Below are 90,061 nucleotides of genomic sequence, written 5' to 3'. Positions count from 1 at the left end.
CACCCCCACTTTCGTCCCAACGATTAACAACTGTGCAGTATAAATATCGGCTAACGCGTCGTTAGAGCGTACACGATGCGCAAAAAGCGCGCATCGCGACGCTCAACTCAAAACGTTAGGGCGAAGCAATAGCTGCTACGGAATAGGCAATGATTGACATAGGAACGACTAGCTTTCTGATTAAAGTACCGAGCCTTCCACGCGAGGAGTTTGAACGCTATTCCACGAACCTGTTTGATGAATGGGAAAAACGTGTTGAGAAGTCTTTGATCCTTCCCGACTACGCAATATCCCTGGAAATTGAAGAAGGATCAATTAAAGGCGGAGGAAGAATAGCGGTTACTCTAGGTGCTCTGTATTTTGGAATTGGTAGCTATGCCGATTTCATATCCGGCCTTGAAACCATCCGAGGGCAAGTGTCGTTCGTATCTGATGCTCTATTTGAAAGCGCCAAGTCACCCTTCGGCTCTGGCAGCGTAAATGCAAAGGCAAGGAAAAGCGGAGGGACCTTATCCCGTTTGCATTCCTTGTTTGAGAAAGTTCAGAGGGGTGCGCTCACCGCTGATGAAGCGATGATCGAGGCTACGGCGCTGTTCGGGGAAGAGGGTAACGAAGTGCCGGAGTTTATCGACGAGTTGCAACACCAATTACGAAACGTCCCGCGATACCCAGAGCAGTTGAGCCTTACGGGTGAAGGGTGGGATAAGAGCGATGGGGATCTCTCCAGAACCACGAAGAGACCACCGCAGAGACCTCGACCGAAACCGGTTCCCATAAACCAGCAATATCGAATAGAGATTTGGCGCGAGTCAAAGAAGGATAAAAAGCATGTCAAGCTTGTTAATCTCTGACGAAAACAGCCCTAACAATCGCGCCAACTCGGGCGCCACAAAGCTACGCTGCGCTCCGCTTTGTGGCGCCGGTTACGCGAGCCGTTAGGCAACATATGTTTCGGCACACTCCAACCAGAATTCTACGTCTTCTGATTATTTGCCAGTATGTTGTATGGGTTGCGCCAATCTCTCTTGTGTGGATTGTTGGAATGTTTGGCTCGATTTATCTTCCTCTGGTTGGCTGGCTAAAAAATGATATTGAACTTCCTAGATTTTATTGGCTGGTCGGAATACCTTGGATGTTTACCTGTGGCAGTGGGCTTTGGTTTTTGTGGGACTTGTTTTTTCGTTATCGTGAATACGCTGTAGCAGGAGTTCCTATGAGATTAAAAGCCGGCATTTTGCTTGGTTTTATTGCGCTTTTGCCGATTGTCATACACGAACCATTACACACTATGGGCAATTCGGAACCGTTATGGATTAAGTTGTTAATTTTATATGGAATACCTGCGTGCCTTTTGTATCAGTTCCACTTGCTTATTGCGTATGGAAGACGGTCTAAAATATCGGTCAAGAGGGGCGCTTAGCCGCATGGCTGCTCGCACCCCTCACCTTAACATTAGGCGGCCATGATAAATGTACTTCGCTGGATAGCCGTTGCACCTATAACAATATTGGGGTTTGCCATTGGGCTTTTTCTAAGCTTACTGCTACACGATGGTATTAGAGTCTTGCGTTCAAAAGATGAAATGATTTCTGGTATATGTATTGCCCAGTGGTTTCACTATGTCGAAATAACTGTATTCTGTTTTGGCGCAGCTTTAACAGCTTGTCTAGTAATAGCATTAGCTGTGTTAATTGCGCCAAGTAGACGTGTTGGTGTTGCTTTAGCGGTCTTTGGAATTGGTTGCATGGTCGCTATTTAAAATAGCGTTGGAAACAACCTTAGTTGCAGCGACAGTTACTTCGGTTATTGCTGGTCTTTTAGGCGTTTTAAAGTGGACCCCATTGTCCAGACAAAAAATACCTTAATTTAAGATAGAGCCCTGTTTACACTCCAGCAGAATGGCGCTGTCCCAGTTTTGCGGCGCGGGCTCTGATATCTCACCTGTACCGTTAAATTTATCCTACCCCGCCACTTCTCTCTCAAGGCGCTCATTTCAACTGATTGAAAATGAATAATATTTTATGAGCACCATTACAACACCTTCCGGCTTTAGGTGGTTACTTCGCCAACATGGCGCTTAAGTGGGGCGCTAGACGTTACCTCGTGTTAGCCATGCCCGCAAATTTATAGGAATCGATATGCAGTCGCCCGATATAGCAGTTAGCGCGTAGGCTGGAGTGGGCTTGCGAACTCCCTCAAAACAACAGGCGGATTCAACTCCGAAGTGCAATCCTAGTAATCATGCGGCATCCCTCTCTTGTTCAGGAAAAAAGACCTCATGAGGTGTTTTAAAATTGAGTGTTTTTCGAGGGCGATGGTTGAGCTTATGCATGACAGCCTCAACATCGTCATCGGTTATGTTCTCAAAACTGCTACCTTTGGTAAAGTATTGCCTAATCAAGCCATTGGTATTTTCGTTTAAGCCTCGCTCCCAGGAGCTATAAGGGTGAGCGAAATACACATCAGCGTTCAGCTGCTCCTTGATTTTTTCGTGTCCCGCAAACTCTTTGCCGTTATCTGCGGTAATCGTTAACGTCTTATCCAGATAGGGCTGTAGCAATAATACAGTGGCCTCTGTAACAACCTCTGCATGTTTGCTTGCTACCTTTTTTATCAGGGTGAACTTGGATACCCGATCCACTATCGTCACTAAGGCGCCTTGATGGTTCTTGCCTATCACGGTATCGATTTCCCAATCGCCGATGCGAGTCTTTTGCGCAACGATCTCCGGGCGTTCGTCGATACTGATACGGTTCCTGATCTGGCCGCGCTTATCCTTGGATCCGTATCGCTTTTTGCGTTTCTTGTTGCTGTGCCGAAGATGCTGATACAAGGTACCGCCATTGTGCTTATCAGTCCAAATATGCTGATAAATGCGCTCATGGCTGATTGCGATTTTCAGCGTCCCCGAGACTTGCTCCGGGCTCCAGTCCAAACGGATTTTTTCTTCAATCTCAACGATCACTTCTGCGGTCATTTTTAGTGCTTTTGCTGCTTGAGCCCGTCGCTTATCCGTTTTTATTTGCGCCTGCTTCGGGAAGTAGCCCTTTTTGCCTCGATTGCGTTTCAGCTCCCGGCACACGGTAGACCCCGATATGCACAATAACTCTGCTATCTCTTTCTGGTTTTTTCCCGCTGTAATTAATATCTTAATCTGGTATCTTTGTTCTTGGCTTAGCTGTTTATAGTTTCTCATGCGCTTTCTCGTCTTTGGTCGGATTGAAAAAAGCGTGAAACTATATCAGCTAACCTTTTTCTTTTCCGATTAGTGCCGATTGTACTTATGAGTTGAATCTAAGAGTTTTAGCAATAGAACTAGAAAAGTGAACCTGACAAACTTATACAAAAAAGCCGATAATTTTTAGGTTATCGGCTTTTATAACAAGCTTGTTTTGATACTAAGCATGCTGGTTGAGGTTTTTTGAATTACTGGCTTTTTTTGCCGCTATAAGACCATCAATTGATATTTTAATAGCATGACTTTCTTGGCTCTCCAATCGACGGCGAATCGCTGTAGCAATTGAACGAAAGACGCCATTTGAGTTGGACTTGTCATACAGCAATTTAACATTGTTAGAGAACCATTCAAGCCCATGCTGTTCAACCAATACAGCAAACAGCTCGTCGGCATAAGATTCAGATATAGAAATAACATTAGTTAAGTCTATTACCGCAGTGTTTCCTTTTTTAATGGTTTGTTCTGCTTTGGTTCGTAAATTTCGCGCAGACGCTCTCGACGCTAAATCACTCCCTTCAGGACAAAAATGTTCTATATTTTGATTTTTCATAACTCCACGCCCCCACTACTTATTAACAGTTCAACTAACGAATCAATAGCTTCATCATCGTTAGATTTGTTATAGCTTTTAGCTTTTTCGGTATCAAACCGGCATGCTAAAGCTACCCCCTGCCATTTTTGTTTATTTTTTTTAAAACTCTGAGTTCCATTTGTGTCAATAGTAAGCGTTTTTTCACCGCTAGAAAGCCAGAGTTGCCCCTTATAATTGTTCACTAGCTCAACCAACTTTGCCAGACCAAGCCCCATGTGGTTATTCTCACTCATCATCGGTTTTCCAATGCCAGGCATTGGATTTCCTGCAATATCCGGCGGCAAACGTTGCGACCATGCATCTGCAACTTTCAATGTCTTAGATGAATTCCCTTTTTCGATACACCATTTAATCGAATCTTCATCGTTCAGGCAATTCAGCCCAACCCTATTAAGTTCCTTAAGAAAACCCAATCCGCAATCAGCTAACGCAAATTCAAAACAATATCCTGATGACGTAGGTGGATTCCACTTCTGTGCCATAGAAAAGCCCGTACTCATTCCATGTGACCACACATTATCGTGTAATTCACCAACAACTTCGCACAAATCAGTACTAAAACTAGATAGGTCTGGGGTATCAAACAGCTGTCTGATGCAGCTATTAATCGTACCGGTAGCTTTATTAGTATCGTCAGCACTGTTTAAGTGTACTAACTCACTATAATTTACCCCTGAATTCTTTCTTTCGTAACAATAGCTATCAAGACCATTAAGAGCTTTTTCTATACCTATGGCAGAAGCATAGCCCTGATTCTTTTCAGAAACAATATGTATTCCATCAGATTCTATGTTTTTTAATCTACAATGTGCGACTAGTGCCGTCCAATAACCAGGGGTATAGTGATTATCGTGTACTACCAACTGTCCATTTATATTAAAAGGTACATCTTTACTTAAAAATTCCCGCAAGCCATACATCATAATTAATTGTTATTTTTGTTATGTCAGCCGCCTATTAACTCATAATTTTCAATTTTTAACTACAGAGGCTACAAATTAATGACGTTAGGCCGCGCTGGTCAACAACCGTTGCAACTTGTTACCTTAATTTTCCTTAAGCATAAAAAAACCGGCATGGTTAGCCGGTCCTTATGGCTCAATCCTCCTGGCTTAACCAATCAAATTAACCCATGCTCAGCAAACGAGTAGGCACCCATCTTGCTTACGATGAAATGATCTAATGTTCTAACATCAATCAAGCCAAGCGCCTGTTTCAACCTGTTTGTTATGTCACAATCGCCTTTGCTGGGGGTCAGAACGCCAGAAGGGCGGTTTGCGCTAGTTCCCAAGCAATTCAGTGTTGGAAGCTCCAGTTTCCAGTTTCCAGTTTCCAGTTTCGCGAAGCTGGAGCTTCGTCTTCGGGGTTCCCAATCTGGAGATTGGGAACCAGTGACACCGGTGCGAATGGAAATTGCCGTTTATGCTATCAGCTGGGCTATGATAAATCACGGTTTGTTCGTCATACTTATAGACGAGTTAGCCAGCGGGGATGGAGTGCAAGCTTTGCCTGCTGCGCAAGCAAAGCTTGCACTCCTGTCTTTCATTCTGTATGTGCTGCTTCCGAAGTTTAATAGTACGCCCAGTAAACCCGATTGAAGATTGGTAACCGAAAAAACAGACCGTAGCTCCAACGGCTACTTTGTCCGAGCGGTATCATCCTGTATCATGTAGGTTCTTGTGCGGTGTGTAGCCGTGCAAAATATATATCTATTCAGACTCGATCTTGCACCTTGCACCTCAGATTTATGAACATCGGCAAACTGTATATTATTTCCGCTCCGTCCGGCGCCGGTAAGACCAGCCTGGTTAAACAACTGGTTGCCGATCTGGACGGCCTGACCGTATCGATCTCCCATACCACCCGCCAGATGCGGCCCGGCGAAGCGCACGGCCAGGATTATTACTTTGTCACTGTCGCGGACTTTCAAGTCATGCAGGCACAACAGGCGTTTCTTGAACATGCGCAGGTGTTTGATAATTTTTACGGCACGGCGCAGCAGACGGTCGAAGAAAACCTGAATCGGGGGCTGGATGTGATTCTCGAGATCGACTGGCAGGGCGCGGAGCAAATCAAAAAACTGCTACCCGACAGTCTCTCGATTTTTATTCTGCCGCCATCGACCGAAGTGCTGTTGCAGCGGCTCAGGAACCGGGGCCAGGATGATGAACAGATCATCGCCCGCCGGATGCGCGATGCGGTGACCGAAATCCGCCACCATGACGAGTTCGATTATCTGGTGGTCAATGATGACTTTGCGCTGGCGCTGACTGAATTAAAAAGCATCATTATCGCCAACCGGTTGACCCGGCAGCGCCAGCAGCACAATCTGCGGCCTTTGCTGGCTTCGCTGCTTTCGTAGAGAACGATAATAAAGAACACCACGAAGGCACGAAGGACACGAAGAAAAAGCCAAAGTAAAAAAACTTCGTGTTCTTCGTGCCTTCGTGGTGAAAAATATTTAAATAACCCCGTTCTCAACCACCGGCAGCACCCAATACCTGATCCCCGAACCGGAAAACTCCACTCTCAGCCGATCCAGTAATTGGACTAATTCATCCTCCGGCACGTACATCTGAAAGCGGATCTTTTTCTGCCGCCCGCTGACCTGCTCAGCCAGCGACAAGCCTTCATGTTTATGGTCATGGGAATTGACCGGAAAACTGCAAAAACCGTGTTCCGATTCCAGCGTCAACAGGCAATCGACAACCGCTTCTTCAAGGCTCGGCGGCACTCCGAGTGTGACTAAATATTCCTTGCTATTCATTCCTTAACCTCCGGCGGCAGTCCAAATAATTTAAACAAAATCGGCAGCAAAAATAAGGTCAAAAAGGTCGATGACACCAAGCCGCCGACCACCACGATAGCCAACGGCCGTTGAATTTCAGACCCCGGCCCCGTTGCAAACAGCAACGGAATCAGGCCGAACGCCGCGATGCTGGCGGTCATCAGCACCGGACGCAAACGCCGGGACGAGCCAAGCTGAACCACTTTGGCCAAATCCATGCCGGCGGCGAGCAGCTGGTTAAAATAACTGACCATGACCACGCCGTTCAACACCGCAATACCCAACAGCGCGATAAAGCCGACCGATGCCGGTACCGATAAATACTCGCCGGACAGCCATAAGGCGAACACGCCGCCAACCAGCGCCAACGGGATGTTGGATAGCACCAATACGGCTTGCCGGACCGAGCCGAACGTCGTAAACAATAATAAAAAAATCAGACCTAACGAAACCGGAATGACCACCGACAGCGTCGCCGCAGCGCGTTGCTGGTTCTCGAACTGGCCGCCGAACTCAACCGTGTAGCCGGTCGGCAAGTCGATTTTTTCAGCTACCGTTTTGCGGGCTTCATCGACAAAGCCTACCAAGTCCCGGTCCTTTACATTGCTGGTAATGACCACAAAGCGCTGGCCCCGTTCCCTGCCCACCGACACCACGCCTTCCACTTTCTCAATTTTGGCGACCGCGGTGACCGGCGCCTGCCCGCCATCCGGCAACGCGATTTGCAGGTTGTCGAAATTGGCGGTATTGCTGTCGCCGCGCAAAATCAAAGGTGTGCGCTTGATGCCTTCCTGGACTATTCCCAACTTCAAACCTTCTATCTGCGCCCGCAGCAACGTTTCAATGCTGTCGCTGTCCAGGCCCAAGCGCCCTGCGGCATATTTATCAATGGTCAGTTGCAAAAACTGCATCCCGGCGTTTTGCCTGGCGAATACGTCGCTGGAACCGGTTATGTTTCTCAATACATCGGCTATTTGCTGGGCTTTTTCATTGAGTACGGCCAGGTCGGCGCCGAATAATTTAACCGCCACATCGCCGCGCGTTCCGGTCAGCATTTCCGAGACCCGCATTTCGATCGGCTGGGTAAACTGAAAGGCGATACCCGGCGTTTGCGCCATGACCTTTCGAATCTCATCCAGCAATTGTTCCTTGCTGTCCATACGCCACTGGTCTTTAGGCTTCAATATTAAAAAGGTATCGGTATCGTTCAGGCTCATCGGGTCAAGCCCCAACTCGTCGGAGCCGACGCGGGCGACGATATCGACGATTTCCGGGATGTTTTTACGCAGGTTTTTTTGCACCTGTATATCCAGCGCCACGGATTGATCCAGCGTAATCGACGGCAGTTTTTCCAGCTGCACGATGATGTCGCCTTCGTCCATGGTCGGCATAAACGTGCTGCCGATTTGGGTGAACACCAGCACCGTCAAGGCCAACAGCGAACCTGTCGCGATAAACACTTTTTTGCTGTTTTCAAGGCACCAGGCCAAGGCGGGCTGATACAGTTTTTGCAATTGTCTGGGCAGCCAGGGTTCTTCGTGCGACACCTCCTTGAGCAAATAGGAGGCGATCACCGGAATCACTGTCAGCGACAACACCAGCGAACCGCTGAGCGCAAACACGATGGTCAAGGCCACCGGGGTGAATAATTTGCCTTCCAGCCCCTGCAAGGTCAGCAACGGCAAAAACACGATGATAATGATCAAGATGCCGGACACCACGGGGGCCGCAACTTCGCGGGTCGCCCGGTAAATAACGTGCAACCGGGGCAAACGCCGGGCTGTTTCCGTGTGAGCCATATGCGTGATCAGGTTTTCAACCACCACCACGGCGGCATCGACCAGCATGCCGATGGCTATCGCAAGGCCGCCCAAGCTCATCAGGTTGGCCGACATGCCCATGTAGTTCATCAAAATAAAGGTGAACAGTGCGGCCAGCGGTAAGGCCAGCGCGACCACCAATGCGGCGCGCAAATTACCCAGAAATAAAATCAGCAGGATGATGACCAGCGCTATGGCTTCCAGCAGCGCGTGTAAAACCGTGTTTACCGCGTGGTCCACCAAGTTGCCGCGATTATAAAAAACCTTGGCTTCAACGCCTTTAGGAAAACCGGGGCTGATTTCGGCCAGTTTTGCCTCTATCCCGGCGATGGTTTGTCTGGCGTTAGCGCCGCGCAAACTCAGCACCAGTCCGGTAACGGCTTCGCCTTCGCCGTTTTTGCTGACCGCGCCGTAGCGGGTCAACGCGCCGATTTTGATTTGTGCGACATCGCCGACGGTAATAGGGATGCCGTTTTTGCTGTCGACCACGATCACGCTGACATCGTCCAGGGTTTTGATGCGGCCTTCGGCGCGGACGATCAAGGCTTCTTCGCCGTCGGTTATCCGGCCTGCGCCGTCATTGCGGTTATTGTTTTGCAAGGCGGCCGTCAGCTGGTCAGTGCTGATGCCTCTGGCCGACATGCGGACGTTATCGGGTATGACCTCAAAACTCCTGACCAAGCCGCCCAGCGAATTGACATCGGCAACGCCGGGTACTGTGCGCAGTGCGGGCCGTATCACCCAGTCCAGCAGGCTGCGGCGTTCCATCAAGCTCAAGCCGCCGCCCTCGATGTTAAACATGAACATTTCGCCCAACGGCGTGGTCATCGGCGCAATACCGCCTTCGATGCCCGCGGGCAGACTCCCCCACATCGTGTTCAAGCGTTCGGCAATCTGCTGGCGCGCCCAGTAAATATCCGTGCCTTCCTTAAAATCGACGGTAATGTCGGTCAGCGCGTATTTGGCGATGGAGCGCAGCATGGTTTGATGCGGAATGCCCAGCAGCTCGACCTCGATCGGCGCGGTGATCCTGGCTTCAACCTCTTCCGGGGTCATGCCGGGCGCTTTAACGATGATCTTGACCTGGGTCGGCGATACTTCAGGAAAAGCGTCAATCGGGATGTTTCTAAACGCGTAATAGCCGCCGCCCGCCAGCAGCACGACCAATAACATCATCATCAGGCGCTGGCCCAGCGCAAAGCGAATCAGGCTAGCCATCACTCATCGCTCCCCAGGCCCAGCCAGTTGGCTTTCAGCGCAACCGCGCCTTGGACCGCTATCTCTTCATTGCCGGTGAGTTTGCCGCTGATAATCGACTCATCGCCCTGTTTACCGGCTACGGTAACCGGGGTCACCAAAAATCCCTGTTGGGTGCGGATAAAAATAAAGGCTTCGCCTTCGTTTTGGGCGATAGCCGTATTGGGGATTTTAAACGTCGCCTTGTCGCTGGGCTGAATAATCCGGGTGTTGAGCCGTTGTCCTGCACGCAAAGATGCGGTGTCTTTCGTTACTACCGCTCTAGCCAGTATGGTCTGGTTTTCCGGGTTGACGCTTTGCCCGAGCAGGGTGATTTTTGCGCTGACTTCCGAATTTTCAACCATGACCCGGTCGCCGATTTTAATGCCGCCTATGCGTTCCTGCGGAATGGCGATTTCCAGCCAAAGCTCGTCCAGGTTGGCGATGCGGTATAACGGCGCCAGTATATCGATGCGCGTTCCGGCAACGGCTAAACGTTCCAGCACTATGCCGGTAATGGGCGAACGCGCACGGAGGCGCCCGGCTAAGCGGCGCGTTTTGACGAGATGATCGATCTCGGCGGCTGTCATCCCGGCAATTTCCAATAATTGTCTCTGCTCGTCGGCTTCGGAAACAACGGAATGATACTCGCTGCTGGTCTCCAGCCAGCGCCGTTCAGGGATCACGCCTTCTTCGAGCAGTTTTTTGTCCCGATTATAATTAACCAGGTGTATGCGCCGCAGACTGTCCGCTTTCAGGTACTCCCGTTGCAGCGTCAGCAGTTCGGGGCTGTTGAGTTCGACTAAAACCTGTCCTTTTTCGACTTTATCGCCTACCGCCACATTCATTTTATCGATCAGGCCTGCTTGCGATGCGCTGACAATATATTCCTGTGTCGGTGGAACCATCACCTTAGCCGGGGCGGATAACACCGGAAATTGGGTAACGGGTTCGAGTTTACCCAGCTTTATACCGAGGTTATCAAGATTCTCCTTTGAGATTTGAATGACATTTTCAGCCGCATGGCTGCCGAAACCGGCCAGAGCCAATAACAGCACCATTGCGGGGCGAACAAAAAACAGGCTCATGGCAGCACTCCTACGGCTTGATTATAAAGCGCTATATCGCGCTGTAGCGTGATCGCCCGTTGTTTGGCGTTTAACACCGCTTGTTGGGTTCTGGACTGGATTCTTAACAAATCCATCAGGTTGATCTCGCCTGCCGAAAAGCTCGACTGGTTCATTTTTAGATGCTCTTCGGCAACCTGTTGCAGTTTAGTGGCGATAATGAGTTCAGCCCGGTTAACTTCCAGATTGTGTTCGGCCTCGTGGTGCGTTTGTTCCAAATCGCGATGCAGTTGTTCGCGCTCCGCAAACAGCTTGTTCAACTCGACATTAACCGCCGCAACCCGCGGCGCCAGATGCGCGCTGCCGCCGAAGGGAACCGTAACGCCGATATTGAAACTGGCTGTACGATTACTGCGCTCATCGCCGGTGAACTGATCGCTGTTGACGCCAACGGCGACATTGGTCTGACCGGAACCGACCAGCTTAACCGTATTCAGTTCCGCCTGCTTGCGTTCGATCAGGCTATTGATCGCGACTAATGCCGGATGATTTTGTTGTATCTCGGTTAAGGCGACCAGTTTTTCCTGAAAATCGCTCGGGATTTTGACCATTTGCGTGACAGTGCTATATCGTTTTCGGGCGTGCATTAATTCCGCTTCAGCCTGCGTCACCACCGAGCGTTTTTGCAGCGATTCCGATTCGGCCAGCAATAAATCGGCTCTGGACAAGTCGCCCAGTTCGACGCGCCGCTGTACTTTAGCCAGCAGCTGATCGGTAACGGCCAGTTCTATTTTCGCCTGTTCATAGCTAAGATCCGCCAGCGCTATATTCCATAAAGCATTCCTGACCAGTCCCGCCACGCGTAATTTAACCGCTGTCGCTTGCGAGCTTGCGTTGCTTTCAGACAGCTGCGCCAATCGTTGTTCGGCATCGCGCTGGCCCAGATTCCATAGCGGCACCTGCACCACGCCGTCAATATAATGCAAGGTGCCGCTGGTTGCTTCCTGGAAACTAAGCAAGGCTTGCGATGAGCCGGCTGTCCAGCTGTCGCCGCGCTGCGCTATCGCCGAGGCTTCTTCTTCCAGCGATTTAAGCCAAGTGACATCCGGGTATTTCTCCAACGTTAAATCAACGACTTTGGATAAACTCAACGCCGGGTCGCTTTCAATCGGATCGTGATGCTCGACAATGGGCGCCGAATCGGCAAAGCTGAGCGTTATCGTCATTAAAAAAACGACATTTCCAAACAGGAATCGCTTTTTAACAAGGTTCAAAAAAAACATAAATTAATCTCAATGCGGCGCTGGCCGCGTTATATCGTTTTAATAAAAACTGGGCTGTAAAGACGTTGCGGCGCAACATTTTTACAAAAAAACGGAGATTATTGGGCAGGAGGCGCGCGCGGGGATAGCGAGGGAATAAACAACCGGCAGACGAACTGCCGCGATTGCGGGGAAAAATTAGTATCGAAAGGAGATAGGGCGGCATTAAATGCCGGGGGCTGTTGATGCAGATAATGGTTGTTATCGAGGTCTACAATAACTTGTTTGTCCTTCATTCCGGCATCGACGCCGACCAGGATGCCTTCGGAATGGGAATCATAATTGATAGTCTGGAACATCTGTTCAGCATGTTCAACGCCATATATTTCGAGACCGGGAACATGCAGGCCCAGGTCTGAAACTTTGTCTCCGGCATGCGCATGCATCAGCGGTGCAATCAGTTGCAGTATCGCCAGCAGGATAACGGTGGATTTGCGGAGTGCTATAAACATGCGGACAATGCTATGCTATAAAAAAGCAATTAACAACTGGTTGTTTACTATTAACAGGGCTTGTCTTTACTTATCCTGTTTCGTAGCGCTCCCGGCAGGAGGCGTTTTTTGATCGAATCAGGATGGATTCGTTGCATATTTGAGCGCTCAGTTTATGTCAGTGAGCAGCATCGGAATTTACCCCAACTTGCGATATAAGGTACTTCGATCCATACCGAGAATCCGCGCCGCTTGAATTTTGCTGCCTCCGGTCGCATCCAATACATGGCGAATGTAGGCAAGCTCCAGATTTTCCAGCGTCCAACCCTTGGTCATCGCATTTTGCAAAAAATCTTCGCTTTTCGGTAACCGCGAGGCTTGCGCCAAATCTTCCAGCAACAGGGTGTCATGCTCCGTTAGCGCGATAGCCCTCTCCAGCATATTGGAAAGTTCGCGTACATTACCCGGCCAATGGTAGGCGCGAATCCATCGTAAAACCTCCGCCGAAATATTAACCGGCATCATTTTACCGAGACGCAGGCTGATTTGCCGGCTCAACACATTCACCAGCTCGTCCATATCTTCCTTTCGCTCCCGCAAAGGCGGTATTTCCAGATTGATAACGTTCAGGCGGTGATAAAGATCGGCGCGGAATTGGCGTTCGTTGATTCGCTGCTCCAATGGCTGATGGGTGGCGGCAATCAGACGTATATTGACAGCGGTTTCCTGAGTATCGCCAAGCGCGCGGATTTTGCCCGATTCCAGCGCCTGCAGCAGTTTGGGTTGTATTTCCAAAGGCAGTTCCGCAATTTCATCAAGAAACAGCGTCCCGGAGTCGGCCTGCACGAACAAGCCGTGGCGGTTCTGATGGGAGTCGGTGTAAGCGCCTTTTCGGGCTCCGAACAATTCGCTTTCGACCAGGGTTTGCGGAAGCGCGGCGCAATTGACCGACACGAACGGGCCTTGCCGGCGCGGACTCAACTCGTGGATCCAGCGAGCCACCGCGCTTTTGCCGGTACCGCTTTCACCGGTTAAAAGTATTGTCGAGTCCACTGCCGCCGCGCGTTTTGCCAAGGCCAACATTTGCCGCATGCGCGGACTGTAAGCGATAAAAGCATTTTCATCGTTATTGGCGTTCGCGGAGCCGATTCTGACGGCCGTGCGGCGCATCTGCCGATCCAGCAGGGCGCGTTCTATGGCGGCGTAAAGCTCTTCTATGCGAAAAGGTTTGGTCAGAAACTCGCAAGCCCCGGCACGCACGCTTTGCATGGCAAGCTCGATACTGCCGAAAGCGGTTATGAGCAGCACCAATTGTTCAGGGCGCAGCCGGTGAATAGCCGCTATTAAGTCCAAGCCACGCATTCCGGGCATTTCCACGTCGGAGATCACCAGGTCAAACGGTTCGGCGGCGATAGCATTCAGAGCGTCAGTCGTGTCGGTGTAGCCTGCGACCGAATAGTCTGCTTGCCGCAACATGTCCAGCAGATAATCGACAATGCCCGGATCGTCGTCTATCACCAGTACGCGGGGTTGGTCTGAACTCATATAGTTTCCTTCAGTGGAAGATGGACGATAAAACAACTGCCCTTGTCCGGCTGGGACTCGACAACGACAGTGCCGCGTAATTCGGTGATGATTGCTTTCACCACCGCGAGCCCCAAACCGGTGCCGCCCTGACCGCCACGGGTAGTAAAGAACGGTTCAAAAAGCTGCGATACATGTTCCGGCGCAATACCTTTGCCGCTGTCGGTCACGCTTAAGCGCAATGCCGGAACGGTTTCTATGGCGCGGGTTAGCGGGGCTTCGCGCAGGTCAACGGTTATCGTTCCCGCGTCGGGAATGGAAGCCAATGCATTACCAATCAGGTTCAACACGATCTGCTGAACGCCGTCCCTATTGGTTAGCATGAACGGGAGTTGTTCCGGGTGAGTAAAGCTAAGCTCAATACCGCGGCGGCGCACTTCGTAACGCAGCATATCCAACACTTCGGCAATGGCTACGGCGACATCGCAATGCACCCGCTCGGGCGGGCTGCGGCGCGCAAATTCCAGAAGGCGTTGCACGATGCGGGTGATGCGGTCGGTCTGGACAACCAGAATTTCGGCCAGACGGCGCACGTCGTCGGGATGCTCGGCGCAATTGGCCAACGCTCTGGCACGGCCGTTGACAATTTGCAGCGGCGAACCGATTTCATGGGCCAGCCCTGCCGATAATTGCCCGATGGTAATCAGCTTGTCCGCCTCCTGTAGCGCCCGTTGCAGTTGCCGTCCTTGTTGCATTTCGGCATCCAGCCGGCGGTAAGCCGAAAACAGCTCGGCGGTCATCCGGTTAAATTCTTGCGTTACCGAAGAAAGTTCATCCTTGCCTTTTACCGGTAACGGTTCCGGCGGTTCCGTGCTGTTCCTGAAAGCCTGCATAGCTTGACGGAGTTTTTGCAGCGGGCGGGAAATATAAACATGGCCTAAAAAGAAACACAGCAAGGAGGTAAATAAAACGAAAGAAAAAAAAGACCAAAGAATATAAGTCTTGGTTTTACTTAAATCCTCTTTCATTTTTTGCAATGACCGCACTACGGCCAAATTGCCCTGCAAAGACGTCGATGTCTTATTAAAAGGCAGTGACAGTATCAGAAAGTCGGGTTCATCGTCGGGGAAATAATATTGTTTCATTTCGCCGTCAAGGGCGGTTTGCTGTAAGGTTTGTTCGACCTCTTCCGGCCATGCCAAGCTTTCCGCGCCCGAACGGATCACGGTGCGATTTTGAATGTAGATACGAACGTCGATAGAAGGCTTGAGGCGTTCTATTTGCTGCAAAAGCTCTTGCACGTCTTCCGTTTGCCTATCCCGTAAGGCGTTCCCGACCGAAATCAGCAAACTGTAAGTAAGTAAACGTGTTTCCTGTTCAACATCGTCCCGCAAATCTTGCGCTTCGGTTCGAAGCTGATACGTTCCATAGATGCCGAAAACCAGCAAAGATAAGGCGAACAGGGATAGCGTTAATTTATAGATAATCGACATAGTGGCGCATTCTGCGCCCGTATGTCGCAAAAAGCAACATTTCTGAAAAAACGCCGATCCCTGGCGGCGATATAAGTGCAAGATATATAAAGTATTTTTATTTATTAGGTTTTGGCTTATTTATTGCTTTGTATTAAAGATTTAAAAGATCCGTCAACTTGCGATGCTGTCAACAACTCAGCCAAGGGTCCAAAATTTAATAAGCATAATTACTCAAAATGAAAAATAGCCGAATACTGTTCCTCGCATTGTGCTTAATTGCGGCATCGTGCAGTTCAAAAAAAGAAACTGAAAAAGCCGACAGCCATGAGGTGATAAACCCCATAGTAAAAGACACCCCTTACAGCAGCGAATATGTCGCCGAAATTCAGTCGGTAAAGTATGTAGAGGTGAGGAGCAAAGTTAAAGGCTATATTGAAAATATTTATGTGGACGAAGGGCAGTCGGTAACGGAAGGGCAATTGCTATTCACGCTTAACTTTTTGGAGTTTGAAAAAGAACTGCAAAAAGCGAATGCGGCTTATAAAAATGCTGTTGCCGATTTGAAGGCCGCCGAAGTCGAATTAGCAAACGTGAAGTTGCTGGTAGAAAAAAACATCGTGTCCAAATCGGAGCTTGATGTCATAAAAGCAAAAGCGGATGCCTTAACAGCCGATGTGGAAGAGGCTAAGGCGCACAAGGAGCAGGCCGCTTTATATCTGTCGTTTGCACAGATAAAAGCCCCCTACAACGGCATTATCAACCGTATCCCGAACAAAGTCGGCAGTTTGATAGCGGAAGGCGATATGTTGACCTCTATTTCCGACAACCGGGAGATCTTCGCTTATTTCAACCTCTCGGAAATCGATTACCTAAACTACATTTCCAGCGTCGAAAAGAAAACAAAAACAGTCAGTTTAAAGCTCGCCAATAACGCACTTTACGGCTACGAAGGCAAAATAGAAATGATTGAAAGTGAATTCGATCAATCAACGGGCAATATTGCTTTCAGGGCAAGGTTCCCAAATCCCGACGCCATTTTAAAACACGGCGCGAATGGCAAGGTCGTTGTCAACAAGCAGCTTAAAAACGCTTTGCTAATTCCTCAAAAGTCAACTTTTGAAATTCAAGACAAGATTTATGTTTTCGTGGTCAATCAGGACGGCGTGCTTAAGCAAAGGAATATCATCCCCAAAATGCGTTTTCCGGATTTTTATGCGGTGGAATCCGGTTTAAGCAAAGACGATAAAATCGTGTTCGAAGGCGTCGAAAACGCAAAAGACGGCAGCAAAATAGCGCCTGTTTATGTTGATTTGGCTAAAGCCATGTCTTCCAGCAGTAGCGATTAAGCGGAAGCGATATTACTATGACATCTAAATTCATTCATCGTCCGGTACTGTCTATTGTCATATCGGTGCTTATTACTCTAATGGGTTTATTAGCGTTAACCCAGATTCCTATCACCCAATTTCCCGACATCGCTCCGCCTGAGGTCACTGTCACGACAAAATTCACTGGTGCCAATGCCGAAGTGGTCGTCAAAGCCGTCATTACGCCGCTCGAAAGGGCGATCAATGGTGTGCCGGGTATGACCTATATGTCATCGGTTGCCGGTAACGACGGCAGTGGTCTGATTAGTGTCATCTTCAAACCGGGCACCAATCCGGACGTAGCGGCCGTTAACGTACAAAACCGGGTGTCAGCGGTATTGGACGAATTGCCCGCGGAAGCGATCAAGGCAGGGGTTATTGTCGAAAAAGTGCAAAACGCCATGCTGCTTTACCTCAATATCCTCAGCTCTGACCCGACATTAGATGAAAAATTTCTATTCAACTTCACCGATATCAATATTTTAAAAGAGCTGAAACGAATCGAAGGCGTCGGCTTTGCCGAAATCTTGGGTTCCCGTGAATATGCGATGCGTGTATGGTTGAAACCCGATAAATTGGTGATGTACAACATTTCGGCAACAGAAATCATTGAAAAACTGCAGGCTCAAAACGTGGAAGCTGCACCTGGCAAAATCGGCGAAAGCTCGGGTAAGGAAGCGCAGTCTCTGCAATACGTTTTGCGATATACCGGTAAATATAACACCAAGGAGGGTTATGAAAACATCGTCTTGAACAGTAGCGAGAACGGTGAAATTATTCGCTTGAAAGATGTGGCCGAAATCGAATTCGATTCTAAGGATTACAACGTACTTTCCAAGGAAAACGGCCACCCTTCTGCTGCCATTATGTTGAAGCAGCGCCCCGGTAGCAATGCCAAAGACATCATCGAGAATATCAAGAAGACCATGGCTGAAATTAAAGCCACTTCTTTTCCGCCAGGCATGACCTATACGGTGAGTTATGACGTTTCCGAGTTTTTGGACGCTTCAATTCACGAAGTACTCAAAACATTATTCGAAGCCTTCATACTGGTGGCTTTGGTGGTGTTCATATTCCTTCAGGATTTCCGCTCGACACTGATACCCATCATTGCCGTACCGGTGTCGTTGGTAGGCACTTTTTTCTTCATGCAATTGCTGGGATTTTCGCTGAACCTAATCACGCTATTTGCATTGGTGCTGGCCATCGGCATCGTCGTCGACAACGCCATTGTCGTGGTCGAGGCGGTGCATGCCAAAATGGAGCATTCGCACATGGGGCCGAAACGAGCAACGGAAAGTGCCATGCGTGAAATTAGCGGGGCGATCATCGCAATCACGCTGGTCATGTCGGCGGTGTTTTTGCCGGTCGCGTTCATGGAAGGTCCGGAAGGGGTTTTTTACCGGCAGTTTTCGCTGACCATGGCGATCTCTATCGTACTTTCCGGGATTACCGCGCTGACGCTGACTCCTGCGCTGTGCTCGATGTTTCTGAAGAATCTGCACGACAACCCTGATGGCAAAAAGACCGGCACGCAGAAATTCTTTGCCGGTTTCAACCGTTGGTATGACGGACTGGCCAATCGTTACAAGATGCTAATTGGCGCAATCGGGAACCGTAGCGTTATCACCTTTGCGATATTGCTGGGCTTCTCGGTCGGCGCCGGCCTAATCGGGCAATCCGTTCCAACCGGTTTTATCCCGGAGGAAGACCAAGGCACGATATACGCCAATATCACCACACCCTCAGGCGCAACGCTGGAACGCACCGAAAAAGTGTCCAATGAGGTTCAACGCATAGCATCGGAACTTAAAGAGGTAGCCTCGGTTTCAAGTCTTGCCGGATTTAGTATTCTATCGGAAGGCACAGGCGCCGTTTACGGTATGAACCTGATCAGCTTGAAAAATTGGGAGGAACGCGAAGCTTCCGACAGAGACATTATTCGCGAGCTGGAAGAAAAAACCAGGCATATCAAAGATGCCAGTGTGGAATTTTTCACGCCGCCGCCGGTGCCGGGCTACGGTAATTCCAGCGGCTTTGAAATGCGTCTGTTGGATAAAACCGGTTCCGATGATTTAGGAAAATTGCAGAAAGTCGCAGAAGCCTTTGTCGAAGAATTAAACAAGCGGCCCGAGATTACCAACGCCTTTACCACCTTCAATGCTAATTTTCCGCAATTTGTACTGCATATCGACGGCGACAAAGCCGCGCAAAAAGGTGTTACTGCTGACAATGCGATGAGTACCCTGCAAACACTGATCGGAAGTGAATATGCAACCAACTTCATCCGTTTCGGCCAGATGTACAAGGTCATGGTGCAAGCCTTGCCGGAATACCGTGCCGAACCTGAAGATCTGATGAAGCTATACATTAAGAATGACGCAGGAAAAATGGTACCTTTTTCATCTTTTCTGCGTATCGAAAAAGTCTACGGCCCTGAGCAGGTCACCCGCTACAACATGTACACTTCGGCCATGGTCAACGGCCAGCCGGCCTCAGGTTACAGCAGTGGACAGGCGCTTACGGCGATCAAGGAAGTGGCGGCGGAAAAATTGCCGAAAGGTTTTGGCTACGACTGGGCTGGTTCGTCGCGCGATCAAGCCAATGCCGGCAACCAAGCCATTTATATCTTTGCGATCTGTTTGCTGTTCGTCTATTTGTTGCTCGCCGCGCAATACGAGAGTTTTCTATTGCCTTTTGCGGTGATTCTATCGCTGCCTATCGGCGTGTTCGGCGCTTTGTTTTTTCTGATGATTATGGGTTTGGAAAACAACATCTATGCCCAGATAGCCATGATTATGCTGATCGGCATTCTTGGCAAAAACGCCATCCTGATCATTGAATTCGCCACCTTGAAACACAGGGAGGGGAAAACGCCGCTCGAAGCGGCAATTGAAGGAGCCGTGTTGCGGTTACGGCCCATTTTGATGACCTCATTTGCCTTTGTTGCCGGTCTTATTCCGTTAATGTTTGCCTCGGGGGCTGGAGAGATAGGCAATAACACCATCGGCTCGGCAGCCGCAGGGGGGATGATTTTTGGGACAGTTTTCGGCGTTATTGTCATCCCTGGGCTTTATGTGGTGTTTGCAAGCATTGCAGATAAGCATCATCGCGGCGGAAGAAAAGAAGAAGCCGCCTTTACTGAAACTATCTAATATTAAATGAAGAGTCGAATTTATTACCCCTCAGCTATTGCATGTTTGATTGTCGCCTTAAGCGGTTGCGGAACACTCAATACAGTTTTGTCCATTCCGGAAAAGGAAATACCTGCAAGTTTCGGGAACCAAAAAAACACCGCCGGCTCTATTGCAAATATCAACTGGCGTGAATACTTTGCCGATAAGCTTCTACTGAAGTTGATGGATGCCGCCATAGTCAACAACATCGATTTGCAAATGGCCTTGCAGCGCATTGAAGTTTCGCGCTCAAGCGTGAAACTGGCAAACGGCGCGCTGCTGCCGAAAGTGGATCTGAATATAGGGGCCGGGATTCGCAAGTTCGGGCTTTACACGATGGACGGGGCTGGGAACGCTTCTACTGAAATTACACCCGGTCAAATCGTGCCCGAAAATTTGCCCGATTACTATGTGGGGCTACAATCATCTTGGGAGGTTGATATTTGGGGCAAGTTGCGAAACCAACGCAAATCCGCGGTTTCGCACTATCTGTCCAGCATTGAAGGCACCAACTTTGTCATTTCAAATCTTGTTGCCGATGTGGCGATTTACTATTACGAACTGTTGGCATTGGATAATGAACTGGAAATTATTCGGCAGACCCTCCTGAAACAACAGGAGGCGTTGGATGTAATCGTATTGCAGAAAGAAGCCGGCAGGACAAATGAATTAGCTGTGCAACAATTCAAAGCACAACTGCTCAGCACCCAGATATTGGAAAAAAATACGCTACAACAAATCACCGAAACCGAAAATAAAATTAACTTCCTGCTGGGTCGCTATCCGCAACCCATTCAACGAATAAAAGAAGTTTTGTTCAAAGCAATGCCGCAACAAATTTCATCGGGTGTTCCTTCGCAATTGCTGGCAAACCGGCCCGACGTTCGTGACGCGGAATTTCAGATTGAGGCCAGCAAGTTTGATTTGAAAGCGGCAAAGGCAGCGTTTTATCCTAATTTTAACATTACGGCGAGTTTCGGTTTTCAGGCCTTCAATCCCGAGTTCTTATTTATGTCGCCCGCCTCAATCGCCTATTCCGTTATGGGGACTTTAGTCGCGCCGCTGATCAATAGGAACTCGTTGGAGGCGCGATTCAACACCGCAAAAGCGAACCAGTTGACCGCAATGTATAACTATCAAAAAACAATTTTGAACGCCTATGTTGAAGTGGCGAATGAACTCTCTAATATTCAGAATTTGCAACAAATCAATGTCTTAAAAAAGCAGCAAAGCGATGTGTTGAAACAGGCGGTTGAAGCGTCAAACGAATTATTCAAATACGCCAGGGCAAGTTACCTGGAGGTACTGATCGCACAACAGAGCGCTTTGCAATCGAATCTCGAATTGATCGATGTCATCAAGCGTCAACGGCTATCGACAATAAATATTTACAAGGCCTTAGGAGGAGGATGGCGATAGAAGGCGCAAGGTTTTTTGCGCCGATGCACGCTTTTCCGCTTCAGGCTAAATCTTCTTTTTTATAATCGGAGGGATACTATATTGATATGTTGCCGTGGATCGCGGATTCAAATGCGACCGGCCTAACAAGAAATTTACAGGGTGTTGAAAACACGGGCACAGTGCTATGCTATTAAAAAAGTAATTGGCGGCTTGTTGTTTAATTATTCACCCCAATGATAGATGAACCTGAACTTAAATTTAACCTTGTGAGTGTTATGAACAAAACTACCGGAATTATTGCCACGTTATTAATCGGTCTTTCCTTGACTTTAGGCGGGATGTCGGACGCCGCCGCCAAGCGTTTCGGCGGCGGCAGCTCTTTTGGCGGCAAGTCCTCCTATAGCGCACCGTACCAGCGTTCTGCAACGCCGCCATCGCGTCCCGCCAACCAGGACCAGCAACAAGCGGCCGCGCCAAACCAGGCGGGCAAACCGGGCTGGGCCAACCGTAGCGGTTTAATGGGCATGCTGGGCGGTTTGGCTTTAGGCGGATTATTGGGTTCGCTGTTTCACGGCGGCGGTTTTCAAGGCATTAACTTTATGGACATCCTGATTTTCGGCGGAATTGCCTTCTTATTGTATAAATTGTTCGCCGCCAAAAAGGCGGGGGCGGTCCAACCGCCTGTTTATAACCGGACGGCTGACAATGGTTATCAGGACACTGTTTCCAGCTATCACGAACCACAGTCGACCCAAGCCGGTCCGGCAGGTTTCGATACTGACATTCTGTTCAAAAAAGATAAAAACACCGGGGTTTACGCCCAGGCCGTTCAACAGGGTGCCGGATTCGTTAGCGCGGCTATTCCCAAAGACTTCGATCAGCAGGCCTTCCTTAGCGGCGCTAAAATAGCCTTTGCTAATCTGCAAAAAGCTTGGGATGAACGCGATCTTGCCGAAATCCGGGGCTTAACCACGGATAAGGTGTTTGCGGAAATTCAGGATCAACTTAAAGCATCGGATACTGAAAACCGTACCGAAATACTGAAACTGGAAGCGGAACTGCTGGAAGTCAGGGAAGTCGGGTCGGAACTCGAAGCGGTCGTGCTGTTCGATTCGATCATGCGCGAAGATACCGGCGCCCAGGCCGAGCAAGTCAGGGAAGTCTGGCATTTTATCAAACCGAAAGTCAGCATCCAGCCCAAATGGTATCTGGACGGCATTCAGCAATTGGCCGATTAAGTTTCCAGCGGAGACCGGTATAAAAACGGGTGTTTCCGGATTGTCGTACAGGGCGCCGGAATCGCCCGTTTTTGCTTGCGCTCAAGCCGCCTGTTTTTTCCTGTACCGGATCGATGACATTACCGACAGCGCGATCAATATGGCGCCGGTCAAGCCGGTTACAACTTCAGGAATATGATGGGTTATGCTGACCAGCATGATGCCGGCCAGCACCCCAATCGCATAATGAGCGCCGTGCTCCAGAAACACATATTCGTCCAGCGTGCCTTTCCTCACCAGGTAAACCGTCAGGCTTCGCACAAACATCGCGCCGATAGCCAGTCCCAGCATAATAATGACCACGTCCTGGGTAATCGCAAACGCGCCGATCACGCCGTCGAATGAAAACGACGCGTCCAGCACTTCAAGATAAATAAAACTCATCATGCCGCTTTTTTTAAGCGCCGCGACAACCTCTTCGCCCTCCTCCTCATGCTCGAACAAGGCTGAAAAACTGTCCACGATAACGAATAAGATAACGCCTGTGACGCCTGAAATCATGACATTCAAACGGATTTCCTCGGGCAGGTAGTTTTGGATAATTAACAGCGGACCTAAAGCCATGATTATTTCAATCGCTTCAAGCTTGCCGAACGAAGACATTTTTCGTTCCATGTAACCCAGCCAGTGCAGCTCCCGGTTTTCATCGAAGATGAACGAATAAAACACCATCAGCAGGAACATGCCGCCGAATGCCGCAATTTGCACATGGGATGCTTCCAAATGCTTGGCATAAATCGCGGGGGTTTTTAACGCCATCTCGGTTACGCCGATAAAATCGATACCGGTAGCGGCCGAAACAATCACGATAGGAAACAGCAAGCGCATGCCGAAAACGGCGATCAAAATTCCCCAGGTTAAAAAATATTTCTGCCAGCGTTCATTCATGCGCTTTAGGATCGATGCGTTAACAACCGCATTGTCGAATGATAAACTGACTTCGAGGACTCCAAGAATAACGGCGATAAAAGCGCCCATGATTCCGCCCCAATAAAATGCTGTTGCCAAACAAACTGCGGTGACGATAAAAGAAAGACGGAAATGCTGCATGTAATACTCTATTTGTTAAGGATTAGTGTGTTTTTGTTGCGCAACTATAAGTGGATTTGATTTAAAATCAACATTTATAAAAATCCGGGCAACGCTTATTTTACGGGTTTTACGGGCTGCTTCTTGTGTAAAAGAAAAAATCGTAAGTGCTGAATTACAAGCGTACTATACCAAAATGCAAGAATTACAAATTCCAAATCGCTGATGCTTATGCCATTGTTCCGGCTGGGGACTCTTTTGTGCCTGACACTCTGTTCATCCCTGTTATTGGTTGAGTCCGCGCAGTCTGCCGAAAAAGTCTCTCTGCAACTCAAGTGGTTACATTCTTTCCAGTTTGCCGGTTACTATGCGGCCAAGGAAAAAGGCTTTTACGCTGAAGAAAATTTGGATGTCGCTATCCGTGAGCGTATTCCCGGCATCAATAACATTGAAAAAGTCCTAAAAGACGAGTCCCAATACGGCGTGGCCGATACCGGCCTGCTGGAGCACCGGCTGGTCGGCAAGCCGGTGGTGGTTTTGGCTTCCATTTTTCAGCATAGCCCGCTGGTCTACCTTACCCTGAAAAACTCAGGCATCATCAGTCCCTACGAGCTTAAGGGCAAACGCGTCATGGAAGACAGTTACGACAATGCGCCGCTACGGGCCATGCTGTATGAAGCGGGCATTTCCGCCGATGAATTTACTCATTTGGATAATTCATTCAACCCCGACGACCTGATTAACGGCAAAACCGACGCCATGGTCAGTTATCTGACCGACCAGATCGATTATTTCAAAAATAAAGGCGTCGAAATCAACATCATTGACCCCCGCAATTACGGCGTGGATTTTTTGAGCGACAATCTGTTTACCACCGAACAGGAAATAAACCGGCATCCCGACAGAGTGCGGCGCTTCCTGCGAGCCTCGCTCAAAGGCTGGGATTATGCGCTGAAACATCAGGACGAATTGATTCGGATTATTCTCGACAAATACAACACCGGCAACCGGCTTACCGCCGCTCATTTGCGCTTTGAGGCGCAGGAAACGGTGAAGATGATCCGGCCGGAAATCGTTCCTATCGGCCACACCGACACCAAACGCTTTGAACGCATCGCCGACACTTACCGGCAATTGGGTCTGGTCGAATCGATAGATCATCTGGATGGCTTTATTTATCGGCAAGACCAGCAAAACAAGCTTAATTTTACTCCGGCGGAACGGGCCTGGCTGCAAGCGCATCCGGTGATTCGCGTAGGCGTAGACCGGGATTTTGCGCCGTATGAATGGATAGACGCTAAAGGTGCGCTTGTCGGTCTGAGCGCGGATTACATCGCCTTGGTCGAGCGGCGGTTGGGGGTGAAGTTTGACATAGTGAAGGATAAACCCTGGGCGGAAATTATCGAAATGGCGCAACGCGGCGAGCTGGATATGCTTTCCAACGCCAATAAAACGCCCGAACGCGAACGCTATTTGATTTTTACCGAAACCTATCTGAATACCCCGATCATTATTGTCAGCGATAATAACGACGGTTTTGTCGGATCGCTGGATCGTCTTGACGGTAAGCGGGTGACGCTGGAAAGAGGCTATTTCATTCAGGAGCTGTTGATGCATGATCATCCTGAAATAAAGCTGGTTCCAGCTGACAATGTACACGATGCGTTGAACATGGTCAGCAGCGGCAAGGCGGATGCTTATCTTGGCGACGCCGCTTCGGCAAACTATGCGGTGAAGCGGGAGGGCATGCTCAATCTCAGTTTTTCCGGGGATACCCACTACAAAAGCTTGCATCGCATGGCAGCGACCAAAGCGAATCCCGAACTGGCAAGCCTGCTCGACAAAGCGCTGGCCGATATTCCCCTGGCTGAAAAGGAAATTATCCAGAACCGTTGGATGAGTTTGAAATATGAGCCCGGCATAAAAACCGAAACGGTTCTGCTCTATGCATCGGCGGCGCTGTTAGTGCTTACTTTTATTGTTGGCTGGAACATGCGTTTACGGCGCGAAATCTGGCAACGGAAACAGGTTGAAGAAGGGCAGCGTATGGCCGCCAGCGTTTTCGCCGGCACTCAGGAAGGCATCCTGATTACCGATGCGCAATGCAACATAATCGATACGAACCCGGCGTTCACCAGCATAACGGGATATTCACGAGACGAGGTGTTGGGTAAAAAACCGAATCTGCTCAAGTCAGGACTTCACGATGCCGGCTTCTATCAGGAAATGTGGCAAATAATCGACCGGCAGGGCTACTGGCGCGGCGAGGTTTGGAACCGCAAAAAAGGCGGAGAGGTATTTGCCGAATGGCTCACCATTTCCGCGGTGACCGACAAACGGAATAAAATAACGCATTACATTGGCGCGTCTTCGGATATTACCCAGCTTAAAGAGCATGAACGCAAGTTGGAGCTGATTGCTCACTACGATCCCCTGACCGGCGTGCCGAACCGGATTCTGTTGGCGGACCGTATGCACCTGGCGTTTGCCCAAACCCGGCGCGATAACTGTTTAATGGCGGTCGGTTATCTTGACCTGGACGGATTTAAACCCGTTAACGACAGGCTGGGGCATGAAGCGGGCGACCAACTGCTGATCGAAATTGCCCAGCGTATTAAAAATGCTCTGCGCGAAGGCGATACCGTCGCCCGCTTAGGCGGCGATGAGTTTGTATTTTTATTGTTGGGATTGGAAAAAGTTGAAGACTGCGAAATCACCCTGCATCGTCTGCTGAAAGTGATCAGTGAGCCTGTTGTCTTGAGAAACCAGCCGGTCTCGGTTTCCGCCAGTATCGGCATCAGTATTTTCCCGGAGGACGACACCGACCCGGATACGCTGTTACGGCATGCCGATCAGGCCATGTACCAAGCCAAGCAACAGGGGAAAAACTGCTTTCATATTTATAACCTGGAGCTGGACCGCCAGCTTCATGCGCATCGCGAAGCGTTGAACCGGGTTGAACAGGCGCTTGAGAACGAGGAATTCGAGCTTTATTTCCAGCCCAAAGTCGATATGCAGCAAGGCGCCGTGTTCGGTGCGGAAGCATTGATACGCTGGCGACATCCTGAGCGCGGGCTGGTCATGCCGGATGATTTTTTGCCGCTGCTTGAAAATCATGAGCTGGCAATCCGGCTCGATGCCTGGGTTATCGATAAGGCCTTGCAGCACATGGAAAACTGGCAAAGCCGGGGCCTGGAACTTCAGATCAGCATCAACATCACGGCCAGATCGCTGCAAACAGACGATTTTGTGCTGCAACTTTATTACGCATTTGAACGCTATCCCGCGACCAAGCCGGCTTATTTCGAACTGGAGATACTGGAAACCCAGGCCTTATCCGATTTAACGCTGACTTCTCAGGTTATAAAAGACTGCCAGTCGTTGGGCGTACAGTTTGCGCTGGATGATTTCGGCACCGGTTATTCTTCGCTCAGTTATCTGAAACACCTGTCGGTGGAAACATTAAAAATCGACCAGACTTTTGTGCGTGATATGCTCGAAGACGATGATGATTTAGCTATCGTGCAAGGCGTTATCGGTTTGGCCGAATCGTTCCGGCGGCAGGTCATTGCCGAAGGCGTGGAATCGATCGCACACGGTATCGCCCTGTTGCAAATGGGTTGCCGCCACGGACAAGGTTACGGTATCGCCAAACCGATGCCCGCCTCCGAGCTTGCCGCGTGGATAAAAGAATGGAAAGCCCCGGCGGAATGGAAAATATCCGATCCATATCAGGAACATTAAAGAATGATTGCAACTATTCGGTAGATCTATTTTTAATAGAACACGGATGACACTGATTAGACGGATTATCATCGTTAACTATGGAGTGCATTGATGTTTTGCTAAACGTAATGCAAGCCGCCCTCAATACTTAACGATGACATAAGCTAATAAAATGCCTTAATATTCTTACGAAGAAGCTCTATATTATCAGCGTTTATCAGCCAAATCCGTGTCATCTGCGTTCTGTTTTTTAGCTGTCGCTCCTCTGGCTGTGCGGGGTTTGCAACCTCAACCGTAACGATTTACTACCATAAACATTAACCGACATGACCTATAACGAAGACTTTTTGATCCTGGCCAATCAGCTGATTGAAGCCGGGCGCTTTATCGACAGCAAAGGCTGGGTGCCCGCGACCAGCGGCAATTTTTCCGCACGGCTGCCTGATGGCAATATCGCCATTACCGTGTCCGGCAAACACAAAGGGCGGTTACAACTGGACGATATTATGCTGATCGATAGCGACGCCAACTCGCTGGACGGCAAAAAACCGTCGGCCGAAACGGTTCTGCATACCTCTCTGTACAAACGGTTTCCTGATGTTAAGTCGGTGCTGCACCCGCATTCGATCAATGCCACGCTGTGTTCGCGGATTTTTAAATCCGAAATCTCGCTGGAAGATTATGAGCTGCTAAAAGCCCTGGCCGGCATTGACACTCACGAAAGCCGGGTTGTAATCCCGATTTTCGCCAACGACCAGAACATCCCCCGTCTGGCCGGGCAAGTCGAGCAGTACATGGACGTACACGGCGCCATTTACGCCTACATCATCGCCGGGCACGGGCTTTATACCTGGGGCGGTTCGGTACAGGAAACGCTGCGCCATCTCGAGGCGCTGGAATTTTTATTCGATTGTGAATTAAGGCTGCATGGCTACAGGAGATAGAAGACTATGAGCGCATTAACCGTTTACCCCGATAACCAGCCGCAGCTGGGCGAAACAGCCACCGATTTTATTGCCATCCAAAACCGGCTGAATGCCATCGGCGTACAGTTCGAACGCTGGACGGCCAACTGCGATTTTGCCGCCGATGCCGACCAGGACACCGTGCTTGCCGCTTACAGCGATTCAATAGACCGCCTGAAACGGCAATACAATTTTCAGTCCGTTGACGTGATCAGTTTAGGCCCGGATCATCCCGAAAAAGCCGCGTTCCGGCAGAAGTTTTTGGCGGAACACACCCATGCCGATTTTGAAGTGCGTTTTTTTATCGAAGGCCGCGGCCTGTTTTTCCTGCATGTCGAAGACAAAGTCTATGCGATGCTGTGCGAGCAAGGCGATCTGATCAGCGTACCGGCCAATACCACACACTGGTTCGACATGGGCGAGAATCCCAAGTTTAAATGCATCCGCCTTTTCACCACGCCGGACGGCTGGGTCGCCGATTTTACCGGCAGCGACATCGCCAAATCCTTCCCTACCCTCGATCAGTACGTTGCTGGATTGTCATGATTAAAGCCATCGTCACCGATATTGAAGGCACGACCTCGTCGATTTTATTCGTTAAGGATGTGCTGTTTCCTTATGCGCGGGCTAATCTGGCCGACTATGTCCAGCGCCACGCGAACGACCCGCAAGTCAGAGCGCTGCTGGAAGATGTCTGCACCGAAGTCGGCGAACAGCTGTCTACCGGGCAAATTATCGATCAGCTGATACAGTGGATAGACGAAGATAAAAAAGTCACGCCGTTAAAGTCCCTGCAAGGCCTGATTTGGGAAGCCGGTTACCGGCAAGGCGACTTCAAGGGCCATGTTTATTCCGATGCCGCGGAAAAACTCAAGGCATGGAAAAGTCAGGGGCTGGATTTATACGTCTATTCTTCCGGTTCGGTGCATGCGCAAAAACTGCTGTTCGGACATACCGAATACGGCGATTTAACGCCGTTGTTTTCCGGCTACTTCGATACCCATATCGGCGGCAAAAAAGACCGGGCATCGTATGACAACATAGCCGTGCAACTGGGTATCCCGGCTAATCAGGTATTGTTTTTATCGGATATTAAAGAAGAGCTGGATGCGGCCAAAGCCGCCGGTTTCCAAACCATCTGGCTGACCAGGGACAGCGCGCCAGACCCGCAGGCCGAACACCGGCAGGTGAACAGTTTTGAGCAAATCAGCTGGGCTAAAGCCTAAAACCAGGCCGGCAGCGTAAGTTGAATCAGTGGTTGAAAACAGTCAAGCTTGCGCTGTACTATGCAGCTGCCGATTAATTACCCGAAGCCATCATGAAGCCAGACAGCGCCGCTATTAGAAAACGATACGACCGCATCGCCCCGTATTTCGAGGGCATGGAGGCGGTCATGGAAGGATTGTTTTTTAAGAACTGGCGGAAAAAACTATGGGCCAAGGTCGAGGGGCATCATATCCTTGAAGTCGGCGTCGGAACGGGCAAGAATTTCGATTATTATCCCAAGGACGCCAGAATAACCGCGATCGATTTTAGCGAACAAATGCTGAAGCAGGCGGCGCAAAAACGGGACAGGAAAAATATCGCCGTCGAGCTGCAATTGATGGATATTCAGTCGCTGTACTTTGCCGATAACAGTTTCGATACGGTCATTTGTTCGTTTGTGTTTTGTTCGGTGCCGTCGGCGGTAAAGGGATTGAAGGAACTGTACCGGGTGTGCAAACCCGGCGGGCAAGTCTTGTTGCTGGAGCATGTGCTGAGCTCAAACCCGGTGCTTGCCGCGGCGATGAACCTGCTTAATCCTGTCGTTGTCAGGCTGGTCGGGGCCAACATTAACCGAAACACCGTTAAAAACGTCAAGGCCTGCGCGTTTACATCGGTGCGCGTCGATGAACGCAGCAGCGATATTATCAAGCTGATTGAAGCCAGAAAATAGCGGATATTCGGCAACGACTCAACAGGTGTCAAAAGTAGGCGCCTCCTGGCGGCCGGATTATCACTGATAAATATTGATATAAATCCGTTTAATCAGTGTTCTATTCGCAACTCCCAAGAACCGGCATGAAACTTTTTAACTGGATAGCCGCCGAATTGGGTAAAATACAGTGAATTTTTGGATTAATTATTTACGTGAAGCCACAATTAGAAAATCTGGTACAGACGCCGATCCCGACCAAACACGGCGAGTTTATCCTGCATTATTACAGCAACACCATTGATGACAAAGAGCATGTCGCCCTGGTTAAGGGCGATGTTGCGGGCAAGGAAAATGTACCGGTGCGCATCCATTCCGAATGTTTTACCGGCGACGTCTTAGGTTCAAGACGTTGCGATTGCGGCGAACAGCTGGATATGGCGATGCAAATGATCGATAAAGCCGGTTTCGGCGTATTGATTTATCTGCGCCAGGAAGGGCGCGGCATCGGCTTGCTGAAAAAACTACAGGCTTATAACTTGCAGGATCAGGGCATGGATACCGTTGACGCCAACATTCATCTAGGCCACCTTGCCGACGAAAGGGAATACAGCATTGCCGCGTTAATGCTGGAAAACCTGAATGTAAAGTCCATCGAACTGATTACCAACAATCCCAAGAAAATAGAAGAGCTGAAAAAGCTCGGCATTAACGTCGCGGGCCGCATTCCGGTCGAAGCGGTGGTTCACGATGACAATGTCGGTTATTTAAAGACCAAAGCGAAAAAAATGGCGCACATGCTGTTTGAGTCTAAAAAAAGCTAACTTAGACCTTCCAGGTTTTTAAAACCTGGAAGGTCTGGATACTCTAAGGCCTTGATTACCTTAAGGCTGTTTCAACCAATTTTACCCAATAAGCCGTACCGACCGGCAATATCTCGTCGTTAAAATCATAATGCGGATTATGCAGCAAACAGCTGTTTTCGGAAGAGCCGTTGCCTATCCAGGCATAGCAGCCGGGTTTTTCCTGCAACATAAAGGCAAAATCTTCCGAACCCATGCTGGCTACCGGCTGCCGATCCACGCAGTCCTCCCCGGCCACGGCAACAGCCGCTTGTAGCGCCAGATTTGTTTCCGCTTCCGCATTAAAGGTCACCGGATAACCCGGATTTTCAGGGTTGAATCTGATTTGGGCGCTGACCCCGAAACCCTCGCAAATTGCATTCACCAGCCTTGTGATTTTATCGGCGATGGTTTTTTGAACCGCGCCGCTAAAGCAACGTACAGTGCCTCTTAGTACAACCGATTCCGGCAGCGCATTCCAGGTGTTGCCTGCATGAATCTGGGTAATGCTGACCACAGCCGGATCGGCGGGATTAACCGTTCTACTGACAATAGTCTGTAACGCGGTAATCAGCTGGGCCGACGCGACTATCGCATCATTGCCCAAATGCGGCATTGCGGCATGGGTCGCCTGCCCGGCGATAATGATTTCAAAGCAGTCGAACGACGCCATCATAGCGCCGGGTTTAACCGCGAAATGTCCGGGCGGAATATCGGGGAAATTATGCAGCCCGAAAACGCAGTCGGCCGGAAATTGTTCGAACAAGCCGTCATCGATCATCTGCCTGGCTCCGGCGCGGCCTTCCTCGGCCGGCTGGAAAATAAAATACACCGTGCCGTTAAAGTTTCGATGTTCGGCCAAATAACAGGCCGCGCCCAGCAGCATCGCCGAATGGCCGTCATGGCCGCAGGCATGCATTTTGCCGTCGTGGCGGGATTTGTGGGCAAAGGTGTTCCGCTCCTGAATAAACAAGGCGTCCATATCGGCGCGCAAAGCGATTTTCCTGTCGCCGTTCCCTGCAGAAAGCGTTGCGACAACGCCGGTTGTGCCTAATCCCTGATGAACTTCCAGGCCGAAACTCGACAGCTTGTCGGCGATAAATTGAGCGGTTTGGGTTTCCTCAAAAGCGGTTTCAGGAAACCGGTGCAGATGTTGCCGCCACTCGCGCATTCGTGCGTGTAGTTGCTGTATATCGTTTGCGATGGACATGGGAACTCGAGTGAATTTAATAGTGGCTAATATGCTACAACTAAGGTTTGATAAAAGTAAGAATTTTTATTATGCCTCGGTTTCGGTATTCCGCGACGGGTAAACACGGGCTGGAGCGTTGCATTCACATGGCAAGAGAGCTCGGGTTTGCTCCGGCTCCCGCTGAGAATCAGGCTAAATCAACATCGTTCGGCGCGGCAACCGGAGAAAATACCGTCCGTGCGTAACATCAGTTAAAATCGAATTGTGTTTTAGCGCCTGTAAAATGCAAACTTAATTGCCAAATTCAAAGGAACGATATGCTTTTTAATTTCTCCCCGTCTTTAGTATTGACCAAAGCCCCTGCAAGGTGGCTGACGATACTGGCTTTATGCGGCCTGCAAGGTTGCTTTTCACCGATGGCGCTGGATCGGGCGGTCATCGAATACGACAAGACAACAACCGACATTCTGTCCAAACAGCTGCTGTTGAATATTGCCCGCTCCCATCAGCATCAGCCCTTGCATTTCACCGGCGTTTCCAATATTGCCGCGACGTTTAATTTCCAATTTAATGCCGGGGCGACGCCGGCGTTTACCGGTGAGACCGGCTCGTTATTGACGCCGGTGTTTGGCGGCACGATGTCCGAGAACCCGACTATCAGCATCGTGCCGATCGAGGGCGAGGAGTTTACCCGCCGGTTGCTGACGCCGTTTCAGGAAAACAAGCTGACCATGCTGTTGCGCCAAGGCGTTGATGTGGACTTGATTCTGCGTCTGCTGGCAGGCGAACTGCGGGTTAACGGCGGCAGCCAGAGCGGCGTTTACCTGAACAAACCCGGCGATGCCGAAGGCTACCGGTTGTTCCGGCAAGCCGTGCTGCATTTGTCGTCGATCCAGGACAGACACAAACTGTTTGTCGAACCGTTGATGTTTGATCAGCATTGGACCTTGCCGGCCGAATCGTTGACGGCGGAACAAATGGCCGCGTTGCAAAAAGACTTCAAGGTCGAATATCAGGCCGAGCGTAAGCAAATTGTGCTGAGTAAGCGGGTGACAGGGCATATCCTGTTGACCAATTACGATCCGGCGACGTTGAGCAACGAGGAGCGCATCCGTTTGCATGAAGAAGCCGACCAAGGGGCGGTTAATGATGTCAGCGTCGATATCCGCCCCGGATATCCGGGCGGCGAATGGCCGATACACGGAGTCTTTCGCTTGCGCAGTTTTCATAATGTGCTGAATTTTATCGGCCAGTCCATCAGCGACGACCCCGAATATGCCGTAGCCAAACATCCGCAAACACCCGGTGTCAGCGAGAATCCGGTTAATACCCTGTCCTTGCTGGTCGGCGATAACGAGCCGGCGGCGGCCGATCTGAGCGTCAAGTTCGGCGAACATTATTATGCGTTGCTGCCGGAAACCGGCTATCAATGGAATCGCGAGGGATTCCGCTTGCTGTACCAGATTTTTCAAATGACGATGACCGACTTGGGAAAACAGGGCGCGCCGTCCATTACCATTGCCAAATAACGGGAGAAACTTTTGACGGGACAAATTGACAACAGCAGGGTCATGAGATGCGTGGCCTATCAAAACGGCGTCAGTATCGGCGACGTGAGTATCGAAGACATCAGCGAAGTGCTGAAACGGGAAAACACCTTTGTCTGGCTGGGTTTGTGCGAGGCGGACAGCGAGCTGTTGGCAAAGATCCAGCTGGAATTCGGGTTGCATGACTTGGCTGTCGAAGACGCCTGTAGAGCGCACCAGCGTCCGAAAATCGAGGAATACGGCGAATCGCTGTTCATGGTGTTGCATACCGCCCATCTTGCGGAAAAGCAGGTCGAGTTTGGCGAAACCCATATTTTCCTCGGGCCGCGTTTCCTGGTGACGGTCAGGCACGGCGCTTCGCGCAGTCACAGCAAAGTCAGGGAGCGTTGCGAGGCCATGCCGCAGCAATTGGCAAAAGGCCCCGGATTTGTGCTGTATTCGATCATGGATTTCATCGTCGATAACTATGTGCCGGTTATCGACGGCTTGCAGCAGCGGTTCGATGTGCTGGAGTCGGCGATATTTGAATACCGGCCCAGCCGGCAGACCATAGAAGGTCTTTACGAACTGAAGCGCGAGTTGCTGTTGCTTGAAGGTGCGATTAACCCGGTCATCGATATTTGCAACGAACTGATGCGCTTTCATAGAGGGCTTATTCCCAATGATGTGCAGGTGTATTTCCGCGATATTGCCGATCACATCAAACGCATCGACCAAGCGATTCACGGCATGCGCGAGATGCTGCTCGCGGCGATGCAGGTCCATCTGACCTTTGAGACGGTGCGCCAGAACGAAGTCGTCAAACGGCTGGCCGGTTGGGGGGCGATCCTGGCGATACCCACGATGGTATTCAGCTGGTACGGCATGAATTTCCGGCACATGCCGGAGCTGGATTGGGAGTACAGCTATCCGGCGGTGGTTGGCGGCGTGACGCTGTGCAGCCTGCTGCTGTATTTGCGCCTGAAAAAAGCCGGCTGGCTGTAGTTATAAAATGCCCATATGGCGCGCGGACAAGGATAGAGCAGCGCGTCCCATCCTGATTAATGGGCTTGTCTGAGGCCAGCGACGCTTGCCATTTCTTGCAAGGTGAAAATCCTTTCCTGGAATTCAAAGGAATACCAGCAGTCCTAATTATTGTGTCTCCAGAACGTTGTTAACTGTATACCCGCTTATTTTTACAGTTTTTTTATAACAACCGCGTTACATTAACCTCTCGGAATCTCCATAAAAGAGAGGCAATCATGACCTTTATTTACAGCTTGAGCGGCTTGCTCGCATTCGCATTATTCGTTTATCTGTTGGTGGCGTTATTTTACCCGGAGAAATTCTAATGACTGCAAACGGCTTATTTCAAATCAGTCTGTATTTTGTCGCCCTGTTGCTGCTGGCTAAGCCGTTGGGCGTTTATATGGCGGCGGTGTATGAAAATCGCCCGCTATTTCTCAAGCGAATATTGGGGCCTTTGGAAACGGGGTTTTATCGTTTGAGCGGCGTTAACCCGGAACAGGAGATGGGCTGGAAAGGCTACACAGCCGCCCTGCTCTGGTTTAATTTGTTCGGCGGGCTGGCGGTATTTGCCTTGCAAATGCTGCAAGCCTATCTGCCGCTGAATCCGCAGCAGATGCCTCATGTAACGGTCGATTCGGCATTCAACACGGCGGTCAGTTTTGCGACTAACACTAATTGGCAGGGTTACGGCGGCGAAACGACGATGAGTTATCTGACCCAGATGCTGGGGCTGAGCGTGCAGAACTTCGTTTCGGCCGCCACCGGCATGGCGGTTTTGATCGCGATGATACGCGGCTTTCAACGCACTCATGCGGACGCCATCGGCAACTTCTGGGTCGATCTGACGCGCGGCACGCTGTATATCCTGCTGCCGCTGTCGTTCGTGTTGGCGTTGGCGTTGGTTGGGCAAGGCGTGGTGCAAACCTTCAAACCTTACCAAACCGTTCCGTTGGTCGAGCAGGTCGGTACGGCAACGGAAAATAACACGCAAACCTTGGCGCTAGGCCCTGCCGCCTCGCAAATCGCGATCAAACAACTGGGTACCAACGGCGGCGGTTTTTTTAACGCCAACTCTGCGCACCCTTTTGAAAACCCGACGCCGCTGTCCAATTTCCTGGAAATGCTGGCGATCTTGCTGATCCCGGCGGCGCTGTGCCATACCTTTGGCGTGATGGTCGGCGACCCGCGCCAGGGCTGGGCCATTTTGGCTGCGATGACGCTGGTTCTAATCAGCTTGGTATTTGTCACGGTTGGTTTTGAGCAAGGCGGTAATCCTGGGCTGGCCAAGCTTGGAGTCGAGCAAAGCGTCGGCGTCGGTCAGTCCGGCGGCAACATGGAAGGCAAGGAAACGCGGTTCGGCATCGTCAATTCAGCGATCTGGGCGACTGCGACGACAGCGGCATCCAACGGTTCGGTCAATTCGATGCACGATTCTTATACGCCGCTGGGCGGTTTGGTTCCGATGTGGCTGATTCAGCTGGGCGAAGTCATTTTCGGCGGCGTCGGTTCCGGTCTTTACGGGATGTTGATTTTTGCGCTGATCGCGGTATTTGTCGCCGGTTTGATGATAGGCCGCACCCCGGAGTATCTCGGCAAAAAAATCGAGGCTTTCGAGGTAAAAATGGCGGCTATCGTAATTTTGATTCCGGCCTTTTTTATTTTGGGCGGGACGGCGTTGGCGGTCATGCTGGAGGCGGGGAAAACAGCGGTCGCCAATCCCGGCGCGCATGGGTTCAGTGAAATTCTTTACGCATTTTCCTCGGCTGCGGGCAACAACGGCAGCGCTTTTGCCGGTCTTAGCGCCAATTCCCCGTTTTATAACATAGCCCTGGCTATCGCGATGCTGGTCGGGCGCTATGGAATCATTGTCCCGGTACTCGCCATTGCCGGCTCATTGGCGGCAAAAAAGACCGTGCCGACCACCGTCGGCACCTTGCCTACGCATACGCCGCTGTTCGTGATGCTGCTGATCGGTACCGTGCTGTTGGTCGGTGCGCTGACGTTCGTACCCGCATTGGCTTTAGGGCCGGTGGTCGAGCATTTAATCATGGTTGCAGCAAAAAGTTAGAAGTTAACGGCTTCGTGGTGAGCCCTTCGATAAACTCAGGAGAGCCTTGTCGAACCATGACCGGCTTAACCGCCCGCCCTTCGACAAGCTCAGGACGAACGGTTAAGCCTCGACACTTGTTCTGCCATAAATGGGAAGTCGTCGTGGTTTATATGAATTTAAGCAATAAGAGAAACAGGCTATGAGCAAGAAAAAACATACGCAACAGCTATTTAGCAGGCAGATCCTGGTGGATGCGCTAGGCGATACCCTGCGCAAACTGGCTCCCCAACAGCAATGGAAAAACCCGGTAATGTTCGTGGTCTATATCGGCAGTTTGCTGACCACCGGGCTATGGCTGTGGGAGTTGTATTCAGGAGACCATGCGCAAACCGGCTTCATGCTGGCCGTAACCTTCTGGCTTTGGTTCACGGTGTTGTTCGCCAACTTCGCGGAAAGCGTCGCAGAAGGCCGCAGCAAGGCGCAAGCGGCATCGTTGCGCAGCGCCAAGCGCGACATCATGGCGAAGAAACTGGACGAAGCGCATTACAGTACGGATTACGCGAAGGTTGCCAGCACCTCGTTACGGCGCGGCGACATTGTATTGATTGAAGCGGGCGACTTTGTACCCGCCGACGGCGAAGTCATCGACGGCGCGGCCAGTGTCGATGAAAGCGCTATCACCGGCGAAAGTGCGCCGGTGATCCGTGAATCGGGCGGAGATTTCAGCTCGGTAACCGGCGGTACGCGGGTGTTGTCCGACTGGCTAGTGGCGCGGATTGTGGTCAATCCCGGCGAAGCCTTCCTGGACCGTATGATTGCGATGGTGGAAAGCGCATCGCGGCAAAAAACGCCTAATGAAATTGCCCTGACTATCTTGCTGGTCGCGTTGACGCTGATCTTTTTGCTGACCACCGTGACGCTGTTGCCGTTTTCACTGTACAGCGTGGAAATCGCCAAATCCGGTACGCCGGTTTCGATCACCGTACTGGTGGCGTTGCTGGTTTGCCTGATTCCTACGACCATCGGCGGATTGCTGTCCGCTATTGGTGTTGCCGGTATCGGGCGGATGATGCAGAAAAACGTGATAGCCACCTCGGGACGGGCGATTGAAGCGGCCGGAGACGTGGATGTGTTGCTGCTGGACAAAACCGGCACGATTACGCTGGGCAACCGTCAAGCCTCGGCTTTTATACCGATCGGCGAGACCACCGAAAAAGAATTGGCTGACGCCGCGCAACTGGCGACGCTGGCCGATGAAACGCCGGAAGGCCGCAGCATCATTATTCTTGCCAAGCAGAAATTCGGCATCCGGGAGCGCAATATTCACGATCTAAATGCGACGTTTGTCGCCTTCAGCGCGCAAACCCGGATGAGCGGCGTCAATATCGGCGAGCGCCAGATTCGCAAAGGCGCTGCCGATGCGATACGCGGCTATGTCGAAGACCTGCAGGCAAAATTTCCGGAGGAAGCGACACGCATCGCCGATGTTGTTGCACGCCGGGGCAGCACGCCGCTGCTGGTTGTTGACGGCATACAGGTGTTGGGTGTCATTGAGCTGAAAGATACGGTTAAAGGCGGCATCAAGGAGCGTTTTGTCGAGCTGCGGAATATGGGCATTAGAACGATCATGATCACCGGCGATAACCGCCTGACCGCAGCGGCGATTGCGGCCGAAGCGGGCGTCGACGACTTTTTGGCCGAGGCGACGCCGGAAGCCAAACTCAAACTGATCCGCGAACAGCAGGCCGAAGGCCGTCTGGTGGCGATGACCGGCGACGGCACCAACGACGCCCCGGCGTTGGCCCAGGCCGATGTGGCGGTGGCGATGAATTCGGGTACCCAAGCGGCCAAGGAAGCCGGTAACATGGTCGATCTCGATTCCAACCCCACCAAGCTGATCGAAATCGTCGAGACCGGCAAACAAATGCTGATGACGCGCGGCGCGTTGACCACGTTTAGTCTGGCTAATGACTTGGCCAAGTATTTCGCGATCGTTCCGGCCGCGTTCGCCAGCACTTATCCGCAACTGGGCGCGCTGAATATCATGGGGCTCAGCAGCCCGGACAACGCGATACTTTCGGCGGTTATTTTTAATGCCCTGATTATCGTCGCCTTGATTCCTTTGGCCTTGAAAGGCGTGACTTACCGGCCGCAAAGCGCGGAAGCACTGCTGCGCAATAACTTGCTGGTTTACGGTGGCGGCGGCGTTATCGTGCCGTTTATAGGGATTAAGTTGATCGATCTTGGTTTAACGGCGCTACCGTTCTGATTAAAGAAAGCCCTCTCCAAAGGGAGAGGGTTGGGTGAGGGGAAATTAACATAGGAAAAAGCCTATTTGCGCTGGTTCCCAAGCTGGAGCTTGGGAACCAGCGAACACGTCGCATCTTATCAAACTAAAATCACAGGAATTATCCATGCAAACCACCATCAAACCTGCATTAATCTTACTATTATGCTTGACCGCATTGACTGGCGTTGTCTATCCGCTATTAGTCACGCTTAGCGCACAATTGCTTTTTCCCACCCAGGCAAACGGCAGTTTGCTCGGCAGTGACGAGAAACCGTTCGGTTCCGAATTAATCGGCCAAGCGTTTAGCCATCCCGAATATTTTTGGGGACGGCCTTCGGCAACGTCGCCCGCCCCTTATAACGGCGGAGCCTCCAGCGGCTCCAATCAAGGCCCTATCAATCCTGCACTGATAGACGCCGTTCAGGCGCGCATCAAAGCGTTACGTGATGCCGACCCCAGCCATTCGGAAGCTGTACCTGCGGATTTGGTGACCGCCTCGGCCAGCGGGCTTGATCCTCACATCAGCCCTGCCGCCGCTGTCTATCAAATCAACCGCGTTGCGATAGCCCGGCATTTGTCGCCGGACAGTGTGCGTGAACTGGTTGATCGTTATACACAAACGCGACAATGGGGCGTGTTGGGCGAACCCCGGGTTAATGTACTGAAATTGAATTTGGCTTTGGATCAGCGTCTTAAGTAATGAATTTCCAGTAATAACCGGACTCATGCATGAATGACACACGACCAGACCCTGACGCCCTGCTTGCCCGCGTAGAGCGCGAGGAAAACCAGCGACGACGCGGACGACTCAAGGTTTTTTTCGGCGCGGCAGCGGGTGTCGGCAAAACCTACGCGATGTTATTGGCGGCTCAAGCCAAGCGGGCTGAAGGCGTCGATGTGGTGGTGGGTCTGGTGGAAACTCACGACCGGCAGGAAACCGTCGCGGTATTGCAAGGCCTGGATGTGCTGCCGCCCAAGCTGGTGAAACATCGCGGTACGGTGCTGCGCGAGTTCGACCTGGACGGCACGCTGAAACGCCGGCCGGCGCTGGTCCTGGTGGACGAGTTGGCACACAGCAACGCTCCAGGCTGCCGTCATCCCAAGCGCTGGCAGGATGTCGAAGAATTGCTGAATGCCGGAATCGATGTTTACAGCACGCTGAACGTCCAGCATCTGGAAAGCCTCAACGACGATGTCGGTCAGGTCACCGGCGTGCAGGTTAGGGAAACCGTGCCGGATACGGTATTCGAGTTGGCGGACGAAGTCGAATTGATTGATTTGCCGCCCGATGAATTATTGCTGAGGCTCAAGGAGGGCAAGGTTTATGTGCCGCAACAGGCGGAGCGGGCGATGCACAATTTCTTCCGCAAAGGCAACCTGATTGCGTTGCGGGAGTTATCGTTACGCCTGACCGCCGACCGGGTCGATGCGCAAATGCAGGACTACCGGGACGACCACGCGATACGCGATGTTTGGCAGGTTGGCGACAGGATATTGGTCTGCATAGGCCCCAATGCTATCGCCGAGCGGCTGGTGCGCGCCGCCAAGCGGCTGGCTACCAGTCTTCATGCGCATTGGATTGTGGCCTACGTGGAAACGCCGGAGCTGCAACGCCTGCCCGCCGAGCGTCGCGACGAGGTGTTGCGGGTGCTGCGTTTCGCCGAGCAGCTGGGCGCCGAAACGGTGACCTTGTCAGGCCCCGATATGAGCAAAGAAATCCTGGGGTTTGCCAAAAGCCGCAACGTCACCAAAATCGTGCTGGGCAAACCCGGCCGCCGTGGTTGGAAGCGCTGGGTGTTGGGCTCGGTCGTCGATACCCTGATCACCGAAGCCCATAACATCAACGTCTATTTGCTGGGCAGCCCGCGCGGCGAAGACTTAACCGAGCAAAAAAAGCCGAAAGAAATGCCGGGTGCAAAAGTGCTGCGCTCCGGTTATCCCTGGGGGCGCGCCAAGCGGCGCTGGTTAAATTGGGGCTGGGCGGTGGCTATGACGGTTTGCACCAGTTCGGTTGCCTGGCTGATGTCCGGGAAATTCGAACCCGCTAACTTGGTCATGGTCTATTTGCTGGGCGTGGTTTTCATGGCGGCGCGTTTCGGCCGCGAGGCGTCTGTTCTGACCTCGGTGTTGAGCGTTGCCGCATTCGATTTTCTGTTTGTAAACCCGGTTCATACCTTTGCGGTTGCGGATGTCCAGTATTTAGTCACATTCGTCATTATGCTGTTGGTGGGCTTGATCATCAGCCATCTGACCAGCAATATGCGCTCTCAGGCGAAGGTTGCTTCGCATCGGGAACGGCGCGCCAATGTCCTTTACGCACTGAGCGAGGATCTGGCGGCCAGCCGTACCGTAGCGGATACCGCCAGAATCGCCGCGCGTCATATTCAGGGGGAGTTCGGCGGCGCCAGCGTCTTGCTGTTTCCCACCGATGACAGCCGGATAGTCTACCCGCTGGACCCGCCAGTCCCGGAATCCCTGCGCGATTGCGATCTCAGCGTGGCGCAGTGGGTTTTTGACCACGGTCAGATGGCCGGACAAGGCACCGATACTTTGCCCGGAGCCGGGGCGGTGTTTTTTCCTATGTCCGGTTTTCGCGGCGTCATCGGTGTGCTGGTATTGCGCGCCGCCAATCTGCGCCGGGTATTTCTGCCCGAACAGCGTCGGCTATTGGATACTTTTATCAGCCAGATTGCCCAAACCATTGAGCGGGTGCGTCTTGCCGATGAGGCGCAACAGACGCAATTGCGGATGGAATCCGAGACCTTGCGCAATTCCTTGCTCAGCGCCATTTCCCACGATTTGCGCACACCGTTGGCGTCCATCGTCGGCGCAGCCAGTACCTTGGTGGAAGAGGACGCCCAGCTTACCCCGCCGGACCGGCAAGAGTTGAGCCTGACCATTTATGATGAAGCGCTGCGTATGTCGAACCTGGCCAATAATATTCTGGACATGGCTCGTTTGGATGCAGGACAGGCATCGCTGAACCGGCAATGGTATCCGCTGGATGAAATTGTCGGCGGAACGTTGACGCGAATGCACAAGCAACTTGCCGGGCGCGCGGTCAACGCCAAGCTGCCGGATGAGCTCTGTTTGGTGCGCGTCGACGCGGTGCTGATCGAGCAGGTGCTGGTCAATCTGCTGGAAAATGCCTGCAAATATACGTCGGTGGGCAGTCCCATCGACATCATTGCCGAAATTTCCGCCCACATGCTAAAGGTCACGATAGCGGATCGTGGCCCCGGCATACCACCGGGAGAAGAGGAAAAACTGTTCGATAAATTTTACCGGGTGCACCGGGAAGGCGCGCAAAGCGGCGTCGGTCTGGGTCTGGCTATTTGCAAAGCTATCATTATCGCGCATGGCGGCGTTATCGGCGCCGCCAACCGGCAAGGCGGAGGGGCGCAGTTCTTTTTTCTGCTGCCCGTAGACGAAGCGCCGCCGCAACTGGCAACCGAGCAGCCGCAAGATGAGTAACGCCAAACCCGTCATTGTGGTTATAGAGGATGACCCGCAAATCCGCCGTTTTCTGCGTACCAGCCTGAGTGTGCAGGGATTCCAGGTGGTTGAGGCGGGAACCGGCGAGCGGGGCGTGGTGGAAATCGGCACCCGCAAACCGGATCTGGTCATTCTCGACCTGGGCTTGCCGGGCATGGACGGCATAACGGTGATCCGCAAGGTGCGCGAGTGGTCTGCGGTGCCGATCATCGTGCTGTCGGCCAGAAGCCAGGAAATCAACAAGATTGACGCGCTGGATGCCGGGGCAGACGATTACCTGACTAAACCGTTCAGTATCGGCGAGCTGCTGGCGCGCATCCGCGTATCGCTACGCCACGCCGCACAGCTTGCAGGAGATAGCGTCGAAACGCTGTTTCGCGTCGGCGAGTTGCAGGTCGATTTATCCCGTCGCAGCGTGCATATCGGCGACCGGGAAATTCATCTGACTCCGATCGAATACCGGCTGCTGACCGTGTTGATCCATCATGCGGGCAAGGTATTGACGCACCGGCAGTTGTTGCTGGATGTTTGGGGGCCCGCCTACGTGGAGCACGCCCACTATGTGCGGATTTACATGGGACAATTGCGCCGGAAACTCGAATCAGATCCCAATCAGCCGCGTTATTTGTTGACCGAGGCGGGCGTGGGTTATCGGTTGGTGGGTGGGGAATGAACCCCACATTGATGGCATCGATCGTTGAGGGATTTTAGTCAAGCAAGCCGGTAAAAACTGTAATAAGATAGCCGCAGTTTTTATTTTTAATAAGAGTCACTTTATGCGGCGTTTTATCTTACTGAGTTTGCTTGCCTTTCCGGTCTACGCGGCTGATGCTGTCGATGAGCGGCCGCCGGATCTTGAGGCTGTGCCGGAGGCGCCGGAGCCGCCGCTGCCGATTCAAAACGGCGAAACCATGGAGCCCGACATTACCATTATTCGTAAAAATAAGGAGACTATTCAGGAATACCGTCGCGGCGGCAGGCTTTATATGATCAAAGTTATACCGGCTGTCGGGCCTCCCTATTATTTTCTCGATACCAATGGCGACGGCAAAATGGATGTGCGCCGTAGCGATGGGGATAGAGGGTCCGACATCAATATGTGGAAGTTGCTGGAATGGTAGCCGCTTAGTCAGTGTCGGTATTTACTCGTATAACACGCCCGCAACTCGATCAATTCTTTAGTGCTTATAGTCTCGGCGAAGTCGTCAGTTTTGAGGGGATAACGGACGGCATAGACAATACCAATTATTCGGTAGCCACTACGCAAGGCCGTTTCATCCTGACTTTATTCGAGTCGCTGGCGGCCGATGAGTTGGCGCATTTTTTAGAGTTATTGTTACATCTGGGCAAAAACAGCCTGCCTTGCCCCTGTCCCCAACGCGACCGGCAGGGTAATCCGCTGCGTCAGTTTAATGGTAAACCGGCAGCGGTATTCAGGCTTTTACCCGGTTCATCAACGGCATCGCCATCAATCTTACAGTGCCAGGAAATCGGCTTGCAGTTGGCAAGTTTGCATCGCTGTACGCAGGACTATGTTTTCCCGGTAAAGAGCGGCAATGATATAAGCTGGTGCAAGACGGTGCTGAATAGGATCAGCGTTTATTTGTCGGCAGCCGATCGCGGGCTGATTGATGACGAGCTGGCTTTTCAAACTGAGAACAGCCGGGTTAATCTGCCGCGCGGCGTTATTCACGCCGATCTATTCAGGGATAATGTGTTGTTTGTCGACGACCGGCTCAGCGGCTTGCTGGATTTTTACAGCGCCTGCACCGATACCTTGCTGCTGGATGTTGCGATAGCGGCTAACGATTGGTGTTGCGATAACGGCACGGTGAATAACGAAAAGTTCGCTGCGTTGCTGGCGGCTTATGAAACTTTAAGGCCGCTGGAGCCGCTGGAGAAACAGCACTGGCCGATCCTGCTCAGGGCGGCGGCGTTGCGTTTTTGGTTATCCCGGTTGGAGCATCAGTGCTATCCTCGCCCCGGCGAAATAACCCAGCAAAAAGACCCGCTGGTTTTTCGGCGTATATTGCTGCAACATAGGCAACAGACTTATTTATCGTTAAACCTTAGGAGCACAGCATGATTAAAATTCTTCATCTCACCTTTATTTTATTGTCGATCTCCAGCTTTGTCGGCAGGATCTATCTGGCCGAAAAGCGCCCGGAATTGCTGGAACAAAAATGGATAAAAATCGGGCCGCATATTATCAATACTTTTTTATTGATTACCGGTTTTACTTTGGTTTTTCAAGGTTCATGGTTGTCAGCCGAGTACGGCTGGATTGTCGCTAAGCTAATCGCTTTGGTCGCATACGTCGGCCTGGGGATTGTCGCTATCAAGAGTCAGGGCGAGCTGCGTTGGAAGGCTTTCGCCGGGGCGCTTGCCTGCTTCGTTTATATCGCGATAGTCGCAGTCAGCAAGCATGCCTTCATATTCTTTTAACGGCTAGAAAAACGCCGTTACAAGGAAAACTCAAGTTTATTGATTTGCCGGTCCAGCCAACATAAAACATCCTTGCCTTTATGTAACGGGGTTTCATCAAGCTCAGGGATTTGGGCGCCGGTTAATAGCTCCCAGCGGGACAGCCGGTTTTTTAGCTGTCCCTGTTCGCTGGCCGTAAAATGATAGCGTTGTATCAGCCGTTCAAACTGCGCCGGTTCCGGCGCAGTTATCAATTCCGCCAGACGTCTTAACTCCGCGAGCAAGGCTTCAATCGTTGCAACATGCGCGGCTATCAATTGAGAAACCTGCTTGGGCTGGATGTTTTCGGCCGGCGATAATGCATTGTCCGAGATAACTTTCAGGCAGTGGATTAATTCGCCTGACGAAAATCTTACGGCGGTTTCATAAAATGCGGACGCCTCCATGTCGCAAAGATGGTGCGGGTCATAGCCAATCTGAGGCCTTGATACCGTTTGGATGGAAGCGGTGGGGCAAGGCGGCGTGAAAACCAGCGGCGGATAATAACTTTTCAGGCTGTCAATATCGGTGATTTTGTCGATTAGAAACAGGCTGCCCAGGGCGTGGTCTTTATGCCCGGCAATGCCGATATTAACCAGTACCGGATGTTTAACCGCAGCAAACAAAGCGTGGGTGTAGGCTACGCCGGCAGCCATCGCGCTTTTCCCCAAGCCGGTTACGGTCAGGCAGATGTCCCGGCCCAAATAAACCGCAAACGGCTGAACAGGCGTCTCTTTTTTTAAGTTGAAATGCTCGACCAGCGGTTTGGCCTCGCAAGGCAGTGCGGCGTAGATAAAAATTCCGGGCGGATTTTGTCGATTCATGGGGCGCAATGTTTCCGTGCTGTAAACGACATTGCCTCTGTTATGGCGCTTGTTTATTTCTTGTCCTGAATCACATGAAAAGCGTCGGTGTAAATATCGCTGATCGATGCGCCTTTCATAAACGCCATTTTCTTGGTGTGGCTGACCATTTCGGGATGTCCGCACAGGAAAACCCGCCATCCGCTTAAGGTTTCAGTGGAGGATAAGGCAATCTCATGAGCGCGGCCCCGGACATGATCCGATTCAATACCTTCTCCCGAGACACAAGGCGTGTAATGAAAGTTTTCAAACTCTACGGCAAGTTCGCGCATTTCATCAATGAAATACAGTCCGTTAAGATCGCGACTGCCGTGATACAAATGGATAGGGCCTGAGTGATCCTGGGCCAAGGCGTCGGAAATAATGCCGTACAGCGGCGCAAGGCCGCTGCCGGTCCCGATCAGCAATAAGGGCTGCTCGGCGCGTCCGGGCAGGTAATGGCACGAGCCTTGGGCTTCTGAAATGGCGACAGATGCGCCTAACTCCAATTCATCATGAACCCAGCTGCTGAATTGGCCGTTCGGCAGGCGCCGGATATGAAATTCCAGAATGTTTTCATGCTGCGGGATATTCGCAATCGAATAGCTGCGGATTAAGCCGTCGGGCCGTTTTAAATTAACAAATTGGCCGGCGAAGAAATTAAATTGGCTTTGATATTCCAAAACCAAGTGGACGATGTCGGGCGTTAACAGCTGCTTTTCGATGACGACGGCTTCAATCGAAGCGCCTTGCTGGTTGGGCAAGGCAACGGTCATATCCTGTTCTGGACGACAGATACAAGACAGAAAGTAGTTCTGTTTTTGCAAGGTGTCTTTAAGACCGGTTTGGGCTGAGACAGGTGGAGGAGTATCAAGACTGCGCATCATGCAGGCTTGGCAAAGGCCCTGGCGGCAACCGTTAGGGATCTGCACGTTTTCCCTTAACAGGGTTTCCAATACAGTTTCATCCGGTTGACAGGAAAATGTCGATTCGCCAATCGTTATACTTCGCATGGTCTCCACCTGGTATTTCAGTTATTTGCCTAATACGTCGTTGCGTGTGCTTTCCGCAATGGCGGCAGCTTCGGCGATCAGCTCTTGAGGTACATTCAGCTCTGTTAATGTCGCGCCAAGGTGCTCCATGACCGCATCAAAATGGCTGCTGTTCAAACCCATTTTGACCAGACGCGCATGGGCATTACGCATATCCTGGCCGGTATAATTATTGGGGCCGCCAAACGCCATAGTAAAGAAGGCTTTTTGCTTGGCGAGTTGTTTGTCCATGTCGGTGTTGTCGAAAAAACGGTTAATGCGGTAATCCGCCAGCACTTTGCGGTAAAAAATATCTACGGCCGCATTAACAGCCGCTTCGCCGCCGATTCTTTCATAGAGTGTTTGGCCGGTTTCTTGAGAATCGCTCATTATGTGTCTCCAGTTGTGTGGGTAATTATTATTATTTAAGCAAACTTGCTCAATCCGAAGTTTATAACAACAGACCGATTTATGCTATATAAAACTTTTACAAGTTATATATGTCATAATGAGCTATTATCTACATCGGCTTAACAAAAAGACATGATGAGAAGGATGAATCCGCTAATACCTCAAAAGATAAGTCCCCGGCAACACCAGATACTTGAACATTTGCTGGAAAACAGGAATGGCCTGAGTGTTGATGAATTGGCTAAAGTACTGGATATTTCAAGAACGGGCGTTCAACAGCACTTTGTCGCACTTGAGCGGGACGGCTATATCAGAAAAAGCATGCTCAATAAAACAGCCGGGCGTCCGGTAACCATCTACGTCATCACCGATAAAGGCAACAACTATTTCCCCAAGCAATACGCCTGGTTTTCAGAATTGATTCTTAGCGATTTATTGCAGGAAATAGGCCCGGAGCGTTTCAAAGCCTATATGCAAAAACTGGGCGGAAGACTCGCGGATAAACTCAGCGGCAAGTTTGATGGGAAAAGTTTAAGCGAACGCGTTGATGAATTGGCCTTGGTCATGACCGATCTTGGTTTTCAAGTGAAAGTGGGCATGGGGCCCGGAACTGAAGGCCAAAATATCCAGGCTTTTAACTGTGTTTATCACGATCTGGCTCAAAAGCATCATGAGATTTGCGAGTTCGATCTGGCGCTGATGTCTTCTTTGCTGGACAAAGAAGTTGAGCAGCTAAGCTGTATGGCCAAGGGCGACTGTAGCTGTAGATTTAGAATCAAATAATACCAATCCCAATAAGTTCGCATGTTATCCCTTCTCCAGCGGGAGAAGGTTAGGTTGAGGGGGTTCAAATAAAAACTTATTGGGATTGGTATAACTATTCGTAGCGCTTAATCAGTTGTCGGTAATAGCTTGCTTCCTCGGTTTTTCCGCGTTTGGTAACGCCGTTAAGGTAAACGCCGGCTTTTTTTAGCAGCATATTGACCGCCGCCTGCCGGTTTGGGGCGGACAATTGACCGGCATCAATGATTTTTTGCAAGGCGCTGATCCGAAACCGGTCCATGCCCCAGAATGCCTGGGACAACTGGTCTTGATGGCCGCCATGCTTGTTGATTTGCGGCTGTTCAACCAGTAAAACCGGGTAGTTGGCGGTGATTCTGAGCCACAGGTCATAATCTTCACAGGCAGGCAGCCGCGCGTCAAACAGACCGATGCCGGTAAATACCGAGCGGTGTATCAACGCCGTGGACGGGGATATTGCGCAGAGCGGCAAGCAATGGCCGAATATCCAGCCGCCGGTCTTGGCGTATTTCTTGGGTACGTCAACCTGGATTCCGTTGCGTATCCAGTTTTCTTCGGTATGGCAAATCCTGTAGCCGGGGTCGGCCGTCAACGCCGCCTTTTGCTTGGCCAGTTTTTCAGGCAGCCATTCATCATCGGAATCCAGGAAGGCCAGCCAGTCGCCGCTGGCTTGTTGGATGCCGAGATTACGTGCGGCACTGACGCCTAGGTTTTCTTGGTAATAATAATTGACCTTCGGAAATTCCCGGCGGAGCATGGCTTCTGAGCCATCGTTAGAGCCGTCATCGATTACCGTTACTTCAGTCGGTAACAAGGTTTGTGAATAGACGGATAATAGCGCGCGTTTCAGCAGATCACGACGGTTGTAGCTGGGAATAACAACTGAAATTTTTATGACAATTACCTTGTGTTAGCCGATGACCTGACGCTGGTCTTATCAGCCTGGAGTGGAAGTCTGGCTGCGCACGCTGATGTTGCTAACGTAATGATTTAAAGCCAATTAAGGCCGGATCAGCGGCTTCAACTCCGCTGATCCGCAATCCGCCCTCTTAGTTCTTTATCCGCTCTAGCGCGGGTTTGGATGTTATTGTTCCGTTACCTTCGGCGGCGTTTTTGATATAAATTTGTTTTAAGCGGTTAAAAGCCGACCATAACGTTTTATCCATAACAACTTCGTTGCCGACAGAAACAATGACCCTGATGAGTTGGGGTATTTTGTTTTTGGTTGAGACGATATAAACCGGCTGTACATACAGAACGTTATTGCCCATCGGCAGGATAATCATACGCCCCATTTCAATCCGCGACCCGCTCTGATCCCATAAGGTAAATTGCTCGGAAATCAGCGGATTCTGGTGAATCAGGGCTTCAACTTGCGCCGGTCCATTGACCTGAACATCCTTGCCGAACTTGTAAACGGTAATGCCGGGTTTATATGTCCCGCCGCAATTGGTTTGGTCGAGTGTCCCCGCTACACCGATCATGCTGAGATTGCCCCTGTTAAAAGGCGTCATCGGGTTAATCATTACAAACTCTTCAGCGTCGTTACAGTTGCCAAAGTCCATCGTCTGGTAATAAGGCAATACCTGTTCTCCACGGACATTGGCAAACTGCCAGGTTTCGGCCTGTTCGTAGAATAATTCGGGGCTTTTTTGATGATATTTCGCATACACCTTCATTTGCAGATAATAAAGATCGCGCGGATAGCGCAAGTGTTTCTTTAATTCCGCGGGCATTTCTTCCAGATTTTTAAATACCCCAGGGTACGCATTGCTGTATGCCTGAATAATCGCATCCGATGGGTCGGAAATATAAAAATCGACATCGCCGTCAAAGGCATCGACCACAACTTTAACCGAGTTGCGGATGTAGTTGAAATCTTGATGTCCTTCCAGGAAATCATCGTCCGCAGGTTTGGAAACCGGATATTTATTGGATAAGGTATAGGCGTCCTGTATCCAGTAGAACCGGTCCTTGTCTATAACCAGATAAGGATCTTTATCCAGATGCAGAAAAGGAGTCAGTCTATTAATGCGCTCGGTTATATTCCTGCGCATCTTGAGCTTGCTTTGGTTAGTGATGCCGGTTGAAAAGAATATTTTTTCATCCTTAAAATAAAAGGCGAATAATGCCTTTCTGAACAGCGATGGAATAGGTATCCCGCCCTCGCCGTGGTAAGGTTCCGCTAATTCCGGGTCAGTGCCGGCAATGCCCATGATATTTAACTTGTTAGGCACTATGGCAAAGTGGAATTGCTCCTGACCGTAGTAAATATCCGGGTGCTTAACGCTGAAGCCGACGTCGGAATACATATTTAAATCGCGTAGATACCATATCAGCTGCTTATCGGCATCCTGCGCGGCGGGAGTAGCGGCGGCGCCGTAGCCGTGAGTGTAGCGCAAGTGGGTGTTTTCCCAGTTTTGCGCTTCAGGCGGCAGCTTCGAAATATTGATTTCCCGGGCCGCAAGATTAACCTGCCGGGTATGGTCGAGAACAAAATAGCGGTCTTCGTCGACCGACAGGAATTTGTAATAAGGCCTTATTTCCTGTAACTGCTTATAGTTGTCAATGATGAACTCCCTGTCCCAGACCGGAAGATTGTCAAAATGTTTTTGCGTACTCCATGATTCAATGTCGTTCGTCGCATCCAGATTAATAGTCATATCAACCGTCTTGATATTCTTCAAATCGTAAGCGGCCAGCGTCGCGTCGATATTATGCTGCATCAGCGACTTATTGGTTTTGACCGGATTCGGGTTGACGATATATTTCTGGATCAGATCGGGGATAAACTGAATCTTCGGCAAGCCTGCGACACACAGGAACAAGGCCAGCGATATTAAAAAAGGGGTTTTTACCCGGTGTTTTTCTGAAAAAATAAATAAGCCTGCGGTTATCGCTGTCGCCACGAAGGTAACGATTTCCAGCCAGATCAGCGGCAAGTGGTAGCGTAATTCCACGAAACCGGGGCCGTAAAATATCGGCTCGTGGGTCTTAGTATAAAGCAGCGTAAAGCGGTCCAGCATAAAGCCCCAGACCACAAACGCAACGACAAAGCCGATCAGCACGGTGAGATGAATCTTGGCGCCCAACGGGAACTCGGAATTTTCATCGGGTATAAAAATATGTTCCAGCCAATATAAAATGCCGACCATGCAAAAGATCAGCGAGGCGGTGGTCAGCATTTCCTGTTGGATCAGCATGTAGGTCGGGTAGGACAGCATATAAAAGCTGACATCCTTGCCGTAAACCGTTTCGGTTACGCCCGAGTCGCTGCCGAAAAAATACAGCAGTGTCGATTCCCATTGATTATAGAAAGGGATGGCGATAAATATCGCCAGAATCAGCGATATTGGGGTATATACGGCTGCCGAACCGTTCATGAATGTGTCGGCAAAACGCTGGAAACGGCGGCGTTTATCGATATTGCTGAGAAGTTCGTCAGCCGGATTGATGCCCAGGTAGCGCGAGGCGATCCAGAAGTGAAAAAAGAAAATGGCGAAGAACGCCAGCGTGACGCCGCCGGACAGGAAGAATTTGTACAGCAGCCTGAGCCAAAAATAGGCTTCAAGTTTTAATGACTGGTACCACCATAAGTCGACAAACAGATCGAGAAATATGAAATAGAAGGCGACATATAAAATGACAGCGATGACAACTGTCGCCCCAATCAGCGCGGGTAAAAGCTTCAGGTTCCGCATAGTGTCCTCTTAATGGAAAATGTTTTTAACGTTTTCGTTTTGTGCATTTTTTCAGATTACAGCTCGGGGTAAACGCACAGATTGGGTCGTATTCTAACACCCAATAAAATGTTCGTAATGATTTAGACATGATGGCTGAAAAACAATAAGGATATACTGCAACCAAACTGATCGGGAGAGTCGCCATGATCGTGACTCGAAACAATTTCACCGCTGCTTACCGGCGCCCGGCAAACTCAAACAAGTATAAGATGATTCCCTCGATTAATAAGCAGAATATCGCATGACGCATTGGCTGATTTTTGTTGAGTTTACCGCCTTGGCTTTAGCAATCGGCGTGTCCGGTTACTTTCTCTCGCTCTACGGCGATGTTATCGCCGAAAAAACCGGTTGGGGAGGAACCTGGATCGGAATCGCTTTGCTCGCCACGGTCACTTCTCTGCCCGAGCTGGTCACCGGAATCAGTGCGGTAACGTATGTGAATGTCCCGAATATCGCGTTAGGCGATGTTTTGGGCAGTTGCGTATTCAATTTGCTGCTGATCGTGCTGCTGGATTTCCTGCATCGGGGCGCTTCGGTTTATACCCGAATCAGCCAGGGGCATATACTTTCCGCCGGTTTCGGCGTTGTGCTTCTCGGTTTCGTGGCGTTCAATCTGGTCTTGTATCAACACGGCATTAATCTGAGTTTTTGGCATGTCGGCATATACTCGCCGATCATTGTGCTGTTTTACATTTTTGCGATGCGCACGGTTTTTCGTTATGAAAAAGCCCAGCGTCAGGAAGTCGTGGAAGAAATTGCCGAGCGCTATCCGAAAATCAGTTTGCTCAAGGCGCTGACGTTCTTTATTTTAGTCTCTGTCGTGGTGGTTTTGGCGGGTATCAGGCTTCCGGTAACGGCGGAGCATTTGGCCGAAGCCATGGGCTGGCGGCGCAGCTTCGTTGGCACCGTGTTCGTGGCCACGGCTACTTCCTTGCCTGAAGTGGCGGTTACGCTTTCAGCGCTGAGAATCGGGGCGTTGGACATGGCGATCAGCGACTTGCTGGGCAGCAACCTGTTCGATCTGGTCATTATCGCCGTCGACGATATGGCTTACCTGCAAGGCCCTCTCCTTGCCAGCGTCTCGCCGGTACATTTGGTTACCAGCCAGTCGGCGATCATGATGACCGGCATTGCCGTTGTCGGGCTTCTGTATCGGCCGCAGCAACGCTTGTTCAAGACGGTAGGCTGGGTCAGTCTGTCCATGTTCATCATTTACATCCTCAACTTGTCGGTTCTCTATCTGCAACAGGAGTAAGCCAAGCGAGTGAATGTGTACGCAGCATCAATAATGGCCGGCCTTGATTTGCCGGAACTGAGTTTCATCGATAATCAATGAATAGGGAGACCTTTATGCCTTCAGTTAAACGCATCGTTCTGGACGTGCTCAAGCCGCATCATCCAGATGCATTGGATCTGGCCGGCGCGATTGCCTCATTGGCCCCGGACTATCGGGTCAACCTTACCATTACGGCGGTTGATGAGAAAACCGAAAGCGCCGAGGTGATTATCGAGGGCGTAGCGGTCGATTTTGCCGCCGTTAAAGCCGTCATCGGTACAATGGGGGGGACTGTTCACAGTATCGATGAGGTTGAGGTCTCGGGCAGTCCCGCCGATCCGTTTTAAAGGCGCTGAATTGAGTAAAGCGCATTTGACCTTCGGAGACGGAAGCATTGATCAATTGGATTAAGCAGTTGTCCTTTCTATTACACATCACCGGATCGCGCGGTATCGCGCGGCGCTACGTGGTGGTGAACGGCTTTGACGGAGCGCTGACAATGCTGGGGCTTATCATCGGTTTCCATACCAGCGGCGAAACGTCGGCGACGGTGGCGGTAAGCGTTTGCCTTGGCGCCGCAATTGCGCTGTCGGTCAGTGGGGTGAGCAGCGCCTATCTCAGCGAAGCCGCCGAGCGCAGGAAAGCTTTGCGCGAGTTGGAAAAGGCTATGATCGTGACGCTCGAAACAAGTGCGCATGGACGGGCATCCCGGTTGGTGCCGATCATGATCGCTTTGGTCAACGGGCTTTCTCCGTTGCTGATTTCGGTTCTTATCACTTTGCCTTTGTGGCTGGCCTCGCAACAGATTCCTCTGCCTGTAGATCCCATGAACGCTTCTATTGGCATGGCGTTCGTGTTGATTTTCCTGTTGGGGACATACCTTGGCAAAATCGAGCATGGTTTTTGGTTATGGTCCGGTATCCGCGCCGTCTTGATTGCGGTTATTACCAGCGCGCTGATTATCGCGCTGGAACGGTGAGGCTTAACCCTAAAACCTGCGATTACAAATCTTTCGGCCCGTTTCGGTAAATCCAGCCCCGGCGGCGCAGCCATTTTTCGACTTCCACGACAAAGAACACGACCGAAGAAAGCGCCAGACAGAGCAACAGTTCATCGAGGCTCAAGGCTTCGGTCTTGAAGATCGGCTGCAACACCGGCACATACAACACCGCCATTTGCAGGCAAAAGGTCAACAGCACCGAGCCTAACAGCGGCATGTTGGAAAACAGGCCCTGGCTGAACAGCGATTCCCGCTCCGACCTGATCGCCAAGACATGCCCCATCTGCGACAGGGCCAGCACTGTAAACACCATGCTCTGCCAGCGGGCGGAACCGGTAGAATAAGCCCAGCCTTGGGCGAATAAGGAAACGCCGCCCATCAGCAGGCCGATCCACAGAATATGTTGCCACATGCCTTGCGCAAAGATGCTTTCCTGGGGGCCGCGGGGCGGCCGTTCCATGATGCCCCGTTCTTCCGGTTCGACGGCCAGGGCCAGGCCCGGCAGGCCGTCGGTAACCAGATTGATCCAGAGGATGTGGATCGGCAGCAGCGGGATCGGCAAGCCCAGAAAAGGCGCCAGAAACAGCGTCCAGATTTCCGCCGAGTTGCAGGTCATCGCATATTTGATGAATTTGCGGATGTTGTCGAAAATCCGCCGCCCTTCGCGCACCGCAGTCACGATGGTGGCGAAATTATCGTCCAGCAGCACCATATGCGAGGCCTCCCGCGCCACATCCGTGCCGATCTTGCCCATCGCGATGCCGATATTGGCCGCTCTCAACGCCGGCGCATCGTTGACGCCATCCCCGGTCATCGCTACGAATTCCCCCTTGTCCTGTAGCGCCTTGACGATTTTGATCTTTTGCTCCGGCGCAACGCGGGCATAAATACGAACGTCCTCGACTTGCTTCTCGAATTCCTCAAGATTCATCCGGGCCAGTTGCGAGCCGGTCAGCACCTTGCCGCCGTCATCGACGATGCCGAGCCTGATCGCGATGGCGCGGGCGGTCGCCGGGTGGTCGCCAGTGATCATGACCGGCGTGATTCCCGCAGTCTTGCATAGCGCGACCGCTTCCTTGGCTTCCGGGCGCGGTGGGTCCATCAGTCCAACCAAGCCCAGGAAAATGAGCCCGCTTTCGATAGAATCGGCATCCAGCGTTTGCGGTTGTTCAGGGAATTGCCGGTACGCCAGGGCCAGCACCCGCAGGCCTTCCTCGGCCATTTGCTCGGCGGCGGCCAATACCGTCTCCATAGACAAAGGCTGCGGGCCGTTGCCGAGCCATTGGTTAACGCAACGAGGCAGCACATTTTCCGGCGCGCCTTTGGTGTAAGCGACAAGTTCGCCGTTTTCCTGATGCAGCGTGGTCATCAGTTTACGCTCGGAATCGAAAGGGATCTCGTCCAGCCGAGGCGCATCCTTGACTAGGTTCGCGCCAACATAGCCCACGCTTTCGGCCGCTTCGTACAAGGCGATTTCGGTGGGGTCGCCCAGCAATTGACCGTCGTGGTCGCGGCGGGCGTCGTTGTTCAGGGCCAGCGCCCGTAACAACGGGGCCGGAAAATCGGGGTCTATGCTTTCCCGCAAACGCTGTTCGGCGTAAAACGCTTCGGCATGCATCCGGTTTTGCGTCAGCGTGCCGGTCTTATCCGAGCAGATGAAGGTTACCGAACCCAAGGTTTCCACGGCGGGCAGCCTCCGTATCAGCGCGTTTTTCACGACCAGCTTGCGCGCGCCCATCGCCAAGGTCACCGTGGCTACGGCGGGCAGGGCTTCAGGGATGGCTGCCACCGCCAGACTGACGGCGGTCAAAAACATCAGTACGGGCTCTTCGCCGCGCAGTAAACCCACTACGAAAATAATCGCGCAGACGGCTAAAACCAAAAGGGCAAGGCGCATGCCGAAGCTGGCAAGGCGTTGTTGCAGCGGGGTTTTAGTCTCTTTTTCCTGGCGCAGGAGTTCGGCGATTTTACCGAGTTCGGTGTTCATCCCCGTGGCGATGACGACGCCGACGCCGCGGCCGTAGGTCGCAATAGTTCCCTTGTACGCCATATTGAGCCGGTCGCCGAGAGGTGAATCCAATTCCCGTATCAGCGCCTCCGATTTTTCGACCGGCAGCGATTCGCCGGTCAGCGCCGCCTCTTCCACCTTGAGTCTCGCGACATCCAATAGCTTGAGGTCGGCCGGGACGACATTGCCCGCTTCAAGCATGACCAGGTCGCCCGGAACCAGCTCATGCGCCGCGATGGTTTTGGTTTTTCCCTCCCGCAGCACCTGCGCGGTGGGGCTGGACAAGCGTTTGAGCGCGGCCACGGCTTTTTCCGCACTGTACTCCTGAACGAAGCCGATGATGGCGTTCAACACGATGATGACGAGGATGACGACCGCATCCGTCATCTCGCCGAGCAAGCCCGAAACGATACAGGCCAAAATCAGCACGATGATCATGAAATCGGCGAATTGCCCCAAAAACATCCGAATCGGTCCTTTGCGGCGTTGTTCCTGGATGGCGTTTGGGCCGTAGGTCTCGAGACGTTCCTTTGCCTCCTGATGATCCAGGCCGTTTTCAGGGTTGACTTTGAGCCACGCGGTGGTTTGCCAGGGTTCAAGAAGATGCCAGGGAGGTGAAGGAGGTTGTCTACTTTGATTCTTTTGTTGCTTGGTCAAGGTTCGAGCTCCTGTAAGGTGGACGTTACCAGTATCTCAATTTATGTAACGTTGCAATAGTACTTAAAATTGAAAAGCGGGCATTGGTGATTAGGGTGAGCTTTGTTCAGGCTATATTAATGACTGTTTTCAAAATGGTCGGATGATATAGATTCAGTCTATCAAAATACAAAGTATCTAATCGGAAAGCTCATCAAAAATGCCTACTGCCACGGTAAAGTCATAGTTCGTTTTGCGATTAAATAGTTCCGAGAGATTAAAAAATTACTAGCTTTGCGTGTGTATAGTAATTTTAATATATATTGTTTTCTATATAATAGGATATGCGGTATAGTATTATTTATATATAACAAGAAAGCTATAGTGAGGTTGCATGAACAGCAGAGATGGAAATCCATTATCGAGCAGTCATCCCGAGGCCATCGTGCCTCATATCGGAACCGAGGTTGGCGGTGATAAATTTTTCCCGCGCAAAGCATTGGAGGATGAGTTCGACAGTGTCATGACCCGGTCCAACGGCGCTAAGCTTTTCGGTTTACGCCGCATCGGTAAATCCAGTGAAGCCTCTGCTTGTTGCGAACGCTTACGAAAGGCCGGTTTCACGGTGGTGAAAGAAGATGCCGAAGGCATGAGTTCCGAAGTCATGTTGTTGCAGTCCATTCTTGGCAAATTGCCCAGCGAAGGCTTGAAAGCTCGGGTGACGAAGCTAATCTTGGACGATAACGCCATCGCCAAAAGCGCCCGCGATGCATTTAGCAAAGCCATGAGTGGTAAAGCTGATGAGCTGCTCGCGTATTTCGGGCCGATTATGTCGGCGGTGGAAAACGCTATTGATCAAAACGACCGCGTAGTCTTGGTTATCGACGAGTTTCCTTGGTTGTGTCGCAGCATACTCCAAAGCGATGTCGACAAAGGGGTGGCTCGGGTGGATGTGTTGCTCGCGGCGTTACGTCGCTGGCGAAACAAAGGCGTACCGATGCTGTTAATGGGGTCGATAGGCATGGTCGCTTTGGGCCGCCAGTATGGCTTGGATTTGAATCATCTAAACGATCTTGGCCCGCTGAACGTGCCTCCATTCGAGTCCGACGAGGCGAAAGCATTGGTCGACGCCTTGGCCGTTGGCGGCGAAATTGCCAGCTGGACCGAGGCGCATACTACCGCGCTGCTTGAAGAAACCGTCGCCTTCTATCCCGCAATGCTGCAAAAAGGCTTCGAACAGACCACATTGGGCGGACGCGCTGCAAGTATTGAGCGTTTCTCCGATCTGTTCGCCGAAAAAGTGCGACCGGATTTCGATGATACCTTTTACCAGCAATTCGACAAGCGACTCAAACTTTACCGAAATTTGCCGGAACCTCTGCCGAAACTGTTGAATGGTGCCTTGCAAGCAGTGATAAAAGCTGATTCTCCGGTAGCGCGGGATGCGCTGTATGATGCGCTTGATCCCAGCGGTGAAATGTCCGAGGCCGATCTTGGCGATGCGCTGAACATTCTGCGGGAAGACGGTTTCTTGGCGGTACGAGCGGAACGCGACGGCAGTCAGCAGTGGCGGGTGGCCTCCGGTCTAATGCTGGCGTGGTGGAAACAACGCAGGGGATCGCGTCGATGAGCCGCAAACGCCTAATCGAAACATTTAATACTCACCGTATGACGGCAGAGGTGGTGCAGGCGGTAGCTACTGCCCGCGACCTGGAACTGGCCGAAATCATCAAAGCGGTGCGGCGGGCGGCGAGTCAGCCGCAGCAGACCGCTCAACACCTCATCGTCTATGGCGAGCGTGGTTCCGGTAAATCTTTCCTGATGCGCATGGTTGAAATCGAAATCGAACGGCTGGCGAGGGAAGAAGGATTGCAAGTAGTGTCTGCTCTGTTGCCCGAGGAGCAATACAACATCCGTACCGCGCCGCAATTAATTCTAGCCATCGCGGCCAAAGTGCGCGGCGCAGGCTGGGAAACCTCCGCTTTTACTTTGGAGTTTCGTCCGCTGGCAGAGGCTTGGCAGGCCGCTGTCGATGAGCTGGATACTGCGTTGGATCAGCGCTTCGGACAGGGGCAAGGTCTGGTGGTGGCGATGGTGGAAAATTTCGATATCCTTACCAGCAGCCTGTTCGGCAGTAGCTCCGTTACTCAAAAAAAGGCTGCCAGTGCCCGCGCCGTTGAGCAAAGCAACGCCGAACAATTGCTGCGCAAACTGATGAATGCTAAAGGCTCGCGTTTGATGTTGATTGCCGCAGCCACCGGTACGGTGGATCAAGACTATGATCGTCCGCTGTTCCAGGCTTTCAAAACCTTGGATTTGCGCATTTGGAACAGCGACGACTGTATCGCCTACTTCAACCGCCGCCGCGAGCTGGAGCAGCAAGCGGCGTTATCGCCGCAAGAAGAAGCCCGAGCTCGCGCCATCGCCGAATTCATTGGCGGTAATCCTCGTTTAGCCCAGTTATTGGGTGAAGCATTAGCTAGCCCCGATGCTCGCAGCATCGCTACGATTCTTGATTCTTTGAGCGACCATCTCGCCGATTACTACCGCCGTCGTCTCGATGACTTGCCGCCGCAATCCGTCGCCTTGCTTGATGCATTGATTCGCAAGGGCGAACCTTGCACGCAGACCGAATTGGCGGCACGGGTGGGCGCAACTTCGCAGGCGCAGATCGCCGATGCTTTCCGCTATTTGCAATCCGGTCGCTTATTGGTTGCGGATCAGGACGCGCAAGGCGCAGGCAAGCTGTACCGCTTACGCGATAGGCTGTTCGTGCATTTTTACCGGCGACGCTATGGCGAGCCGGAACACGCTTTAGGACTAGCGCCTATTGCCGAATTGCTGGAAAGTTTTTTTACTTTGCGCGAGCGCGAACAGCAAGCGCGGCGGCATTTGGAAGCAGGCGAGTGGGCGGATGCGAAGCTTTATGCGTTGAATAGCCCGTTTCTGTGCGAGTCTCTGGATGGTTATTGTCAGTATCGGGATGACTGTGTGATAGGTGTTCCGTCGGAACTGTTCCATTTGGCCGGTTTAAGCACTGATGAAGCTGTCGCTGCCCAAGCCGAGTTGAAGCGGCAGCCGGAACTTTCCGTTAAACGTTGGAAAGATGCGGCTGATCAAGCCAGCACTAGGTTAAGCAAGACAGTGTCCATATTATTGGAGGCAAAAGCGCTTTCCCGCTGCCGGATGGACAACGAGTCCGAGGCGACCTTGATTGAAGCGCTACAAATGGTCGAAGCGAACGGCGACAAGGATTCGCAGATTCTGGTTTTGGACGAACTGATTGCCTTCGCTGATTCGATACGACAGGATCGCGCCAGAGCCTCAGATTATGCCGCTCAGTCAGCAGAGCTTGCCGAGCAGGCTGATAATGCTTATGCGAGGACGGTGGCGTTATGTGATCGAGCATGGAATTTTGCGAACGATAAAGGCCGCTATCGGGAAGCTATTGCCGCAACGGACGAAGCCTACACATTGGCCGAGAGTATAGAGTCGCAAAACTTGCAGGCTCGCGTTCTCATATTGAAGGCGTCTTGCCTCAATGAACTCGAACGATATGAAGAAGCCGTTTCGCTGTCGGAAAAAGCCGCGAACTTGGCAGTGACTACAGGTGCAATCCATTATCAGGTGCTTGCCCTATTTATTATGAGCGTTGTTCTGCGCAAATTAGATAAGCATGAACGGGCTGAACCGGTATATGGCAAAGCGGCCCAACTGGCAGCCGACATAAACGACACCAGCCGACAATGCCGTTTGCTCTGGCTTCAAGCCAATAGTTTGAGAAAGCTGAAGCGTCTGGAACAGGCTCTAGTTATTTTTCGCGAATCCGCTAATTTGGCTAAGGAGCTCGGCGAGTTGAGTTTTCAGGCAGAGGCTGTATTTGCCGCAAGTCAAATGCTGAATGAGCTGGAAAAGTATGACGAGGCCGCGTCAGCGTTTGAAGAGGCGGCGCGGCTTGCTGCTTCAGCAGGTAATACCGATTTGCAACTGTTGTCGTTAAAAGGTTGTACAGCGGTTTTAAGCCTACTCAATCGGAACGAACAAGCTATTGAGTTGGCGCAGAGAGTTTTTGAGCTTAGTTCTTCAACTGAAGAATATCGTGATCAGATTATCGCCTTAGCTTTTAAGGGAGGAGGGCTTAGTGAGTTGGGCAACATTGACGAGGCTCTGAGTACATTCAACAAGGCTTACAGTATTGCCAAGTCGATTGGCGATATACATCTAATGATAGAGACTTTGGATCTCCTGTCTTTCAGTTTGGGACAGCAGAAGCCAGAACAGATTCTAATACTGGTGAAGGAAGCTATCATCGAGTTCGCTAATAAAATATCTATAGAAGATTTATGGAAAGTGCGCCGGAGTTTCTTCAGAGTAACCCGTTGGATGCTTGCGCATGATTTGATGGCGGTTTTCGAGGCATGCTTAAAGGATATTGTTGACGATAAAAGCGCGGAATTTCTTTCCTCTATGCTTGATGAGGTACTGGCCGCCGTCGCTTATAACGGCGTGTGGAATAATTTTGCTGCCTGCTTGCTACGGTATTCCGATGTTTTGCCTTTATTAAAGTCGTCGAGGGCCTTTATTGGTGTAGGCGAGGTTTGGAGCGAGCAGCTCAAGGTTGATGGACGCGCTCAAACCTATGCGGCAATCGCCCATCAACTGCCCTCTATCATACGTCTGACAGAATTGCTGCCGCTTGCGGATACCGAGTCAGACGGCCATTTGTGGGAGCTAATCAAAGGCTTGGTAAACCACTGCGACGATGCCGGTTTTCTGCAAGACTTAGCCGGTTTGTTGAGAGAGAAATTGGGCGAGCCAGCCGAAGCCTGGGGGCAGATTCTTCAAATGTTTGCCCAAGTTCATGCCGCCAAGGACAAGGAAAAAGTTCTTCAACGTTTGGATCCGGATTTGGTTCTTGTTATTCGCCGCGTTTTGAATCTCCCCGAACCAACAGGTCGGTTAGCGCAAAAAGGCCGACGTAAAGGTCGTTAAAGGCGGGTAGGCCGGAATAAGCTGGTTCGAGCGACAGCGAGAATTGGCGTTTCCGGCAAACTCTTTCAGTCGTCGCAGAGCTTTAGGCGATAAGACGATTTCCGGCTCACTCTTCATATTTTCGTTTGATTTGGGTAAACGTATCCGCCAGTTTTACGCTTTCGCCCTGTTCAAGTTGGTGTATGGAAATGCCTATATCGTCCTTAATTTTTGCAGCTTGTATGAATTGGCTGAATTCTTTGATCAGGCGGCTGTGATTATTGCCATAGGTTTGCTGCAATATTTGTTCTATGTCGGGGTTGTCGATAGTGATATTAATCATGGCTTTAATCCTGATGGTTATTTTGCTATTTGAAAATATAGGTTACGGTTTGCTTCCTTGCTCTGCATACCGGAACAAGCAAAAATCCGAAGTGTAAACCGTTGTCTACCCTCTATGGCGCCGATTAATTATCACAGGTGTGATTCAACAATGAGTCTAGCCGACAGGAAATAAGCCCGAAATCCGGCTTTGGGTCAAAAAACAAGAGGCTAGTCCAATAACTCCGCGTGGAACCATTGGACTAGCCTCCTGCCTTGGGTGTTTTGCTTTGCGGCTGTATTTGCTTTTATCGCAAAAAGTTTGCGCTTTGTTAAACAGGCGCGCGTACTTTGCGACCGGGTTTTGCTTGGGAACGCCATCGGTTCCTTGTTGATTTTTACGTCTTTTCATCATTTACCTCTTATAATATGTCAAGTTTGTGTGAATCCACACAACAGTAATATACCATTTTTTAAGAGTACATAACGCTAGTGAAATTTAGAAAAGACTTTGATGTCATTGTGGTTGGCGGCGGTCATGCGGGTACGGAAGCGGCGTTGGCTTCGGCCCGGTGCGGCGCGAACACGCTGTTGTTGACGCAAAATATCGACACCCTGGGGCAGATGAGCTGCAATCCTGCGATTGGCGGGATAGGCAAGGGGCATCTGGTTAAGGAAGTCGATGCGTTAGGCGGGGTGATGGCTCGAGCCATCGATCATGGCGGCATCCAGTTTCGCACATTGAATGCCAGCAAAGGCCCGGCGGTTCGGGCGACCCGCGCCCAGGCGGATCGCCAGCTTTATAAGCAGGCGGTCAGAACGGCGCTGGAAAACCAGCCCAATCTGGCGTTATTCCAGCAAACCGTGTCCGATTTGATCGTCGAGGGCGGCAGGGTTGCCGGGGTTAAAACCCAAATGGGCTTGAACTTTAGCGCAAGAGCCGTGGTTTTAACCACCGGCACTTTCTTGGGCGGCAAAATACATATCGGCCTGGAAAACTACAGCGGCGGCCGTGCGGGCGATCCGGCCTCCATTGCCCTGGCCGAGCGGTTAAGGGAATTGCCGTTCAGGATCGACCGTTTAAAAACCGGCACGCCGCCGCGTATCGACGGCCGGACCATCGATTTTAGCAAGCTGGAAGAGCAGCACGGCGACGATCCGGTGCCGGTGTTTTCGTTCATCGGCAAGCGCGAGCATCATCCCCGGCAGATTCCGTGTCATATCACCCGCACCAACAATAAAACTCACGATATTATCCGCTCCGGCCTGGATCGCTCGCCCTTGTATTCGGGCATTATCGAGGGCGTCGGGCCGCGTTATTGCCCGTCGATTGAAGACAAGGTCGTGCGCTTTGCCGACCGGGATTCGCACCAGATTTTTGTCGAGCCGGAAGGTTTGAATACCCATGAGATTTACCCTAACGGCATATCGACCAGTCTGCCTTTCGATGTGCAGTATGAGCTGGTGCGCTCGATGCTGGGTTTTGAAAATGCTGAAATCTTGCGCCCCGGTTATGCGATTGAATACGATTTTTTCGATCCCAGGGATTTGAAGTCGTCGCTGGAAACCAAGCACATGGACGCGCTGTTCTTTGCCGGGCAAGTCAACGGCACCACCGGTTATGAAGAAGCGGCGGCTCAGGGCTTAATCGCGGGGCTTAATGCGGCGCGCCTGGTTAAAGGCCTCGACAGCTGGTGTCCGGGACGCGACGAGGCTTATATCGGCGTGATGATCGACGATTTGATTACGCGCGGCACCCAAGAGCCGTACCGGATGTTCACCAGCCGCGCTGAATACCGCTTGCTGCTGAGGGAAGACAACGCCGATTTGCGTCTGACCGAAAAAGGCAGGGAATTGGGCTTGGTTGATGACGAGCGCTGGCAGGCTTTCGAGACCAAGCGGGCGGCCATCTCAGAGTTGCAGGACGGCCTGAAAAAGAAATGGGTCAGGACGGAAACGGAACAGGCGGGCCAAGTCGAGCAATATTGGGGCAAGCCGTTAATGCGGGAAGCCAATCTGATGGATTTGCTGCGCCGCCCGGAAGTGGATATTCGGCAACTGCTGTCGTTTATAGATGATGCGGGGGATATAGATCCGCAGGTAGCCGAGCAGGTTGAAATTCAGGCCAAATATGCCGGTTACATCGACAGACAGCAAACCGAGATCGACAAAGCTTTGCGCTACGATCACCTGCGCCTGCCGGAGGTGATCGATTACAGCGGCGTTCCCGGCCTGTCCAATGAAGTCAGTGAGAAGCTTAAAAAGCAGCGGCCGGAAACCTTGGGCCAGGCCTCGCGTATCCCCGGTATCACTCCGGCCGCAATTTCCCTGTTGCTGGTTTATCTAAAGAAGAAAAACGCCTGATGGAAGCCTCCCGAAAAATCCTGGTTTCCGGGATAGCCGAATTAAACCTAAACGTAACTGACCATCAAGTCGATCAGTTGCTTGATTTTATAAAGCTGATTGAAAAGTGGAATAAAGCCTATAATCTGACCGCGATACGGGATAGGGAAGAGATGGCGCGGCTGCATATACTGGACAGCTTGGCGATTGTTCCGCATGTCGAGGGCAAACGCATCATCGATATTGGCACCGGGGCAGGGCTGCCCGGCATTCCGTTGGCGATCTGCCTGCCCGAAACTAGCTTTACCTTGCTTGACAGCAATGCCAAAAAAACCCGGTTTGTGCAGCAGGTCGTTCTGGAGTTAAAGCTTAAAAACGTAGCAGTTGTGCATAGCCGCGTGGAAAATTATCATCCTGAGCCCGCGTATGATGCGGTTCTTACCAGGGCGTTCGCCAGCTTGCCCGATATAGTGAAACTGACTGCGCATTTGCTGGTCAAGGATGGCGTGTTGCTGGCAATGAAGGGGCAGAGTCTGGATGCAGAGCTGGCAGAGATAACAGCCAAAAAATCCGTCATATCGGTTAGCGTTCCGGGGGCTGACGTTGAACGATGTCTGGTACGAATACAATCACCTGAACAGGTCGAGGTAAGCTAGTGGGAAAAATAATTGCCATAACCAACCAAAAAGGCGGTGTAGGAAAAACCACCACCAGCGTAAATCTGGCGGCTTCGCTGGCTGCGGCTAACCGGCGCGTATTGCTGGTGGACCTTGATCCGCAGGGTAATGCGGCGATGGGCTGCGGCATCGATAAGCAGGAAGTTAAATATTCCAGCTACGATTTGTTGATGGAAGAAGTGCCTGCGTCGGAAACGGTCATCAAGCTGCCTGATATCGGTTTTTCGGTGATTCCGGGCAATTCAGACCTGACGGCGGCTGAAGTGGAATTGATGCATGCCGATCATAAGGAGCGGCGGCTGGCCGACGCCTTGATTCCGATCAAAGCGGACTATGATTTTATTTTGATCGATTGTCCGCCTTCGTTGAACATGCTGACCTTAAATGCGATGGTCGCCGCCAACAGCCTGTTGATACCGATGCAATGCGAATACTATGCGTTGGAAGGCTTGTCCGCGTTAATGAGCACCTTGAAAAACATCCAGGACAGCGTTAATCCCGAGCTGCATCTGGAAGGCATCCTGCGAACCATGTATGACGACAGAAATCGCCTGACCAAGGACGTATCGGAGCAATTGATCCGCTATTTCGGCGATAAGGTATTCCGAACCTGCATTCCAAGAAACATTCGCTTGGCGGAATCCCCAAGTCATGGTTTGCCGGTGTTGAGTTACGATAAATCGTCGCGCGGGTCTGTGGCCTATATCGCATTGGCGGGTGAAATGATCAGAAAAGAAAAAAAATCCAGCAAATGACTTTAAAAAAACGTGGACTAGGTCGGGGGCTTGAAGCTTTGTTGGCGGAAGAGGAAAAGCATCAACCGAAGACTGGGCAAGCGGGCGCTTATCCGGCAGCTAAAGATGCGGATCAGGATGAAATGCAGAGCGCCGGGGAAGCAGGCGGACAAACAGCAATGCTGGTGGCCTTTTTTAAGGACATTCAAAGAGAGCACCTTACTCTGTTGGCAGAAGCCGAGGCTCTAAGAAAGTTGATAGAAGAATTTGAAGCGATAGTCCGCGCTGATTTATCGTAAATCAGCGCAACGGGCATTGCCGGTGAAATGTTAAAAAAGAGAAAAATTGAATTATGGCTGTGAAAAAACGGGGATTAAATCGAGGGCTGGACGCTTTATTGGGCAGTGTTTCCGGTAAAGACGATCACGGCGACACCGGGGAAGGCCATCAGCTGCACACCCTGCCGGTCGAATACATGCAGCGGGGCAAGTATCAGCCAAGAAAAGATATTAACCCCGAAAAACTGCAAGAACTGGCCGATTCCATCAAAGCGCAAGGCATCATACAGCCTGTTGTGGTGCGTAAGATTGCCCCGGACAAGTACGAAATTATTGCCGGTGAGCGGCGTTGGCGGGCCGCGCAATTAGCCGGGTTGCAGCAGGTTCCGGTGGTCATCAAGGAGATAGACGACCGCACCGCAATGGCAATAGCGCTGATCGAGAATATCCAGCGGGAAGACCTGAATCCTTTGGAAGAGGCCGAAGCGTTAAGGCGGCTGTTGGACGAGTTTGAAATGACCCATCAGCAAGTTGCCGATGCAGTCGGCAAGTCGCGCGCGACGGTGACCAATTTATTGAGATTGATCGATTTGCACCCGGACGTGAAAAAGTTCTTGATTAACAGGCAGCTGGAAATGGGCCATGCGAGAGCGCTGCTGTCTTTGGATGGCCCGAAGCAAGTGGCTGCGGCCAACAAGATCGTCAAGGAGGGCTTAACGGTCAGGGCGGCGGAGCGTCTGGTTAAAGACAGCCAAGCCGAGCCAAAACCCCCTAAGGTAAAGGTAATAGACAACGATACCTTGCGTTTGCAGGAGGACCTGACCGCGAAACTGGGGGCAAAAGTAGTCATTGAGCATAAGGAAAATGGCGGCGGAAAGCTGGTCATCGCTTATTCCAGTTTGGAAGAGCTGGATGGGATTCTTGAGCAGATTAGAGCGTGACAGGTAATATGTTGGCGGATGAAGAGCGATCAAAAGCGGCCCTGAGTTTATTGTTTGAGCTTTCGATGCCGGCCGCTTTTCTATCTAAACCGCTTATGGGCGGTGAGCGTATAGCAAAAGGTTGTTCAGGTGCGTCTTTACGCTACGGCTTGGCATGATTTTTTTTAATAGATCATGCTCAAAAGATCAAGTGTACAAGGGAATCAGAATATAAACCATACGGTACATCAATCTTCCTTGATTTAATGGAGTCCGCTAGATATAATTCCCCCGATGTTGAGTATGGAATTGAGAGTGGTCAATACAAAGCGCACTACTGTCAGTAAAATCATAAGTTATCAAATCCTTATGATAGCGCTAATGACGGCAGGATTTGCCCTGGCAGGAGGTAGGCCTTACGCTTTATCGGCGGCTTTAGGCGGGGCGGCGGCGTTTATTCCGAATCTGTATTTTGCATTGCGGGTATATCGATCCGCAGGGCAGGAAGCAAGAAAGATCGTAAGATCTTTTTATGCCGGGGAATCAGGCAAGTTATTGTTAACAGCCGCGCTGTTCTTTATGATTTTCCAGCTTCCAAACATAGAAATATTACCGCTGCTCGCAGTATACGTAGCAGCTTTATCGGTTTTTTGGTTTGCGCTGTTGATGCGCTGACATTATTTATACTTAGAGAGGAACGATGGCTACCGAAGCTCATGCCGAAGGTGCAACCGGTTATATTATTCACCATTTAACTTCGCTGACCGTGGGCGAGGGTTTCTGGGCATTGAATCTGGATACCTTGTTTTTCTCAGCGGTTCTGGGCGGCCTGTTTGTCTGGTTTTTTAAGATGGCGGCAGAAAAGGCTACCGCCGGCGTACCGGGATTGGTTCAGAATTTTGTAGAAATGCTGATTGAGTTTGTCGATACCCAGGTTAAAGATAGCTTCCACGGTAAAAACAAATTAATCGCGCCTTTGGCATTGACCATTTTTTGCTGGGTATTTCTGTGGAACTTCATGGACTTGTTCCCGGTTGATATATTGCCGTTAATCGGTTCGATGATGGGTATTGAATACCTGCGCGTCGTTCCAAGTACGGATTTGAATGCAACATTTGCAATGTCAATTTCCGTATTCTGTCTGATTATTTTCTACAGCATTAAAGTAAAAGGCCCTTGGGGGTTTGCTAAAGAACTGATGTTCCAGCCGTTTGGCCCTTGGCTGTTACCCTTCAATCTGCTGTTAAAGTTAGTAGAAGAAATTGCAAAGCCCATTTCATTGGCGCTTCGTTTATTCGGAAACCTGTATGCGGGTGAGCTGATCTTTATTTTGATCGCTTTATTGCCTTGGTATATTCAGCCGGTGTTGAGTTTTCCCTGGGCTGTTTTTCATATTTTAATTATCACGCTACAGGCATTTATATTCATGGTATTGACCATTGTTTACCTGAGTATGGCGCACGAAGATCATTAAAGATTTTTTAACTTTTTTATAATTAACTATAGGTTTGGAGGTTTCATGGAAATTGCAAAATTGATTGCTGATGTACAAGGCATGACTGCTATCGCAGTGGGTCTGGTTCTGGGTATGGGAGCTTTAGGAACAGCGATAGGCTTCGGTCTGTTAGGTGGAAAATTCCTGGAAGGTGCTGCTCGTCAACCTGAAATGGTTCCTATGCTGCAAGTAAAAATGTTTGTTGTTGCGGGTCTGTTAGACGCGGTAACCATGATCGGCGTTGGCTTGGCGCTGTTCTTTACCTTCGCTAACCCATTCCTGTCTGCTGTAACAGCTGCGGCAGCGGGTTAATAGCCGTTTAACTTTAATAGCAACAAGAGGAACGCATCGTGAGTATCAATGCTACTCTGATTGGGCAAATGATAACCTTTGCACTTCTGGTATGGTTTACCATGAAGTACATCTGGCCGCCTTTATTTGACTCTTTAGAAGAACGTAAAAAGAAAATTGCCGATGGTTTGGCTGCCGCTGAAAAAGGTCAGGAACAGATGCATTTGGCGGAGAAAAAAGCCAAAGGCGTTTTAAAAGAAGCCAAAGAACAGTCTTCGGAGATTGTGAATCTGGCTCAAAAACGTGCCAATGAGCTTGTCGAAGCATCAAAAGACACCGCCAAAAAAGAAGGCGAGCGTTTGCTTCAGGTGGCAAAGGCGCAGATTGAGCAGGAAAAACAACAGGCTAAAGAAAGTTTGCGTAAAGAGGTATCGGCCTTGGCTTTGCTGGCAGCGGAACAGGTTCTGAGTGCGGAAATCGATAAAACCAAGCACCAAGACATCCTGAGCAAAATTTCTAATCAATTGGGTTAAGCATAATGAGCGAACTGGCAACATTGGCAAGGCCCTATGCAGCAGCGGTATTCAAGCGAGCCTTGGAGACTGGTACTACAGAAAAGTGGTCGAAAAGTTTGGCGTTTATATCGGCTGTGCTGAATGATAAAGAGATTTCTGTTGTAGTGGATAATCCCAAAGTAAGTAACGCGAGGTTGTCTGAGTTGATGCTCGATATTTGCCAGGAACACGTAAATGAAGAAGGTGCGAATTTTCTGAAATTACTAATTCAAAACAACCGGTTAACTTTGGCGCCGACTATTGCGTATTTATTTGAAGCCTATAGGGCGGAAAGCGAAGGTTATGTCGATGTTGAAGTGACAACTGCTTACGCCTTCTCCAAAGAAGAAAAGCAAGGTTTCACTTCAACGCTGGAAAAAACGCTAAGCAAAAAAGTCCATATGAATGTGACCGTGGATAAATCTTTAATCGGCGGCGTAGTGGTACGTGCAGGCGACAGGGTGATTGACGGTTCCATTAAAGGCCAGCTTCAACAATTAGCAAAACGACTCTAAACTAGAGCGAGAAACAGAACATGCAATTAAACCCATCTGAAATAAGTGATCTGATTAAAAAGAAGATCGAAAACTTCGACTTGAGCGCCGAGTCTCACACCGAAGGTACCGTCGTCAGTGTGACTGACGGTATTGTGCGAGTGCATGGCCTTTCGGAAGCGATGCAAGGCGAGATGCTGGAATTTCCAGGCAACACCTTTGGCATGGCGCTTAACCTTGAAAGAGATTCCGTGGGTGTGGTGGTATTAGGTCCATACCAGCATATCTCGGAAGGCGACACCGTAAAATGCACCGGAAAAATTCTGGAAGTTCCTGTCGGGGAAGCATTGCTGGGTCGCGTCGTTGATGCGCTGGGTAATCCTATCGACGGCAAGGGCGCTATCGAAACCACCGAAACTTCGCCGATTGAAAAAATCGCTCCTGGGGTAATTGCCCGTCAATCGGTTGATCAGCCCGTGCAATTGGGCTTGAAATCTATCGACGCGATGATTCCGGTAGGCCGCGGCCAGCGCGAGTTAATCATCGGCGACAGACAAACCGGTAAAACGGCTATTGCGGTTGATGCGATTATCAATCAAAAAGGTACAGGTATTAAATGTATCTATGTGGCTATCGGTCAAAAACGTTCATCAATTGCCAACGTTGTGCGAAAGCTTGAAGAGCATGGCGCGATGGAACACACGATCATCGTGTCGGCATCGGCATCGGAATCGGCCGCGCTGCAATTTATCGCGCCTTATACAGGTTGTTCGATGGGTGAGTTTTTCAGGGATCGCGGCGAAGATGCGCTGATCATTTATGATGATTTAACCAAGCAAGCTTGGGCTTACCGTCAGATTTCCTTGTTGTTGCGTCGTCCGCCAGGCCGCGAAGCGTATCCAGGGGACGTGTTTTACTTGCATTCCCGTTTGCTGGAAAGAGCGTCACGGATTAATGCAGCCGAAGTTGAGAAACTGACCGGCGGCAAGGTAAAAGGCAAAACAGGGTCATTAACTGCATTGCCGATTATTGAAACTCAAGGCGGCGACGTATCGGCTTTTGTACCGACTAACGTAATCTCAATTACCGACGGTCAGATATTTCTGGAAAGCAACTTGTTCAACTCCGGTATCCGGCCTGCGGTGAATGCAGGTTTATCGGTATCGCGTGTAGGTGGTGCTGCTCAAACCAAGATCATCAAGAAATTGGGTGGCGGTACACGTCTCGATTTGGCGCAATATCGTGAGTTGGCGGCTTTCGCACAGTTTGCATCCGACTTGGATGAAAGTACTCGCAAGCAGATTGAACGCGGTCAACGCGTAACCGAACTGATGAAACAGAATCAATATTCACCTATGTCGGTCGCGCAAATGGCCGCTTCATTGTTCGCCGCTAATGAAGGATTTCTTGACGGCGTGGAAGTTAACAAGGTGCTTGATTTTGAGGCGGCTTTACAGTCGTACTTGGCGGCAGAGCATTCTGAATTAATGAACAACATTAATGCAACGGGCGATTTTAGCGATGACATAAGAAAGGGTATGCTGACCGCTATTCAGACTTTCGTCAAAACTCATAGCTGGTAAAAGGGTCTTAAGATGGCTGTTGGTAAAGAAATACGCAGCAAGATCGGAAGTATTAAAAATACTCAAAAAATTACCCGGGCAATGGAGATGGTTGCTGCGAGTAAAATGCGTAAAACAAAAGACAGAATGATGGCGACACGGCCATACTCCAAAAAGATTGGGCAGATTATCAAACATCTGGCTCACGCAAATCCGGAGTATAAACATTCTTTTCTCGTTGAACGTCCGGTCAAGCGGGTTGGCATTATTGTAATCAGTTCCGACAGAGGCTTGTGCGGAGGATTGAATTCAAATTTGTTCAGAAAAACTCTGACACAGATGACAGAATGGAACAAAGAGAATGTTGAAATAGACATTTGTACAATAGGTACCAAGGCGTTTGGTTTTTTTGGTAATCTGAAAGCAAATCTAGTCGGGCATGTTTCTAAATTAGGTGACACGCCGCACCAGCATGACATTATCGGCATCATTAAAATTATGTTGGATGCTTACGCGCAGGGTGCAATTGACGAGCTGCATGTAGTATACAATGAGTTCGTTAATACCATGACGCAGAAGCCTACTATCGAGAAATTACTGCCAGTGGTAGCCGGTGAGCTTGATGAAGGCCTAAACGGGCATTGGGATTATATTTATGAACCTGATGCCAAAGAAGTTTTGGACCATTTGTTAACCCGCTATACCGAATCCATCGTTTATCAAGGACTGGTTGAAAATAACGCTTGCGAACAGGCGGCCAGAATGGTGGCGATGAAGAGTGCTTCGGATAATGCCGGAAATATTATCAGCGAATTACAACTGGTTTATAACAAAGCCAGACAAGCTGCTATCACTCAGGAAATTTCAGAAATTGTTGCCGGTGCCGCAGCTGTTTAAGCCCAAGTAAAAATGACACAACACAAGAGGACAACTCAATGAGTTCGGGTAAAATCGTTCAGATTATCGGCGCGGTCGTTGACGTGGAATTTTCACGTACAGACCTGCCCAAAGTATATGACGCCTTAAATGTAGAAGGTATAGGCCTAGTGCTGGAAGTTCAACAGCAATTAGGTGATGGTGTCGTCAGAACTATTGCTATGGGTAGTACCGACGGTTTAAGCCGAGGCTTGGAAGTCAGTAATACTAAGGCAGCTATTGCAGTGCCGGTCGGCCAGGAAACTTTAGGGCGCATTATGAACGTCTTGGGCGAGCCCATCGACGAAAAAGGTCCTATCGGCGAAAAAGTAAAGTGGGGCATCCACCGTGAAGCACCCAGTTATGCTGAGCAGGCGGCGGCAACCGAGCTACTCGAAACCGGCATCAAGGTTATCGATTTGGTCTGTCCGTTTACCAAAGGTGGTAAAGTCGGATTGTTCGGCGGGGCCGGTGTCGGCAAGACCGTTAACATGATGGAGCTGATCCGTAATATCGCGATTGAGCACAGCGGTTACTCGGTATTTGCCGGTGTAGGCGAGCGTACTCGTGAAGGGAACGACTTCTATCACGAAATGACCGATTCAAACGTAATCGACAAAGTATCGCTGGTTTACGGTCAAATGAACGAGCCGCCAGGAAACAGATTGCGCGTTGCGTTGACCGGTTTGACGATGGCGGAATACTTCCGTGATGAAGGCCGTGACGTACTATTCTTCGTTGATAATATTTACCGTTACACCTTGGCGGGTACTGAAGTATCGGCGCTTTTAGGTCGTATGCCTTCTGCTGTGGGTTACCAACCTACGCTGGCCGAAGAAATGGGCGTATTACAAGAACGTATTACTTCAACCAAAACCGGTTCCATTACCTCTATTCAAGCGGTATATGTACCAGCGGATGACTTGACAGATCCATCGCCTGCAACCACTTTCGCGCATTTGGATGCAACCGTGGTATTGTCTCGTCAAATTGCCGAGTTAGGTATTTATCCTGCGATTGACCCGCTGGATTCCACCAGCCGTCAGTTGGATCCATTAGTCATTGGTCAAGAGCATTATGATGTGGCGCGTAAGGTCCAGGGTATCCTGCAACGTTATAAAGAATTGCGCGACATTATTGCGATCTTGGGTATGGACGAATTGTCTGAGGAAGATAAATTGACCGTAGCACGAGCGCGTAAAATGCAACGCTTCTTATCTCAGCCTTTCTTCGTTGCCGAGGTATTTACCGGTTCACCTGGTAAATATGTGTCGCTGAAAGATACTATTGCCGGTTTCAAAGGTATTATCGACGGTGAATACGATGCTATTCCTGAGCAGGCTTTCTATATGGTTGGTACCATAGACGAAGCGCTTGAGAAAGCAAAAGGAATGAAATAAGTTAAAATCTGTAGGTAAAGTTCATATCCTTTACCTGCATCCATATAGGCAACAAACATGACCATGACCGTACATGTAGATATCGTTAGTGCAGAAAAGGAAATATTTTCTGGATTAGCGGAAATGGTATTTGCCCCGGCCGAACTCGGCGAGGTGGGTATTTCGCCTCGGCATGCGCCTTTAATATCCAGGCTTAAACCCGGCGAAGTTCGGGTAAAAGTCAGCGACAAGGAAATTTATCCGTTTTATGTGTCAGGTGGGATGCTGGAGATTCAACCCCATCTCATTACTATTCTGGCCGATACGGCTATAAGAGCGAAAGATATTGATGAGGCGGCCGCAATAGAAGCAAAAGCCAGGGCTGAAGAAGCATTAACCGATAAATCGGGCAAAATTGATTTTGCAGCGGCTCAGGCACAATTGCAGGAAGCTATTATGCAATTAAGAACTCTCGATAGATTTAGAAAGCGCGGCGGGTAGTCGGGATATTGCACGACTGCCTTTGCCCTTTTTGAGAAGCCCGATAACGTGTTAATACGCTATCGGGCTTTTTTGGTTTCACGTCAGGCTGTTCTGCCTGACGCCCTTCGGGTAAATGCAAATCTGTTCCAGACAGATTTGTAACGGAATATCAAATGAAAATAACGACCATTATTCTTGCGGCGGGTAAAGGAACGCGTATGCGTTCGGAGTTGCCCAAAATTTTACATAAAATTGCCAATAGACCGTTGTTGCAGCATGTCTATGACACTGCTAAGCAATTGCAACATAATACTGTCAAGATTGTTGTAGGCCACGGTGCGGAGCAAGTCACCGAGACTTTAAAGCATTTAGAGGCCGATTGGGTAGAACAAAAGCAGCAGTTGGGTACCGGGCACGCAGTGCAACAGGTCAGCGATCAAATTGCCGATGCCGACACCGTTTTGATACTGTACGGTGACGTGCCTTTGCTGAAATTGGCAACGGTCAAGTTACTGATAAATAACGTCAATGACCAATCTTTGGCGTTGCTCACGGTGAATCTCGCCAACCCGGCAGGTTATGGCAGAATAGTTCGAAATGCCGCCGGGCAGGTTACAAAAATTGTCGAAGAAAAAGACGCGACTGCCGGTGAAAAGCTGATTAATGAAATTAATACCGGCATCATGGCGGTGCAAGGCCGACAGTTGAAAAAATGGTTGAGCCGGTTAAACAACAGCAATGCCCAGGGCGAATACTATTTGACGGATGTGATTGAAATGGCGGTTGCCGATCAAGTCAATATCGTTACCAGCCAGCCGGAAACCGAGGATGAGGTTCTGGGCGTTAATAACCGCATACAGCTCAGCCACTTGGAGCGTGTTTATCAGCAAGAGCAAGCCAATAGCTTGATGGAGCGGGGGGTCACCCTAAAAGACCCGAACCGCTTTGACCAAAGAGGTTCGATAGAAAGTCTGGGGCAAGACATAGAAATCGATATTAATGTGATTTTAGAGGGAAAAAACAGCATCGGCAGTAATGTCAAAATAGGCGCGAACACCCAAATAAAAAACTCTATCATCGGCGATTATGTGGAAATTCTGGCAAACTGCGTCATAGAAGACGCCGTCATAGGACAAGGCAGCAGAATCGGCCCTTATGCCAGATTAAGGCCGGACAGTGTTCTGGCTGAAGACGTCCATATCGGTAATTTTGTAGAAATCAAGAAATCAACGGTAGCCGCAGGCAGCAAAATAAATCACTTGAGTTATATAGGCGATGCCACGATCGGCAGCAAAGTGAATGTGGGAGCCGGAACCATCACCTGTAATTATGATGGCGTTAATAAGTTCAGGACCATTATTGAAGACGGCGCCTTTATCGGTTCCAATAGCCAGTTGGTCGCACCGGTTACGGTCGGCAAAAACGCCACGATAGGCGCAGGATCGACGATTACTAAAGACACTCCCGAAAACCAGTTGACGTTAAGCAGAGGCAAACAAGTGTCTATTACAGGATGGCAACGGCCCGTTAAGAAGGAGAAATAACATGTGTGGAATTGTAGGCGGTATTGCGCAACGAAATGTAGTGCCTATTCTGATGGAAGGTTTAAAGCGGCTGGAATATCGCGGTTATGATTCGGCCGGCCTTGCGGTTATCAATAATCAGCAAATCTACCGGAAACGGGAGCTGGGCAAAGTCAAAGGCCTTGAAACATTGTTGGAAGCCGAGCCTATTTCAGGCCATGTCGGTATAGCCCATACCCGATGGGCTACTCACGGTAAACCCAGTACGGCTAATGCGCATCCGCATATCAGCCGGGATACGGTGGTTGTAGTTCATAACGGCATCATTGAAAACCATGAGCATTTAAGAGAAGTGCAGCAGCAACTCGGGTACGAGTTCACTTCGGAAACCGATACTGAAGTTATCGCACATGAAATTGATCATGCAATGGAATCGATTCGGCCAAGCTCAGGGCAGGCTACCGATGGATTGCTGAGCGCCGTTAAAAAGACGGTCAAGAAGCTGGAAGGCGCTTATGCTCTCGGCATCATGAGTATTGATTACCCCGATACCCTGATAGCGTGCAGAAAAGGCAGCCCGCTGGTTATCGGCGTCGGCATAGGCGAGTATTTTATCGCCTCTGACGTGGCGGCATTGCTGCCGGTTACGCAACGGTTTATATTTTTGGAAGACGGTGACATAGCCGCGATCACCATAGACGGACCGGTTATTTACGATTTGAATGATCAATCTGTCAGTCGTCCGATCATAGAAAGCCAGTTGACAGCGGATGCCGCCGAGAAAGGCGAGTACCGCCATTACATGCTGAAAGAAATTTATGAGCAGCCCTTTGCTATCTCGCAAACATTGGAAGGCAGATTCATCAATAACCGCTTACAGGAAAACGCATTCGGGCATAACGCGGCGGAAGTGTTTGACAACATAAAAGCTATCCAGATTTTAGCTTGCGGCACCAGTTATCATGCCGGCTTGGTCGCGCGTTATTGGTTTGAGGAGCTGGCCCGCGTCCCCTGTAACATCGAAGTAGCCAGCGAGTTCCGCTACAGAAGTCCGGTGTTAGCGCCCAATACCCTGATTGTGACCCTCTCGCAATCCGGCGAAACAGCCGACACTTTGGCGGCATTACTGGAGGCCAAGAAGCTCGGGGCAAAATATTCATTAGCCATCTGCAACGTGCCGGAGAGTTCGCTGGTCAGGGAATCCGATTTGGTATTAATGACCCGGGCGGGTCCTGAAATCGGCGTTGCATCAACCAAGGCATTCACCACCCAATTGGCAACATTAATGTTGCTGGTCATTGCCGTCGGCAGGCGTTTTCAGTTGACTGAAATAGTAGAGCAAAAAATTACCTCGGAATTGTTCAGCTTGCCGGGCAAGATTGAAAAAGTATTGCGTTTGAATGATGAAATTAAAGTCCTGGCCGAGCAATTTGCCGAAAAACAGCATGCCTTATTTTTGGGTAGAGGCACCCATTATCCGATAGCGATGGAGGGCGCGTTAAAATTGAAAGAAATTTCCTATATCCATGCCGAGGCCTATCCGGCTGGCGAGTTAAAACACGGCCCGCTGGCATTGATCGATGCCGACATGCCGGTGGTGACAGTGGCGCCCAATAACAGCCTGTTGGAAAAACTGAAATCAAACATTCACGAAGTCAGCGCCAGGGGCGGGCAACTAATTGTTTTTATGGATGAAACATTAGCCTCTGCCAATGATGAAAATGTGCGGATTGTAAAAATACCTCAAGTCGGCAATGAGATTTCGCCGATTGTATATACGATCCCGTTACAGCTGCTGGCTTATCATGTCGCGGTGTTAAAAGGTACGGATGTTGACCAGCCCAGGAATCTTGCAAAATCGGTTACGGTGGAATAGACAATGGCAAAATTATCATTGCAGGAGCAATTGTTAAAATCCGGTTTAGTCAGCGCCGCTAAGGCCAAAACCATTAAATCGGAGAAGCACAAGCAAACCCAGCAGCAACGCAAGAATAAAGTTGAGGTGGTTGACGAGGCGAAGGAGTTGGCTCAAAAAGCGCAGGCTGAAAAAATCGAAAAGGACAGGCAGCTTAATCAGTTGCGCCAGCAGCAGGAAGAGCAAAAGCAGTTGGCAGCGCAAATTAAACAGATTATTGAGTTAAACAGGCATCCTCAAGATCCAGAAGGCTTGGCCTATAATTTTACCGACAATAATAAGGTCAAGCGGCTGTACGTCTCAGAAGCGATGCGCGATCAAATTGCCGAGGGACGGTTGGCTATTGTAAAGCTTGGGCAACAGTATGAAGTGGTGGGGGCCGAAGCCGCAAGAAAGATACAGTCGCGCGATGCGGCCAGCGTGATTGTATTTAATGAGTCCAATAAAACGGCCGATGCGGCTGATGATCCTTATGCGGCGTATCAAGTTCCCGACGATTTGATCTGGTAGGGAGGGAGGTTACAAAACGCAGCAACGGTTGCGGCCCTGCTCTTTAGCCAAGTAAAGCGCCTGGTCTGCTCGCTCAAATGCGGTTTCATCCGTATCATTTAGGATAAACTCGGTAAGGCCGCATGAAATGGTGATCGCAACGGAAGCGCCGCTGGCATTAAAGCCCGTTTTTTCAATGGTTTGACGCAGTTGATTGGCCAGTACCAACGCCGATTGGGTGTCGGTATTCGGCAGCAGCATAGTAAATTCTTCGCCGCCAAAGCGGGAAATAAAATCGGTTGCCCGGGAGTGGTCGGATAATTGTTTGGCTATTAACAGCAACACCTTGTCACCGGCTTTATGGCCATAGCTGTCATTGATGGTTTTGAAATGATCAATGTCCCAGACGATGAGGCTTAATGGGGAATGATAGCGTTTCCAGCGAGCCAGTTCGATTTCCAGGCGCTCGTTATAGGCATTGCGATTTGGCAGGCCTGTTAATGGGTCGCGCAATGCCTGGTTATTGGCGATTTTCAATTTTGATTTGAGCTCGGTGGATTCCGACTCCATTTCTTTTATTTTATTAGCTAAATCGTCCAGTTGTTGCTGCGTTTTTTGGCGTTGAATCGCTTCTTTTTGGGTGTGTTCCTGAATTTCTTTGGCAATGTTGGCTAATCGGTTGCTGATAATCCCTTTTAAAGGTTCCAGCTTAGTGGCGTTGGTTGAGCTTAACTTGAGTTCCTCCATTTGTTCAGAAACGGATTGATCCAGTTTGGTCCTGTTTTCGGCCGATTTTTGAGCGGCCGTACTGGCTCCCATCACGCTAATATCCAGTGTCGCCAACTGTTCGGTAATATGGGAGAGAAATTTATCTATGTCTTGTTGTTCTGATTGGCTATGTTGTTTGATTTTAAGCAGGAGCTTGAAGGATTTATCCAGAATAGTTTCAAAAGAGGCCGGGTTTTTAGCGGCAGCGGCAAGCAGACTTTTAGCTGCTTGCGCCTGCTGATCAAAAATGCTGGGAATTTCGATGCCTTCCAGCAAGTGCAATAATTGTTTGCTGACAATTTCAATATCGATGTGTCCGGCGATGACATTGGATGCCGCCGTATCGTTGTCGGGTTCAATGGCTTCAAGTATCGCGATAAACAATTGATTGGGAGTCCCGAATGCTTCTGTTTCGGTTTTTTTCTTCAGTTGCTTAAGGGCGTTCTGCTGTGTTTCAGCTGTATATTGCTGAAGCAGGAAAGTAAAAAGCAGATCGGTTTCCGGCGCTTGATTTTGCGGTGGCGCATGTTTGATCTGAGCGACGGAATTAGTGAATTTTTCAAGCTCGTCTTTAAGCGTATGGCTATTGATGCCGTTTTTTAATTGATCGCGGATGCTCAGCAGATGCGGATCGAGAAGGGGCTCCAGTCCTGTGGTTGCAATAGTTAGACGCACTATTGTTTTACAAAGCAGGTCTTCTTTTTCCTTGTAAGACTCTGCGGATTGTTCCTGTTCATCAAGCAGATTTAAATACTTTTCTTTCCATTTATCTTGGTCGGCTGCTTTACTGAAAAAACTCATGATAGACCTTGCTAAATGTTAAGGAGTAAGTGTGCTGTGTAATGGGTAGGACTTGCAAGTCGGCCTAATCTATCGCATCGGTTTGTTTCGGCTTCCTCGGCAACGGCCTTTAATGTGGTTGTGCTAATTACGGCACTTCCGCCATCCCCGGCAGTTGAGGGCAATCAGTTGATGCAGGACACAGTTATTTTGCCGCGCTTTCCTTTTGAATCAACTGATTGATGACGTCTATCATTTTTTCATGAGAACCGGCTAAAGGACCATTGGTTTTATACTTGCCGTTAACGATGATTGCAGGAACGCCGGTTACCCCGTAACGACCCGCTGTAGCGGCTGCCTGGCGCATTTTTGAGTCGACCAGAAACGAATTGTAGGCGTCATGGAATTCTTTTTCGTTAACCCCGTGCGCAACAAAGAATTTGGCCAGCTCATCTTCGGTTTCAAGGTGTTGTTTTTTGTTTTGTATGGCATCGAAAAAGTCGGCATGAACTTTGTCGACTACGCCCAGCGCTTCAGCCGTAAAATAAGCTTTGGCATGTTTGCCCCAAAGGTCGCTGAATACAGCGGGTTGCCGTATAAACTCGACGTTTTTAGGCAGATTTTTTACCCATGCTTCCAGTACCGGTTCAAAGCTATAGCAATGTGGACAGCCGTACCAGAAGAACTCAATGATTTCAATTTTATCGGGATTGTGGGTGGGCTGTGCCTGCGACAGGGTTTCATAACCGGCGGATTCAGCTTTTAATAAGGTTGAGCAGGAAAATAATAAGACTAATAAGCTGGTTTGAGCGATTTTTTTAAGCATGGCTGAAGTTCTCTATGGGGTTTGCAGGCCGGGCTTGCCCAAAGCACAATCGAATGCGGCGTAGCCCGACCTACGGAGTTTTATAAATTAAGCTTATTTCATCATCGATATGCGATAAGAAACGGCTTTTATTTCCTCATCCGTCATCTTCTTTGCAATCATGTGCATGATGTTTTCCGGATTATTGCTGCGTGCGCCGGATTTAAAGTCGGTAAGTGCTTTGATCAAATAGTCGGCATGTTGCGATTTCAATGCCGGGAATGAGGCGGGTTTATTGCCCTCGCCAAAAGGACCGTGGCAGGCGATACAGGCGGACACTTCGCTTTTTAGGTTGCCGTTGCGGTATAGGTCGCTGCCTTGAGCAATGATGGCCTGGACATCTTTGTTGCCGGCCGGTTTTTCATCGTCAGCCGCCAAGACAGGCAAGGTGTTTTCCGAAACCTTTTGCGCGGCGTAGTATGCGGAAATATCGGCAATATCCGCATCGTTTAATGTCTGAGCCATAGCCGACATCATGGGGTCGTTGCGGCTGCCGTCTTTAAATGAGCGCAACTGCTGTTCCAGATAAGAAGAATGTTGCTGTGCAAGCTTGGGGAAAGTTGCTACCATGCTGTTACCGTTTTCCCCGTGACAACTGGCGCAGGATTCGGCTTTTTGTTTTCCTGCGTTAATATTGCCTTCTGCATGTAAAATACTCGTAGCACTGGTCAACGCCAGAGAAATTGAAAGTACCTGCAATTTTTTCTTCATCAAATTCCCCTTCGGAATGGTTAATCATTTATGCCAGTCTTTTTAGTTATTCGGGTTGCTGTGCATGATCAAATTTTACTCTAAATAGTAACTCTAAGCGAGACAACGATGAATCCAGTTTATCATCAAGCAAAATTTATTAACAGTTCGCCGCATCTGAAGGATACGCCCCCGGATCGGGGACTTGAAGTGGCGTTTGCCGGGCGTTCGAATGCCGGTAAATCCAGCGCGATTAATACCTTAACCCGGCAAAACGCATTGGCCCGGATCAGTAAAACACCGGGCAGAACCCAGATGCTCAATTTTTTTGAAATTAATGAGCGGCAGCGGTTTGTCGATTTGCCGGGTTACGGCTATGCCAAAGTGCCTTTAGCGGTGAAGAAAAAATGGCATGAGTTGATGGAGACTTATTTAACCAGCCGCAAGTCATTATGCGCGATTATTCTGGTGATGGATGTGCGCCACCCTCTAACCGAATTTGACTGGCAGATGATAGAGTGGTGCGAACACACCGGATTGCCGCTGCATATATTGTTGACTAAGGCGGATAAGCTGACTTACGGCGCGGCCAAAAATACCTTGTTGCAGGTACAAAAGGAGCTAAAAGATGCGAGTTTTCCTTTAACGATACAGCTGTTTTCGTCATTGAAAAAAGCCGGGATCGATGAGGTGCATGCCGCGCTTGATCGCTTGTTTAATCCTGTTGAACAGGATCAGAGCGAAATATCGACACCTTCCTGAGCGAGCAATAATTCGCAGCCGACTTCAGCGTTGTTTCGCAATAAATCTTGATAAATCTCGTCAAGGTGTGCGTCGCTGCGGGTGGGTTCATGGTGGGTGAAAAACAGTTTTTTTGCGTTGGCGGCGGTAGCCAGCTTTATCCCGGAATCGTAAGTGCCGTGCCCCCAACCTTGTTTGGAGGCATATTCCTGATTGGTATAGGATGAGTCGACAATCAGCGCATCGACATCTTTTATCGCCAACACAACTTCATCCCATTTAGCATCAACAAAAGACTGGAATTCAGCAAATTCATCATCTTGCGGATCATAGATGTTGAGTTGCGGCTCGTAATCGCCGGTAAAGAAAACCGATTGGCCGTCGCAATCGATCCGATAGCCGAAATTCAATACCGGATGACTCAGGACAATAGGGGTGATTGTAGCGCTGCCTACCTTGACCGGTACGCCCGGCGTGACTGTGACGTACTCGATCCGGGCATTCAGCTGTGCTTCCCGTATCGGAAAGAAACTGTATTGCAACTGCACGGAAAGAGCCCGGTTGATGGTTTCATTGGTGACCGGATCAATTCCGCCGTAGATGGTAATGTGATTGTTGGGGATAAAAATAGGGATAAAAAAAGGCAGGCCCTGAATATGATCCCAATGCGTATGGGTAATGAAGATATGCGCCTTAACAGGCATTTCTTTCAGCAGGTTTTGTGCGAGGGCGTGTATGCCGGTGCCGGCGTCAAGAATGATCAAATCATTGGCGTCTGTCCTGATTTCTATGCAGGTGGTATTGCCGCCGTATTTAACCGTATTGGGGCCCGGTGTGGCTATGGATCCTCGAACACCCCAGAATTTAATTTTCATTGTTGTCCTTTACTGCATGGATGTTCGCGTCTGCCGAGCATTACAGGTTAATAAAAGATTGAGCTTCCGATTTGACGGGTTCCAAATCCCCTAGCGCTTCGCAGATGGCGGGGAACGGCAGGCCAAAGCGGGAGATAATGGCTTCGGGAAACTCTTCTATCAGCGGATTGCCGCCATCACCGAACTGCATGTATTTGCTGATTTGATTCGCGGCAAAAACGCAATCCCTTAAGATATTTTGGTTGAGGCCAGGATTATGATGATGGGCAATAGCGTCAATTAACAGTTCCGACAGCTCCCATTTTTCGGCCAGCATTTTGCCGGCTTGCGAATGATTAAGGCCGATAAACTCGAGTTCGGTCTGATGCAGCGGCAACTGTTGTTCTTTGCTTTTTTCCAGTGCGAGTTTAAATTCATCCGGCATAAATTCAGCAAATACGACTTTGCCAAAGTCATGCAGCAACCCGGCAACAAAGCAATCGCCGGATACCATTGCAGACAGGCCTATGCGCTCGGCAAGCATTTTGCTGATCGCCGCGGTGGTCAATGAATGCAACAGGAATTTGGAGGTGTTGAAATCGGCCTTGTTATCGGCATTCAGCATGCCCATTGCAGCGACGCCTAGGGCTATATTTTTTATGGTGTTGATTCCAATATGCACGACCGCCCGCTGTACCGAGGTGATTTTTTGCGGTAAACCGTAGAAAGACGAGTTAATGGCTTTAAGGATTTTAACCGTCATGATCGGGTCGCATTCAATGACGCGGACAATGTCCTTTGCCGAAGCGTTGAGGTCTGACGTTAATTCCATGACTTGTTGAACGCTTTTAGGAAAAGCGGGCATTTTTTCAACGAGGACGATGAGAGTTTCGTTTTTTGAATTCGGCATTGTGTGTCGTTAAGGAAGAGTCAACAAGAAAAGCATAGCAGGGAACAGTATTTATCAGATAGGCAGGCCAAAGTTATATGTCCACTATAATACAACACCGATACAATGCCGAAAAATAATAACTGACGGTTAGTGAGCTTCATCCCAATTATTGCCTATGCCTATATCGACAATCAGCGGTACATCAAGACCGGCGGCGGCACACATGATTGATCTGATCTTTGCCACGCAATCGTCCAGCTGTTCTTCGGCAATCTCAAATACCAGTTCGTCATGCACCTGCATGATCATTTTGGCGTCCGGGGTGTCCCGATACAGCCACCGGTCGGCGGCAATCATCGCGCGTTTAATGATGTCCGCCGCAGTGCCCTGCATCGGCGCATTGATGGCCGTGCGTTCGGCGTATTGGCGGCGCGCCGCGTTGCGCGAATTGATCTCCGGCAAATACAGCCGCCTGCCGAACAGGGTTTCAACATAGCCTTGCGCGCGGGCTTGCTCCCGGATGTTGTCCATATAGTTCTTAACGCCCGGATAACGGGTGAAATACAGATCGATATAAGATTGCGCCTGGCTACGCGACAAGCCCAGCTGTTGTGCCAGGCCAAACGATGACATGCCGTAAATCAGGCCGAAATTGATCGCCTTGGCTGAACGGCGCAAATCGGTGGTGACTTGCTCGGGAGCAACGCCGAACACCTCAGCCGCGGTGGCCCGGTGTACGTCCTGCCCTTCGGTAAAGGCTTTCAACAAGCCTTCATCGGCCGACAAATGCGCCATGATGCGCAATTCGATTTGCGAATAATCGGCGGCGACGATTTTTTTGCCTTTGGGTGCGACAAACGCCTGCCGGATTTTTCGGCCTTCTTCGCTGCGTATCGGAATATTTTGCAGGTTGGGGTCGGACGAAGACAGCCTGCCAGTTGCGGCTACCGCCTGATGATACGAGGTATGAATCCGGCCTGTTTGCCCGTCAACCTGTTGCGGCAGTTTGTCGGTATAGGTCGATTTCAGTTTGCTTAAACTGCGGTACTCCAGAATCAGCTTGGGCAACGGGTAGTCGATGGCTAATTCCTGTAATACCGATTCTTCAGTTGACGGTTGCCCTTTGGGCGTTTTCTTTAATACGGGCAGTTTTTGCTGGTCGTAGAGTATGTCCTGAATCTGTTTGGGCGAACCCAGATTAAATGTCTGCCCGGCCAGGTCGTGGGCATGTTGTTCAAGGGAGATAATCTGGCTGGAAAGCTCAAGGCTTTGCTGCGCAAGCATCGCGGCATCGATTAATACGCCATTGTTTTCAATCCGGGCCAGTACGCTAATCAGCGGGACTTCCATTTCCGTATATAACTCAAGCAATCTCGGCTGCTGCGCCAGTTTTGCGGACAGTACTTGATGCAGTTGCAGGGTAATGTCGGCGTCTTCCGCCGCGTAAGGTGCGGCTTGTTCTATCGAGACTTCTTGGAAGCCTATCTGCTTTGCGCCCTTCCCTGCAACATCCTCGTAATGGATGGTTTCGACGCCAAGGTATTCCTTAGCCAAGTCGTCCATATTATGTTTGGTGGCCGTGCTGTTTAACACGTAGGATTCCAGCATGGTGTCGTGGGCAATGCCGCGCAGGGCAATACCGTGATTGGACAGCACATGCATGTCGTATTTCAGGTTTTGCCCGAGCTTAGCCTTATGCGGATTTTCCAGCAGAGGCCGCAGTTTTTCCAGTATTTCGGACCGGTCCAGCTGATCCGGTACGCCCGGATAGTCATGAGCCAAAGGCACATAGGCGGCTTTGCCCGGCGTAACTGCAAAGGATACGCCGACTATCTGCGCTTTGCTGTAATCGAGGCTGGTGGTTTCGGTGTCGAAGGCAAACAGTTCGGCTTTTTCCAGTTGGGCCAGCCAGTCGTTAAAGTGCGGCTCGGTTAATATAGTTTCATGATTGGAATCGATTTTGGCCGGCTTGTCTTCGTCGGCTTCGACAGGACTGAGGACAGGCTTAGTCGAAGCACCTGTGCTGAGCCCTTGGGCTACGCTCAGGACCGGCTCAGTCGAAGCATCCAGCGATTTTAACCAGGATGAAAAACCCAGTTCGGCCAATAAGTTTTTCAGTTCCCCCTTATCCATCGGTTGCTGTTTCAAGTCTTCGATGCCGTAGGGCAAATCCAGGTCGCATTTAATGGTGGTCAGTTGTTTCGATAACGGCAGTTGCTCCAAACTGGCGCGCAGGTTCTCGCCGATTTTGCCGCCGATTTCATTGGCATGGGCGATCAGGTTTTCCAGTGTCTGATATTGCTCCAGCCATTTTGCCGCCGTTTTGGGGCCGACCTTGGGCACGCCGGGAATATTGTCGACGGTGTCGCCGACCAAGGCCAAGTAATCGATAATCTGTTCCGGCCTGACCCCGAATTTGTCGATAACGCCTTGAATATCCATGCGCGTATTGGACATGGTGTTTTCCAGGATAATATGGTCGGTAACCAGCTGCGCCATATCCTTGTCGCCGGTGGAAATGATGACGTCATAGCCTTGCTGCTCGGCGTGTTGGGCCAGCGCTCCGAGCACATCGTCGGCTTCCACGCCGGACTCGATAATCAACGGCAAGCCCATGGCCCGGATCAGGTTGTGCAACGGTTCAATCTGTACCCGCAAATCATCGGGCATCGGCGGCCGATGAGCCTTGTACTGATCGTAAAGTTCATTGCGGAAGGTTTTGCCCGAGGCATCGAAGACCACGGTGATGTGGTCGCTGTGATAGTCGGCGATCAGTTTGCGCAGCATGTTGCTGACGCCGTAAATGGCGTTGGTGGGCTCGCCGTTCGCGTTGGTCAGCGGCGGAATGGCATGGTAAGCGCGGAACAGGAAAGATGAGCCGTCAACGAGGATCAGGCGTTCCCTTTGGTTAGGGTCAGTATGGATTTGTGTTTGTTGAGGCATAAATTTAGGTTTAATGTTTAGTAAAGCTAAGCTGCGTCCGCGCGCACTGGAGCGTTAAGTTAGGCGGGCTTTGGTAAGCATACAGTGGAATGTGTCTTACCGCATTCATAGGGGAATAGGTGATAACGCGATCGCAACGCAGGCACGGTTATTTGTATCTTGATATTTTAGCGTACAAATGAAATGAGATAAGTTGTCCAATGAAGAAATCTGATGTTGTTCGAGAAGAACAATAAATTTTCGTCCCCATTCAAGAATGTCAGAAAAATTCGGTTGCATCATCTTATCGGATTTCTCTTTAAAGCTTTTGAGTCGCCCCCTATGAAGTTTTTCTCCACAGTCTCTATATAGATTAATTAGCTCAGATTTTGTCAAGAAACCACTTTCAATACGTTCCATTTTGGTAGTATTACCATTTTTAGTTAATCGAACTGGGTGGGGATAAAAATTCGGATGCAAGTGCTCTAAGCGATTAATTATTTTTTCTGCATTGAATTCTTTTTGAAGATTATGTGATTTTGTATCATCAATATCACCGTGAGCAACCAAGCAGCCAATTGCCACTAATTCACACATCATCCTTAGTTGAAGATAGGAAATTTCACGAATAAATGGCGCGGTTAAATTCATACCTCCGTTAATTGCCATATTCAAAATTTCAATCCGATCATTAATTTCATTTAATATGCCGGCGTAGAAATTACTTGCATCAGTTTGTTGTTTTGTTGAATTCCGAAGTGTCATATTATTAACCTCTTTATTAAAATACCACTCCTGCCTGATTCCTTCAGCAAAAGCCAAAAAATTTTTTTAATCCGTGCTTGTCTGTCTAAATCCGTGTCATCTGTGTTCCATTTTTTTTAACGGTTTAAGTTTTACGCTTAACATCGACGATATTAGGCAATTGACTTATTTTATTAAGCACTTGGCTTAACTGATCGGTGTTTTCAATTTGAATGGTCAAATTGAGTTGCGCTGAAAAATCGGGATGCGTATCCAGTGCCGCATTGGAAATATGGATTTTAGCCTGGGCTAAAATCTGGCTAACGTCGTTAAGCAAATTTTGCGGGTTAAACGCATGGATCACAATAGGCACCGCATAGCTGACCTGCTTTGATCCCCAGCTAACCGAAATAAGCTGGGCCTGTTTTTCGGGGCTGAGGTGCAGGATGTTTTCGCAGTCTTTACGGTGGATAGTAATGCCTTTCTTGTGGGAAATGTAACCGATAATGTCATTGCCCTGGATCGGCGAGCAGCAATGGGCGAGAGTGGTCAGCACGTTATCGATGCCTTCTACGGAAATGGCCGATTTAGTCTCGGACTCGGGTTTTTTCCGTTGAGCAGGCGCAGTCGGGGCTTCCAGTTCAGGAATTTTAAAAAATGCCGCAAGCTGGCGGCTGGTAATATCGCCGCGGCCTATGGCTTCGAGAAACTTATCGGTGTCCGGTTGATGAAAATGTTTGGCCAGCTCCGTTAAGTTGAGCGTTTTTAATCCCAGCCTCTGGCTTTCCTTGTCCAGAACCGACTTGCCTGTGGCGATATTTTGGGCTTGTTGCTGGTTTTTGAACCAGCTTTTGATTTTGCCGATCGCTGCCGATGTCTTTAAATAGCCCAGGTTCAGGTCGATCCAGTTGTGATTGGGACCGCCCTCTTTTGCCGTTAAAATTTTTACCTGTTCGCCGGATTTTAAGGTATAGGTCAGCGGTACAATGCGGCCGTTGACTTTTGCGCCGCGGCAGCGATGCCCTATTTCGGTATGAATGGCGTAGGCAAAGTCCAGCGGCGTGGAGCCTTTAACCAGATCGATTAATTTTCCGGCGGGCGTTAAAACGTAGACGCGATCATTAAATAATTCACTGCGAAAACTTTCGGACAGCGCTTCGTCGCTGCCTTTTTCTTCGAGCAATTTGCGCAAGGAGGCGATGTTTTTTTCAATGGCCGCATCATGTTTGCCGCCTTCCTTGTAAGACCAGTGCGCGGCAACCCCGAGTTCGGCAAAGTCGTGCATTTGCCGGGTACGGATTTGCACTTCGATGCGGTTGCCGTCGGCATCGAGAATGACGGTATGCAAAGACTGGTAACCGTTCTCTTTGGGATTGGCGATGTAATCGTCAAATTCTTTGGGTATGGTTTGCCAAAGGCTGTGCACCATGCCTAAAGTGGCGTAGCAGGTGGTCAGGTTATCGACGATAACCCGCACCGCCAACAGGTCATATAGTTCGTCTATGTCCAGCTTCTTGCGGCGCATCTTTTTCCAGATGCTGTAAATATGCTTGGGGCGGCCGTATATCTCGGCGGAAATTCCTTCTTCGGCGAGTTTGTTTTGCAGCAGGGCGATAAACTTATTGATGCAGTTTTCCCGCTGGGCGCGGTTATCGGACAGCGACTTGGCGATGCGGCGATAGGATTGGGGCTCCAGATAGCGGAAAGCCATATCCTCCAGCTCCCATTTCAACTGATGAATACCCATGCGGTTGGCGATCGGCGCATAAATATCCAGCGTTTCCTGGGCAATAAAACGCCTGAGCTCATAAGACTCCCTGGGTAAGACCTTAAGCCGTTGAATCCGGTAAGCCAGTTTTATCAACACGGCGCGGACATCCTGAGTCATAGACAGCAGCATTCGGCGCAAGATTTCCGTTTGACTGGGCTGGTCGGTCATTTCCAGGGAATAAACGGTGACCTTATTCAGCCAGTTAACATCTTTCACCAGCGTTGCAACGGTTTCCCCAAACAGTTCTTTAATGTTTGGGGCCGGATTCAAAGCGGTTAAGCGTGGATCGCTTAATATCGCCGCGATGATGGTTGCCAGATCGACATTGAAATTCATCAAAATGGTTGCCACCTCAACCCCCTTGGGGCGGAAATAATGGGGGTCTTCAGGGATTTGCGCAATGAGCGCCAGAGCCCGATTTATTTGTTCGGTATCGGACGCAGAAAAGCCGCTAAAAAGCTGTTTGTTCGGTTCGGTATTTTTTTGCATCAAACGATAGTCAATAATTCGAAAGTTTGGCAGTTATAATAGGCCAATGCCGGTAAATGTAAAAGCAGTCATTACCTACACGGACGCAGGTAAGGGGCGGAGGTTGCGCTCACCGACATTAGACTTAGCGCCTACGGTGGGCGTAGATTGGCGGAAATATATCGGCTAAATCTGTATTTTAACTTATTGAAATACAATAAAATAAATTTATGACGCT

Annotated in this window: 77 protein-coding genes; 49 read left to right on the top strand and 28 right to left on the bottom strand. The window is 50.3% G+C overall.

Going from position 1 to position 90,061, the window contains the following annotated elements; all coding sequences use genetic code 11:
* Positions 1-149: 149 nt before the first annotated feature.
* The 3 genes from V3O24_RS14840 (at position 150) to V3O24_RS14830 (ending at position 1,759) form a co-directional block, all read left to right on the top strand.
* On the top strand, positions 150-851 hold the full coding sequence (locus V3O24_RS14840) for a hypothetical protein (protein WP_331307815.1): 702 nt from the start codon (positions 150-152) through the stop codon (positions 849-851).
* 191 nt (positions 852-1,042) lie between these two features.
* Positions 1,043-1,420, top strand: a complete 378-nt coding sequence (locus V3O24_RS14835; protein ID WP_331307814.1) for a hypothetical protein — start codon at positions 1,043-1,045, stop codon at positions 1,418-1,420.
* Positions 1,421-1,462: 42 nt separating this feature from the next.
* Positions 1,463-1,759, top strand: coding sequence for a hypothetical protein (locus tag V3O24_RS14830; protein WP_331307813.1), 297 nt, complete (start codon positions 1,463-1,465; stop codon positions 1,757-1,759).
* Positions 1,760-2,239: 480 nt separating this feature from the next.
* On the opposite strand, the gene V3O24_RS14825 is transcribed toward V3O24_RS14830, so the two are convergent.
* The 4 genes from V3O24_RS14825 to V3O24_RS14810 form a co-directional block, all read right to left on the bottom strand.
* The gene (locus V3O24_RS14825) at positions 2,240-3,196 is read right to left on the bottom strand and encodes an IS30 family transposase (RefSeq protein ID WP_331307812.1); all 957 of its coding nucleotides are present in this window, start codon (positions 3,194-3,196) and stop codon (positions 2,240-2,242) included.
* Positions 3,197-3,398: 202 nt separating this feature from the next.
* Entirely contained in the window at positions 3,399-3,788 is a 390-nt protein-coding gene (locus V3O24_RS14820) for an STAS-like domain-containing protein (RefSeq protein ID WP_331307811.1), read from the bottom strand.
* Positions 3,785-4,753: a hypothetical protein gene (locus V3O24_RS14815; RefSeq protein WP_331307810.1), complete on the bottom strand. Its 969-nt coding sequence runs from the start codon at positions 4,751-4,753 to the stop codon at positions 3,785-3,787. Before V3O24_RS14815 ends, V3O24_RS14820 begins: the two co-directional genes overlap by 4 nt.
* Positions 4,754-4,950: 197 nt before the next feature.
* The gene (locus V3O24_RS14810) at positions 4,951-5,121 is read right to left on the bottom strand and encodes a JAB domain-containing protein (RefSeq protein ID WP_331307809.1); all 171 of its coding nucleotides are present in this window, start codon (positions 5,119-5,121) and stop codon (positions 4,951-4,953) included.
* A gap of 456 nt (positions 5,122-5,577) precedes the next feature.
* Here V3O24_RS14810 and gmk point away from each other — a divergent pair, with 456 nt between their 5' ends.
* Complete coding sequence (gmk, locus tag V3O24_RS14805) at positions 5,578-6,192, top strand: guanylate kinase (protein WP_331307808.1); 615 nt, start codon at positions 5,578-5,580, stop codon at positions 6,190-6,192.
* A 99-nt stretch (positions 6,193-6,291) separates the two neighbouring features.
* Here gmk and V3O24_RS14800 read toward each other — a convergent pair whose 3' ends face one another.
* The 7 genes from V3O24_RS14800 to V3O24_RS14770 all read right to left on the bottom strand — a co-directional run bounded on the left by V3O24_RS14800 (position 6,292) and on the right by V3O24_RS14770 (position 15,511).
* Positions 6,292-6,597 (bottom strand): DUF3240 family protein, encoded by a 306-nt coding sequence (locus V3O24_RS14800; RefSeq protein WP_104422257.1) that lies wholly within the window; start codon positions 6,595-6,597, stop codon positions 6,292-6,294.
* The gene (locus tag V3O24_RS14795) at positions 6,594-9,656 is read right to left on the bottom strand and encodes a CusA/CzcA family heavy metal efflux RND transporter (RefSeq protein ID WP_104422256.1); all 3,063 of its coding nucleotides are present in this window, start codon (positions 9,654-9,656) and stop codon (positions 6,594-6,596) included. The genes V3O24_RS14800 and V3O24_RS14795 overlap by 4 nt, the downstream gene beginning before the upstream one ends.
* Positions 9,656-10,762: an efflux RND transporter periplasmic adaptor subunit gene (locus tag V3O24_RS14790; RefSeq protein ID WP_331307807.1), complete on the bottom strand. Its 1,107-nt coding sequence runs from the start codon at positions 10,760-10,762 to the stop codon at positions 9,656-9,658. Before V3O24_RS14790 ends, V3O24_RS14795 begins: the two co-directional genes overlap by 1 nt.
* Positions 10,759-11,967: a TolC family protein gene (locus V3O24_RS14785; protein WP_331307806.1), complete on the bottom strand. Its 1,209-nt coding sequence runs from the start codon at positions 11,965-11,967 to the stop codon at positions 10,759-10,761. Before V3O24_RS14785 ends, V3O24_RS14790 begins: the two co-directional genes overlap by 4 nt.
* Before the next feature lie 155 nt (positions 11,968-12,122).
* Positions 12,123-12,515, bottom strand: a complete 393-nt coding sequence (locus V3O24_RS14780; RefSeq protein WP_331307805.1) for a hypothetical protein — start codon at positions 12,513-12,515, stop codon at positions 12,123-12,125.
* Positions 12,516-12,692: 177 nt separating this feature from the next.
* Positions 12,693-14,039, bottom strand: a complete 1,347-nt coding sequence (locus V3O24_RS14775) for a sigma-54 dependent transcriptional regulator (protein ID WP_104422252.1) — start codon at positions 14,037-14,039, stop codon at positions 12,693-12,695.
* Entirely contained in the window at positions 14,036-15,511 is a 1,476-nt protein-coding gene (locus V3O24_RS14770) for an ATP-binding protein (RefSeq protein WP_331307804.1), read from the bottom strand. Before V3O24_RS14770 ends, V3O24_RS14775 begins: the two co-directional genes overlap by 4 nt.
* Before the next feature lie 218 nt (positions 15,512-15,729).
* Between V3O24_RS14770 and V3O24_RS14765 the strand changes: the two genes are divergently transcribed.
* The 4 genes from V3O24_RS14765 (at position 15,730) to V3O24_RS14750 (ending at position 22,675) form a co-directional block, all read left to right on the top strand.
* On the top strand, positions 15,730-16,839 hold the full coding sequence (locus tag V3O24_RS14765) for an efflux RND transporter periplasmic adaptor subunit (RefSeq protein ID WP_331307803.1): 1,110 nt from the start codon (positions 15,730-15,732) through the stop codon (positions 16,837-16,839).
* Positions 16,840-16,856: 17 nt separating this feature from the next.
* Entirely contained in the window at positions 16,857-20,015 is a 3,159-nt protein-coding gene (locus V3O24_RS14760) for an efflux RND transporter permease subunit (RefSeq protein WP_331307802.1), read from the top strand.
* Between the two features lie 6 nt (positions 20,016-20,021).
* The gene (locus V3O24_RS14755) at positions 20,022-21,455 is read left to right on the top strand and encodes a TolC family protein (protein WP_331307801.1); all 1,434 of its coding nucleotides are present in this window, start codon (positions 20,022-20,024) and stop codon (positions 21,453-21,455) included.
* A 257-nt stretch (positions 21,456-21,712) separates the two neighbouring features.
* Positions 21,713-22,675: a TIM44-like domain-containing protein gene (locus tag V3O24_RS14750; RefSeq protein WP_331307800.1), complete on the top strand. Its 963-nt coding sequence runs from the start codon at positions 21,713-21,715 to the stop codon at positions 22,673-22,675.
* Between the two features lie 81 nt (positions 22,676-22,756).
* Here the strand turns inward: V3O24_RS14750 and V3O24_RS14745 are convergent, their stop codons facing one another.
* Positions 22,757-23,764: a DUF475 domain-containing protein gene (locus V3O24_RS14745; RefSeq protein ID WP_331307799.1), complete on the bottom strand. Its 1,008-nt coding sequence runs from the start codon at positions 23,762-23,764 to the stop codon at positions 22,757-22,759.
* Positions 23,765-23,974: 210 nt separating this feature from the next.
* Between V3O24_RS14745 and V3O24_RS14740 the strand changes: the two genes are divergently transcribed.
* The 6 genes from V3O24_RS14740 (at position 23,975) to ribA (ending at position 31,173) form a co-directional block, all read left to right on the top strand.
* A complete protein-coding gene (locus V3O24_RS14740; RefSeq protein ID WP_331307798.1) occupies positions 23,975-27,487 on the top strand; it encodes an EAL domain-containing protein in 3,513 nt (1,170 codons plus the stop codon).
* Between the two features lie 308 nt (positions 27,488-27,795).
* Positions 27,796-28,413: a methylthioribulose 1-phosphate dehydratase gene (locus V3O24_RS14735; RefSeq protein ID WP_331307797.1), complete on the top strand. Its 618-nt coding sequence runs from the start codon at positions 27,796-27,798 to the stop codon at positions 28,411-28,413.
* Positions 28,414-28,419: 6 nt separating this feature from the next.
* On the top strand, positions 28,420-28,980 hold the full coding sequence (locus V3O24_RS14730) for a cupin (RefSeq protein WP_331307796.1): 561 nt from the start codon (positions 28,420-28,422) through the stop codon (positions 28,978-28,980).
* A complete protein-coding gene (gene mtnC / locus V3O24_RS14725) occupies positions 28,977-29,660 on the top strand; it encodes an acireductone synthase (RefSeq protein WP_331307795.1) in 684 nt (227 codons plus the stop codon). The genes V3O24_RS14730 and mtnC overlap by 4 nt, the downstream gene beginning before the upstream one ends.
* A gap of 92 nt (positions 29,661-29,752) precedes the next feature.
* Complete coding sequence (locus V3O24_RS14720) at positions 29,753-30,370, top strand: class I SAM-dependent methyltransferase (protein WP_331307794.1); 618 nt, start codon at positions 29,753-29,755, stop codon at positions 30,368-30,370.
* A 194-nt stretch (positions 30,371-30,564) separates the two neighbouring features.
* On the top strand, positions 30,565-31,173 hold the full coding sequence (gene ribA / locus V3O24_RS14715) for a GTP cyclohydrolase II (RefSeq protein ID WP_331307793.1): 609 nt from the start codon (positions 30,565-30,567) through the stop codon (positions 31,171-31,173).
* 55 nt (positions 31,174-31,228) lie between these two features.
* On the opposite strand, the gene V3O24_RS14710 is transcribed toward ribA, so the two are convergent.
* Positions 31,229-32,401 carry a M20 aminoacylase family protein gene (locus V3O24_RS14710; RefSeq protein ID WP_331307792.1) on the bottom strand — a complete coding sequence of 391 codons (1,173 nt, stop codon included), beginning with the start codon at positions 32,399-32,401 and terminating at the stop codon, positions 31,229-31,231.
* 299 nt (positions 32,402-32,700) lie between these two features.
* Here V3O24_RS14710 and V3O24_RS14705 point away from each other — a divergent pair, with 299 nt between their 5' ends.
* The 11 genes from V3O24_RS14705 (at position 32,701) to V3O24_RS14655 (ending at position 45,218) form a co-directional block, all read left to right on the top strand.
* Complete coding sequence (locus V3O24_RS14705; protein WP_104422239.1) at positions 32,701-33,912, top strand: hypothetical protein; 1,212 nt, start codon at positions 32,701-32,703, stop codon at positions 33,910-33,912.
* Positions 33,913-33,924: 12 nt separating this feature from the next.
* The gene (locus V3O24_RS14700) at positions 33,925-34,914 is read left to right on the top strand and encodes a magnesium and cobalt transport protein CorA (RefSeq protein WP_331307791.1); all 990 of its coding nucleotides are present in this window, start codon (positions 33,925-33,927) and stop codon (positions 34,912-34,914) included.
* Between the two features lie 257 nt (positions 34,915-35,171).
* Positions 35,172-35,261 (top strand): K(+)-transporting ATPase subunit F, encoded by a 90-nt coding sequence (gene kdpF, locus V3O24_RS14695; protein WP_104422237.1) that lies wholly within the window; start codon positions 35,172-35,174, stop codon positions 35,259-35,261.
* Positions 35,261-37,006, top strand: coding sequence for a potassium-transporting ATPase subunit KdpA (gene kdpA / locus V3O24_RS14690; protein WP_331307790.1), 1,746 nt, complete (start codon positions 35,261-35,263; stop codon positions 37,004-37,006). Before kdpF ends, kdpA begins: the two co-directional genes overlap by 1 nt.
* A 181-nt stretch (positions 37,007-37,187) precedes the next feature.
* A complete protein-coding gene (kdpB, locus tag V3O24_RS14685; protein ID WP_104422235.1) occupies positions 37,188-39,257 on the top strand; it encodes a potassium-transporting ATPase subunit KdpB in 2,070 nt (689 codons plus the stop codon).
* A gap of 145 nt (positions 39,258-39,402) precedes the next feature.
* Entirely contained in the window at positions 39,403-39,978 is a 576-nt protein-coding gene (kdpC, locus tag V3O24_RS14680) for a potassium-transporting ATPase subunit KdpC (RefSeq protein WP_331307789.1), read from the top strand.
* Between the two features lie 29 nt (positions 39,979-40,007).
* Complete coding sequence (locus tag V3O24_RS14675; RefSeq protein ID WP_331307788.1) at positions 40,008-42,752, top strand: sensor histidine kinase KdpD; 2,745 nt, start codon at positions 40,008-40,010, stop codon at positions 42,750-42,752.
* Positions 42,745-43,446, top strand: a complete 702-nt coding sequence (locus V3O24_RS14670) for a response regulator (RefSeq protein ID WP_331307787.1) — start codon at positions 42,745-42,747, stop codon at positions 43,444-43,446. Before V3O24_RS14675 ends, V3O24_RS14670 begins: the two co-directional genes overlap by 8 nt.
* A 103-nt stretch (positions 43,447-43,549) precedes the next feature.
* Positions 43,550-43,894, top strand: a complete 345-nt coding sequence (locus tag V3O24_RS14665) for a DUF2782 domain-containing protein (RefSeq protein WP_104422297.1) — start codon at positions 43,550-43,552, stop codon at positions 43,892-43,894.
* 11 nt (positions 43,895-43,905) lie between these two features.
* Positions 43,906-44,859 (top strand): homoserine kinase, encoded by a 954-nt coding sequence (locus tag V3O24_RS14660; RefSeq protein WP_331307786.1) that lies wholly within the window; start codon positions 43,906-43,908, stop codon positions 44,857-44,859.
* Positions 44,856-45,218, top strand: coding sequence for a SirB2 family protein (locus V3O24_RS14655; RefSeq protein ID WP_104422224.1), 363 nt, complete (start codon positions 44,856-44,858; stop codon positions 45,216-45,218). The genes V3O24_RS14660 and V3O24_RS14655 overlap by 4 nt, the downstream gene beginning before the upstream one ends.
* Before the next feature lie 17 nt (positions 45,219-45,235).
* On the opposite strand, the gene V3O24_RS14650 is transcribed toward V3O24_RS14655, so the two are convergent.
* The 3 genes from V3O24_RS14650 to V3O24_RS14640 are packed head-to-tail and all read right to left on the bottom strand — an operon-like array spanning position 45,236 to position 47,499.
* Positions 45,236-46,060, bottom strand: coding sequence for a hypothetical protein (locus V3O24_RS14650; protein WP_331307785.1), 825 nt, complete (start codon positions 46,058-46,060; stop codon positions 45,236-45,238).
* A gap of 53 nt (positions 46,061-46,113) precedes the next feature.
* On the bottom strand, positions 46,114-47,091 hold the full coding sequence (locus V3O24_RS14645) for a 2Fe-2S iron-sulfur cluster-binding protein (protein WP_331307784.1): 978 nt from the start codon (positions 47,089-47,091) through the stop codon (positions 46,114-46,116).
* A gap of 21 nt (positions 47,092-47,112) precedes the next feature.
* The gene (locus V3O24_RS14640) at positions 47,113-47,499 is read right to left on the bottom strand and encodes a group 1 truncated hemoglobin (protein ID WP_104422221.1); all 387 of its coding nucleotides are present in this window, start codon (positions 47,497-47,499) and stop codon (positions 47,113-47,115) included.
* 165 nt (positions 47,500-47,664) lie between these two features.
* On the opposite strand from V3O24_RS14640, the gene V3O24_RS14635 reads away from it, so the two are divergent.
* Positions 47,665-48,303 carry an HTH domain-containing protein gene (locus V3O24_RS14635; RefSeq protein ID WP_331307783.1) on the top strand — a complete coding sequence of 213 codons (639 nt, stop codon included), beginning with the start codon at positions 47,665-47,667 and terminating at the stop codon, positions 48,301-48,303.
* Between the two features lie 94 nt (positions 48,304-48,397).
* Here V3O24_RS14635 and V3O24_RS14630 read toward each other — a convergent pair whose 3' ends face one another.
* Together V3O24_RS14630 and V3O24_RS14625 are read right to left on the bottom strand one after the other, a co-directional pair.
* Positions 48,398-49,198 carry a glycosyltransferase family A protein gene (locus V3O24_RS14630; protein WP_331307817.1) on the bottom strand — a complete coding sequence of 267 codons (801 nt, stop codon included), beginning with the start codon at positions 49,196-49,198 and terminating at the stop codon, positions 48,398-48,400.
* A 172-nt stretch (positions 49,199-49,370) separates the two neighbouring features.
* Positions 49,371-52,022: a UPF0182 family protein gene (locus tag V3O24_RS14625; RefSeq protein ID WP_331307782.1), complete on the bottom strand. Its 2,652-nt coding sequence runs from the start codon at positions 52,020-52,022 to the stop codon at positions 49,371-49,373.
* Between the two features lie 283 nt (positions 52,023-52,305).
* Between V3O24_RS14625 and V3O24_RS14620 the strand changes: the two genes are divergently transcribed.
* The 3 genes from V3O24_RS14620 to V3O24_RS14610 all read left to right on the top strand — a co-directional run bounded on the left by V3O24_RS14620 (position 52,306) and on the right by V3O24_RS14610 (position 54,319).
* Positions 52,306-53,319 carry a cation transporter gene (locus tag V3O24_RS14620; RefSeq protein WP_104422218.1) on the top strand — a complete coding sequence of 338 codons (1,014 nt, stop codon included), beginning with the start codon at positions 52,306-52,308 and terminating at the stop codon, positions 53,317-53,319.
* Between the two features lie 95 nt (positions 53,320-53,414).
* Positions 53,415-53,687 carry a DUF211 domain-containing protein gene (locus tag V3O24_RS14615; RefSeq protein WP_104422217.1) on the top strand — a complete coding sequence of 91 codons (273 nt, stop codon included), beginning with the start codon at positions 53,415-53,417 and terminating at the stop codon, positions 53,685-53,687.
* Positions 53,688-53,734: 47 nt separating this feature from the next.
* The gene (locus V3O24_RS14610; RefSeq protein ID WP_219820748.1) at positions 53,735-54,319 is read left to right on the top strand and encodes a hypothetical protein; all 585 of its coding nucleotides are present in this window, start codon (positions 53,735-53,737) and stop codon (positions 54,317-54,319) included.
* 22 nt (positions 54,320-54,341) lie between these two features.
* On the opposite strand, the gene V3O24_RS14605 is transcribed toward V3O24_RS14610, so the two are convergent.
* Positions 54,342-57,005 carry a cation-translocating P-type ATPase gene (locus tag V3O24_RS14605; protein WP_331307781.1) on the bottom strand — a complete coding sequence of 888 codons (2,664 nt, stop codon included), beginning with the start codon at positions 57,003-57,005 and terminating at the stop codon, positions 54,342-54,344.
* Between the two features lie 373 nt (positions 57,006-57,378).
* On the opposite strand from V3O24_RS14605, the gene V3O24_RS14600 reads away from it, so the two are divergent.
* Entirely contained in the window at positions 57,379-58,614 is a 1,236-nt protein-coding gene (locus V3O24_RS14600; protein ID WP_331307780.1) for a hypothetical protein, read from the top strand.
* Complete coding sequence (locus V3O24_RS14595) at positions 58,611-61,976, top strand: hypothetical protein (RefSeq protein WP_331307779.1); 3,366 nt, start codon at positions 58,611-58,613, stop codon at positions 61,974-61,976. Before V3O24_RS14600 ends, V3O24_RS14595 begins: the two co-directional genes overlap by 4 nt.
* A gap of 106 nt (positions 61,977-62,082) precedes the next feature.
* On the opposite strand, the gene V3O24_RS14590 is transcribed toward V3O24_RS14595, so the two are convergent.
* Complete coding sequence (locus tag V3O24_RS14590) at positions 62,083-62,298, bottom strand: hypothetical protein (RefSeq protein WP_331307778.1); 216 nt, start codon at positions 62,296-62,298, stop codon at positions 62,083-62,085.
* 470 nt (positions 62,299-62,768) lie between these two features.
* On the opposite strand from V3O24_RS14590, the gene mnmG reads away from it, so the two are divergent.
* The 17 genes from mnmG to V3O24_RS14505 all read left to right on the top strand — a co-directional run bounded on the left by mnmG (position 62,769) and on the right by V3O24_RS14505 (position 78,349).
* Positions 62,769-64,640 (top strand): tRNA uridine-5-carboxymethylaminomethyl(34) synthesis enzyme MnmG, encoded by a 1,872-nt coding sequence (mnmG, locus tag V3O24_RS14585; RefSeq protein ID WP_331307777.1) that lies wholly within the window; start codon positions 62,769-62,771, stop codon positions 64,638-64,640.
* The gene (rsmG, locus tag V3O24_RS14580; RefSeq protein WP_331307776.1) at positions 64,640-65,275 is read left to right on the top strand and encodes a 16S rRNA (guanine(527)-N(7))-methyltransferase RsmG; all 636 of its coding nucleotides are present in this window, start codon (positions 64,640-64,642) and stop codon (positions 65,273-65,275) included. Before mnmG ends, rsmG begins: the two co-directional genes overlap by 1 nt.
* Positions 65,275-66,051 (top strand): ParA family protein, encoded by a 777-nt coding sequence (locus V3O24_RS14575; RefSeq protein ID WP_331307775.1) that lies wholly within the window; start codon positions 65,275-65,277, stop codon positions 66,049-66,051. The genes rsmG and V3O24_RS14575 overlap by 1 nt, the downstream gene beginning before the upstream one ends.
* The gene (locus V3O24_RS14570; RefSeq protein WP_331307774.1) at positions 66,048-66,329 is read left to right on the top strand and encodes a hypothetical protein; all 282 of its coding nucleotides are present in this window, start codon (positions 66,048-66,050) and stop codon (positions 66,327-66,329) included. Before V3O24_RS14575 ends, V3O24_RS14570 begins: the two co-directional genes overlap by 4 nt.
* Before the next feature lie 53 nt (positions 66,330-66,382).
* Positions 66,383-67,249, top strand: coding sequence for a ParB/RepB/Spo0J family partition protein (locus V3O24_RS14565; protein WP_331307773.1), 867 nt, complete (start codon positions 66,383-66,385; stop codon positions 67,247-67,249).
* Positions 67,250-67,531: 282 nt separating this feature from the next.
* Positions 67,532-67,903, top strand: a complete 372-nt coding sequence (locus V3O24_RS14560; protein WP_104422205.1) for an ATP synthase subunit I — start codon at positions 67,532-67,534, stop codon at positions 67,901-67,903.
* 25 nt (positions 67,904-67,928) lie between these two features.
* Complete coding sequence (gene atpB, locus V3O24_RS14555) at positions 67,929-68,702, top strand: F0F1 ATP synthase subunit A (protein ID WP_331307772.1); 774 nt, start codon at positions 67,929-67,931, stop codon at positions 68,700-68,702.
* Between the two features lie 63 nt (positions 68,703-68,765).
* Entirely contained in the window at positions 68,766-69,035 is a 270-nt protein-coding gene (atpE, locus tag V3O24_RS14550; RefSeq protein ID WP_217182871.1) for a F0F1 ATP synthase subunit C, read from the top strand.
* A gap of 38 nt (positions 69,036-69,073) precedes the next feature.
* A complete protein-coding gene (locus V3O24_RS14545) occupies positions 69,074-69,547 on the top strand; it encodes a F0F1 ATP synthase subunit B (RefSeq protein ID WP_104422203.1) in 474 nt (157 codons plus the stop codon).
* 5 nt (positions 69,548-69,552) lie between these two features.
* Complete coding sequence (locus tag V3O24_RS14540; protein WP_104422202.1) at positions 69,553-70,083, top strand: F0F1 ATP synthase subunit delta; 531 nt, start codon at positions 69,553-69,555, stop codon at positions 70,081-70,083.
* Positions 70,084-70,103: 20 nt separating this feature from the next.
* A complete protein-coding gene (gene atpA / locus V3O24_RS14535) occupies positions 70,104-71,645 on the top strand; it encodes a F0F1 ATP synthase subunit alpha (protein WP_104422201.1) in 1,542 nt (513 codons plus the stop codon).
* Positions 71,646-71,657: 12 nt separating this feature from the next.
* A complete protein-coding gene (atpG, locus tag V3O24_RS14530; RefSeq protein ID WP_331307771.1) occupies positions 71,658-72,521 on the top strand; it encodes a F0F1 ATP synthase subunit gamma in 864 nt (287 codons plus the stop codon).
* Positions 72,522-72,559: 38 nt separating this feature from the next.
* Entirely contained in the window at positions 72,560-73,939 is a 1,380-nt protein-coding gene (atpD, locus tag V3O24_RS14525) for a F0F1 ATP synthase subunit beta (protein WP_104422199.1), read from the top strand.
* Positions 73,940-73,996: 57 nt separating this feature from the next.
* Positions 73,997-74,419 carry a F0F1 ATP synthase subunit epsilon gene (locus V3O24_RS14520; protein ID WP_104422198.1) on the top strand — a complete coding sequence of 141 codons (423 nt, stop codon included), beginning with the start codon at positions 73,997-73,999 and terminating at the stop codon, positions 74,417-74,419.
* A 155-nt stretch (positions 74,420-74,574) separates the two neighbouring features.
* Positions 74,575-75,945 carry a bifunctional UDP-N-acetylglucosamine diphosphorylase/glucosamine-1-phosphate N-acetyltransferase GlmU gene (gene glmU / locus V3O24_RS14515; RefSeq protein WP_331307770.1) on the top strand — a complete coding sequence of 457 codons (1,371 nt, stop codon included), beginning with the start codon at positions 74,575-74,577 and terminating at the stop codon, positions 75,943-75,945.
* A gap of 1 nt (position 75,946) precedes the next feature.
* Positions 75,947-77,800: a glutamine--fructose-6-phosphate transaminase (isomerizing) gene (glmS, locus tag V3O24_RS14510; RefSeq protein ID WP_331307769.1), complete on the top strand. Its 1,854-nt coding sequence runs from the start codon at positions 75,947-75,949 to the stop codon at positions 77,798-77,800.
* A 3-nt stretch (positions 77,801-77,803) separates the two neighbouring features.
* A complete protein-coding gene (locus V3O24_RS14505; RefSeq protein ID WP_104422195.1) occupies positions 77,804-78,349 on the top strand; it encodes a DUF2058 domain-containing protein in 546 nt (181 codons plus the stop codon).
* A 9-nt stretch (positions 78,350-78,358) separates the two neighbouring features.
* Here V3O24_RS14505 and V3O24_RS14500 read toward each other — a convergent pair whose 3' ends face one another.
* From V3O24_RS14500 to V3O24_RS14490, 3 genes are all read right to left on the bottom strand, one after another.
* Entirely contained in the window at positions 78,359-79,897 is a 1,539-nt protein-coding gene (locus tag V3O24_RS14500; RefSeq protein WP_104422194.1) for a GGDEF domain-containing protein, read from the bottom strand.
* Positions 79,898-80,081: 184 nt separating this feature from the next.
* Positions 80,082-80,702, bottom strand: a complete 621-nt coding sequence (locus V3O24_RS14495; protein WP_331307768.1) for a thiol:disulfide interchange protein DsbA/DsbL — start codon at positions 80,700-80,702, stop codon at positions 80,082-80,084.
* A 93-nt stretch (positions 80,703-80,795) separates the two neighbouring features.
* The gene (locus V3O24_RS14490) at positions 80,796-81,452 is read right to left on the bottom strand and encodes a c-type cytochrome (protein ID WP_331307767.1); all 657 of its coding nucleotides are present in this window, start codon (positions 81,450-81,452) and stop codon (positions 80,796-80,798) included.
* Between the two features lie 108 nt (positions 81,453-81,560).
* Between V3O24_RS14490 and yihA the strand changes: the two genes are divergently transcribed.
* A complete protein-coding gene (gene yihA / locus V3O24_RS14485) occupies positions 81,561-82,193 on the top strand; it encodes a ribosome biogenesis GTP-binding protein YihA/YsxC (RefSeq protein WP_104422191.1) in 633 nt (210 codons plus the stop codon).
* On the opposite strand, the gene V3O24_RS14480 is transcribed toward yihA, so the two are convergent.
* The 5 genes from V3O24_RS14480 to V3O24_RS14460 all read right to left on the bottom strand — a co-directional run bounded on the left by V3O24_RS14480 (position 82,166) and on the right by V3O24_RS14460 (position 89,844).
* Positions 82,166-83,047 carry an MBL fold metallo-hydrolase gene (locus V3O24_RS14480; protein WP_331307766.1) on the bottom strand — a complete coding sequence of 294 codons (882 nt, stop codon included), beginning with the start codon at positions 83,045-83,047 and terminating at the stop codon, positions 82,166-82,168. The genes yihA and V3O24_RS14480 overlap by 28 nt on opposite strands.
* Before the next feature lie 40 nt (positions 83,048-83,087).
* Positions 83,088-83,936, bottom strand: a complete 849-nt coding sequence (locus V3O24_RS14475) for an HDOD domain-containing protein (RefSeq protein ID WP_104422189.1) — start codon at positions 83,934-83,936, stop codon at positions 83,088-83,090.
* Between the two features lie 129 nt (positions 83,937-84,065).
* Positions 84,066-86,861, bottom strand: coding sequence for a DNA polymerase I (gene polA, locus V3O24_RS14470; RefSeq protein ID WP_331307765.1), 2,796 nt, complete (start codon positions 86,859-86,861; stop codon positions 84,066-84,068).
* A 105-nt stretch (positions 86,862-86,966) separates the two neighbouring features.
* Positions 86,967-87,662: a hypothetical protein gene (locus tag V3O24_RS14465; RefSeq protein ID WP_331307764.1), complete on the bottom strand. Its 696-nt coding sequence runs from the start codon at positions 87,660-87,662 to the stop codon at positions 86,967-86,969.
* A 67-nt stretch (positions 87,663-87,729) separates the two neighbouring features.
* Positions 87,730-89,844, bottom strand: a complete 2,115-nt coding sequence (locus V3O24_RS14460; protein ID WP_331307763.1) for a bifunctional (p)ppGpp synthetase/guanosine-3',5'-bis(diphosphate) 3'-pyrophosphohydrolase — start codon at positions 89,842-89,844, stop codon at positions 87,730-87,732.
* Between the last annotated feature and the right edge of the window lie 217 nt (positions 89,845-90,061).

The sequence above is a fragment of the Methylobacter sp. Wu8 genome (genome assembly GCF_036440755.1).
Lineage (GTDB): Bacteria > Pseudomonadota > Gammaproteobacteria > Methylococcales > Methylomonadaceae > Methylobacter_A > Methylobacter_A tundripaludum_A.
Note: the sequence above shows the minus strand (reverse complement) of the source record. Positions and strands in the feature narration are given on the sequence as shown.

What these genes read in the sequence shown, in the direction of transcription:
- V3O24_RS14800 (WP_104422257.1), bottom strand. Translation starts at nt 6,597, where the DNA reads ATGAATAGCAAGGAATATTTAGTCACACTCGGAGTGCCGCCGAGCCTT.
- V3O24_RS14710 (WP_331307792.1), bottom strand. Translation starts at nt 32,401, where the DNA reads ATGTCCATCGCAAACGATATACAGCAACTACACGCACGAATGCGCGAG.
- V3O24_RS14780 (WP_331307805.1), bottom strand. Translation starts at nt 12,515, where the DNA reads ATGTTTATAGCACTCCGCAAATCCACCGTTATCCTGCTGGCGATACTG.
- V3O24_RS14740 (WP_331307798.1), top strand. Translation starts at nt 23,975, where the DNA reads ATGCCATTGTTCCGGCTGGGGACTCTTTTGTGCCTGACACTCTGTTCA.
- V3O24_RS14730 (WP_331307796.1), top strand. Translation starts at nt 28,420, where the DNA reads ATGAGCGCATTAACCGTTTACCCCGATAACCAGCCGCAGCTGGGCGAA.
- V3O24_RS14595 (WP_331307779.1), top strand. Translation starts at nt 58,611, where the DNA reads ATGAGCCGCAAACGCCTAATCGAAACATTTAATACTCACCGTATGACG.
- V3O24_RS14750 (WP_331307800.1), top strand. Translation starts at nt 21,713, where the DNA reads ATGAACAAAACTACCGGAATTATTGCCACGTTATTAATCGGTCTTTCC.
- atpG (WP_331307771.1), top strand. Translation starts at nt 71,658, where the DNA reads ATGGCTGTTGGTAAAGAAATACGCAGCAAGATCGGAAGTATTAAAAAT.
- V3O24_RS14570 (WP_331307774.1), top strand. Translation starts at nt 66,048, where the DNA reads ATGACTTTAAAAAAACGTGGACTAGGTCGGGGGCTTGAAGCTTTGTTG.
- kdpF (WP_104422237.1), top strand. Translation starts at nt 35,172, where the DNA reads ATGACCTTTATTTACAGCTTGAGCGGCTTGCTCGCATTCGCATTATTC.
- V3O24_RS14745 (WP_331307799.1), bottom strand. Translation starts at nt 23,764, where the DNA reads ATGCAGCATTTCCGTCTTTCTTTTATCGTCACCGCAGTTTGTTTGGCA.
- V3O24_RS14495 (WP_331307768.1), bottom strand. Translation starts at nt 80,702, where the DNA reads ATGCTTAAAAAAATCGCTCAAACCAGCTTATTAGTCTTATTATTTTCC.
- V3O24_RS14635 (WP_331307783.1), top strand. Translation starts at nt 47,665, where the DNA reads ATGAATCCGCTAATACCTCAAAAGATAAGTCCCCGGCAACACCAGATA.
- V3O24_RS14785 (WP_331307806.1), bottom strand. Translation starts at nt 11,967, where the DNA reads ATGACGATAACGCTCAGCTTTGCCGATTCGGCGCCCATTGTCGAGCAT.
- V3O24_RS14720 (WP_331307794.1), top strand. Translation starts at nt 29,753, where the DNA reads ATGAAGCCAGACAGCGCCGCTATTAGAAAACGATACGACCGCATCGCC.
- V3O24_RS14670 (WP_331307787.1), top strand. Translation starts at nt 42,745, where the DNA reads ATGAGTAACGCCAAACCCGTCATTGTGGTTATAGAGGATGACCCGCAA.
- glmS (WP_331307769.1), top strand. Translation starts at nt 75,947, where the DNA reads ATGTGTGGAATTGTAGGCGGTATTGCGCAACGAAATGTAGTGCCTATT.
- V3O24_RS14490 (WP_331307767.1), bottom strand. Translation starts at nt 81,452, where the DNA reads ATGAAGAAAAAATTGCAGGTACTTTCAATTTCTCTGGCGTTGACCAGT.
- V3O24_RS14825 (WP_331307812.1), bottom strand. Translation starts at nt 3,196, where the DNA reads ATGAGAAACTATAAACAGCTAAGCCAAGAACAAAGATACCAGATTAAG.
- V3O24_RS14815 (WP_331307810.1), bottom strand. Translation starts at nt 4,753, where the DNA reads ATGATGTATGGCTTGCGGGAATTTTTAAGTAAAGATGTACCTTTTAAT.
- V3O24_RS14640 (WP_104422221.1), bottom strand. Translation starts at nt 47,499, where the DNA reads ATGAGCGATTCTCAAGAAACCGGCCAAACACTCTATGAAAGAATCGGC.
- glmU (WP_331307770.1), top strand. Translation starts at nt 74,575, where the DNA reads ATGAAAATAACGACCATTATTCTTGCGGCGGGTAAAGGAACGCGTATG.
- V3O24_RS14540 (WP_104422202.1), top strand. Translation starts at nt 69,553, where the DNA reads ATGAGCGAACTGGCAACATTGGCAAGGCCCTATGCAGCAGCGGTATTC.
- V3O24_RS14665 (WP_104422297.1), top strand. Translation starts at nt 43,550, where the DNA reads ATGCGGCGTTTTATCTTACTGAGTTTGCTTGCCTTTCCGGTCTACGCG.
- V3O24_RS14500 (WP_104422194.1), bottom strand. Translation starts at nt 79,897, where the DNA reads ATGAGTTTTTTCAGTAAAGCAGCCGACCAAGATAAATGGAAAGAAAAG.
- V3O24_RS14795 (WP_104422256.1), bottom strand. Translation starts at nt 9,656, where the DNA reads ATGGCTAGCCTGATTCGCTTTGCGCTGGGCCAGCGCCTGATGATGATG.
- V3O24_RS14565 (WP_331307773.1), top strand. Translation starts at nt 66,383, where the DNA reads ATGGCTGTGAAAAAACGGGGATTAAATCGAGGGCTGGACGCTTTATTG.
- V3O24_RS14820 (WP_331307811.1), bottom strand. Translation starts at nt 3,788, where the DNA reads ATGAAAAATCAAAATATAGAACATTTTTGTCCTGAAGGGAGTGATTTA.
- V3O24_RS14835 (WP_331307814.1), top strand. Translation starts at nt 1,043, where the DNA reads ATGTTTGGCTCGATTTATCTTCCTCTGGTTGGCTGGCTAAAAAATGAT.
- gmk (WP_331307808.1), top strand. Translation starts at nt 5,578, where the DNA reads ATGAACATCGGCAAACTGTATATTATTTCCGCTCCGTCCGGCGCCGGT.
- V3O24_RS14655 (WP_104422224.1), top strand. Translation starts at nt 44,856, where the DNA reads ATGATTAAAATTCTTCATCTCACCTTTATTTTATTGTCGATCTCCAGC.
- V3O24_RS14560 (WP_104422205.1), top strand. Translation starts at nt 67,532, where the DNA reads ATGGAATTGAGAGTGGTCAATACAAAGCGCACTACTGTCAGTAAAATC.
- V3O24_RS14625 (WP_331307782.1), bottom strand. Translation starts at nt 52,022, where the DNA reads ATGCGGAACCTGAAGCTTTTACCCGCGCTGATTGGGGCGACAGTTGTC.
- V3O24_RS14475 (WP_104422189.1), bottom strand. Translation starts at nt 83,936, where the DNA reads ATGCCGAATTCAAAAAACGAAACTCTCATCGTCCTCGTTGAAAAAATG.
- V3O24_RS14840 (WP_331307815.1), top strand. Translation starts at nt 150, where the DNA reads ATGATTGACATAGGAACGACTAGCTTTCTGATTAAAGTACCGAGCCTT.
- V3O24_RS14615 (WP_104422217.1), top strand. Translation starts at nt 53,415, where the DNA reads ATGCCTTCAGTTAAACGCATCGTTCTGGACGTGCTCAAGCCGCATCAT.
- mtnC (WP_331307795.1), top strand. Translation starts at nt 28,977, where the DNA reads ATGATTAAAGCCATCGTCACCGATATTGAAGGCACGACCTCGTCGATT.
- atpA (WP_104422201.1), top strand. Translation starts at nt 70,104, where the DNA reads ATGCAATTAAACCCATCTGAAATAAGTGATCTGATTAAAAAGAAGATC.
- yihA (WP_104422191.1), top strand. Translation starts at nt 81,561, where the DNA reads ATGAATCCAGTTTATCATCAAGCAAAATTTATTAACAGTTCGCCGCAT.
- V3O24_RS14505 (WP_104422195.1), top strand. Translation starts at nt 77,804, where the DNA reads ATGGCAAAATTATCATTGCAGGAGCAATTGTTAAAATCCGGTTTAGTC.
- V3O24_RS14770 (WP_331307804.1), bottom strand. Translation starts at nt 15,511, where the DNA reads ATGTCGATTATCTATAAATTAACGCTATCCCTGTTCGCCTTATCTTTG.
- V3O24_RS14765 (WP_331307803.1), top strand. Translation starts at nt 15,730, where the DNA reads ATGAAAAATAGCCGAATACTGTTCCTCGCATTGTGCTTAATTGCGGCA.
- V3O24_RS14705 (WP_104422239.1), top strand. Translation starts at nt 32,701, where the DNA reads ATGCTTTTTAATTTCTCCCCGTCTTTAGTATTGACCAAAGCCCCTGCA.
- V3O24_RS14460 (WP_331307763.1), bottom strand. Translation starts at nt 89,844, where the DNA reads ATGCAAAAAAATACCGAACCGAACAAACAGCTTTTTAGCGGCTTTTCT.
- V3O24_RS14790 (WP_331307807.1), bottom strand. Translation starts at nt 10,762, where the DNA reads ATGAGCCTGTTTTTTGTTCGCCCCGCAATGGTGCTGTTATTGGCTCTG.
- kdpB (WP_104422235.1), top strand. Translation starts at nt 37,188, where the DNA reads ATGAGCAAGAAAAAACATACGCAACAGCTATTTAGCAGGCAGATCCTG.
- atpB (WP_331307772.1), top strand. Translation starts at nt 67,929, where the DNA reads ATGGCTACCGAAGCTCATGCCGAAGGTGCAACCGGTTATATTATTCAC.
- V3O24_RS14650 (WP_331307785.1), bottom strand. Translation starts at nt 46,060, where the DNA reads ATGAATCGACAAAATCCGCCCGGAATTTTTATCTACGCCGCACTGCCT.
- V3O24_RS14735 (WP_331307797.1), top strand. Translation starts at nt 27,796, where the DNA reads ATGACCTATAACGAAGACTTTTTGATCCTGGCCAATCAGCTGATTGAA.
- V3O24_RS14620 (WP_104422218.1), top strand. Translation starts at nt 52,306, where the DNA reads ATGACGCATTGGCTGATTTTTGTTGAGTTTACCGCCTTGGCTTTAGCA.
- V3O24_RS14775 (WP_104422252.1), bottom strand. Translation starts at nt 14,039, where the DNA reads ATGAGTTCAGACCAACCCCGCGTACTGGTGATAGACGACGATCCGGGC.
- atpD (WP_104422199.1), top strand. Translation starts at nt 72,560, where the DNA reads ATGAGTTCGGGTAAAATCGTTCAGATTATCGGCGCGGTCGTTGACGTG.
- V3O24_RS14830 (WP_331307813.1), top strand. Translation starts at nt 1,463, where the DNA reads ATGATAAATGTACTTCGCTGGATAGCCGTTGCACCTATAACAATATTG.
- V3O24_RS14480 (WP_331307766.1), bottom strand. Translation starts at nt 83,047, where the DNA reads ATGAAAATTAAATTCTGGGGTGTTCGAGGATCCATAGCCACACCGGGC.
- kdpA (WP_331307790.1), top strand. Translation starts at nt 35,261, where the DNA reads ATGACTGCAAACGGCTTATTTCAAATCAGTCTGTATTTTGTCGCCCTG.
- kdpC (WP_331307789.1), top strand. Translation starts at nt 39,403, where the DNA reads ATGCAAACCACCATCAAACCTGCATTAATCTTACTATTATGCTTGACC.
- V3O24_RS14520 (WP_104422198.1), top strand. Translation starts at nt 73,997, where the DNA reads ATGACCATGACCGTACATGTAGATATCGTTAGTGCAGAAAAGGAAATA.
- V3O24_RS14760 (WP_331307802.1), top strand. Translation starts at nt 16,857, where the DNA reads ATGACATCTAAATTCATTCATCGTCCGGTACTGTCTATTGTCATATCG.
- polA (WP_331307765.1), bottom strand. Translation starts at nt 86,861, where the DNA reads ATGCCTCAACAAACACAAATCCATACTGACCCTAACCAAAGGGAACGC.
- V3O24_RS14675 (WP_331307788.1), top strand. Translation starts at nt 40,008, where the DNA reads ATGAATGACACACGACCAGACCCTGACGCCCTGCTTGCCCGCGTAGAG.
- V3O24_RS14590 (WP_331307778.1), bottom strand. Translation starts at nt 62,298, where the DNA reads ATGATTAATATCACTATCGACAACCCCGACATAGAACAAATATTGCAG.
- V3O24_RS14645 (WP_331307784.1), bottom strand. Translation starts at nt 47,091, where the DNA reads ATGCGAAGTATAACGATTGGCGAATCGACATTTTCCTGTCAACCGGAT.
- rsmG (WP_331307776.1), top strand. Translation starts at nt 64,640, where the DNA reads ATGGAAGCCTCCCGAAAAATCCTGGTTTCCGGGATAGCCGAATTAAAC.
- V3O24_RS14600 (WP_331307780.1), top strand. Translation starts at nt 57,379, where the DNA reads ATGAACAGCAGAGATGGAAATCCATTATCGAGCAGTCATCCCGAGGCC.
- V3O24_RS14755 (WP_331307801.1), top strand. Translation starts at nt 20,022, where the DNA reads ATGAAGAGTCGAATTTATTACCCCTCAGCTATTGCATGTTTGATTGTC.